General features: G+C 68.3%; 86 protein-coding genes, 1 tRNA gene, 3 rRNA genes and 3 pseudogenes (2 of these 93 cut by a window edge). 68 read left to right on the top strand and 25 right to left on the bottom strand.

Features of this window, described 5'->3' with window-relative positions; genetic code table 11:
- From JOE55_RS02935 to dapF, 4 genes are all read left to right on the top strand, one after another.
- Positions 1 to 381, top strand: partial view of a regulatory protein RecX gene (locus JOE55_RS02935; RefSeq protein WP_338125410.1) — the 3' portion only. Its footprint begins 339 nt before the window's first position; the window shows 381 of its 720 coding nt (coding positions 340-720); its start codon lies off the left edge, out of view; the stop codon is at positions 379 to 381.
- 127 nt (positions 382 to 508) lie between these two features.
- The gene (miaB, locus tag JOE55_RS02930; protein WP_040560749.1) at positions 509 to 2,002 is read left to right on the top strand and encodes a tRNA (N6-isopentenyl adenosine(37)-C2)-methylthiotransferase MiaB; all 1,494 of its coding nucleotides are present in this window, start codon (positions 509 to 511) and stop codon (positions 2,000 to 2,002) included.
- Positions 1,999 to 2,925, top strand: a complete 927-nt coding sequence (miaA, locus tag JOE55_RS02925) for a tRNA (adenosine(37)-N6)-dimethylallyltransferase MiaA (protein WP_024290172.1) — start codon at positions 1,999 to 2,001, stop codon at positions 2,923 to 2,925. The genes miaB and miaA overlap by 4 nt, the downstream gene beginning before the upstream one ends.
- A 117-nt stretch (positions 2,926 to 3,042) precedes the next feature.
- Complete coding sequence (dapF, locus tag JOE55_RS02920; RefSeq protein ID WP_204783182.1) at positions 3,043 to 3,930, top strand: diaminopimelate epimerase; 888 nt, start codon at positions 3,043 to 3,045, stop codon at positions 3,928 to 3,930.
- Between the two features lie 113 nt (positions 3,931 to 4,043).
- Here the strand turns inward: dapF and JOE55_RS02915 are convergent, their stop codons facing one another.
- The gene (locus JOE55_RS02915) at positions 4,044 to 4,679 is read right to left on the bottom strand and encodes a class I SAM-dependent methyltransferase (RefSeq protein WP_204781973.1); all 636 of its coding nucleotides are present in this window, start codon (positions 4,677 to 4,679) and stop codon (positions 4,044 to 4,046) included.
- Between the two features lie 179 nt (positions 4,680 to 4,858).
- Here JOE55_RS02915 and hflX point away from each other — a divergent pair, with 179 nt between their 5' ends.
- The 3 genes from hflX (at position 4,859) to JOE55_RS02900 (ending at position 10,428) form a co-directional block, all read left to right on the top strand.
- Positions 4,859 to 6,598, top strand: a complete 1,740-nt coding sequence (hflX, locus tag JOE55_RS02910; protein WP_204781972.1) for a GTPase HflX — start codon at positions 4,859 to 4,861, stop codon at positions 6,596 to 6,598.
- A 2-nt stretch (positions 6,599 to 6,600) separates the two neighbouring features.
- Positions 6,601 to 8,685: an ATP-dependent DNA helicase gene (locus JOE55_RS02905; RefSeq protein WP_338125409.1), complete on the top strand. Its 2,085-nt coding sequence runs from the start codon at positions 6,601 to 6,603 to the stop codon at positions 8,683 to 8,685.
- Between the two features lie 102 nt (positions 8,686 to 8,787).
- Positions 8,788 to 10,428 carry a DASS family sodium-coupled anion symporter gene (locus tag JOE55_RS02900; RefSeq protein WP_204781971.1) on the top strand — a complete coding sequence of 547 codons (1,641 nt, stop codon included), beginning with the start codon at positions 8,788 to 8,790 and terminating at the stop codon, positions 10,426 to 10,428.
- A 75-nt stretch (positions 10,429 to 10,503) separates the two neighbouring features.
- Here JOE55_RS02900 and lexA read toward each other — a convergent pair whose 3' ends face one another.
- Entirely contained in the window at positions 10,504 to 11,280 is a 777-nt protein-coding gene (gene lexA, locus JOE55_RS02895; protein WP_235586845.1) for a transcriptional repressor LexA, read from the bottom strand.
- Between the two features lie 385 nt (positions 11,281 to 11,665).
- On the opposite strand from lexA, the gene JOE55_RS13005 reads away from it, so the two are divergent.
- The 7 genes from JOE55_RS13005 (at position 11,666) to JOE55_RS02860 (ending at position 16,880) form a co-directional block, all read left to right on the top strand.
- Positions 11,666 to 12,253 (top strand): LysM peptidoglycan-binding domain-containing protein, encoded by a 588-nt coding sequence (locus JOE55_RS13005; RefSeq protein WP_239546404.1) that lies wholly within the window; start codon positions 11,666 to 11,668, stop codon positions 12,251 to 12,253.
- A gap of 69 nt (positions 12,254 to 12,322) precedes the next feature.
- The gene (locus JOE55_RS02885; protein WP_204781970.1) at positions 12,323 to 13,507 is read left to right on the top strand and encodes a histidinol-phosphate transaminase; all 1,185 of its coding nucleotides are present in this window, start codon (positions 12,323 to 12,325) and stop codon (positions 13,505 to 13,507) included.
- 70 nt (positions 13,508 to 13,577) lie between these two features.
- Positions 13,578 to 14,210 (top strand): imidazoleglycerol-phosphate dehydratase HisB, encoded by a 633-nt coding sequence (gene hisB, locus JOE55_RS02880; RefSeq protein ID WP_006214515.1) that lies wholly within the window; start codon positions 13,578 to 13,580, stop codon positions 14,208 to 14,210.
- Positions 14,211 to 14,251: 41 nt separating this feature from the next.
- Entirely contained in the window at positions 14,252 to 15,010 is a 759-nt protein-coding gene (hisH, locus tag JOE55_RS02875; protein WP_204783181.1) for an imidazole glycerol phosphate synthase subunit HisH, read from the top strand.
- The gene (locus tag JOE55_RS02870) at positions 15,007 to 15,174 is read left to right on the top strand and encodes a DUF945 domain-containing protein (protein ID WP_137803089.1); all 168 of its coding nucleotides are present in this window, start codon (positions 15,007 to 15,009) and stop codon (positions 15,172 to 15,174) included. The genes hisH and JOE55_RS02870 overlap by 4 nt, the downstream gene beginning before the upstream one ends.
- 40 nt (positions 15,175 to 15,214) lie before the next feature.
- On the top strand, positions 15,215 to 15,982 hold the full coding sequence (gene priA / locus JOE55_RS02865) for a bifunctional 1-(5-phosphoribosyl)-5-((5-phosphoribosylamino)methylideneamino)imidazole-4-carboxamide isomerase/phosphoribosylanthranilate isomerase PriA (protein WP_204781969.1): 768 nt from the start codon (positions 15,215 to 15,217) through the stop codon (positions 15,980 to 15,982).
- A 4-nt stretch (positions 15,983 to 15,986) separates the two neighbouring features.
- Positions 15,987 to 16,880: an SseB family protein gene (locus JOE55_RS02860; protein WP_204781968.1), complete on the top strand. Its 894-nt coding sequence runs from the start codon at positions 15,987 to 15,989 to the stop codon at positions 16,878 to 16,880.
- A gap of 18 nt (positions 16,881 to 16,898) precedes the next feature.
- Here JOE55_RS02860 and JOE55_RS02855 read toward each other — a convergent pair whose 3' ends face one another.
- Positions 16,899 to 17,396 (bottom strand): DUF1844 domain-containing protein, encoded by a 498-nt coding sequence (locus tag JOE55_RS02855; protein ID WP_006214520.1) that lies wholly within the window; start codon positions 17,394 to 17,396, stop codon positions 16,899 to 16,901.
- A 945-nt stretch (positions 17,397 to 18,341) separates the two neighbouring features.
- Here JOE55_RS02855 and infC point away from each other — a divergent pair.
- From infC to JOE55_RS02815, 8 genes are all read left to right on the top strand, one after another.
- The gene (gene infC, locus JOE55_RS13270) at positions 18,342 to 19,754 is read left to right on the top strand and encodes a translation initiation factor IF-3 (protein WP_024290182.1); all 1,413 of its coding nucleotides are present in this window, start codon (positions 18,342 to 18,344) and stop codon (positions 19,752 to 19,754) included.
- Positions 19,755 to 19,916: 162 nt separating this feature from the next.
- Positions 19,917 to 20,111, top strand: coding sequence for a 50S ribosomal protein L35 (gene rpmI / locus JOE55_RS02845; RefSeq protein WP_006214522.1), 195 nt, complete (start codon positions 19,917 to 19,919; stop codon positions 20,109 to 20,111).
- A 113-nt stretch (positions 20,112 to 20,224) separates the two neighbouring features.
- On the top strand, positions 20,225 to 20,614 hold the full coding sequence (rplT, locus tag JOE55_RS02840; RefSeq protein WP_006214523.1) for a 50S ribosomal protein L20: 390 nt from the start codon (positions 20,225 to 20,227) through the stop codon (positions 20,612 to 20,614).
- Positions 20,615 to 20,627: 13 nt separating this feature from the next.
- A complete protein-coding gene (locus JOE55_RS02835) occupies positions 20,628 to 21,572 on the top strand; it encodes a TrmH family RNA methyltransferase (protein WP_024290183.1) in 945 nt (314 codons plus the stop codon).
- Positions 21,569 to 22,078 (top strand): NUDIX domain-containing protein, encoded by a 510-nt coding sequence (locus JOE55_RS02830; RefSeq protein ID WP_204781967.1) that lies wholly within the window; start codon positions 21,569 to 21,571, stop codon positions 22,076 to 22,078. Before JOE55_RS02835 ends, JOE55_RS02830 begins: the two co-directional genes overlap by 4 nt.
- 143 nt (positions 22,079 to 22,221) lie before the next feature.
- The gene (pheS, locus tag JOE55_RS02825; RefSeq protein ID WP_024290185.1) at positions 22,222 to 23,355 is read left to right on the top strand and encodes a phenylalanine--tRNA ligase subunit alpha; all 1,134 of its coding nucleotides are present in this window, start codon (positions 22,222 to 22,224) and stop codon (positions 23,353 to 23,355) included.
- 1 nt (position 23,356) lies between these two features.
- Positions 23,357 to 25,957 carry a phenylalanine--tRNA ligase subunit beta gene (gene pheT / locus JOE55_RS02820; RefSeq protein WP_024290186.1) on the top strand — a complete coding sequence of 867 codons (2,601 nt, stop codon included), beginning with the start codon at positions 23,357 to 23,359 and terminating at the stop codon, positions 25,955 to 25,957.
- 74 nt (positions 25,958 to 26,031) lie between these two features.
- Entirely contained in the window at positions 26,032 to 26,769 is a 738-nt protein-coding gene (locus JOE55_RS02815; protein WP_204781966.1) for a hypothetical protein, read from the top strand.
- A gap of 75 nt (positions 26,770 to 26,844) precedes the next feature.
- On the opposite strand, the gene JOE55_RS02810 is transcribed toward JOE55_RS02815, so the two are convergent.
- Entirely contained in the window at positions 26,845 to 27,804 is a 960-nt protein-coding gene (locus JOE55_RS02810; protein ID WP_024290188.1) for a quinone oxidoreductase family protein, read from the bottom strand.
- Positions 27,805 to 27,935: 131 nt separating this feature from the next.
- On the opposite strand from JOE55_RS02810, the gene argC reads away from it, so the two are divergent.
- The 7 genes and pseudogenes from argC (at position 27,936) to JOE55_RS02775 (ending at position 35,780) form a co-directional block, all read left to right on the top strand.
- A complete protein-coding gene (argC, locus tag JOE55_RS02805; protein ID WP_204781965.1) occupies positions 27,936 to 28,988 on the top strand; it encodes an N-acetyl-gamma-glutamyl-phosphate reductase in 1,053 nt (350 codons plus the stop codon).
- The gene (gene argJ, locus JOE55_RS02800; protein WP_338125407.1) at positions 28,985 to 30,205 is read left to right on the top strand and encodes a bifunctional glutamate N-acetyltransferase/amino-acid acetyltransferase ArgJ; all 1,221 of its coding nucleotides are present in this window, start codon (positions 28,985 to 28,987) and stop codon (positions 30,203 to 30,205) included. The genes argC and argJ overlap by 4 nt, the downstream gene beginning before the upstream one ends.
- 36 nt (positions 30,206 to 30,241) lie before the next feature.
- Positions 30,242 to 31,147 (top strand): annotated as a pseudogene (gene argB, locus JOE55_RS02795) (acetylglutamate kinase); the annotation flags it as partial.
- Positions 31,148 to 31,365: 218 nt separating this feature from the next.
- Entirely contained in the window at positions 31,366 to 32,655 is a 1,290-nt protein-coding gene (locus tag JOE55_RS02790) for an acetylornithine transaminase (protein ID WP_204781963.1), read from the top strand.
- 50 nt (positions 32,656 to 32,705) lie between these two features.
- Positions 32,706 to 33,677, top strand: a complete 972-nt coding sequence (gene argF, locus JOE55_RS02785; protein WP_204781962.1) for an ornithine carbamoyltransferase — start codon at positions 32,706 to 32,708, stop codon at positions 33,675 to 33,677.
- Positions 33,677 to 34,171 (top strand): arginine repressor, encoded by a 495-nt coding sequence (locus JOE55_RS02780; RefSeq protein WP_204781961.1) that lies wholly within the window; start codon positions 33,677 to 33,679, stop codon positions 34,169 to 34,171. Before argF ends, JOE55_RS02780 begins: the two co-directional genes overlap by 1 nt.
- A gap of 115 nt (positions 34,172 to 34,286) precedes the next feature.
- On the top strand, positions 34,287 to 35,780 hold the full coding sequence (locus JOE55_RS02775) for an AMP-binding protein (RefSeq protein WP_204781960.1): 1,494 nt from the start codon (positions 34,287 to 34,289) through the stop codon (positions 35,778 to 35,780).
- Positions 35,781 to 35,814: 34 nt separating this feature from the next.
- Here JOE55_RS02775 and JOE55_RS02770 read toward each other — a convergent pair whose 3' ends face one another.
- Entirely contained in the window at positions 35,815 to 36,291 is a 477-nt protein-coding gene (locus JOE55_RS02770; RefSeq protein WP_006214541.1) for an ankyrin repeat domain-containing protein, read from the bottom strand.
- 189 nt (positions 36,292 to 36,480) lie between these two features.
- On the opposite strand from JOE55_RS02770, the gene JOE55_RS02765 reads away from it, so the two are divergent.
- The 9 genes from JOE55_RS02765 (at position 36,481) to rrf (ending at position 50,811) form a co-directional block, all read left to right on the top strand.
- On the top strand, positions 36,481 to 37,692 hold the full coding sequence (locus tag JOE55_RS02765) for an argininosuccinate synthase (protein ID WP_024290195.1): 1,212 nt from the start codon (positions 36,481 to 36,483) through the stop codon (positions 37,690 to 37,692).
- A gap of 436 nt (positions 37,693 to 38,128) precedes the next feature.
- Positions 38,129 to 39,577 carry an argininosuccinate lyase gene (gene argH, locus JOE55_RS02760; protein ID WP_204781959.1) on the top strand — a complete coding sequence of 483 codons (1,449 nt, stop codon included), beginning with the start codon at positions 38,129 to 38,131 and terminating at the stop codon, positions 39,575 to 39,577.
- Between the two features lie 8 nt (positions 39,578 to 39,585).
- Entirely contained in the window at positions 39,586 to 40,299 is a 714-nt protein-coding gene (locus JOE55_RS02755; protein WP_024290197.1) for a DNA-3-methyladenine glycosylase, read from the top strand.
- A 53-nt stretch (positions 40,300 to 40,352) separates the two neighbouring features.
- The gene (locus JOE55_RS02750; RefSeq protein ID WP_029643733.1) at positions 40,353 to 40,859 is read left to right on the top strand and encodes an adenine phosphoribosyltransferase; all 507 of its coding nucleotides are present in this window, start codon (positions 40,353 to 40,355) and stop codon (positions 40,857 to 40,859) included.
- Between the two features lie 146 nt (positions 40,860 to 41,005).
- Positions 41,006 to 43,336 (top strand): HelD family protein, encoded by a 2,331-nt coding sequence (locus JOE55_RS02745; protein ID WP_204781958.1) that lies wholly within the window; start codon positions 41,006 to 41,008, stop codon positions 43,334 to 43,336.
- Between the two features lie 38 nt (positions 43,337 to 43,374).
- Positions 43,375 to 44,697, top strand: a complete 1,323-nt coding sequence (gene tyrS / locus JOE55_RS02740; protein ID WP_204781957.1) for a tyrosine--tRNA ligase — start codon at positions 43,375 to 43,377, stop codon at positions 44,695 to 44,697.
- Between the two features lie 657 nt (positions 44,698 to 45,354).
- Positions 45,355 to 46,881 (top strand): 16S ribosomal RNA (locus JOE55_RS02735).
- 462 nt (positions 46,882 to 47,343) lie between these two features.
- Positions 47,344 to 50,512 (top strand): 23S ribosomal RNA (locus JOE55_RS02730).
- 182 nt (positions 50,513 to 50,694) lie between these two features.
- Positions 50,695 to 50,811 (top strand): 5S ribosomal RNA (gene rrf, locus JOE55_RS02725).
- Together the 16S, 23S and 5S rRNA genes form the textbook arrangement of a ribosomal RNA operon.
- An 874-nt stretch (positions 50,812 to 51,685) precedes the next feature.
- Here the strand turns inward: rrf and JOE55_RS02720 are convergent.
- On the bottom strand, positions 51,686 to 52,897 hold the full coding sequence (locus JOE55_RS02720; RefSeq protein ID WP_204781956.1) for a dicarboxylate/amino acid:cation symporter: 1,212 nt from the start codon (positions 52,895 to 52,897) through the stop codon (positions 51,686 to 51,688).
- 238 nt (positions 52,898 to 53,135) lie between these two features.
- Between JOE55_RS02720 and JOE55_RS02715 the strand changes: the two genes are divergently transcribed.
- From JOE55_RS02715 to JOE55_RS02675, 9 genes are read left to right on the top strand one after another with little or no spacing between them, the layout of a single operon-like run.
- Positions 53,136 to 55,115: a hypothetical protein gene (locus JOE55_RS02715; RefSeq protein WP_204781955.1), complete on the top strand. Its 1,980-nt coding sequence runs from the start codon at positions 53,136 to 53,138 to the stop codon at positions 55,113 to 55,115.
- Position 55,116: 1 nt separating this feature from the next.
- Complete coding sequence (locus tag JOE55_RS02710; protein ID WP_204781954.1) at positions 55,117 to 56,118, top strand: HAD-IIA family hydrolase; 1,002 nt, start codon at positions 55,117 to 55,119, stop codon at positions 56,116 to 56,118.
- Complete coding sequence (locus tag JOE55_RS02705; protein ID WP_006215836.1) at positions 56,115 to 56,297, top strand: hypothetical protein; 183 nt, start codon at positions 56,115 to 56,117, stop codon at positions 56,295 to 56,297. The genes JOE55_RS02710 and JOE55_RS02705 overlap by 4 nt, the downstream gene beginning before the upstream one ends.
- Positions 56,294 to 57,064 (top strand): TlyA family rRNA (cytidine-2'-O)-methyltransferase, encoded by a 771-nt coding sequence (locus tag JOE55_RS02700; RefSeq protein ID WP_204781953.1) that lies wholly within the window; start codon positions 56,294 to 56,296, stop codon positions 57,062 to 57,064. The genes JOE55_RS02705 and JOE55_RS02700 overlap by 4 nt, the downstream gene beginning before the upstream one ends.
- Before the next feature lie 60 nt (positions 57,065 to 57,124).
- The gene (locus JOE55_RS02695) at positions 57,125 to 58,210 is read left to right on the top strand and encodes an NAD kinase (protein ID WP_239546402.1); all 1,086 of its coding nucleotides are present in this window, start codon (positions 57,125 to 57,127) and stop codon (positions 58,208 to 58,210) included.
- The gene (gene recN, locus JOE55_RS02690; RefSeq protein WP_204781952.1) at positions 58,207 to 59,952 is read left to right on the top strand and encodes a DNA repair protein RecN; all 1,746 of its coding nucleotides are present in this window, start codon (positions 58,207 to 58,209) and stop codon (positions 59,950 to 59,952) included. The genes JOE55_RS02695 and recN overlap by 4 nt, the downstream gene beginning before the upstream one ends.
- Before the next feature lie 39 nt (positions 59,953 to 59,991).
- A complete protein-coding gene (locus JOE55_RS02685) occupies positions 59,992 to 61,746 on the top strand; it encodes a CTP synthase (RefSeq protein WP_029643737.1) in 1,755 nt (584 codons plus the stop codon).
- Between the two features lie 5 nt (positions 61,747 to 61,751).
- Positions 61,752 to 62,447: an NUDIX domain-containing protein gene (locus JOE55_RS02680; protein WP_024290208.1), complete on the top strand. Its 696-nt coding sequence runs from the start codon at positions 61,752 to 61,754 to the stop codon at positions 62,445 to 62,447.
- A 21-nt stretch (positions 62,448 to 62,468) separates the two neighbouring features.
- The gene (locus JOE55_RS02675) at positions 62,469 to 63,509 is read left to right on the top strand and encodes a site-specific tyrosine recombinase XerD (protein ID WP_420870975.1); all 1,041 of its coding nucleotides are present in this window, start codon (positions 62,469 to 62,471) and stop codon (positions 63,507 to 63,509) included.
- Here JOE55_RS02675 and JOE55_RS02670 read toward each other — a convergent pair.
- From JOE55_RS02670 to JOE55_RS02645, 6 genes are all read right to left on the bottom strand, one after another.
- Positions 63,454 to 64,515: an FUSC family protein gene (locus JOE55_RS02670; RefSeq protein WP_204781950.1), complete on the bottom strand. Its 1,062-nt coding sequence runs from the start codon at positions 64,513 to 64,515 to the stop codon at positions 63,454 to 63,456. The two genes, JOE55_RS02675 and JOE55_RS02670, sit on opposite strands and share 56 nt — an antisense overlap.
- Positions 64,512 to 64,892, bottom strand: coding sequence for a GNAT family N-acetyltransferase (locus JOE55_RS02665; protein WP_204781949.1), 381 nt, complete (start codon positions 64,890 to 64,892; stop codon positions 64,512 to 64,514). Before JOE55_RS02665 ends, JOE55_RS02670 begins: the two co-directional genes overlap by 4 nt.
- Before the next feature lie 160 nt (positions 64,893 to 65,052).
- Entirely contained in the window at positions 65,053 to 66,213 is a 1,161-nt protein-coding gene (locus JOE55_RS02660; RefSeq protein ID WP_006215828.1) for a bifunctional 2-methylcitrate synthase/citrate synthase, read from the bottom strand.
- On the bottom strand, positions 66,213 to 67,118 hold the full coding sequence (prpB, locus tag JOE55_RS02655) for a methylisocitrate lyase (protein ID WP_204781948.1): 906 nt from the start codon (positions 67,116 to 67,118) through the stop codon (positions 66,213 to 66,215). Before prpB ends, JOE55_RS02660 begins: the two co-directional genes overlap by 1 nt.
- The gene (locus JOE55_RS02650; protein ID WP_204781947.1) at positions 67,118 to 68,635 is read right to left on the bottom strand and encodes an MmgE/PrpD family protein; all 1,518 of its coding nucleotides are present in this window, start codon (positions 68,633 to 68,635) and stop codon (positions 67,118 to 67,120) included. The genes prpB and JOE55_RS02650 overlap by 1 nt, the downstream gene beginning before the upstream one ends.
- Positions 68,632 to 69,288 (bottom strand): GntR family transcriptional regulator, encoded by a 657-nt coding sequence (locus JOE55_RS02645; RefSeq protein ID WP_204781946.1) that lies wholly within the window; start codon positions 69,286 to 69,288, stop codon positions 68,632 to 68,634. Before JOE55_RS02645 ends, JOE55_RS02650 begins: the two co-directional genes overlap by 4 nt.
- Before the next feature lie 277 nt (positions 69,289 to 69,565).
- Here JOE55_RS02645 and JOE55_RS02640 point away from each other — a divergent pair, with 277 nt between their 5' ends.
- Positions 69,566 to 71,536, top strand: coding sequence for an acetate--CoA ligase (locus JOE55_RS02640; RefSeq protein ID WP_204781945.1), 1,971 nt, complete (start codon positions 69,566 to 69,568; stop codon positions 71,534 to 71,536).
- 44 nt (positions 71,537 to 71,580) lie between these two features.
- On the opposite strand, the gene JOE55_RS02635 is transcribed toward JOE55_RS02640, so the two are convergent.
- From JOE55_RS02635 to JOE55_RS13535, 3 genes and pseudogenes are all read right to left on the bottom strand, one after another.
- Positions 71,581 to 72,879 (bottom strand): AMP-binding protein, encoded by a 1,299-nt coding sequence (locus tag JOE55_RS02635; protein WP_204781944.1) that lies wholly within the window; start codon positions 72,877 to 72,879, stop codon positions 71,581 to 71,583.
- Positions 72,880 to 72,955: 76 nt separating this feature from the next.
- Complete coding sequence (locus JOE55_RS02630; protein ID WP_204781943.1) at positions 72,956 to 73,651, bottom strand: response regulator; 696 nt, start codon at positions 73,649 to 73,651, stop codon at positions 72,956 to 72,958.
- 55 nt (positions 73,652 to 73,706) lie between these two features.
- Positions 73,707 to 75,158 (bottom strand): annotated as a pseudogene (locus JOE55_RS13535) (sensor histidine kinase); the annotation flags it as partial.
- A gap of 325 nt (positions 75,159 to 75,483) precedes the next feature.
- On the opposite strand from JOE55_RS13535, the gene JOE55_RS02615 reads away from it, so the two are divergent.
- The 13 genes from JOE55_RS02615 to JOE55_RS02555 all read left to right on the top strand — a co-directional run bounded on the left by JOE55_RS02615 (position 75,484) and on the right by JOE55_RS02555 (position 93,303).
- Positions 75,484 to 76,881, top strand: a complete 1,398-nt coding sequence (locus tag JOE55_RS02615) for a cation:dicarboxylate symporter family transporter (protein ID WP_204781942.1) — start codon at positions 75,484 to 75,486, stop codon at positions 76,879 to 76,881.
- A gap of 170 nt (positions 76,882 to 77,051) precedes the next feature.
- Positions 77,052 to 77,945 (top strand): AAA family ATPase, encoded by an 894-nt coding sequence (locus JOE55_RS02610; protein WP_204781941.1) that lies wholly within the window; start codon positions 77,052 to 77,054, stop codon positions 77,943 to 77,945.
- Between the two features lie 7 nt (positions 77,946 to 77,952).
- The gene (locus JOE55_RS02605) at positions 77,953 to 78,849 is read left to right on the top strand and encodes a segregation and condensation protein A (RefSeq protein ID WP_204781940.1); all 897 of its coding nucleotides are present in this window, start codon (positions 77,953 to 77,955) and stop codon (positions 78,847 to 78,849) included.
- Positions 78,842 to 79,513 (top strand): SMC-Scp complex subunit ScpB, encoded by a 672-nt coding sequence (scpB, locus tag JOE55_RS02600; RefSeq protein ID WP_204781939.1) that lies wholly within the window; start codon positions 78,842 to 78,844, stop codon positions 79,511 to 79,513. The genes JOE55_RS02605 and scpB overlap by 8 nt, the downstream gene beginning before the upstream one ends.
- A gap of 362 nt (positions 79,514 to 79,875) precedes the next feature.
- Positions 79,876 to 80,997: a pseudouridine synthase gene (locus tag JOE55_RS02595; RefSeq protein ID WP_204781938.1), complete on the top strand. Its 1,122-nt coding sequence runs from the start codon at positions 79,876 to 79,878 to the stop codon at positions 80,995 to 80,997.
- A 2-nt stretch (positions 80,998 to 80,999) separates the two neighbouring features.
- Positions 81,000 to 82,109: a prephenate dehydrogenase gene (locus JOE55_RS02590; RefSeq protein WP_204781937.1), complete on the top strand. Its 1,110-nt coding sequence runs from the start codon at positions 81,000 to 81,002 to the stop codon at positions 82,107 to 82,109.
- Positions 82,091 to 82,792 carry a (d)CMP kinase gene (cmk, locus tag JOE55_RS02585; RefSeq protein WP_204781936.1) on the top strand — a complete coding sequence of 234 codons (702 nt, stop codon included), beginning with the start codon at positions 82,091 to 82,093 and terminating at the stop codon, positions 82,790 to 82,792. The genes JOE55_RS02590 and cmk overlap by 19 nt, the downstream gene beginning before the upstream one ends.
- A gap of 45 nt (positions 82,793 to 82,837) precedes the next feature.
- Positions 82,838 to 84,436, top strand: coding sequence for a ribosome biogenesis GTPase Der (gene der, locus JOE55_RS02580; protein ID WP_239546398.1), 1,599 nt, complete (start codon positions 82,838 to 82,840; stop codon positions 84,434 to 84,436).
- Positions 84,437 to 84,604: 168 nt separating this feature from the next.
- Positions 84,605 to 88,057, top strand: coding sequence for a pyruvate carboxylase (locus tag JOE55_RS02575; RefSeq protein WP_204781935.1), 3,453 nt, complete (start codon positions 84,605 to 84,607; stop codon positions 88,055 to 88,057).
- A 96-nt stretch (positions 88,058 to 88,153) separates the two neighbouring features.
- Positions 88,154 to 89,440 (top strand): ApeA N-terminal domain 1-containing protein, encoded by a 1,287-nt coding sequence (locus JOE55_RS02570; RefSeq protein ID WP_204781934.1) that lies wholly within the window; start codon positions 88,154 to 88,156, stop codon positions 89,438 to 89,440.
- Between the two features lie 403 nt (positions 89,441 to 89,843).
- Complete coding sequence (locus tag JOE55_RS02565) at positions 89,844 to 90,242, top strand: NUDIX domain-containing protein (RefSeq protein ID WP_204781933.1); 399 nt, start codon at positions 89,844 to 89,846, stop codon at positions 90,240 to 90,242.
- The gene (locus JOE55_RS02560; protein ID WP_204781932.1) at positions 90,239 to 93,154 is read left to right on the top strand and encodes a DEAD/DEAH box helicase; all 2,916 of its coding nucleotides are present in this window, start codon (positions 90,239 to 90,241) and stop codon (positions 93,152 to 93,154) included. The genes JOE55_RS02565 and JOE55_RS02560 overlap by 4 nt, the downstream gene beginning before the upstream one ends.
- 72 nt (positions 93,155 to 93,226) lie before the next feature.
- A tRNA-Pro gene (locus tag JOE55_RS02555) sits at positions 93,227 to 93,303 on the top strand.
- 53 nt (positions 93,304 to 93,356) lie between these two features.
- Here the strand turns inward: JOE55_RS02555 and JOE55_RS02550 are convergent.
- On the bottom strand, positions 93,357 to 93,608 hold the full coding sequence (locus JOE55_RS02550; RefSeq protein ID WP_204781931.1) for a hypothetical protein: 252 nt from the start codon (positions 93,606 to 93,608) through the stop codon (positions 93,357 to 93,359).
- A 196-nt stretch (positions 93,609 to 93,804) separates the two neighbouring features.
- On the opposite strand from JOE55_RS02550, the gene JOE55_RS02545 reads away from it, so the two are divergent.
- Positions 93,805 to 94,977 (top strand): SHOCT domain-containing protein, encoded by a 1,173-nt coding sequence (locus tag JOE55_RS02545; RefSeq protein ID WP_204781930.1) that lies wholly within the window; start codon positions 93,805 to 93,807, stop codon positions 94,975 to 94,977.
- Between the two features lie 159 nt (positions 94,978 to 95,136).
- Here the strand turns inward: JOE55_RS02545 and JOE55_RS12990 are convergent.
- Positions 95,137 to 96,306: pseudogene (locus tag JOE55_RS12990) on the bottom strand (IS3 family transposase); the annotation flags it as partial.
- 393 nt (positions 96,307 to 96,699) lie between these two features.
- On the opposite strand from JOE55_RS12990, the gene JOE55_RS02530 reads away from it, so the two are divergent.
- From JOE55_RS02530 to JOE55_RS02520, 3 genes are all read left to right on the top strand, one after another.
- The gene (locus JOE55_RS02530) at positions 96,700 to 97,689 is read left to right on the top strand and encodes a hypothetical protein (protein ID WP_204781927.1); all 990 of its coding nucleotides are present in this window, start codon (positions 96,700 to 96,702) and stop codon (positions 97,687 to 97,689) included.
- Entirely contained in the window at positions 97,674 to 101,303 is a 3,630-nt protein-coding gene (locus JOE55_RS02525; protein WP_204781926.1) for a DEAD/DEAH box helicase, read from the top strand. The genes JOE55_RS02530 and JOE55_RS02525 overlap by 16 nt, the downstream gene beginning before the upstream one ends.
- A 180-nt stretch (positions 101,304 to 101,483) precedes the next feature.
- Positions 101,484 to 101,795: a transposase gene (locus JOE55_RS02520; RefSeq protein WP_204781925.1), complete on the top strand. Its 312-nt coding sequence runs from the start codon at positions 101,484 to 101,486 to the stop codon at positions 101,793 to 101,795.
- Here JOE55_RS02520 and JOE55_RS02515 read toward each other — a convergent pair.
- The 7 genes from JOE55_RS02515 to JOE55_RS02490 all read right to left on the bottom strand — a co-directional run bounded on the left by JOE55_RS02515 (position 101,757) and on the right by JOE55_RS02490 (position 111,058).
- Positions 101,757 to 102,830: an IS30 family transposase gene (locus JOE55_RS02515; RefSeq protein ID WP_420871001.1), complete on the bottom strand. Its 1,074-nt coding sequence runs from the start codon at positions 102,828 to 102,830 to the stop codon at positions 101,757 to 101,759. The two genes, JOE55_RS02520 and JOE55_RS02515, sit on opposite strands and share 39 nt — an antisense overlap.
- Entirely contained in the window at positions 102,722 to 103,249 is a 528-nt protein-coding gene (locus tag JOE55_RS13530; RefSeq protein ID WP_420870974.1) for a transposase, read from the bottom strand. Before JOE55_RS13530 ends, JOE55_RS02515 begins: the two co-directional genes overlap by 109 nt.
- A 285-nt stretch (positions 103,250 to 103,534) precedes the next feature.
- A complete protein-coding gene (locus JOE55_RS02510) occupies positions 103,535 to 106,333 on the bottom strand; it encodes a class I SAM-dependent DNA methyltransferase (protein ID WP_204781923.1) in 2,799 nt (932 codons plus the stop codon).
- 502 nt (positions 106,334 to 106,835) lie between these two features.
- Positions 106,836 to 107,498 (bottom strand): class I SAM-dependent methyltransferase, encoded by a 663-nt coding sequence (locus JOE55_RS13525; protein WP_420871000.1) that lies wholly within the window; start codon positions 107,496 to 107,498, stop codon positions 106,836 to 106,838.
- 77 nt (positions 107,499 to 107,575) lie between these two features.
- Entirely contained in the window at positions 107,576 to 108,208 is a 633-nt protein-coding gene (locus tag JOE55_RS02500) for a hypothetical protein (protein WP_204781921.1), read from the bottom strand.
- Between the two features lie 682 nt (positions 108,209 to 108,890).
- On the bottom strand, positions 108,891 to 109,550 hold the full coding sequence (locus JOE55_RS02495) for a hypothetical protein (protein WP_204781920.1): 660 nt from the start codon (positions 109,548 to 109,550) through the stop codon (positions 108,891 to 108,893).
- 497 nt (positions 109,551 to 110,047) lie between these two features.
- On the bottom strand, positions 110,048 to 111,058 hold the full coding sequence (locus JOE55_RS02490) for an IS481 family transposase (RefSeq protein ID WP_204781919.1): 1,011 nt from the start codon (positions 111,056 to 111,058) through the stop codon (positions 110,048 to 110,050).
- Positions 111,059 to 111,619: 561 nt separating this feature from the next.
- On the opposite strand from JOE55_RS02490, the gene JOE55_RS02485 reads away from it, so the two are divergent.
- Together JOE55_RS02485 and JOE55_RS02480 are read left to right on the top strand one after the other, a co-directional pair.
- Complete coding sequence (locus tag JOE55_RS02485; RefSeq protein WP_204781918.1) at positions 111,620 to 111,820, top strand: hypothetical protein; 201 nt, start codon at positions 111,620 to 111,622, stop codon at positions 111,818 to 111,820.
- A gap of 57 nt (positions 111,821 to 111,877) precedes the next feature.
- Positions 111,878 to 113,338, top strand: a complete 1,461-nt coding sequence (locus JOE55_RS02480) for a sodium:solute symporter family protein (RefSeq protein WP_204781917.1) — start codon at positions 111,878 to 111,880, stop codon at positions 113,336 to 113,338.
- A gap of 61 nt (positions 113,339 to 113,399) precedes the next feature.
- On the opposite strand, the gene JOE55_RS02475 is transcribed toward JOE55_RS02480, so the two are convergent.
- Complete coding sequence (locus JOE55_RS02475) at positions 113,400 to 114,323, bottom strand: ornithine cyclodeaminase family protein (RefSeq protein ID WP_204781916.1); 924 nt, start codon at positions 114,321 to 114,323, stop codon at positions 113,400 to 113,402.
- A 137-nt stretch (positions 114,324 to 114,460) separates the two neighbouring features.
- Here JOE55_RS02475 and JOE55_RS02470 point away from each other — a divergent pair, with 137 nt between their 5' ends.
- A protein-coding gene (locus JOE55_RS02470; protein WP_204781915.1) for an acetyl-CoA C-acetyltransferase crosses the window boundary here: on the top strand, positions 114,461 to 115,343 show its 5' portion. It continues 320 nt past the right edge of the window; only the first 883 of its 1,203 coding nucleotides appear in the window; it begins with the start codon at positions 114,461 to 114,463; its stop codon lies beyond the right edge, outside the window.

The raw sequence follows: 115,343 nt of genomic DNA, 5'->3' as shown, positions 1-115,343 counted from the left end.
CTCGTGGACGATCAGGCGTTCGCGCAGTCCTACGTCCGGCAGCGGGCGGAGACCCGCAAGCTGGCCCGCCCGGCCCTGCGCATGGAGCTGCAGCGCAAGGGCGTGGACCGGGACCTCGTCGAGCAGGCCCTCGCCCAGCGCACCGATGACGACGAGCGGGCGGATGCCGTGGAGCTCGCGCGCCGCAAGCTGCCGTCGGGTCCGGCGCTTCAGGCGCAGCTGGCAGATCGCGAGGCCAAGCAGAAGCTCATCCGCCGCATGGTCTCCGCCCTGGCGCGCAAGGGCTACGCCCCAGGGCTGGCCTTCGAGGTCGTGCGCGGCGTGCTGGACGACCACGGCACCGGCGATGACGGCCTGCTCGAGGAGCCGGAGAGCCTCTGAGGAGGAGGGCCTCGGCTCGGGTGCAGCGGGGGAGCGGGAGATTTGACCGACTCACTATCCTTGTCGCGTGACTCCCCGCCTCGATACCGCCCAGACCGGCCCCTCCACGCTCGCCCCCGAGGTCCCCGTGCTCGAGGCCCCGCGCTCCTATGAGGTGCGCACCTTCGGCTGCCAGATGAACGTCCACGACTCCGAGCGGATCTCCGGGATGCTCGAGACCGCCGGCTACGTCCCCGCCCAGCCGGAGGACGAGCCGGATCTCATCGTGTTCAACACCTGCGCGGTGCGCGAGAACGCCGACAACAAGCTCTACGGCAACCTCTCCCAGCTCGTGGGACCCAAGAAGCGCAACGAGCGCATGCAGGTGGCTGTGGGCGGATGCCTGGCGCAGAAGGACCAGGATCGGATCCTGGAGACCTCACCGGTCGTCGACGTCGTGTTCGGAACCCACAACATCGGCTCCCTGCCGACCCTGCTCGAGCGCGCTCGGCACAACGAGGACGCGCAGATCGAGATCCTCGAGTCGCTGGAGACCTTCCCGTCGGCGCTGCCGACCAAGCGGGACCAGGCCTACGCGGGCTGGGTCTCGATCTCGGTGGGCTGCAACAACACGTGCACGTTCTGCATCGTGCCGTCGCTGCGCGGCAAGGAGGAGGACCGTCGGCCCGGCGACATCCTGGCCGAGGTCCAGGCGCTCGTGGATCAGGGCGCGGTCGAGGTCACCCTGCTGGGGCAGAACGTGAACTCCTACGGCGTCTCCTTCGGCGACCGCCAGGCCTTCTCCAAGCTGCTGCGCGCCTGCGGGCAGATCGAGGGGCTGGAGCGCGTGCGCTTCACCTCCCCGCATCCGGCCGCCTTCACCGACGACGTCATCGACGCCATGGCCGAGACCCCCAATGTCATGCCGCAGCTGCACATGCCGCTGCAGTCCGGGTCGGATCGGGTGCTCAAGGACATGCGCCGGTCCTACCGCTCCGCCAGGTTCCTGCGGATCCTGGAGAAGGTCCGCGAGCAGATCCCGCACGCTGCGATCACCACCGACATCATCGTGGGATTCCCTGGTGAGACCGAGGAGGACTTCCAGGACACCCTCGACGTCGTCGAGCGCTCCCGGTTCTCCTCGGCCTTCACCTTCCAGTACTCCGTGCGCCCGGGCACTCCGGCAGGCGAGCGCGAGGACCAGCTGCCCAAGGAGGTCGTCCAGCACCGCTACGAGCGCCTGGTGGCCCTGCAGGACCGGATCGCCGCCGAGGAGAACGAGCAGCTGGTGGGCCGCACCCTCGAGCTGCTGGTCACCGCGGACACGGGGCGCAAGTCCGAGGCCACCCATCGCCTCTCGGGGCGCGCACCCGACCAGCGCCTGGTCCACTTCTCGGTGCCCGAGGGCGAGCAGGCCCCGCGCCCGGGTGACTTCGTGACCGTGCCCGTGACCCGGGCGGCCGCCTATCACCTGATCGCCGATCCGCAGCCCGGCCAGTACCGGCTGCGCCGCTCGCGCGGCGGGGATGCCTGGGAGCGCGAGCAGGCCGCCTCCTGCGCAGCGCCGAGCGGCGGTGCCGCCGGCGGCGCGGGCGGTGCGGTGAGCCTCGGCATGCCGTCACTGCCCGTGCGCGGAGCGTGAGCGCAGCGCCTCAGGTCCCGGCGGGCCAGCTGCCGGTCGTCGGGATCGTCGGGCCCACGGGGACCGGCAAGTCGGACCTGGCGATCGCCCTGGCCCAGCGCCTGGACGGGGAGGTCGTCAACGCCGACTCCATGCAGTTCTACCGGGGCATGGACATCGGCACCGCCAAGGTCACGGAGGCTCAGCGCCGGGGGGTCCCGCACCATCTCCTGGACATCCTGGACGTGCACCAGGAGGCCTCGGTGGCCCGCTTCCAGCGCGCAGCCCGGGAGTGCTTCGAGGACATCCGCTCGCGCCGTCGCGTGCCGATCCTGGTGGGCGGCTCGGGCCTCTACGTGCGCGCCGCGCTCGATGAGATCGAGTTCCCCGGCACCGACCCGCAGGTCCGCGCTCGCCTGATGCAGGAGCTGCAGGACCACGGCGAGGGGCCGCTGCGCCGACGGCTGCAGGAGGCCGATCCTGCCTCCGCCCAGCGCGTGCACGACGACCGCCGCCTCATCCGGGCGCTCGAGGTCCTGGAGGTCACCGGGCGGCCGTTCACGTCGTTCATGCCCACGCGCACGTATCACCAGCCTGCCCTGCAGATCGGTCTGGACACCGATCGCGCCGTGCTGCATCAGCGCCTGGCCGATCGCGTGCAGGCCATGGCCGAGGCCGGTCTGGAGGGCGAGGTCGCGCGCCTGCTGCCGCTCGGACTGCTCGAGAGCCCCACCGCAGGTCGTGCGCTGGGCTATCCGCAGTTCGCCGACGTCGTGCTGGGGCGCACCGATCGCGCACAGGCCATCGAGGCCACGACCGTGGCCACCCGCCAGTTCGCCCGACGCCAGCTCACCTGGTTCCGCGCCGATCAGCGCGTGCACTGGCTCGAGGCCGGTGCCGAGGACCTCGTTGAGCAGGCCCAGCGGATCCTCAGCGCGGACTAGCATGCTGGGGTGGACGCCCGCACACCGACCCAGGAGGACGACCCCGTGACTGCCGAGACCACCACCGAGACCGCTTCCGCGCCGGAGGCCCCGTCGGTCTTCGGCGAGCTCAGCGGGATGGAGTTCCTCAAGGGCCACGGCACGGGCAATGACTTCGTGCTCGTGGTGGACCCGGACGGGCAGCTGCTGCTGGGCGACGACGTGCTCCGACGGGCCTGCGACCGTCACCAGGGCATCGGCGGCGACGGCTTCATCCGCCTCATCCGCTCCTCGGCGCTGCCCGAGGGCCGCGAGCTGCTCGAGCAGGACCCGTCGGCCGAGTGGTTCATGGACTACCGCAACGGGGACGGCTCGATCGCCGAGATGTGCGGCAACGGCGTGCGCGTGTTCGTCCGGGCGCTGCTGCAGCAGGGACTGGTGGATCTGGGGGAGGGCGCCATGCTGCGCATCGGCACCCGCGGCGGCCTCAAGACGGTCGCCGCCACGCCCGACGGCTTCGCAGTGGACATGGGGCCGTGGGGATTCATCGACGGCGACCGGGCGCGCGAGCGGGGCTCCGACGCCGTCGTGACGGCCCAGGGCCTGAAGGTCCCTCGTCCGGGGGTCTCGATCACCATGGGCAACCCGCACACCGTGGTGGCGCTGGCCGAGGGCGAGAAGCTCGATCACCTGCAGCTGTGGACCCAGCCGGAGGTGAGCCCCACGCCTCCCGACGGCACCAATGTGGAGTTCGTGGTCCCGGCCGACGACGAGGGCGACGGCATCGGCCGGCTGCGCATGCGCGTCCACGAGCGCGGGGTGGGGGAGACCCAGTCCTGCGGCACCGGGGCCTGCGCCGCCGCGGCAGCGACGCGGTTCTGGGCGGGGGCCTCGGCACCCGATGAGTACCTGGTCCAGGTGCCCGGCGGCATCGTCTCGGCGACCTTCGTGCCCGGGCCGGACGGCGCCGAGCATGTGGTGCTGGCCGGACCGGCAGAGATCGTGGCGCGCGGCGTCTTCGCCTGAGGCGCCCTCAGCGGGTTGCACGGGCGGCCGAATCTGCCCTGGACACGGCTCGACGAGCAGCGTCCCGGGGTATTGCTGGAGTCCTCCGGCGCGGCGGCCGCCGGCTGGAGTGATCAGCCCCGGGTGACGGCGAGGATCCGGAAGCCCTTGGCGGTCGCCGTGCGCCGGACCTCCCAGGGCCCCTCGGCGGCCTCCGGCAGCGCGGTGGCGAGCCAGGACTGCAGGGTGTCCGCACCCAGGTTCTTCTGCACCACCAGCCAGGCGGTGCCGCCGGAGGCCAGGCGCGGCAGCCACAGCAGCAGCAGCTCGTGCAGCGCCTGCTTGCCGATGCGGATCGGCGGGTTCGACCAGATCGTGTCGAACCGGCGGTCGTCGGGGACGTCCTGGGGGCGCAGAGCCTCCACGCCAGTCAGACCCAGGGCCGTCGCGTTGTCGCGGGTCAGACCCAGGGAACGGTCGTTGACGTCCACGGCCGTCACCCGTGCCCCCGGCTGTCCAGCCTGAGCCATGGCGATCGCCACCGGGCCCCAGCCGCAGCCCAGGTCCAGCAGCTCGGCGCCCGTCGGATCGGGGACTTCGTCGAGCAGGATCGCGGTGCCCTTGTCCAGGCCCTTGGGGGAGAACACCCCGCCGGCGGTCTCGACGGAGACCTCCCGGCCGCGCAGCTGCACCCGGATCCGCGAGCGGCGCTCCTCGTCCTGCGGAGTCGTGAAGTAGTGGGCGCCAGGGGTCTCGGACATGGGGACCATGGTAGGTCGCCGGGCGATGGGCTCGCGGCCCGGCCGCTCCCGACGGCGGCCCCGGATCCGCTGCACAGGCGCCGTTGCGGAACAAACCGCGTCCGTGCTGCGCTGTAGCCTTGATCGAGCCTCTGCGGCCTCATTCCCCGAGCCCGCACACGGCGTGTCAGACCACACGAAAAGGATCCATGACCCACATCCCCGACAGCGGTGCCGAGCCCACCGGCACCACGCCCACCGATCAGCAGCTCGAGGACGTCGTCGCTCGCGTGCTCTCGCGCGCCCAGCAGCGCCGGGACCGGGACGACCGGTCCGCCCCCGACGATTCCGGCTCGGAGGCAGGGACCTCCCAGGAGGCTGCCGAGGGAGCTCCGGCAGGCGGCGGGCGCCGCGATGTCCTGAGCGGACGCGCCCGCGAGCTCGCGGACCGGAGCGTGCACACCGACGCCGACGGCGCCCAGATGGAGCTGTCCGAGCGGCAGTCGCTGCGCCGCGTGGCCAACCTGTCCACCGAGCTCGAGGACATCACCGAGGTCGAGTACCGCGAGCTGCGCCTGGAGAAGGTCGTGCTCGCCGGGCTGTGGACCACCGGCATGGCCTCCGAGGCGGAGAACTCCCTGCGCGAGCTCGCGGCCCTGGCCGAGACCGCCGGCTCCGAGGTCCTCGACGGCATCATCCAGCGCCGCACCAACCCGGATCCGGCCACCTATCTGGGCTCGGGCAAGGCCCTGGAGCTCAAGGACATCGTGGCGGCCACGGGGGCGGACACCGTCGTCGTGGACGAGGAGCTGGCCCCGTCGCAGCGCCGCGCCCTGGAGGACGTCGTCAAGGTCAAGGTCATCGACCGGACCGGACTGATCCTGGACATCTTCGCCCAGCACGCCAAGTCCAAGGAGGGCAAGGCCCAGGTCGAGCTGGCCCAGCTCGAGTACATGCTCCCGCGCCTGCGCGGCTGGGGCGAGAGCCTCTCCCGCCAGGCGGGCGGTCGCGCCGCGGGCGGCGAGGGCATCGGCTCGCGCGGTCCCGGTGAGACCAAGATCGAGATGGACCGCCGCCGGATCCGCGCACGCATGGCCAAGCTGCGTCGCGAGATCGCCGCCATGAAGCCCTCGCGCGAGGCCAAGAGGCTGAACCGCCGTCGCAACTCGGTGCCCTCGGTCGCGATCGCCGGGTACACGAACGCGGGCAAGTCCTCGCTGCTCAACCGGCTCACGGATGCAGGAGTGCTCGTGGAGAACGCCCTGTTCGCCACTCTGGATCCCACGGTCCGCAAGGCCGAGACTCCGGACGGCATCGGCTACACGCTCTCGGACACGGTCGGCTTCGTGCGATCGCTGCCCACGCAGCTCGTCGAGGCCTTCCGCTCGACCCTCGAGGAGGTCGCCGACTCGGATGTGATCGTCCACGTCGTGGACGCCTCGCACCCGGATCCCGAGGGGCAGATCCGCGCGGTCCACGAGGTCCTCGCGGATATCGACGCCCTCGACCTGCCGGAGATCATCGCGCTGAACAAGGCCGATGCGGCCGACCCGTTCGTGGTGCAGCGGATGCGCAACACCCACCGCGACGTCGTCGTCGTCTCGGCCCGCACGGGCGAGGGCATCGACGAGCTCAAGCAGCGCATCTCCGAGGCGATCCCGCGCCCCGATCACGTGCTGGACCTGCTGGTCCCGTACACCGACGGCGACATCGTCTCGCGGCTGCACGGCTGGGACGCCGAGATCCTGCGCACCGAGTACCTGGGCGAGGGCACGCACCTGCTCGTGAAGGTGCGCGAGGACCTGGCCGGCGAGCTGCAGCGCTATGTGTGGCAGGACGCCCAGCAGTTCGGGCAGGGCGTGCCCGGCGACGGCACGGACGCCGCGGCCTCGGACGCAGCAGACGCCGGCTCCGCTGAGCAGGCCGCCTCCGGCGCCGAGGCGCGCTGAGCGTGGAGGGGGCCAGCACGGGATTCCGGGATGCCTCCGGACGCCCCGTCGTGGACATCCGCCCGGAGTCGCTGCCCGGCGGAGCCGACGCGCTGCACCTTCTGGACACGGCCGTCGAGGCCCTGGGGGGTCAGCGCCGCGACGGCCAGCGCCTGATGGCGGGCAAAGTCGCCGAGGCCCTCGAGCTGAACCGCCACCTGCTGGTCCAGGCCGGCACGGGCACCGGCAAGTCGCTGGCCTACCTGACCCCGCTGGTCCAGCACGCGCGCACGGCCGAGCGCCCCGTGGTGGTCGCCACCGCCACGCTCGCGCTGCAGTCCCAGGTGGTCGGCCGAGACGTCCCCCGCCTGCTCGACGTCCTGTCGGAGGAGCTGCCGGAGGACCTCGAGGTCGCGCTGCTCAAGGGCCGCAGCAACTACGCCTGCCTGCACAAGATCGAGGGCGGCTATCCCGAGGACGAAGGCGGCGCCCTGTTCGCCATGCCCGACGACGGCCCGCATCCCCCGGCCGCATCGAGCTCCCGCGCCGGACGGCTAGGGCTGGAGGTCAAGCGCCTGCGCGAATGGGCGGAGGTCACCGATACCGGCGACCGGGACGACGTCACCCCGGGCGTCACCGACGCCGCCTGGCGGCAGGTCTCCGTCTCCGCGCGCGAGTGCCTGGGCCGCAGCTGCCCGCTCGTGGAGAGCTGCTTCGCCGAGCTCGCCAAGGCCCGGGCGGCCGAGGCCGACATCATCATCACCAATCACGCCCTGCTGGCGATCAACGCCTTCGAATCCATCCAGGTCCTGCCCGAGCACGACGTCGTGGTGGTCGACGAGGCCCACGAGTTGCGGGACCGGGTGACGGGAGCCGTCTCTGGAGCCATGTCCGCGGCCACGGTGCGCTCGGTGGCCGCCTCCGTGCGCAAGCACACCACCGCCAAGCACGAGGAGCTGGCCTCCGGGGCGGATGATCTCGAGAAGGCCCTCGAAGGCGTGCCGGCCGAGCTGCTGGCCAGGGGGCTGACCGAGCCGATGTCGGCGGCCGTCGCCCGCATCCGCGAGGCCGCACGCACCGCGCTGTCGGAGACCAAGCCCGAGTCCAAGGACGGCGGGCGCGACACCGACGGCGGCCGGCAGATGACGCGATCGCGGCTGAGCGAGACCCTCGAGCTCGCGGAGCGGCTGCTCGGCGCGCACGAGGCGCGCGAGGTGATGTGGCTGTCGCGCCAGGGCGGCTGGGAGCCCGGCCGCGGCTACGTCCCGGCCGATGACTCCGATCCGGCGACCCTCAGCATCGCGCCGCTGAACGTGGGCGGGCGCCTGCGCGAGGGCCTGTTCGAGGGCCGCACGGTCGTGCTGACCTCGGCTACCCTGACGGTGGGTGAGTCCTTCGACGCCGTGGCCGGCGATCTGGGACTCAAGGGCTCCGGTGCACCGAAGTGGGACGGCATCGACGTCGGCAGCCCCTTCGACTACCCGCGCCAGGGCATCCTCTACATGGCGAAGCACCTGGACAAGCCCGGGCGTCAGCTCTCCGACGGGATGCTGCAGGAGATCCAGGATCTGCTCGAAGCCTCCGGCGGGGGAGCCCTCGGGCTGTTCTCCTCGCGCCGAGCGGCGGAGGAGGCCGCGGAGGTGATGCGCGAGCGAACCGGCCTGTCGATCCTGTGCCAGGGCGAGTCCACGCTCAGCGCGCTCGTCTCCCAGTTCGCCGAGGAGCCGGACACGTCGCTGTTCGGGACCATGGGGCTGTGGCAGGGAGTCGACGTGCCCGGCGACTCCTGCCGTCTGGTGCTGATCGACCGCATCCCGTTCCCGCGCCCGGATGATCCGCTGTCCACGGCGCGCACCCGCGCGGTCGCCGACAGCGGAGGCAACGGGTTCATGGCGATCTCGGCCACACACGCCGCTGTGCGCCTGGCCCAGGGAGCGGGTCGACTGATCCGCTCCACGAGCGATCGCGGCGTGGTGGCGGTGCTGGACTCGCGGATCGCCACGGCGCGCTACGGCGGGTTCCTGCGCGCCAGCCTGCCTCCGCTGTGGACGACGACCGACCGGAAGACCGTCCACTCGGCGCTGCAGCGGCTGCACGGCCAGGACTGAACCGGCCGGGGCAACCGCGCGCAATCCATACCTACTGCGTTTCGATCCATGTGACTCTGGATATCAGAAGAGTCCGCTCTATCGACGAAGAAGGAGCTCATCATGGCCGATGCGCGCAGCGGCGCGGACGCAGCGGGAAGATCTCGCGGGGACGGGGGGAATCCGTCCCGGCTGCGGACGGCGGCGCGTCGACGGGCCAAGGCAGGGCAGGAGGCCCGCTCGGAGGAGCGCGCCACCGCCGAGCTGCGCTCCGAGAAGTCCCGCGGACCGCATTCCCGCAAGGCCCACCTGAGCATGCGCCCGGTGTGGCTGGGGCTGGCGATCATCGTGCTGGCCGTCGTCGTGCTGATGCCGACCCCGGACGGGCTGAGCGTCTCCGGCCAGCGGGCCCTGGGCATCCTGGCCTTCGCGGTGATCCTCTGGGTCACCGAGGCCGTGTCGTACCCCGTGAGCTCGGTGATGATCATCGGGATCATGGCCCTGCTGCTGGGGGCCTCGCCGGCACCTGACGGCTCGGGGGAGGCGCTGGGGACCAGCGATGCCCTGGGCTATGCCCTCGCCGGCTTCGGCTCCTCGGCGGTGGCGCTCGTGGCGGCGGCGCTGGCGCTGGCTGCGGGCATGCAGGCCACCGGGCTGCACAAGCGCATCGCGCTCGTGGTGATGAAGCACGCGGGGGAGAAGACCAGCCGCATCCTCATCGGAGCGATCATCATCTCGATCGTCCTGGCCTTCTTCGTCCCGTCGGCGACCGCTCGGGCCGGGGCCGTGGTCCCGATCCTCATCGGCATGGTCGCGGCCTTCGGGCTGCCGACCGAGTCCCGGCTGGGCGCGCTCATGGTCATCACCGCGGCGCAGTCGATCTCGATCTGGAACATCGGCGTGCAGACCGCCGCAGCCCAGAACCTCGTGGCCGTCGGATTCATCCAGGAATCCATGGGGGCCACGATCTCCTGGCCGCAGTGGTTCGCCGCCGGCGCTCCCTGGGCTGCGGTGATGTCCGTGGTGCTCTACTTCGTGATGCGGGCCACCATCAAGCCCGAGATCGACCGTCTGGAGGGCGGCCGCGAGATCGTCCAGAAGTCCCTGACGGAGCTCGGGCCCATGACCGGGGCGGAAAAGCGCCTGGCGGCTGTGGCCGTCATCCTGCTGGCCTTCTGGTCCACCCAGGGCTCGCTGCACGACATCGACGCCACCACCGTGACACTGTGCGCCATCGGCGTCATGCTGCTGCCGCGCATCGGGGTCTACTCCTGGAAGACCGTGGAGGAGCTCGTGAGCTGGGGGACGCTCGTGGTCTTCGCGGTCGGCATCTCGCTGGGATCCGTGCTGCTGGAGACCGGGGCAGCGGCATGGCTGTCGGCGGCCGTGTTCGACGGGCTCGGGATCACGGGTCTGCCGGTGCTCGCGATCATCGCGATCGTCGGCGCGTTCACGATCCTGATCCACCTGGGATTCGCCTCGGCCACCTCCATGTCGAGCGCGCTGATCCCGGTGTTCATCGCCCTGGCCGTGTCGATCCCGGACCTGCCCGGCGAGGGCGTGGGCTTCGTGCTGATCATGCAGTTCCTGATCTGCTTCGGATTCCTGCTGCCGATCTCCGCCCCGCAGAACATGCTCGCCTACGGCACGGGCGCGTTCACCACGCAGCAGTTCCTGCGCACCGGCATCCCACTGACGATCGCCGGCTATCTGCTCATCCTGCTGTTCTCGGCCACGTACTGGCAGTGGATCGGGCTGCTGTGACCGGCAGGGGATGAGCGACGAGCGGCTGAGGACGGATCCGTCCTCAGCCGCTCGTCATGGCGGTGATCTGCGTGTTCAGAGGCTGCGCAGGACCGAGACGACCTTGCCCATCACCGTGGCGTGATCGCCCAAGATCGGCTCGTACTGCGAGTTCTGCGGAAGCAGCCAGGTGTGTCCGTCGCGCTGGCGGAAGGTCTTCACCGTGGCCTCGTCGTCCAGCAGGGCCGCCACGATCTCCCCGTTCTCGGCGGTGGCCTGAGCGCGCACCACGACCCAGTCGCCGTCGCAGATGGCGGCATCGATCATGGAGTCGCCGGAGACCCGCAGCATGAACAGCTCGCCGTGGCCGGTGAGCTGGCGCGGCAGGGCCATGCGGTCCTCGACCTGCTGCTCGGCGGTGATCGGGGTGCCGGCGGCGATCCTGCCGACGAGCGGCACGAACGAGACGTCCGCGGAGCCGATCGACGGCAGGTCGTCGTCCAGCTCCGGCGCCTCCGAAGCGGCCGGAGCCTCGGCGACGGCGGAGGCGGCCTCCGCCTCGGGATCGCCGAGCAGATGCAGGGGCACCAGGACCTCGAGGGCGCGCGGGCGCTTGGGGTCGCGGCGCAGGTAGCCCTGCCGCTCGAGCTGATTGAGCTGGTGGGTCACGCTCGACAGGGACTTCAGGCCCACCAGGTCGCCGATCTCGCGCATGGACGGGGGATAGCCGTGGGCGGCGACGGCGCGCTGGATGACCTCCAGGATCGTGCGCTGCCGCGGGGTCAGGCCCTTGCGCCGGGAGGACTCGGAGCCCGTCGCCCGGGCCGTGCCGCCTGAGCCGCGCTGCGTGCGACCGGTGCCGCTGGCTGCCATGTCCGTCCTCGTCTTCCGTCGATGGGCGCCTCCGGATCGCCGGGTGCGCTGCGTGCTGGGCCGCGGCGACGCGCTCGCGCCGCGCCGTGGCCGCCTTGTGGTGTCTGAGCGGTTGCGTTGACTCGTCCTCGAGGCCCCGCCAAGGGCCTCCGACCTGCACAGTCCTCCCGCTGAGGCTACGTGAGCCGGACGTCACCTTCAAACATCTGTTCGATCGTGTCTCGACACGAGTCGTACACAGGTGCTAGAAATGGTCGCAAGCAGTTCGAACACGTATTCGAGAACCGGGATCGGGTCTCGAATCCGACAGAGGTTCGAACACGGGAGCGGCCACCACCCGCACCGTCTGTCACCGTCCGTCCCTCGGCAAGAAGGAGTGCATCCCATGTCCGTGATCAGCACCGCTGTCCTGTCGCACTCGTCCTCCACCGGCAGCATCCCCCTCGTCAGCGCCCTGCGCAGCGGGGGCCGCGCCTTCGCGCAGGAGCTCTCCTCCGCCGTGCCCGCCCTGCGCCGACGCCCCGCTGCGCGGCTCAAGGAGTCGGAGGGGCGCCGTCCGGCTCTGCGCGTCATTCCGGGCGGTCGCGCAGCTGCACCGCAGACTCGGACCCTGCCCGCCGTGAAGGAGCCGGAGGCCTCCGCACCGGCGCCATCCGCGTCCTCGCCCATGCGCCTGACCCGCCGCGGGCGGCTGCTGCTGATCGGCCTGCCGACCATGCTCGGCGTGCTGGCCGCGGCCGCACTGCTGGTCGTGCTGATCGCACCCTCCCACGTCACCGCCGGAACCGAGCCGGCCGAGGGCCCCGGGGTCGACTCCGTGACCGTCCAGCCCGGTCAGAGCCTCTGGGAGGTCGCTCAGCAGGCCGAGCCGCAGCGCGACACCCGGGACGTCGTCCTGCAGATCGTCGAGCTCAACGAGCTGGACTCCGCCCAGGTCTCCCCGGGCCAGCAGGTGCTGGTTCCCGCGGCCTGAGCCGGAGGACGGTGGGTTCGGCCGCCGTCGGATGCTGAAGGCCCCGTCCGCGCCTCGTAGACTGTCCTGGTGACTTCTCAGAGCGCGACACCCAGCACCGAGGGCGCCACGCGAGCCGAACGGCTCGCCTCGCTTCCCCTGCGCCACGACCTGCGCGGCAAGTCCCCCTACGGGGCGCCGCAGATCGACGTCCCCATCGCCCTGAACACCAACGAGAACACGCATCCGGTGCCGCAGGACGTCCAGGACGCCATCGTCGCCGAGGTCTCGCGGGTCGTGGGAACCCTCAACCGCTACCCGGACCGCGAGTTCACGCAGCTGCGCCGCGAGCTGGCCGAATACCTGGGCCACGGCCTGGACCAGGACAACATCTGGGCCGCCAACGGCTCCAACGAGATCCTCCAGCAGCTCATGCAGGCCTTCGGCGGCCCCGGTCGTCGTGTGCTGGCCTTCGTGCCGTCCTACTCCATGTACCCGCTGCTCTCGGCCGGCACGAACACGGAGTTCATCCCGGGCGTGCGCGCCGAGGACTTCACGCTCAGCGCCGAATCGGCCGCCGCACAGGTCCGCGAGCACCGCCCGAGCATCGTGCTGCTGTGCTCGCCCAACAACCCCACGGGCACCGCGCTGGAGGACGACGTCGTCGATGCCGTCTACCGCGCCGGCGAGGAGTCGAACACCGTGGTGGTGGTCGATGAGGCCTATGCCGAGTTCTCCCGCTTCCCGGAGCGCACCGCGCTGCGCCTGCTCGAAGGCCGTCCGCGCCTGGTCGTCAGCCGCACCATGTCCAAGGCCTTCGCCCTGGCCGGTGCGCGGATCGGCTACTTCGCCGCCGCACCGGAGATCGCCGATGCCGTGCGTCTGGTGCGCCTGCCGTATCACCTCTCCGCGGTGACCCAGGCGACCGCTCTGGCGGCGCTGCGCCATCGCACGACTCTGCTCGCCGACGTCGCCGACATCCGCATGCAGCGCGACCGGATCGTCGATGACCTCAAGCGGATGGAGCTGGACCCGGCGGAATCGGACTCCAACTTCGTGTTCTTCGGCGGCGGCATCGACGCCCCGGCCCTGTGGCAGGACCTGCTGGATCGAGGCGTCCTGATCCGCGACGTCGGCATCCCCGGGCACCTGCGCGTCACCGCCGGCACCGAGGAGGAGACCACCGCGTTCCTCGACGGCGTCCGCGCGCACCTGGAGGACCGGTCCGCCGCTGCGAGGGACTCCGAGACAGAGCAGGACCCCGCGAACCGCTGAACCGCCCGCCGCTGACGCCCTCGCACGTCGGCCCGGCACAGAATCCCATCCCGCCGCAGGAGGCCCCATCATGAGCGATCAGCCCACCACCGCAGCGAGCGACGGCGCACGCACCGCCTCGCTCGAGCGCGTGACGTCGGAATCCAGCATCCGCGTCGAGCTGAACCTGGACGGCACCGGCCAGCACTCCATCTCGACCAGCGTGCCGTTCTACGACCACATGCTCACGGCGCTGTCCAAGCACTCGCTGATCGACCTGACGGTCCAGGCCACCGGCGACACCCACATCGACGTCCACCACGTCGTGGAGGACACCGCGATCGTGATCGGCGAGTGCCTGCGCACCGCCCTCGGCGACAAGCGCGGGATCGCCCGCTTCGGCGAGGCCTCCGTGCCGCTGGACGAGGCGCTGGCCCACGCGGTCGTCGACGTCTCCGGGCGCCCGTACTGCGTGCACGTCGGCGAGCCCGAGGGCCAGCAGTACCACTTGATCGGCGGGCACTTCACCGGCTCCATGACCCAGCACGTCTTCGAGTCGCTGACTCATCACGCCGGGATCTGCCTGCACATGGAGCTGGTGCGCGGGCGGGATCCGCATCACATCGTCGAGGCCCAGTTCAAGGCACTGGCCCGTGCGCTGCGCGCCGCCGTCGAGCCGGACCCGCGCGTCACCGGCATCCCCTCGACCAAGGGCGCGCTGTGATCCGCCGCCCGGAGGACGCGGTCGACGACAAGGGCCGCACGATCCCCGCGCCGCACACGGTGGGGGAGCTGCTGCCGCAGGAGCCGGCCTCGTCGGCGCCGTCCGTGGTCGTGCTCGACTATGGTGCCGGCAACGTCCGCTCGGCCGTCCGCGCGCTCGAGGAGGCCGGTGCCCGCGTCCTGCTCACGAGCGATCCGGAGCTGGTCTCCGGCGCCGACGGCCTGCTGGTTCCCGGAGTGGGCGCCTACGAGGCGGTGGCCGAGGGCCTGCGCAAGATCGGCGCGGTGCGTCTGATCGAGCGCCGGCTCATGGGCGGGCGCTCGGTCCTGGGCATCTGCGTCGGGCTGCAGGTCCTGTTCGAGCGCGGCGTGGAGCACGGCACGGAGACCGAGGGCCTGGGCCAGTGGCCGGGCACGGTCGAGCGGCTGGACGCCCCGATCGTCCCGCACATGGGCTGGAACACGGTCGAGCCGCCCGCGTCCAGCGTGCTCTTCCGCGGCATCGAGCAGGAGCGCTTCTACTTCGTGCACTCCTTCGGCGTGCTGAAGTGGGAGTTCGAGCAGAACAGCGAGCACATGCTCCCGCCGCAGGTCACCTGGTCGCGCCACGGAAGCCCCTTCATCGCCGCCGTGGAGAACGGGGCGCTGTCCGCCACGCAGTTCCACCCGGAGAAGTCGGGCCAGGCGGGACTCCAGCTGCTGCGCAACTGGCTCGAGACGCTGCCGCGCACGGGCCGACTGGACGCGGCCCTCGCCGCGCGGGACGCGCAGACCGCTGGTCAGGAGGAGAGCGACGCATGAGCTGGGCCGTCATCGTCATGGCGCTGGGAGCCTTCATGGCCGGAGGCACCTACTCGTTCCACAAGCAGGGCTTCCCGCGCTACACCGTCGTGATCATGGGGGTCATCGCCGCCGCCCTGATCATCTACGGCGCCTTCGCCTGGTACACAGGCAGCCGCGGCTGAGCGCCCCCCCCGAGACATCCGCATTCGATCGAGGAGAGCAATGACCGAGAACACGAACCATGCCGAGCAGACCGGCCCGCGCCTCGAGCTGCTGCCCGCGGTGGACGTCCGCGACGGCCAGGCCGTGCGCCTCGTCCAGGGGGAGTCCGGTTCCGAGACCGGCTACGGCGATCCGCTGGAGGCCGCGCAGGCCTGGCAGGACGCCGGGGCCGAGTGGCTGCACCTGGTCGATCTGGATGCCGCATTCGGCACCGGGGACAACATCGACGTCCTCACGAGCGTGGCCCGGTCGCTGTCGCTGAAGATCGAGATGTCCGGAGGCATCCGCGACGACGCCTCCCTCGAGCGCGCGCTGTCGCTCGAGCCGGCCCGGATCAATCTGGGCACTGCCGCGCTCGAGGATCCCGAGTGGACCCGACGGGTCATCGCCGAGCACGGAGACGCCATCGCCGTGGGCCTGGACGTGCGCGGCACCACGCTGGCCGCCCGCGGCTGGACCCAGGAGGGCGGGGACCTGTGGGAGGTGCTCGAGCGCCTCGAGGCCGACGGCTGCTCCCGCTACGTCGTCACCGACGTCACCAAGGACGGCACGCTGAAGGGCCCGAATGTCGAGCTGCTGCAGCAGGTCGCGCAGCGCACGGGCAAGCCCGTCGTGGCCTCCGGCGGCATCGCTTCGCTCGAGGACATCGCCGCGCTGCGCCGCCTGGTCAGCTCGGGTGTGGAGGGCGCGATCATGGGCAAGGCCCTCTATGCCGGGCGCTTCACGCTCGAGCAGGCCCTGGATGTCGCGGGACGCCCGGAGGTCTGAGCCCGTGAGCAGTGCTCGGCCGAACGACGACCCTCAGACTCCGCGAGGGCCCGCGCGCGAGCTTCCCTCGCACATCCAGGCGCAGCTGCGCTCGGCAGGCGGGCAGACCGACACCGGGGGACAGCCGTGGCAGGGCCGCGACCTGGAGCACGGTCACGGTCATCTCTTCCCGGGCGACAGCGGCGCAGTCGACGCCGCGCTGGAGTCGGCCCTGGCGGCGCGCTCGCGGGGAGAAGCCGATGAGGCGGAGGTCGTCGCCGCGCTCGCAGCCGCCCGGGTCTTCGTGCCGGTGGTCGCCGAGGTCTCCGCCAGCACCGTCACCGACGAGGGGCTGGTGGCCGACAAGGAAGCGGACATGGCGCTGGTGCGGCTGTCCTCTCGCAGCGGTCGCAGTGTTCAGCCGGTCTTCGGCTCGGACGTCGAGGTCACGCAGTGGCACCGCCAGGCGCGGCCGGTGGCCGCCGATGCGCGGCGGGCCGCTCTGGCTGCCGTCCAGGACGGCGCCCAGATGCTCGTGCTGAATCCCGGCTCGGAAGCGCCCTTCGTGGTGCGCCGCCCGGCGCTGTGGGCGATCGCCCAGGGGATCGAGTGGACGCCGAGCTACGACTCGCCGGAGGTCTCCCGGGCCGTGCTCGATGCCGCCCTGGGACTGCCCGGTGTGGCCGGGGCCCACGTGCGGCGGGGCCGCGGCGCGGACACCCCGCTCGACGGCGGAGCATCGCTGCCCGGCGGGGGCGAGGGCCCGGAGCTGACCGCCGTGCTCGAGCTGCTGCCGGGACTGGACCAGGGGCAGCTCGACGGTCTGGTCCGGGCCTTCCAGGACAGGCTCGCCCGGCACACCGTGGTGGCCGAGGAGGTCGACAGCCTCGAGGTGGCCCTGGAGGCGCTCGAGATCTGAGGAAGCCGGCGGGTCAGCTCAGGAGAAGACGGGGCCCGTGAACTTCTCGCCGGGGCCCTGACCGGGCTTGTCCGGGTAGGTCGACGCCTCGCGGAAGGCCAGCTGCAGCGTGCGCAGGCCGTCGCGCAGCGGGCCCGCGTGCTGCGAGCCGATCTCCGGCGCTGCGGCGGTGACGAAGCCGGCCAGCGCCGTGATCAGCTTGCGGGCCTCGTCGAGGTCCTTGAGCGCCTCGGCATCCGGGCCCTCGGCCAGGCCGCACTTCACGGCGGCGGCGGACATGAGGTGCACCGCAGACGTCGTGATGACCTCGATCGCGGGGACCTCGGCGATGTCGCGGACCTGCTGGGTGACGGCGTCCAGGGCTTCCTGGCTCAGCGGGCTGCCCTCGTGCGGCGCCTGGGCATGGTCGTGATCGGCATGCTCGGGCTGCGCGGAATCCTGGGCGGGCTGCTGCGCTGCGGCCCGGGCGTCGTCGTCCGAGGCGCCGTCGAAGCGGAAGGTGCTCTGAGAAGTCATGGCCCCAGCCTAGGTGCTGCGGGCGATCACGTCGGCGACGCTTGCTCAGCCGGCCCGGGCCCCTGCCCCTGCCCGCACGAGCCCCGTCCGAGCGGTTCCGCCATCGACTGGCCGGATCGTCACTGCTTCCGCGCTGAACCGGTGACGACTCGGCCACTGGATCGAGGTGGGGTGAGCAATCGGCCCCTCACGGGACGCCCGCATCCTCGACGCCGTCCTCGAGCCGCCTCGTGATGCTCCATGCCCCGGCGAGGAGTTCTGTGGTCCCGGTCGCGAGTGGTCTGGCAGTGCGCGCCGTCCCGATGAGTGGCTTCGTGGCGATCCCCGTCCGATCGCGTGGTCTCGCGGTGCATCCATTCCGACGACTGGCTTGACGGTGGTCCTGTCCCGACGAGCGGGCTTGGGATGTACATGGACCCGTCGAGGGGCCTCGTGGTGTTCCCGTCCCCATCGAGGGGCCTCGTGGTGTGCTCGTCGGCCTCCGTGCGCACGCTGCGAGGCCACTCGAGTCGCCCACGATCTCAGACGCACTTCAGCGGGCCACTCGATGGGTTCGGCTGGATCGACGTCACGCTTCCGAGGCCGTCGAGGCGGACCTCGGGGCAGCGTGGAGGCTGCGGTGTCGGCTCGCTGTTGCAGCAGCACCGGTCATGCGGCCGGGGTGTGCGCCGAGGCAGGGTCGGTGTACGCATCGGCGTCCTGGGCGATCCGTCGATTCCTCGGCACCGGATGTCGCGCGTGGCCGGATCCTGCCCGCCGCAGCGTCATCCTGTCCCGGGGAGAAGCTTTCGTGTATGATGTTCGGCAGTGTGCAAGCGGAGGTGACTCCCACCCGCGCTGACCGCGATCTCAGGATCGACAGGGTCTCCGGGTCAAGACGACGCAGCAGCGTCCGCGCCGTGCCAGCAGAGATGCTGACGGCGTCCCCGTTCGTGCGGGGGGTCGGTGGTTGCCGATCCGGATGCCTCGGCCTCCGCTTGCCCTGGGCAGCGGAGGCTTTTTCGTTGCCATCCGCACCAGGGCGCGGAGCTCGAGCACAGTTCGGGGGCCGTCGCCGCAGATCGCCGGATCAGACCGGCACGACTATCTCAGGAGCAGAGCATCAGCGATCCACGCATCAATGAGAAGATTCGCGTCCCCGAGGTCCGCCTTGTCGGGCCGGCGGGCGAGCAGGTCGGCATCGTCCGCGTCGAGGACGCCATGCGACTGGCCCGTGAATCCGATTTGGATCTGGTTGAGGTCGCCCCCACCGCCAAGCCGCCCGTCGCCAAGCTGATGGACTTCGGCAAGTACAAGTACGAGGCGGCGGTGAAGGCGCGCGAGTCGCGCAAGAACCAGTCGAACACGAGCCTCAAGGAGGTTCGGTTCCGCCTGAAGATCGATGACCACGACTACGAGACCAAGGTCGGGCACGCCAAGCGCTTCCTGACCGAGGGCGACAAGGTCAAGGCCATGATCCAGTTCCGCGGCCGCGAGCAGTCGCGTCCGGAGATGGGCGTGCGCCTGCTCGGCAAGCTGGCCGAGGACCTGGAGGAGTTCGGCCAGGTCGAGTCCAGCCCGCGCCAGGACGGCCGCAACATGGTCATGGTCCTCGGTCCGCTGAAGACCAAGTCCGAGGCCAAGTCGGCTGCCCGCCGCGCCAAGGAGGCGGAGTCCGATCAGGAGAGCCGTCTTCCCTCGAAGGTGAAGTCCTCCCGTCGCGATCGCGAGCGCGATGCTCGTGAGTCCGGCGCTCCGGCCACCGGCGATGCCGAGAACCCGCTGCCCGTGGGCGGCAGCTCGATCGGGGAGTCGATCCCCGAGGAGCTGCGCGCGCTGGCTTCGGCCAAGTTCGAGGTGCCCGAGGGCGCCCCGCCGCTGAAGGTCTCCGAGGATCAGCCGCCCGTCGTGCTGCCCAAGGAGGACAAGCGCGAGCCCCGCGGCGGCGGTCGCGGTCGCCAGGGCGGGCCCCGCTCGAACGATCGCGGCGGCTCGGATCGCGGATCCGATCGCGGCGGCCGTCCCTCCGGCGGCTCGGGTCGGCCCTCGTCGGGCCGCCCGGACTCCGGTGGCGCCTCGCGCCCCAGCGGCGGTCGTCCGTCCTCGTCGGGTCCGCGCACCGGCTCGGATTCGTCCAGGCCCCCGCGCTCGACCTCCGGGACCCCGCGTCCGGCCTCGAGCTCGCAGGGCTCCGGGCAGGGCGGTTCGCCCCGTCCGGCCGGCGGCCCGGGCCGACCCTCGGCACCGCGCCCGTCGGGCGCCCCGACCCCCGGATCGACGCCCAGGCCCGCACCCAAGCCGGGAACGGCGCCCAAGCCGGGCGGCGGACCCAAGCCGGGTGGAGCGCCCAAGCCGGGCGGACCCAAGCCGGGGCAGTGACCCCGCTGCCCTGACATGAAAGCTTCGACCCGGTTCCGCAGGACGGGACCAGGTCGGTGACCGCGGAGTCGTCGGCTCACCCAGCCGATGACCCAGACCAGGCCGCCCCAGAGGCGGCGCACCGCGACAGCGGTGAGACCGACAGCAAGGAGACGGCCCACCATGCCGAAGATGAAGACCCACTCGGGTGCCAAGAAGCGCTTCAAGATCACGGGTTCGGGCAAGGTCAAGCGCCAGCAGGCCAACCGCCGCCACTACCTCGAGCACAAGTCCTCGCGCCTGACCCGCCGCCTCGCCGGCGACAAGATCGTGGCCCCGGGCGATGCCAAGGTCGTGAAGAAGATGCTCGGCCGCTGAGCCGAAGCACCTCGCAGAACATCCGCTGACGGTCTCGCCGCAGCACCCCTGAACACCGAGCGACCCCCGGCCAGGACCGAGACGAGTCGCTCCCGCACCGAAGGAGCACACACGTGGCACGTGTGAAGAGGGCGCTCAACGCCCACAAGAAGCGTCGTACGACCCTGGAGATGGCCTCCGGCTACCGCGGACAGCGCTCGCGCCTGTACCGCAAGGCCAAGGAGCAGGTCCTCCACTCGTACACCTACAACTACGATCACCGCCGCACCCGCAAGGGCGACTTCCGCCGGCTGTGGATCCAGCGCATCAACGCCGCCGCTCGCGCTCAGGGCCTGACCTACAACCGCTTCATCCAGGGCCTGAAGGCCGCTGAGGTCGAGGTCGACCGCCGCATGCTGGCCGAGCTGGCCGTCAACGACGCCCCCGCGTTCAACGCGCTCGTCGAGATCGCCAAGAAGAACCTGCCCGCGGACACTTCCGCTCCGCGCTCCGACGCGGCCTGATCCCGCTTCGAGCGTGAGCATCGCGCAGCGCCTCGCCGACTCCGCGCTGATCAATCCCGGTTCCGACCGGGTGCGATCGGTCGCGGGACTGGCGAGGCGCTCTGCGCGTTCCAGGGCCGGTCGATTCCTCGCCGAGGGCCCGCAGTGCGTCCGCGAGGCCCTGCGCGCGCACCTGGGGGAGTTCGACGCCCTCGTGCCTGCACCTCGGGACGGGGTGATCGACGCCCTCTACATCACCGAGCGCGCGCTGCAGCGCCACCCGGACATCGATCAGCTCGTCGAGCGCGTGCTCCAGGCCGAGGGCTCCCCGCGGGTCTTCGTGCGCATGGTCTCCGATGAGGTCCTTGCGGCCATGTCGGATGCCGAGCACCCGCAGGGCGTGCTGGCGGTGTGCCGGATCCCCGAGCTGACCTGGGCGCAGGTCGCCGAGCGTCGGCCCCGCCTGGTGGCGGTCATGTGCCGCGTGCAGGACCCCGGCAATGCCGGGACCGTGCTGCGCGCCGCTGATGCCGCCGGCGCCGATGCCGTGGTGCTCACCGCCGGATCGGTGGACCTGCACAACCCCAAGGTGGTGCGCTCGACCGCCGGCTCCCTGTTCCATCTGCCCGTGCTCACCGGCCTGGATCCGGCCGAGCTGGTCGGCCGCCCCGTGAGCGATGCCGCAGGCGGTGAGCTGCAGGTGCTGGCCGCGGACGGCTACGGCGCCCTGGATCTGGATGAGCTGCAGGATGCTTCGGCAGCTGGCCGGGAGGCGGCTGTCGAGCTGGCGCGCCCCACGGCATGGCTCTTCGGCAATGAGGCGCAGGGGCTGTCCGAGCAGGAGAAGGCCCTGGCCTCCCACCGCGTGGCGGTGCCGCTGCACGGGGCCGCCGAGTCGCTCAACGTGGGGACGGCGGCCACCCTGTGCCTCTACGCCTCCGCCCGCGCTCAGCGCCGCACCGCCGAGGGCGCCGCATGAGCCTGCGGCACGACGACGAGCGCACGTTCCGCACCCAGGTCGTGGCCGCCGCGCTGCTGGACGACCCGCACCGGCCCCAGCGGCTGATCGCGGCCCAGCGTGCCTATCCGGAGTCCCTGCGCGGGCTGTGGGAGCTGCCCGGAGGCAAGCAGGAGCCGGGGGAGACGGTCCAGGAGGCGCTGCACCGGGAGTGCCGGGAGGAGCTGGGTGTGCGGATCCGCCTGCTCGAGGAGGTCCCCGGACCCCATCGGCAGGGATGGCCGCTCAGCGAGTCGGCCGCCATGCGCGTGCGGACGGCCGTCGTCGTCGGAGCCGCGGAGCAGCAGGAAGCGGACGCCGACGCCCTGGGCACGGGCCGTCAGCCCGTGGGCGCGGATCATCTCGAGCTGCGCTGGGTGCGCATCGGCCCGGAGCCGATCGAGGGCCTCCAGAAGGCCGAGGCCCTGCCGTGGATCCCCGCGGACCTGCCGATCCTGGACGGCATCCGACGTCACCTGGCCGGCTGAGCAGGCGGCCGGCGACCCATGCGAGTCGCCCACAGGCACTGTGCCGGGGCCGGACGAGGGCCTTGCGGGGACTAGACTTGGACCGCCCGCGTTCTGGCGCCGGGCCGATGAACCGAACCCGAGAGCGAAGGCACCTGTCGCACATGTCTGAGAGCACACCGGAGGGCGGGCCTCAGCAGGCGCCCTCTGCCGCCGCCCAGGCCGAGACCCGGACCGGTCAGGCCGAGGCCCCGACCGTCGCGGAGTTCGATCCCACGGATGAGCAGGCCGTCGGCCGCGCCGTGGAGGAGGCCCTGGACGCTGTCCAGGCCGCCGCGGATCTCGACGAGCTCAAGGCGGTGCGCCTGGCCCACGCCGGCGATCGCTCGCCGCTGGCCCTGGCCAACCGGCGCATCGGCTCGCTCGAGAAGTCCCAGAAGGCCGCCGCGGGCAAGCTCATGGGCCAGGCCCGCGGCCGGGTGAACAAGGCGCTGTCAGCGCGCACCGGGGTGCTGGAAGCCGAGCGCGCCGAGCGCATCCTGGTCGAGGAGTCCGTGGACGTCACCGCCGCGAGCAGCCGTCGCCGGCTGGGCGGGCGCCACCCCATCAGCGCCATGATGGAGACCGCGCAGGACATCTTCGTGGGCATGGGCTGGGAGGTCGCCGAGGGCCCCGAGGTCGAGTCCGAGTGGTTCAACTTCGACTCCCTGAACTTCAAGCCGGACCACCCCGCCCGCGAGCTGCAGGACACGTTCTTCGTGGACCCGCCCGAGGCCCACCTGGTCCTGCGCACCCACACCTCCCCGGTCCAGATGCGCACCCTGCTGAGCCGTGAGCTGCCGGTCTACGTTGTGGCCCCGGGGCGGGTCTTCCGCACCGACGAGCTCGATGCGACCCACACGCCCGTGTTCCACCAGGTAGAGGGCCTCGCCGTCGACAAGGGCCTGACCATGGCCGATCTCAAGGGCACGCTCGAGCACTTCGCGCGCCAGATCTTCGGCCCCGATGCCCGGATCCGGCTGCGGCCCAACTACTTCCCGTTCACCGAGCCCTCCGCCGAGATGGACGTGTGGCACCCGCAGGCCCAGGGCGGTCCGCGCTGGATCGAGTGGGGCGGCTGCGGCATGGTCCACCCCAACGTCCTGCGCGCAGCCGGCGTGGACCCCGAGGTCTACTCGGGCTTCGCCTTCGGCATGGGCATCGAGCGCACGCTGATGTTCCGCAACGGGGTCCCCGACATGCACGACATGGTCGAGGGCGATATCCGATTCAGCCAGCACTTCGGAATGGAGGTCTGAGATGCGGGTTCCGCTGTCCTGGCTGCGCGAGTTCGCGCCGCTGCCCGAGGAAGCCACCGCCGAGCAGCTGCTGGAGACCATGGTCTCCGTCGGCTTCGAGGAGGAGGAGGTCATCCGCCCCGGCGATGAGCTCACCGGGCCCATCGTCGTGGGGCAGGTCCTGTCCCGCGAGCCCGAGGAGCACTCCAACGGCAAGACGGTGAACTGGTGCTCCGTGCGCGTGGTCCCGGAGGGCCAGCAGCAGACCCTGACCGGCGAGGGCATCGAGCCCTCCGGCGTGCAGGGCATCGTCTGCGGCGCGCACAACTTCGAGGTCGGCGACAAGGTCGTCGTGACCCTGCCCGGTGCCGTGCTGCCCGGCGACTTCCGGATCAGCCCGCGCAAGACCTACGGCCACACCTCGGCGGGGATGATCGCCTCGGCGCGCGAGCTGGGCATCGGCGAGGACCACGACGGCATCCTGGTGCTCGGCGATCTCGGCCTGGACCCCGAGCTGGGCACGGATGTGCGCGAGGTGCTGCAGCTCGACGAGTCCGCCGCCGACATCAACGTCACCCCGGACCGCGGCTACGCCCTGTCCATGCGCGGTGTGGCCCGCGAGTACTGCCACGCCGTCGGCGCTGCGTTCGAGGACCCGGCGCTCGCCCTGTCCGAGGCTGCACCCGCGCCGACGGAAGACGCGTTCCCCGTCGTGCTGGCCGACGAGGCGCCGATCCGCGGCGAGCAGGGCTGCACGCGCTTCGCGACCCGCGTGGTGCGCGGCATCGACCCGTCCCGGCCCACTCCGGTGTGGATGTCGACCCGTCTGCGCCTGGCGGGCATGCGCTCGATCAGCCTGCCCGTGGACATCTCGAACTACGTGATGCTCGAACTCGGCCAGCCGCTGCACTTCTACGACCTGTCCCGGGTCGCCGAGCAGATCACCGTGCGCCGCGCCCGTCAGGGCGAGCAGCTGACCACGCTGGACGGCAAGCAGCGCGCGCTGGATCCCGAGGACCTGCTGATCACCGACGCCACCGGCCCCATCGGGCTGGCCGGGACCATGGGCGGCGAGTTCGCCGAGGTCGGCGATTCCACGACCGACGTCCTGGTCGAGGCTGCGCACTTCGATCCCGTGTCGGTCGCGCGCACCGCGCGCCGCCACCGCCTGTCCTCCGAGGCCTCCCGGCGCTTCGAGCGCGGCGTGGACCCGCAGCTGCAGGCCGCCGCCGCCGAGCGCGCCGTCCAGCTGCTCGTCGAGCTCGCCGGCGGCACCGCCGGACCCGAGGTCGGCGACGTCCGCGTCGAGGAGGCGGAGGCGCCCGTCACCATCCGCCTGGACGCGGACTATCCCGCCCGGCGCGTGGGCGTGGACTACTCGGCAGAGCGCGTGGAGTCCCTGCTCACCGAGATCGGCTGCACGCTCGAGACGCTGAGCCCGGCCGTCGAGGTCGAGGAGGAGCCCAGCGCCGCCGGGCAGGACGGCTGGCTGGTCACGCCCCCGTCGTGGCGGCCCGATCTGCGCGAGCCCGAGGACCTGGCGGAGGAGATCGCGCGCCTGGACGGCTACGACAAGATCCCGTCGCGGCTTCCCGTCGCGCCTCCGGGACGGGGTCTGAGCGCCGAGCAGGCCGGTCGCCGGCGCGTGCTGAGCGCCCTGGCCGCCGCCGGCCTGACCGAGGTGCTCGCCTACCCGTTCACCACGCCGGCCGACAACCAGCTGTGGGCCTCGCCCGAGCCCGGGACCGAGGTCGACTCGGTGCGCCTGGCCAATCCCATCGCCGAGTCCCGCGGCGTGCTGCGCGCTTCGCTGATCCCCGGCCTGCTGGAGATCCTGCATCGCAACCGCTCGCGCGGGTTCCGCGATCTGCAGCTCTTCGAGTCGGGACTCGTCTTCCGCCCCGGCGCCCAGCTGGGCACCGGATCCATCCCTCCGGTCGGTCAGCGCCCGTCCGAGCAGGTCCTGGCCGATCTGCGAGGCGGGATCCCGGAGCAGCCCCTGCATATCGCAGCCGTCTTCGCCGGCGACGACGCCCCGGCGGCCCCGGGGTCCGACCCGCGAGCGCTGGGCTGGCGGGACGCCCTCGAGATCGCGCGTCTGGTCGGCGACGTCCTGGGCGTGCGCCTGAGCGTGGAGCAGGGCCGCCATCAGGCCTTCCACCCTGGGCGCACGGCGGTGCTGCGCCTTCCCTCCGGGGACCTCGTGGGCACAGCCGGCGAGCTGCACCCGCAGCTGGTCGCTCAGCAGGGCCTGCCCGAGCGCACGAGCGCCATGGAGCTGGAGCTGTCGGCGATCCTGGCCGCCCGCGACGGCGCGATCGCCGCCGAGCCGTTGAGCGTCCAGACCCCGGCCACGCAGGACGTCGCGCTCGTGGTGGATGCCGCTGTGCCGGCTGCCGAGCTGATGGTCACGATCCGCGAGGGCGCGGGCGAGCTCGTCGAGGACGTCCGCGTCTTCGACGTCTACCAGGGCGAGCACATCGAGACCGGGAAGAAGTCGGTGGCCCTGGCCATGCGGTTCCGGGCGCCCGATCGCACGCTGACGGCCGAAGAGGCCTCCGAGGCTCGCACGGCGGCGGTCGAACTCGCCGCGTCGAGACACGGCGCCGTCCTGCGCGGCTGAGCAGCCCGGGAGACCATCCAGCAACCGATGACCACCCTTCGCCAGGCCCCCCGCCTGCGGGGGAGGAGAAGCACATGAGCACTGAGAACACCCCCGGGCCCTCCGCCGGGGAAGCCGAAGGCAGCCGCCGGCTGCAGGAGGACGGCCGTCGCGGCGACGGCGCGTCCAGTGCGTTCCGCGACGCCTTCTCCCTGCGCGGAGGCACGGACGGCGACCCCGAAGGAGATCCGCTCGAGGATCTCGGTGCGGGCGATCGCGAGGAGTCGGAGGTCATCGGCGCCACCTGGCCGCCGGTGATCGCAGTCGTGCTGGGCGTCATCCTGGCGCTGGTGCTGGCGATCGCCTCCTACTCGGCGTTCCAGCGCGCGGAGCAGCTGCAGGGCTGGGCCAATTCCACCTACGCGGTGACCGGCACCTACACCGACATGACGCACGATCTGCACTCGGAGTCCTTCAACCCCAAGTACGCGATCACACTGCCGGACGACGAGGAGATCTCGGCCCAGCGCTTCGACAGCGGGCTGCAGGATCCGTTCACGCCGGAGCCGGGGCAGGCCGTGGAGGTGCGCGGCGAGGGCCGGGGCGATTCCGTGGACGACTTCGACGGGGAGGTCGACGTCCTGCTCGGCGTGCAGGACGGCGAGCTGCAGGTCCTGTCCACCGCAGAGGCAGGCTCGCTCGACGGCGGCATCACGGATCAGACCGTGTCCGCCCAGAAGACCCGGGGAGGGCTGCTGGCTGCGGCATCGGTGCTGGTGCTGGGTCTGGGCATCGCCGGCGGGGTCATCCTGCGGCGGCGCAGCCTGCGCTGACAAGAGCCCGAGAACACCCGAAGGGGCCGTGACGATGATCGTCACGGCCCCTTCGGCGTCTCCGGTGAAGGCGCGTCAGAAGCTCAGCAGAAGCTTCCCCTGGGTCCTGCGGGATTCGAGGTCGCGGTGCGCCTGAGCGGCGTCGTCGAGGGAGTAGGTGCCGCCCACGCGGATCTTCAGGCCGTCCTCGATGGCCTCGAACATCTCGCGCGCCCGCCACTGCCGCTCCTCCTCGGTGTGCATGTAGGCGTTGAGCGACGGGCGGGTCACGTACAGCGAGCCCATGGCGTTGAGGCGCTGCAGGTCGAACGGGGGGACCTGCCCGGACGACCCGCCGAAGAGCACGACCATGCCGCGCAGGTGCACGGCGGCCAGGGACTCGTCGAAGGTCGTCTTGCCCACCGAGTCGTAGACCACGTCGGCGCCGCGGCCACCGGTGATCTCCTCGACGGCATCGGCGAAGCCCTCGTAGGGCAGGACATGATCGGCGCCCAGCGATCGGGCGGTGTCGGCCTTCTCCTGGCTCGAGGTCAGCCCGATCACGGTGGCGCCCTGGCGCTTCATGAGCTGGATGGCCACGCCGCCCACGCCGCCGGCGGCGGCGGTGATCACGGCGGTGGTCTCCGGGCCGACCGGGAAGGTCGAGCGGGTCAGATAGTGGGCCGTGAAGCCCTGCAGCGGCAGCGCGCCCGCGGCATCGTCGGAGACGGACTCGGGCACCACCACCACGCGATCGGCATCGACCACGAACTTCTCGGCGTAGGTGGCCCGGCCCTGCGAGGTCGTGATCCGCTGCCCGACCTGCAGAGAGTCGACGCCCTCGCCCAGGGCGATGACTTCGCCGCTTCCCTCGGTGCCCGGGGTGAAGGGCAGCTCGACGTCGTAGACGCCCTCGCGCTGGTAGGTCTCGATGAAGTTGACCCCGGTGCGGCGGGTGCGCACCAGGACCTCTCCGGGTCCCGGGACCGGATCCTCGACCTCGCTGACGGTGAGGACCTCCGGGCCCCCGTGCTGCGTGAGGGTGATGGCGCGCATGCTGGTCTCCTTCTTTCGGGGCGGACGGAAGCCGCCGGTCGGTGCGTTCCTGACCACCGAGCCTAGCCCTCGCCGCCGCGCCGAGTGCATAAATATCGACATACCTGCATAATCTTGCGTAGGATGTCCGCATGACCTTCACCGCAGCAGTCTCAGGAGCCAGCGGCTACGCCGGGGGAGAGGTGCTTCGTCTGCTGATGCAGCATCCCCAGGTGGAGATCGGCGCCGTCGCGGCGCACTCCAGCGCCGGTCAGCGGCTGGGCTCGCTGCAGCCGCACCTGCACGGGCTCGCCGATCGGATCATCACGGACTCGAGCCTCGAGCAGCTGGCCGGGCACGACATCGTCGTGCTCGCCCTGCCGCACGGCGCCTCGGCCGAGATCGCGGCCCAGCTTCCCGAGTCGACCATCGTGATCGACGCCGCGGCCGATCACCGGCTCGAATCCGCCGAGGCATGGGAGCAGTTCTACGGCAGCGCGCACGCCGGGACCTGGCCGTACGGCCTGCCCGAGATGATCGTGGCCCCGGACGGCACCCGGCAGCGCACCCGACTGGTGAAGGCGAGCCGCATCGCGATCCCCGGGTGCTATCCCACCGGCTCCCAGCTGGCCCTGGCGCCGCTGGCCGCGGCCGGGCAGATCGAGCTGCAGGACATCGTGATCGTGGCGGCCTCCGGCACCTCGGGGGCGGGGCGATCGCTGAAGCCGCACCTGCTGGCCGCGGAAGTCATGGGCGGCATGTCCCCCTACGGCGTGGGCGGCGTGCACCGGCACACCCCGGAGATCGAGCAGGGTCTGGGCTGGGCCTCGGGCCGCAGCGACGTCGCGGTCTCGTTCACCCCCACCCTGGCGCCTATGCCCCGCGGCATCCTCACGACCGCCACGGCCCGGATCGCCGAGGGCGCCGGTGCGCAGTCCGTGCGCGAGGCGCTGGAGGAGGCCTATCGCAACGAGCCCTTCATCCATCTGCTGCCCGAGGGGCAGTGGCCCACCACCCAGGCCGTCCTGGGCTCGAACCACGTCCAGATCCAGGCGGCCGTCGATGCCCGCGTGGGGCGCGTGATCGTCAGCTGCGCGCTGGACAACCTCGTCAAGGGCACGGCCGGCGGAGCCGTGCAGTCCATGAACATCGCCCTGGGCCTGCCCGAGCAGACCGGGCTGACCCAGCAGGGAGTCGCACCGTGAGCACCGTCCACCCCTCCCAGGACCCGGCGGCCGGGCTGAGCGTCGACACCTCCCGCGGCGTCACCGCAGCCGCTGGATTCCGCGCCGGCGGTGTGACCGCCGGATTCAAGGCCTCCGGCGGCGACGACCTGGCCGTCGTGATCAACGACGGCCCCAGCGCGGCCGCCGCCGCCGTGTTCACGTCGAACCGCGTGGCCGCGGCCCCCGTCCACTGGTCGCGGCAGGTCGTCGCCGACGGCGCCGCCCGCGCGGTGATCCTCAACTCCGGCGGAGCCAATGCCTGCACGGGCCCGCAGGGCTTCCAGGCCTCGCACGAAACGGCCGAGCTGGTCGCCGAGGGCCTTCAGGTCGGCGCCGGCGACGTGGTCGTGTGCTCCACCGGGCTGATCGGCGTGCAGCTGCCCATGGGCGTGATGCGCGCCGGCATCCCCGAGGCCCTGGCCGATGCCGCAGCGGATGAGGCGGCCGGGCTGCGCGCGGCCCGGGCGATCATGACCACCGACACCGTGCCCAAGCAGGCCGCGCACACGAGCCCCGAGGGCTGGAGCGTGGGCGGGATGGCCAAGGGCGCGGGCATGCTCGCCCCGGGACTGGCCACCATGCTCGTGGTGCTCACCACCGACGCCGAGGTCCGCCCGGAGGTCCTGCAGCGCAGCCTGCGCGAGGCCTGCGCCGTGACCTTCGACCGCGCCGACTCCGACGGCTGCATGTCCACCAACGACACCGTGACCCTGCTGGCCTCGGGGGCCTCCGGCATCAGCCCCGACGAGCTCGAGCTCACCCGTGCGCTGAGCGCCGTGTGCCACAGCCTGGCCCAGCAGCTGATCACCGATGCCGAGGGCGCCGCCCACGACATCGCGATCACCACCATGGGCGCCGCCTCCGTGGTCCAGGCCGAGACGGTCTCGCGCACGGTGGCCCGCTCCAACCTGTTCAAGACCGCGATCTACGGCAACGACCCCAACTGGGGCCGGGTGCTCTCGGCCGTGGGCACCACCGATGCCGAGTTCGATCCGGACGAGCTCGACGTCTCCATCAACGGCGTCATGGTCTGCCGCGGCGGGATGATCGGCGACCCCCGGGAGGGCGTGGACCTGGCGTCGTCGCGAAAGGTCGAGGTCGTTGTCGACCTGAAGGCCGGGGCGCACGAGGCCACGATCTGGACCAACGACCTGACCCACGACTACGTCGAGGAGAACTCGGCGTACTCGTCCTGAAGCCGCCCGAGCCGAACCCCTCCCAGGAGACACCCGATGACCGCACCGAACGACCGCATCACCGCCGCGCGCGCCAAGGCCGGCGTGCTCATGGAGGCGCTGCCGTGGATCAGCCGCTTCTCCGGGGCGGTCATGGTGTTCAAGTACGGCGGCAACGCCATGGTCTCGGATCCGCTGCGCCAGGCGTTCGCCGCCGACATGGTCTTCCTGCGCGAGGTGGGGATCTGCCCCGTCGTCGTGCACGGCGGAGGGCCGCAGATCAATCGCATGCTCGAGCGGCTGGGGATCGAGTCCGAGTTCCGCGGGGGTCTGCGCGTCACCACGGCCGAGGCGATCGACGCCATCCGCATGGTCCTCACCGGCCAGGTCCAGCGCGAGCTCGTCTCCCTGCTCAATGCCACCGGCCCGTACGCCGTGGGGATCTCGGGGGAGGACGCCTCCCTGCTCAACGCGGTGCGCCGCGGGACGGTCGTCGACGGCCAGGAGGTGGACCTGGGGCACGTGGGCGAGATCGTCTCCGTGAACCCCGAGCCGCTGCGCGAGCTGATCCAGGCCGGGCGCATCCCGGTGATCTCCTCGATCTCCCCGGAGGTCGACGCCCACGGCCGCTTCACCGGCGAGGTGCTCAACATCAACGCCGACACCGCAGCCGCCGCGGTCGCCGTGGCGCTGGGCGCGGAGAAGCTCGTGGCGCTGACCGATATCGAGGGCCTGTACTCGGACTGGCCGGATCGCAGCTCGCTGATCTCGTCGCTGACCGACTCCGAGCTGCGCGAGCTGCTGCCCAGCCTGCAGTCCGGGATGATCCCCAAGATGGAGGCGGCGCTCACCGCTGTGGAGGGCGGGGTCCCGCGGGCCACGATCGTCGACGGGCGCGAGGCGCACTCGGTGCTGCTCGAGATCTTCACGGACGAGGGGATCGGCACCGAGGTCCGCCCCGACGGCACCGCGCCGGCAGCCGAGCGGCCTCTGCGCCGGCATCCGGAACCGGTCGGCGTCGCCACCGCGGAGATCGATCGCGTCGTCCTGGGCTCCGGTGCGGGGAAGCACCCGACCGGCGAGGAGGCCGCGCAGGGCTTCTCCGGCGCAGGACGCAGCGCGCAGACCGTCGGCGCGGCGGAGACCGCCCCGACCGAGACCACCACGACGGAGGACCCCGAATGAGCCGCACGCACTCTGCCCAGGACGCCTCAGCGGAGGCCCTGCTCGAGCAGTACTCCCAGCACCTGATGAACGTCTTCGGCCCGCCCCAGGCCGTGCTCGCCCGCGGTGAGGGTGCTGTCGTGTGGGACGCCGACGGCAACCGCCTGCTGGATCTGCTGGGCGGGATCGCCGTGAACGCGCTGGGACACGCCCACCCCGCCTGGGTGCGCGCCCTCTCGGAGCAGGCGGCCGCCCTGGGCCACATCTCCAACTTCTTCACCTCGCCGCAGCAGATCGAGCTGGCCAAGAAGCTGCTGGAGCTGACCGGGGCGCCGGAGGGCTCGCGGGTCTTCTTCGCGAACTCCGGCTCGGAGGCCAATGAGGCCGCCTTCAAGCTGGCCCGCCGCCAGGGCCACGAGGTCCCCGGCCCGGACGGTCCCCGCACGCGGATCCTGGCCCTGGAGGATTCCTTCCACGGACGCACGGCCGGCTCCCTGGCCATAACCGCCAAGAAGGCCTACCGGGAGCCGTTCGAGCCGCTGCCGAGCGGCGTGGAGTTCCTCGCCCCCACGCTCGAGGCGCTGGAGGCCGCCGTCGACAACACCGTCAGCGCCCTGATCGTGGAGCCCGTGCGCGGCGAGGCCGGCGTGCGACCGCTGCCCGAGGGATGGCTGCGCCGGGCTCGGCAGCTCACCCGCGAGCACGGGGCGCTGCTGATCGTCGACGAGGTCCAGACGGGCGTCGGGCGCACGGGGCAGTGGTTCGCCAGCTCGGCGGAGCTCTCGGGTGCCGATGCCCCGGATGCCATGACGCTGGCCAAGGGGCTGGGCGGAGGCTTCCCGATCGGGGCCATGATCACCTTCGGCGAGCATGCCTCCGGTCTGCTCGGCCCTGGCCAGCACGGTACGACCTTCGGCGGCAACCCGCTGGCCACCGCGGTCGGTCTGGCCACGCTCACGACGATCGAGGACGAGCAGATCCTGCAGAACGTCCGTTCGGTGGGCCAGCATCTGGCCGACGGACTGCGCGCGATCGACGGCGTCGCTGAGATCCGCGCCCACGGGCTGCTGATCGGCATCGACCTCGAGCCGATCGATCGTTCGGCATCGCAGACCGCCGCTCTGGCCCCGGCCGTCGTGGCGGCGGCCCGCCGCGCGGGATTCATCGTCAATGCCCCGGGGCCGCTCACGCTGCGCCTGGCCCCGCCGCTGATCCTCAGCGCAGAGCAGGCCGACGAGCTGCTCGAGGCGCTGCCCTCCATCCTCGACGCGGCCCGCGAGGCCGTGCTCAGCGCTCCGGGCGCCTGAGCCTTCCGCCTCCGCCCGTCGGCCCCACCTTCCTTCCGAGAGGACGCCTCATGCCACGCCACTTCCTTCGCGACACGGATCTGAGCCCCGCCGAGCAGGCGGAGGTCCTGGACCTGGCCCTCGAGCTCAAGGCCGACCGGTGGCGCCATCGCGCGCTGGCGGGGCCGCAGACCGCGACCGTCATCTTCGACAAGACCTCCACCCGCACGCGCTACTCGTTCGCCACGGGCATCGCGGATCTCGGGGGATCGCCCCTGGTCGTGAATCCGGGGGAGGCGCAGATGGGGGTCAAGGAGTCGGTCTCGGACACCGCCCGGGTCATCTCCCGGATGGTGGGGCTGATCGTGTGGCGGACGTACGATCAGGCCGGTCTCGAGGAGATGGCGCAGCACTCCCACGTCCCGGTGATCAACGCGCTGTCTGACGAGTACCACCCGTGCCAGATCCTGGCCGACCTGCTCACGATCCGCGAGCACTTCGGCGAGCTGGCCGGGCGCAGCTTCGCGTACCTGGGCGATGCCGCGAACAACATGGCCAACTCGTACCTGCTGGGGATGGCCACCGCCGGCATGCACGTGCGCGTCGCGGGCCCGGCCGGCTACCTGCCCGAGGAGTCGATCGTGGCCCGGGCGCGCGAGCTCGCCGAGCTCACGGGCGGCTCGGTGCTCGTGACCGAGGATCCCGCGCACGCGCTCGCCGAGGCCGATGTGGTCTGCACCGACACCTGGGTCTCCATGGGCCAGGAGGACCAGAAGGACGCGCGCGCCGAGGTCTTCCGCCCGTACTCGATCGACACCGCGGCCATGGACCAGGCCGCCCCCGAGGCCGTGTTCATGCACTGCCTGCCGGCCTACCGCGGCAGCGAGGTCTCGGCCGAGGTCATCGACGGCCCGCGCTCGCTGGTCTTCCAGGAGGCCGAGAATCGGCTACACGCCCAGAAGGCGCTGATGGTCTGGCTGCTGGCAGCCTCGGGGCAGTACAGCCTCGAGGCGGGCGAGATCACCCTGCCGGAGCTGGGCTGATGAGCATCCCGGCCACCAAGATCGCCCGCCAGGCGCGCATCGTCGCCCTGGTCAGCTCCGGCTCCGTGCACTCGCAGGCCGAGCTCGCCGAGCTGCTGGCCCGCGACGACCTGCAGGTCACGCAGGCCACGCTCTCGCGCGATCTCGTCGAGGTCGGGGCGGTGCGCGTGCGGGACTCGTCGGGCTCGCTGGTCTACGCCGTGCCGCCGGCCTCCGGCGAGGTCGCGGGACCGGACGGCTCCGCCGGACCCGACGCCCGCCTTGCCGGTGTGTGCCGCGAGCTGCTGGTCACCGCCGAGTCCTCCGGCAACCTCGTCATGCTCAAGACCCCGCCGGGGGCCGCGCAGTACTTCGCCTCGATCATCGATCAGGCCGCTGTCCAGCTCGTCCTGGGTACCATCGCCGGGGACGATTCGATCATGGTCGTCAGCCGCGACTCCTCCGGGGGCGCCGAGCTGGCGGAGTTCTTCCTGCGGCTGGCGGGAGGCGACTGACGCGCGCAAGCGCCCGGATCCGGATCGGACCTGCACCTCCTTTCGCACGGAGCCGGGCCGTCGGGCCCGCTCCTGCGTCCGGTGACGGACGCACCGAGCCAGAAGGCCCCCATACGTGACGAACCTCGCGACACTGCTCACCGACTCCGCCCGCCGAGCCCCCGAGTCCCCCGCCCTGCGCCTGGGGGAGCTGAGCCTCAGCTACGGGCAGCTCGACGCGCTGTCCGCGGCGTTCGCCCAGCGGCTGCACGAGGCAGGTGTGGGCGTGGGGGATCGTGTCGCCCTCGTGGCGCCCAACGCGCCGCAGATGCCGGTCGCGTACTACGCCATCCTGCGCCTGGGCGCCGTCGTCGTCCCGCTCAGCCCGCTGCTCAGCGCTCGCGAGCTGACCGCTCTGTTCCGCACGGCCGAGCTCAGCGCGGTCGTCGTCCACGACGCGGTGAGCGCACCTGCCGAGCAGGCCTGCGCCGAGCTCGAGCCGTCGGTCCCCCTGCTCCTGCTGGATCAGCAGACCCTCGCCGGGCCGTCGGGAGACCTCGAGGTCCGGGAGCCGGTCGAGCGCGCCGCCGACGACCTCGCGGTGCTGCTGTTCACCTCCGGGACTACCGGCGAGCCCAAGGGCGCCGCCCTGACGCACGACAACGTCACCTCGAACGCGTGGATGACCACCCGCATGTTCAGCTACGTGCCCGAGGACGTGATCCTGGGGGCGCTGCCGTTCTTCCACGTCTTCGGCCAGACGGTGTGCCTGAACGCCCCGGTGGCGGTCGGGGCCTGCATCAGCCTGGTCCCGTCGTTCCAGCCGCGCACCGTGCTGCAGCAGCTGGGCGAGCACGGGGTGACCCGCGTGGTCGGCGTGCCGTCCATGCACATGGCGCTGTGCCAGGTCCAGGCCCGCCAGCCGCTCGAGCTGCCGAGCCTGGATTCGGCGATCTCCGGCGGAGCGGCCCTGCCGGTCGAGGTCCTGCGCCGGTTCGAGCAGCTGTTCGGGATCACTCTCTACGAGGGCTACGGGCTCTCCGAGACCTCGCCCGTCGTCGCGTTCAACCACCCCGTCGACCAGCGCGTCCCCGGCTCGATCGGCACCCCCGTGCAGGAGGCCCGCGTGGCGATCCTCGACGACGACGGCCGTGAGCTGCCGCGCGGCGAAATCGGGGAGCTGGCGGTGGCCGGTCGCTATGTCATGGCCGGGTACTGGAAGCAGCCCGAGCTCACCGCGGCGGCCTTCGCCGGCGAGTACTTCCGCACCGGGGACATGGCGCGTCAGGACGAGGACGACCGACTCTGGATCGTCGATCGCAAGAAGGACACGATCCTGCGCAACGGCTACAACGTGTACCCGCGCGAGATCGAGGAGCTGATCTACGAGCACCCCGGGGTCGAGGAGGCCGCGGTCGTCGGTCGCGGCGGGGCGACCACCGACCAGCAGGTCGTGGCCTGCCTGGTGCTGCGCGACGGGGCGCAGGAGGCCGAGGTGATCGAGCAGCTGCGCGCCACCATGCGCGAGTCGCTGGCCAGCTACAAGCGCCCGCAGGCCTACAAGGTCGTCGACGCGCTGCCCAAGGGCTCGACCGGCAAGATCCTCAAGCGGGAGATCGACCCGAGCTGATCAGGGGCGGGCCGACGCGCACGTTCCGCCGTGCTCAGGCGTGCTCGTCGAGCAGCGGGATCACGTTCTCGCGACCGAACTCCTGGGCCACGGCCCGAGCCGGCTGGAAGCCGGTGTCCTGCCCGGCCCCTGCCTCGAGGAGGCGTCGGGTGATGGCCTCGTTGCCGCGGAACACGGCGCAGATCAGGGCGGTGAAGCCCATGTCGGAGACCCGCTCGGTGTCGGCGCCGGCCTCGAGCAGCATCGCGACCGTGTCCTCGTGCTCGTGATAGGCGGCCAGGTTCAGCAGGGTGTCGCCCTTGCCGTTGGTGAGGTTCACCGGCACCCCCGCCTCCAGGGCCTGCCGCAGCTGATCGGTGCTGCCCTCGCGGGCCAGGTCGAACATCTGGTTCAGCAGGGCGAGCTCCTCCTCGCTGAGCTGCGGCGCGCCCTGCCCCGTCTGAGGTGAGGCTCCCGCCGGGGACTGGCCTTCGGCGTCGGGGGAGGATGGGCTCGTGCTGTGCTCGGACATGGTGCTCCTTGGCGGGGTCGGGGCGCCGACTGCGAGATGATGGCGGTCAGAGGCCGCCCGCGGTCGTGCTCGGGGATCGACCACCCAGTATCCCGCCTGCCGACGCGCCCCGGCAATGCATAAATACAACACGCTGTGTATAGTCATGCACAGAAGACCTGAAGCATCGAACCTCTCAAGGAGACACTCATGACCGAGCGCGTCGTACTCGCCTACTCGGGCGGCCTGGACACCTCCGTCGCCATCGGCTGGATCGGCGAGGCCACCGGGGCCGAGGTCGTGGCCGTGGCCGTGGACGTCGGACAGGGCGGTGAGGACCTCGAGGCCATCCGCCAGCGCGCGCTGGACTGCGGCGCCGTGGAGGCCGTGGTCGCCGATGCCCGCGACGAGTTCGCCGAGCAGTACTGCATGCCGGCGCTGAAGGCCAACGGCCTGTACATGGACTCCTACCCGCTGGTCTCGGCCGTCTCGCGTCCCGTGATCGTCAAGCACCTGGTGGATGCGGCCAAGCAGTTCGGCGCCACCACCGTCGCCCACGGCTGCACCGGCAAGGGCAACGACCAGGTCCGCTTCGAGGTCGGCATCCAGACCCTGGGCCCGGACCTCAAGTGCATCGCCCCGGTGCGCGACCTGGCGCTGACCCGCGAGAAGGCCATCGACTACGCCGAGCGCAATGACCTGCCGATCGTGACGACCAAGAAGAACCCCTTCTCGATCGACCAGAACGTGTGGGGCCGCGCCATCGAGACCGGCTTCCTCGAGGACATCTGGAACGGCCCCACCAAGGACGTCTACGACTACACGGACGATCCCGCCTTCCCGCCGGCGCCCGATGAGGTCATCATCGGCTTCGAGCAGGGCATCCCCGTCTCGATCGACGGCCGCCCGGTGACCCCGCTCGAGGCCATCCAGGAGATGAACCGCCGCGCCGGCGCCCAGGGTGTGGGCCGCATCGACATTGTCGAGGACCGCCTGGTGGGCATCAAGTCCCGCGAGATCTACGAGGCCCCCGGCGCCATGGCCCTGATCGCCGCGCACCGGGAGCTCGAGAACGTCACCGTCGAGCGCGAGCAGGCCCGGTTCAAGAAGACCGTCGGCCAGCGCTGGACCGAGCTGGTCTACGACGGCCAGTGGTTCTCGCCGCTGAAGAAGTCGCTTGACGCCTTCATCGACGACACCCAGCGCTACGTCAACGGCGACATCCGCATGACCCTGCACGCCGGCAAGGCCACCGTCACCGGCCGTCGCTCGGAGACCGCGCTGTACGACTTCAACCTGGCGACCTACGACGAGGGCGACTCCTTCGACCAGTCCCAGGCCCGCGGCTTCATCGAGCTGTTCGGCATGTCCTCGAAGGTCGCTTCGGCGCGCGATCAGCGCCTGGCCGCAGAGGGCAAGTGAGGCTTCGGCTCTGAGCATCCTGGCTCGTCACGGAGGGCGCGGCGGCCCCTCCTCCCTTGACTGCTTCGCTTGACGTCTGCGGGAGGAGGGGCCGCCGCGCCTTCTCCCGTCCGCGACGTGGTCGGCCGGCGTCCGTCGTTTGCGGACCCGTACGCGACTCTCTCCCGACGACGTCGCGAGGAGCCCCGTGTGCAGACCTTCACCGGATGATGCCCTGCACACGCGGCCCCTCGGGAGGCTGCGACGGCCTGCTTCGGTGACGTGAGGCTGCGAGGCGTCGGCGCGGGGGATGGGCGGCGGGCCCCTTCCGCAGACGTCAAGCGAAGCAGTCAAGGAAGGGGCCCACCGCCCATCCCGTACCAAGTGAACGACGAACCCACACACCTCCAGCCCTAAGCTGGGACCAGTAGACGGAAGCGATCGAGGAGCAGCACCAGTGGCAGAGCACGTCAAGCACGGGACCAACGAGGGCGCGCTGTGGGGAGGCCGCTTCGCCGGCGGACCGGATCAGGCCCTGGCGGCGCTGTCCAAGTCGACGCAGTTCGACTGGCGCCTGGCCCCGTACGACATCGCCGGCTCCCGCGCCCACGCCCGCGTGCTGCACGCCGTGGACCTGCTCACCGACGACGAGCTCGTCGGCATGATCGAGGCCCTCGATCAGCTCGAGGCCGACGTCCGCTCGGGCGACTACCTGCCGGCGGAGTCGGACGAGGACGTGCACGGCTCCCTGGAGCGCGGGCTGATCGAGCGCGCCGGCCCGGAGCTGGGCGGCAAGCTGCGTGCGGGCCGCTCGCGCAACGACCAGATCGCCACCGAGGGCCGCATGTACCTGCGCGATCACGCCTCGATCATTGCCAAGGAGCTGCTGGACGTGGTCCGCGCCCTGATCCAGCAGGCTGAGGCGCACCCGTTCGCCCCCATGCCCGGGCGCACGCACCTGCAGCACGCCCAGCCGATCCTGCTTTCGCACCACCTGCTGGCCCATGCCTGGGCCATGGTCCGCGACGTCGAGCGCTTCGCGGACTGGGACCGCCGCGCGGCCGTCTCCCCGTACGGCTCCGGCGCTCTCGCCGGGTCCACGCTCGGGCTGGACCCGAACGCCGTGGCCCAGGAGCTCGGCTTCGACTCCGCAGTCCACAACTCGATCGACGGCACCGCCTCGCGCGACGTCTACGCCGAGTTCGCCTGGATCTGCGCCATGCTCTCGGTCGACGTCTCCCGCATCTCGGAGGAGATCACCACCTGGGCCACCAAGGAGTTCTCCTTCGTGACCCTGCACGACTCGTTCTCCACGGGCTCGTCGATCATGCCGCAGAAGAAGAACCCGGACGTGGCGGAGCTCGCCCGCGGCAAGGCGGGGCGCCTGATCGGCGATCTCACGGGCCTGCTGGCCACGCTCAAGGCCCTGCCGCTGGCCTACAACCGCGACCTCCAGGAGGACAAGGAGCCGGTCTTCGACGCCATCGATCAGCTCGAGGTCCTGCTGCCGGCCGTCTCCGGGATGGTCGCCACGCTGAGCTTCCACACCGAGCGCATGGCCGAGCTGGCACCGCGCGGATTCGCGCTGGCCACGGACATCGCCGAGTGGCTGGTCCGCCAGGGCGTGCCCTTCCGCGACGCCCACGAGATCTCCGGCGACGCCGTGCGGGTCTGCGAGCAGCGCGACATCGAGCTGTGGGACATCACCGACGAGGACTTCGCTGCCATCGACGAGCGCCTCACCCCGCAGGTGCGCGAGGTCCTGACGCTGGAGGGCTCCCTGCGCTCGCGGTCCTCGCAGGGCGGCACCGGTCCCGACGCCGTCGCCGCTCAGCTGGCGGCGCTGAAGGAGCGCCTGGCGGCTCTGGAGGCCTTCGAGAACCGCGCACCCGTCGTCCAGGCCTGAGCGGACGGATGCACGAGAGCGCAACAGCTGATCTGGACCCTCAGCTGCTCGAGCTGCTGCAGCGCCCGGCCCCGGAGGCCGCGCCGCTGCTGCTGGGGTGCCTGCTCACCACCATCACCCCGCAGGGCCGCGTGACCGTGCGCCTCACAGAGGTCGAGGCCTACGGCGGGCCCGCGGACACGGATCTGCCGGACCCCGGAGCGCACACCTACAACGGGCGCACCGCGCGCAATGCGTCCATGTTCGGCCCGGCCGGTCACGCCTACGTGTACTTCACCTACGGGCTGCATCATGCGCTGAACCTGGTGTGCCGCCCGCAGGGCATCCCCGGCGGTTGCCTGCTGCGCTCCGGCGAGGTCGTCGAGGGCCAGGAGCTGGCCGTGGCCCGTCGCAGCGCCCGGCGGGCCTCGGAGCCCGCGGCGGTCTCCCTGGCCCGTGGCCCGGGCAACCTCGCCCAGGCCCTGGGGCTCGGCCTGCAGGACGACGGCGCGCCCCTGCGCGGCCGCGCGCACGAAGACGGCGGCCGGCACCTGGTGCTCGCACCGGGGAGCCCTCCGCGGACGATCGTGACGACCCCGCGCACAGGGGTCTCGGGGGAGGGCGGCACGGAGCGGTTCCCGTGGCGCTTCGCCGCCCAGGGCGATCCCACGGTCTCCCCGTACCGTCGTGCGACGCCCAAGAAGCGGCGCACCCGCGGCGGTGGCACTAGCATGGCCGGGTGACTCAGCCCAGCCCTGCTCCCGTGCCCGCCCCGCGACCCGAATCGGTCGAGGAGATGATCGACCGGCTGTGCGCAAAGATCCCGGACTACCCCGAGCCCGGGGTCCTCTTCCGGGATCTGACGCCGCTGTTCGCCGACGGGGCCGCCTTCGCCCGCGCCGTGGACGCCCTGGGTGAGGCCTTCCGGGGGCAGTTCGAGTACGTGGCGGGCATCGAGGCGCGCGGCTTCCTGCTGGCCGGTGCGGTCTCGCGCGCCACGGGCGCCGGCGTGATCCCCATCCGCAAGGAGGGCAAGCTGCCCCGGGAGACCTACCGGGAGAGCTACCAGCTCGAGTACGGCTCGGCCGTGCTGGAGATCCACACCGACGACGTCGCCCGCGGTTCCCGCGTGCTCGTGGTCGACGACATCCTGGCCACCGGCGGCACGCTCGAGGCGAGTGCCAAGCTGCTGCACCGCGCGGGGCTGCACATCGCGGGCTTCGGGCTGCTGATGGAGCTGACCGACCAGCGCGGCCGAGGCAAGCTGGGCGGGCACCGCACCCGGGCCCTGTATCGCGTCTGAGAGCCGGGAGGTCCCGCCGCGATCCGCTGAGGGCGGACGACATGAAGCGCTGCGGGCAACCTCCTGTTCATGCCCGGGGGATTAGCATGACTGGTTGCCCGATCGCGGCTGATCGGGGAGGCGGACGTTTCAAGGAGCACGAGCACATGACGGATGTCGCCAGGAGCAGCGGTGCTGAGACCGGCCTGCCCGACGACCGCGGGCAGGGCCACGGCAGCGCACTGGACGAGCAGCTGGAGATCGAGCAGCGCTACGTCACGGGGCTCTACGACCGCCTGGACGAGCTGCGACGCGAGAAGGCCGATGAGCTGGCGCGCGTGCGCCGCACGGACATGGGCACGGGACATCAGTCCCGCTCGGAGCGCGATGCCTTCGCCACCCACTACGAGGATCGGCTCGCCCAGCTCGAGGCCGTCGACAAGCGGCTGGCCTTCGGACGCCTGGACACCACCGAGACCGGAGAGGCCTCCACGCGCTACATCGGGCGCATCGGCCTGGCCACGGAGGACCACCGACGCCTCCTGGTGGATTGGCGCGCCCGCGAGGCCGCGGCGTTCTACCAGGCCACGGGCCGCAGCCCCATGGGCGTGCGCCGTCGTCGCCACCTGATCCTCGACGGACGACATGTCTCGGCGATCGAGGACGACGTCCTGGACCCCGAGCTGCTCGACGATGAGTCCGTCCTGCAGGGTGAAGGCGCTCTGCTGGCGGCGCTGAACTCCAAGCGCACGGGTCGCATGACGGACATTGTCGCCACGATCCAGGCCGAGCAGGACAGGATCATCCGGGCCCCTCTGCAGGGCGTGCGCGTGGTCCAGGGCGGTCCGGGCACCGGCAAGACCGCGGTCGCCCTGCACCGCGCGGCGTTCCTGCTCTACGAGCACCGGGAGCGGCTGCGCAAGTCAGGGGTGCTGCTCGTCGGGCCGTCGTCGTCGTTCCTGTGGTACATCGACCGCGTGCTGCCCTCTCTGGGCGAGACGGGCGTGGTGATGTCGTCGCTGGCCGATCTGTTCCCCGGGATCCACGGCGCGCCGGAGCGCGACCGCGAGGTCGCCGGTCTCAAGGCAGGCCTGGAGATGGTCGACGTCATCAAGCAGGCGGTCAAGGACCGGCAGAAGCTGCCCGAGCGCGACCTCGTGCTCACCGTGGACTCGCACCGCGTGGTGCTGACCCGGCAGCTCGCCCGACGGGCCCGGGAGAAGGCCAGGGGCACGGGCAAGCCGCACAACGAGGCCCGCGCGACCTTCGTGAAGATCATCCTGCGCGAGCTCGCCGAGAAGCTGGGGGAGGAGCTCGACGCCTCCTCCGGCAACGCGATCGATCGCTCCTACCTGGTGGAGGACCTGCGCCAGGCCCCCGAGGTGCGCCGGGCCGTGAACCTGCTGTGGCTACCGCTGTCGGCCGAGACGCTGGTGCGCCAGCTCTTTGCCAAGCGGCGCTACCTCGACTCGGCCTTCCGCCACCTGAGCCCCGCCCAGCGGGACCAGCTCGAGCGCCCGGCCGCCGCTGCGCTGACCGTCTCGGACGTCCCGCTGCTGGACGAGGCCGCCGAGCGCCTGGGCACCCTCGAGGACGCCGGCGTGCGGATCCGCACCGGTGAGGCGGAGCGCGCCAAGGCCACCGAGATGGCCGAGCGGGCGCTCTACAACATGAGCCAGGCCCTCGAGGACGTCGGGGTCGACGGCGTGGTGAGCGCCAGCGACCTCACGGAGTTCAACGAGGAGCAGGAGCACCGGATGACCGCGGCCGAGGCCGCGACCTCCGATCGGACCTGGGCCTACGGGCACGTCGTGGTGGATGAGGCGCAGGAGCTGACGCCCATGCAGTGGCGGGTGCTCATGCGCCGATGCCCCATGAAGTCGTTCACGGTGGTCGGCGATATCGCCCAGGCCGGCTCGGCCTCGGCCGCCGCCTCCTGGGGCGAGGCCCTGGCGCCCTTCGTGGGGGAGCGTCTCAGCCTGGAGGAGCTCACGGTCAACTACCGCACGCCTGAGGCAGTGGCCTCGGTCGCCGCGGCCGTCGCCCGCGCCGCCGGTCAGGACGTGGCCGCTCCGCGAGCGGTGCGCGAGGGGGAGCCGCCGATCATCGCGCAGCTGCCCGCTCAGGCCGACGACGCCGCGATCATGCGCGCGATCGACGACCAGCTCGAGGAGGAGCTCGAGGTCGTCCAGGGCGGTCTCGTGGCCGTCATCGCCCCGGAGGAGCGCGTGCGCGGCATCGGCCGGCATCTCTCCGAGCGCCTGCCCGGCAGGGTGGGCGCGGGTGTGCGCCGGCTGGAGCACCAGGTCGTCGTGCTGTCCACGTGGGATGCCAAGGGCCTGGAGTTCGACTCCGTGGTCCTCGTGCAGCCGCAGGAGATCATCGACGAGTACCGCGGCGTCGGATCCCTGTACGTGGCCATGACCCGTCCCACCCAGAGGCTGCGCACCGTCTCGGCCGGCCCGCTGCCCGCCGGCTACGACGGCGTCCGCGCCTGAAACCCCTTCCGCTTCCGCAACCCGAGAGGTACCCCGACGTGATCCCGACACCCACCACCGCGATCGATCTGGCGGCCCAGCACAACGACCCCGACTTCCCGGGCATCTGGGAGGAGCTGAACTGGCGCGGGCTCGTGCACGTGTCCACGGACCAGGCGGCCCTCCAGGAGCTGCTGGACGGGGAGCCGATCACGTTCTACTGCGGCTTCGACCCCACGGCGGCCTCGCTGCACCTGGGGCACCTGGTGCAGCTGCTGACCATGCGCCGGCTGCAGCTGGCGGGGCACCGTCCGCTGGGGCTCGTCGGCGGCTCGACCGGACTGATCGGCGATCCCCGCCAGACCTCGGAGCGGGTGCTGAACACCCGCGAGGTCGTGGAGCAGTGGGTCGGGCAGCTGCGCGAGCAGATCGAGCGCTTCCTGTCCTTCGACGGCGACAGCGCCGCTCGCATGGTCAACAACATGGACTGGACCGGCGAGATGTCGGCGATCGACTTCCTGCGCGACATCGGCAAGCACTTCCGCGTGGGCACCATGATCAAGAAGGAGATCGTGGCCAAGCGGCTGAACTCGGAGGAGGGCATCTCCTACACCGAGTTCAGCTACCAGATCCTGCAGGGCATGGACTTCCTGAACCTGCACCGCGAGTACGGCTGCATGCTGCAGACCGGCGGCTCGGATCAGTGGGGCAACCTGACCTCGGGCACGGAGCTGGTGCGCAAGGTCGAGGGGACCGCGGTCCAGGCCATCGGCACACCGCTGATCACCAACTCGGACGGCACCAAGTTCGGCAAGTCCGAGGGCAACGCCATCTGGCTGGACCCCGAGCTGACCTCGCCGTACGCCTTCTACCAGTTCTGGCTCAACACCGCCGACGCCGATGTGCTCGACCGCCTCAAGGTCTTCACCTTCCGCACCAGCCAGGAGATCGCCGAGTTCGAGCGCAAGGTCGCCGAGGAGCCCTTCCGCCGAGAGGCGCAGAAGCAGCTCGCGTGGGATGTCACCGTGCTGGTGCACGGGGCCCAGGCCACCGAGCAGGCGATCGCGGCCTCCGAGGCCGTGTTCGGCAAGGGGGACCTCGGCGCTCTGGACGAGCAGACCCTGGCCGCGGTGATCGGGGAGCTCCCCTCGGCGACCGTGGGTGCTGAGGATCGAGCGCTGATCGACCTGCTCGTGGCCACGGGGCTGTCGACCACCCGCTCCGAGGCGCGACGCACCCTCCAGGAGGGCGGCGTCTCCGTGAACAACCAGAAGGTGCAGGGCATCGAGGCTCAGTTAGAGGACGAGCAGCTGCTGCACGGCCGGTACGCCCTGCTCAAGCGCGGCAAGAAGAACATGGCGGGAGTCGTGTTGGGGGAGTGACCCGAATGGCACCTTCATGCGGGTGCGCGTTCTTGCGGGTGCGCGCCTGACTCGGCCCCCGAGCCCCGCGGCTGTCTGCCGCGGGGCTCGGGGGCCTCGTCGTGGTCCTCGGCCGGCGGATGAGGGCTTCCTGTGGGGTGCAGCACAAATGGCCCAGATGGTTTGCGGGCGTGCTGAGCGGTGTGTAGTGTTCTTCTCTGTCGCCGCGAGCGGCCCGCCGGTTCGAACCGGTGCGGCGCAGCGGCAGGATCACCGATCCGGATGATCCTGCGTCGACACAACCATTGAACGGCTCGATCGAGCAGATCGCTTCGCCCTGCACTGCGTGGGCGTGGGGGATCGGATCGAAGGGGCCGGGTTGTGAAGAGCGGGTGAAGCGAGTAAGATTATCTGGCCGCACAACGGTGAACGAGAGATGAACGAAGGTTCGGGTCTCGTGAACTGCGGCGGCTGAAGGACCTGATCTTCGCGGGCCTGGTGAGACGGGCTGGTTGATCGTCTGTTGTTTGAGAACTCGATAGTGTGCCAAATTGTCTGCTGATACCAGTTCAAGCAATTTTTTGTTTGGTTGGATCAGTTGATGCGTCAGTGCGTCTCGTTCCCGTGACGTGCTGTCGATTATTATTTTGATTCCAGCCAGGTATGGTTTTTCGTTTTTCAACGGAGAGTTTGATCCTGGCTCAGGACGAACGCTGGCGGCGTGCTTAACACATGCAAGTCGAACGCTGAAGCACCAGCTTGCTGGTGTGGATGAGTGGCGAACGGGTGAGTAATACGTGAGTAACCTGCCCTTGACTCTGGGATAAGCCCGGGAAACTGGGTCTAATACTGGATGCTACATGTCACCGCATGGTGGTGTGTGGAAAGGGTTTACTGGTCTTGGATGGGCTCACGGCCTATCAGCTTGTTGGTGAGGTAATGGCTCACCAAGGCGACGACGGGTAGCCGGCCTGAGAGGGTGACCGGCCACACTGGGACTGAGACACGGCCCAGACTCCTACGGGAGGCAGCAGTGGGGAATATTGCACAATGGGCGAAAGCCTGATGCAGCGACGCCGCGTGAGGGATGACGGCCTTCGGGTTGTAAACCTCTTTCAGCAGGGAAGAAGCCACAAGTGACGGTACCTGCAGAAGAAGCGCCGGCTAACTACGTGCCAGCAGCCGCGGTAATACGTAGGGCGCAAGCGTTGTCCGGAATTATTGGGCGTAAAGAGCTCGTAGGCGGTTTGTCGCGTCTGCTGTGAAAGCCCGGGGCTTAACCCCGGGTGTGCAGTGGGTACGGGCAGACTAGAGTGCAGTAGGGGAGACTGGAATTCCTGGTGTAGCGGTGGAATGCGCAGATATCAGGAGGAACACCGATGGCGAAGGCAGGTCTCTGGGCTGTTACTGACGCTGAGGAGCGAAAGCATGGGGAGCGAACAGGATTAGATACCCTGGTAGTCCATGCCGTAAACGTTGGGCACTAGGTGTGGGGGACATTCCACGTTTTCCGCGCCGTAGCTAACGCATTAAGTGCCCCGCCTGGGGAGTACGGCCGCAAGGCTAAAACTCAAAGGAATTGACGGGGGCCCGCACAAGCGGCGGAGCATGCGGATTAATTCGATGCAACGCGAAGAACCTTACCAAGGCTTGACATATACCGGATCGTTCCAGAGATGGTTCTTCCCCTTTGGGGTCGGTATACAGGTGGTGCATGGTTGTCGTCAGCTCGTGTCGTGAGATGTTGGGTTAAGTCCCGCAACGAGCGCAACCCTCGTTCCATGTTGCCAGCACGTGATGGTGGGGACTCATGGGAGACTGCCGGGGTCAACTCGGAGGAAGGTGGGGATGACGTCAAATCATCATGCCCCTTATGTCTTGGGCTTCACGCATGCTACAATGGCCGGTACAAAGGGTTGCGATACTGTGAGGTGGAGCTAATCCCAAAAAGCCGGTCTCAGTTCGGATTGAGGTCTGCAACTCGACCTCATGAAGTCGGAGTCGCTAGTAATCGCAGATCAGCAACGCTGCGGTGAATACGTTCCCGGGCCTTGTACACACCGCCCGTCAAGTCACGAAAGTCGGTAACACCCGAAGCCGGTGGCCCAACCCTTGTGGAGGGAGCCGTCGAAGGTGGGACTGGCGATTGGGACTAAGTCGTAACAAGGTAGCCGTACCGGAAGGTGCGGCTGGATCACCTCCTTTCTAAGGAGCTTCATTCTGGTCGCCGTGTGGCGGCCCGCCCGCACACCGCTTACTTGGTGTGGGGGTTGTTTTGGTGAGACCCGCTGCACCTGGCCCGTTTCGAGGGCCCGGTGGTGGGTTCGTGCTCATGGGTGGAATATCAGCGGACGAGGCAGCCGGTGCGACCTTCGGGTTGTGGTGGGTGTCTGATCACTGTCTGGTGTCTGCGTGCTTGCTTGGTGCGTGGGTGCTGTTGACGGTTGGTGGTTTGGTGCACTGTCGGGTCCTGGAACAACAGGCCCCGTCACCGTGGTCCCTGTGCCTTTGTGGGTGGGGGTGTGGTGGTTGGGTGTGTGTTCTGTGGCTTGCTTCAGGTAGTTGCGCACGGTGTGTGTGGTGAGGGGGGCGGCTGGTGTTGTTTGAGAACTGTATAGTGGACGCGAGCATCTTATTCTTTATGTGAGAATATTTTTGTGTGTCTGTTTGAAGATTACTAAGGGCGCACGGTGGATGCCTTGGCATCAGGAGCCGATGAAGGACGTGGCAATCTGCGATATGCCTCGGGGAGCCGATAAGCGGGCTGTGATCCGAGGATTTCCGAATGGGGAAACCCCGTCGTCTGTGAGGGCGATGACCTGTATCTGAATACATAGGGTGCAGGGGGGAACGCGGGGAAGTGAAACATCTCAGTACCCGCAGGAAGAGAAAACAACAGTGATTCCGTGAGTAGTGGCGAGCGAAAGCGGAAGTGGCTAAACCGTCTGTGTGTGATACCCGGCAGGGGTTGCATGGGCGGGGTTGTGGGAGCATCAGTGCCCGGTCTGCCGGCTGGGTCGTGTGAGTGCAGCGTGATAGTCGAATCATCTTGAGTGGTGTGCCGTAGAGGGTGTGAGTCCCGTAGACGAAATCATTGTTGCCGCGCGTGGTGTTTCCCGAGTAGCACGGAGCCCGTGAAACTTCGTGTGAATCTGCCAGGACCACCTGGTAAGCCTGAATACTACCTGATGACCGATAGCGGACCAGTACCGTGAGGGAAAGGTGAAAAGCACCCCGGGAGGGGAGTGAAATAGTACCTGAAACCGTGTGCCTACAAGCCGTCGGAGCCTTTTGGGGTGACGGCGTGCCTTTTGAAGAATGAGCCTGCGAGTTAGTGTCATGTCGCGAGGTTAACCCGTGTGGGGTAGTCGTAGCGAAAGCGAGTCTGAAGAGGGCGTTGAGTGGCGTGATCTAGACCCGAAGCGAAGTGATCTACCCATGGCCAGGTTGAAGCGCGTGTAAGAGCGCGTGGAGGACCGAACCCACTTCAGTTGAAAATGGAGGGGATGAGCTGTGGGTAGGGGTGAAAGGCCAATCAAACTTCGTGATAGCTGGTTCTCCCCGAAATGCATTTAGGTGCAGCGTCGTGTGTTTCTTGCCAGAGGTAGAGCTACTGGATGGCTGATGGGCCCCAACGGGTTACTGACGTCAACCAAACTCCGAATGCTGGTAAGTGAGAGCACGGCAGTGAGACTGTGGGGGATAAGCTTCATAGTCGAAAGGGAAACAGCCCAGACCACCGACTAAGGCCCCTAAGCGTGTGCTAAGTGGGAAAGGATGTGGAGTTGCTCAGACAACCAGGAGGTTGGCTTAGAAGCAGCCATCCTTGAAAGAGTGCGTAATAGCTCACTGGTCAAGTGATTCCGCGCCGATAATGTAGCGGGGCTCAAGTACACCGCCGAAGTCGTGGCAATGCACATTTCCGTGCACCACTCGTGGCCGGGACACCTTTGGTGTTGTGGTTCGGGTGCTGTGTGGTGACTGTAATGGTTTTGTGTGTGTTGGGTAGGGGAGCGTCGAGCGGGTGGTGAAGCTGCCGGGTGACCGAGTGGTGGAGCCTGTTCGAGTGAGAATGCAGGCATGAGTAGCGAATGACGGGTGAGAAACCCGTCCGCCGAATGATCAAGGGTTCCGGGGTCAAGCTAATCTGCCCCGGGTGAGTCGGGACCTAAGGCGAGGCCGACAGGCGTAGTCGATGGACAACGGGTTGATATTCCCGTACCGGCGAAGAACCGCCCATACTGAACTGGGGATACTAACCACCGGTTCCACCCGTTTCTCATGCGCCACTTTGTGGTGTGTGGTTGTGGTGGGATGCGTGGGACCTGATCCAGGGAGGTAAGCGTGTTAACAGGTGTGACGCAGGAAGGTAGCCGAGCCAGGCGATGGTAGTCCTGGTCTAAGCGTGTAGGGCGAGTCATTGGTAAATCCGTGGCTCATATAGCTTGAGACGTGATGGGACCCCTTTGGTGGGGGATTCGGTGATCCTATGCTGCCGAGAAAAGCATCGACGTGAGGTTCTAGCCGCCCGTACCCCAAACCGACACAGGTGATCAGGTAGAGAATACTAAGGCGTTCGAGAGAATCATGGTTAAGGAACTCGGCAAAATGCCCCCGTAACTTCGGGAGAAGGGGGGCCCGGACCCTGACATGCCCTTGCGGTGTGGAGGGGGTAAGGGTCGCAGAGACCAGGGGGAAGCGACTGTTTATCAAAAACACAGGTCCGTGCGAAGTCGTAAGACGATGTATACGGACTGACTCCTGCCCGGTGCTGGAAGGTTAAGAGGACCTGTTAGACGCAAGTCGAAGCGGAGAATTTAAGCCCCAGTAAACGGCGGTGGTAACTATAACCATCCTAAGGTAGCGAAATTCCTTGTCGGGTAAGTTCCGACCTGCACGAATGGAGTAACGACTTCCCCGCTGTCTCAACCATGAACTCGGCGAAATTGCAGTACGAGTAAAGATGCTCGTTACGCGCAGCAGGACGGAAAGACCCCGAGACCTTTACTATAGTTTGGTATTGGTGTTCGGTGCGGCTTGTGTAGGATAGGTGGGAGACTGTGAAGCGGACACGCCAGTGTTCGTGGAGTCGTTGTTGAAATACCACTCTGGTCGCTCTGGATATCTAACTTCGGCCCGTGATCCGGGTCAGGGACAGTGCCTGATGGGTAGTTTAACTGGGGCGGTTGCCTCCTAAAGAGTAACGGAGGCGCCCAAAGGTTCCCTCAGCCTGGTTGGCAATCAGGTGTTGAGTGCAAGTGCACAAGGGAGCTTGACTGTGAGAGTGACGGCTCGAGCAGGGACGAAAGTCGGGACTAGTGATCCGGCGGTACATTGTGGAATGGCCGTCGCTCAACGGATAAAAGGTACCTCGGGGATAACAGGCTGATCTTGCCCAAGAGTCCATATCGACGGCATGGTTTGGCACCTCGATGTCGGCTCGTCGCATCCTGGGGCTGGAGTTGGTCCCAAGGGTTGGGCTGTTCGCCCATTAAAGCGGCACGCGAGCTGGGTTCAGAACGTCGTGAGACAGTTCGGTCCCTATCCGCTGCGCGCGTTGGAAATTTGAGAAGGTCTGTCCTTAGTACGAGAGGACCGGGACGGACGAACCTCTGGTATGTCAGTTGTACCGCCAGGTGCATGGCTGATTGGCTACGTTCGGGAGAGATAACCGCTGAAAGCATCTAAGCGGGAAGCTTGCTTCGAGATGAGATTTCCTTCCTCCTTTGTGGGGGTGAGGCTCCCAGGAGACTACTGGGTTGATAGGCTGGATGTGGTAGCGAGGACTGACGACTCGTGGAGCTGACCAGTACTAATAAGCCGATGATCTTCACACACACAACATGTCTTGCAGCCCTTTTGGGGGTGTGAATAGCAGCGTGTTTCGCGTCCACTGTACGGTTTTGGAACAACACTGTCCCACAACCATCTGGTTCCCGTTAGCGGGGTTGGCGGTGGTGGGTGGTAGGTTCGTGAACAGGTTTCCACGCGCACTGCGGTGTGTGGTGGTGGCAGGTTTGCGGTGGTTATAGCGTGAGGGAAACGCCCGGTCCCATCCCGAACCCGGAAGCTAAGGCTCACAGCGCCGATGGTACTGCACTCTGATGGGTGTGGGAGAGTAGGTCGCCGCCGCAATTATTTGTACGGAGAGAGGCTGATCGCTGACTCCTCGTCTTCACCGTGAGGGTGAGGATGGGTCGAGTCGCGGTCGGCCTCTTTTCGCATGCCCAGATGCTTTTTGCCCCCTCCTGCTGAGTGGATACCTGATTGCACTATGAGGGCCTTTAGCGCAACTGAGGATCCACTCGAATGCCGGTCAAGGGCCGGCTTCGGTGAGGGGGGGGATGCGGCCGTGAGCAGCGAAGCGGCAGATAGCACCTGCGCGCGATGACGCCGCAAGCTGAGCTGCCGCCCCACGCCGATTGGATGCTCAATTGCGTTGTCGGCGTCCTCAACGCAATTGAGCATCCAATCGATCTCAAAGGCCGGTGCCGGTTCTGAGTAAGACTGAGGGCCGTTCGGGGCATCGGCACGGGCAGCTCTGGACCCCGCTGCGCCTGGGTGTGGAGCCGGGGCTGGCTCCCAACGCTCGAATGGATCCTCAGTTGCGGTATCGGCGTCCTCAATGCAACTGGCGATCCACTCGAACAGGGGAGTGGGTGTTTCCGCTCCAGAAGCTCTCCTGGCTCTGTCTGCCGGCTCTCGGCCGCCCTGGCTCTGTCTGCCGACCCTCCGCGGGCCCTGCTGGTTTGAGACGTGATTCGAGTGTGCGCTGCCTTGCGCTGAGGGGTGTCTCAGCGCAAATGGGTATCCACTCGGCGAGAGGCAGTGGCCTTGGCCGCTCTCGTCGTCATGGCGGGGTCGTGGGCTTCTGGGGGTGTGGTGTCGCTTCCCGCTGCGGTGCGGCACTGGTGCTCGCTGTGCGGTGAGACGAATGACGAAGACCCCGAGCCTCCTCCAGAGAGCTCGGGGCCTTCGCGTCGTCCGCGCTCAGGGCGCGGGGAGCAGATCACACAGCAGAGGGCTGCGGATCCTCAGCGACAGCGTCGTCGTCGATGTCCTCCGACTTCCTGTAGAAGCGGTCGATGGCCACGGCGATCGCACCGTCACCGGTCACGTTGGTGGCCGTGCCGATCGAGTCGATGGCCACGTAGGTGGCGATCATGATGGAGATCGCAGTCTCGTCGAAGCCGCGCATGGACTGCAGGATGCCCACGGCGGCCATGATGGCACCGCCGGGAACGCCCGGTGCGGCGACCATGGTGATGCCGAGCATCAGGATGAAGCCGAAGTACTGCACCGGATCGATCTCGATGCCCGTGACCATCATGACGGCGGTGGAGAACAGCACGATCTTCACGGTCGAGCCGGCCAGGTGGATCGTGGCGCACAGGGGGATCGTGAAGCCGGCGACCTCCTCGCTCACCCCGTTGTTCCGGGTGGCCTGCAGGGTCACCGGGATGGTAGCCGCGGAGGAGGACGTGCCCAGGGCCGTGAAGTAGGCCGGCAGCATGTTCTTGAGCAGGCGGATGGGGTTCTTCTTGGCGATGGCCCCGGCGATCACGTACTGCAGGAGCAGCAGGATGATCGTGAGCACGAACGCGGTGATGACCACCTTGAAGAACGTGGAGATGACCGTCCCGATCTGCCCGTTCATGGTCAGCGACAGGAACGAACCGAACACGTAGACCGGCAGCAGCGGGATCACGATGCGGGTGACCACGAGCATGATGATGTCGCGCAGCTCCTCCAGACCGCTCTTCAGCGTGGTCCCGCGAACCATCGTGATGCCCACGCCCACGCAGAAGGCGAGCAGAAGCGCGGTCATGATCTCGAAGGGCGGGGGCATCTCGATGCTGAAGAACGACGACAGCGACTCCTCCGAGGGATCGCTCAGTGCGCCGCCGTCGTGGGTCTCATCGGCCAGCAGCGACGGGAACAGCGCCATCGAGGTGCCGAAGGCCATGAGGCCGGCACAGATGGTGGAGCCGTAGGCCACGGCGGCCGTGATCAGCAGCCACTTGCCGGCGCCGCGCCCGAGATCCGCGATCGCCGGAGCGACGAGGGCCAGGATCAGCACGGGGATCAGGAAGCCGAGGAAGCCGCTGAAGAGGCCGTTGAACGTGACGAAGACGCGAGCGATCGGTTCCGGGAAGAACAGGCCGCACAGGGCGCCGAGCACAATGGCGACGACGATTCTCGTCAGCAGTGAGGACAGCATTCGATTGAGCATGGAGGGTCTTTCTTCAGGGTGTGGGGAGGCGGCCCTGAGACCAGCTGTGGTGCGCTCGCTCAGGTGCTGCGACCGGTTCTGCGATCGGCGGACGAGTAGACTGTGCCGTCCATGGCTCAGAGGTCGCATCCGCTGCGGCCTCACTATGGCACGGCTGCGCTCGGATGAGCTGCAGATCACGGAATTGTTGAACACATATCTGCGCGACGCGCACCGGAGGACTGAGATGGCCGAGGCCTGGTCGCAGGACAACAACGATCGCGGCGAGGACCGGGGCGGCGATCGTCGGACTCCGGGGCGGGGTCGCGACGATCGCGGCGGCTCCGGATACCGATCGTCGGGGCAGGGGCGCAGCGGCGCCCGGCGTGACGATCGCCAGGGTTCGGGCCGCGGCTTCCGCGACGACGCGCGCGGCGGATCCCGCGATGGTGAGCGACGCGGCTTCCGCGGCGACGATTCCCGCAGCGGGCGCGACGCACGCGGCGGCCAGGGACAGCGCTCGGGCGGTCCTCGGCGTGATTTCCGCGGCGACGATCGCCGTGGGGCTCAGGGCGATCGCTCGGAGGGCCCGCGCGGGGACTTCCGCGGCGACGATGGGCGTCCGGACGACCGCGGACCCCGTCGCGACTTCCGGGGTGCCTCTCAGGGCGGCGGCTCCGGTCGTCGCTGGGAGGACCGCGGCGGGCAGCGCCGTGATGAGCGCCGTGACGAGCGCAGGGATGACCGCGGCCCGCGTCGGGACGGCGATCGCCCCGGCGGGCGCGACGATTCCCGCGGCGGCGCGCGCTCCGGCGAGCGGCGCAGCAGCTGGGGCGATGACCGTCGCGGAGGACAGTCCCGCTCGGCATGGCGCGACGAGCCGCGTCACAGCAGCGAGGCACGTCGCGGCGGCGAGGGGCGTCGCGACGAGCGCAGGGACGACCGTCGAGGCCCGGGCACTCGCCCCGACGGCGGTCGGGACGGCGCCCGTGATGACCGCCGCGGCGGCTCCCGCGGCTCCGACTCCCGCGGGGGCTCCAGAGGAGGGGAATTCCGCGATGGGCAGCGTCGGGGCTTCCGCGGCGACGACTCGCGCGGCGGGCCCAGGGATGATCGGCAGGGCGGCTTCCGCGGGGAGCGTCGGGACGGACGCCGCGACGACCGCGGCGGCCAGCGGCGGACGTCGAGCTCCTTCGAGGAGCGCGGCCGTCCCGTGCGCGCACCGCGTCCGGAGGTCGATGCCGACATCACCGGCCAGGAGCTGGACCGCGACGCCCAGTTCCAGGTGCGCGCGCTCGAGGCCGACAATGCCGAGGCCGTCTCGCAGCACCTGGTGATGGTCGCCCGCTACATCGAGGACGACCCCGCCTTCGCGCTGGAGCACGCCCGCTACGCCGTCAGCCGCGCCGGTCGCGTGGCCGCGGTGCGCGAGGCCGCAGGCGTGGCCGCCTACGAGAACGGCGAGTACCACGAGGCCCTCAAGGAGCTGCGCACGTACCGCCGCATGACCGGCGACGACATCCACCTGCCCCTGATGGTCGACTGCGAGCGGGCCCTGGGCCGTCCGGAGAAGGCCCTGGAGCTGGCGACCTCGGAGGGCGTGACCGAGCTTCCGGCCGATGCCCGCGTGGAGCTGGCGATCATCGTGGCAGGGTTGCGCCGGGACGAGGGCGACGCCGACGGCGCCCTGAAGGCCATGGAGATCCCGCAGCTGGACCGCAACCGCGGCTTCTCCTACAGCCCGCGCCTGTTCCGCGCCTACGGCGAGGCTCTGCGCGGCGTCGGGCGGGAGAAGGAGGCGACCGCCTGGGACCGGCAGGCCCTCGTGGCAGAGGCCGCTCTGGGCACCGGCCCGTTCGAGGACCCGGAGATCGTGGACCTGGGCGAGGACGAGATCGGAGTGGAGCTCGACTCCGCCGAGGGTGCCCAGCGCGACATCGACCGGGTCTCCGACGTCACCGGGCAGTCCGACGCCGAGGCCGAGGCCGAGGCGGACGACGCGGCGCAGGGCTCCGAGGAGCCCGCTGCGCAGCATCAGCCGGGTCTCGACGACGAGGACCTCGCCTCGATGGGCGGGGAGTCGGCCTCCGCCGACGGCTTCGACGACGATGAGGATCCGGCGCCGTCGTCGGGCCCAAGCGGCATCGTCCGCGACGCCGCCGCTGATGACGAATCCCTCGCGGACGGTGCTGCGAGCGAGGGCGAGACGGAGCAGGAGGACTCCTGAGATGACTCGGCGACTGATCGACGGTTGCGACGCGATCCTGGCCGACCTGGACGGCGTGGTCTACGCCGGTCCCGGGGCGATCTCGGAGGCTCCGGAATCGCTCGAGCGGGCCAAGTCCGAGGGCGTGCCGGTGATGTTCGTGACGAACAACGCCTCGCGCGCCGTCGAGACGGTCGCCGAGCACCTCAGCGAGCTCGGTGTGGCGACCCGCGGCGAGGACGTGGTCAGCTCCGCGCAGGCCGCCGCCCAACTGCTCAGCGACCGCCTTCCGGCCGGATCGCGGGTGCTGATCACGGGGGCCCAGGCGCTGTCGGACTACATCGCCGAGGCCGGCCTGACCCCGGTGAGCTCCCAGCACGACGACCCCGTGGCGGTCGTCCAGGGATTCGACCCGGAGATCGGCTGGAGCGATCTGGCCGAGGCGGCCTACACCCTGGCCGATGCCTCGGTGCTCTGGGTCGCCACGAACACCGACGGTTCGATCCCGCGCGAGCGGGGCATCGCCCCGGGCAACGGGACGCTGGTGGACGCGGTGGCCAGGGCGACCGGGCGCACCCCGGAGGTCGCGGGCAAGCCCGAGGCCCCGATCTTCCGCACCGGCGCCCAGCGCCTGGGGGCTCAGCGCCCGCTGGTGGTCGGCGACCGGCTGGACACCGACATCCTGGGCGGCAATCGCGCCGGCTTCGCGACCGCCCTGGTGCTCACCGGCGTGGACACGGTGCGCACCGCCCTCGGTGCGATCACCGACGAGCGCCCCGATCACCTCATCGCCGATCTCACGGGGCTCTTCGCCCCGGAGGCGGAGATCGCCGTGGAGGAATCGGACGGCGCCAGCATCGCGCGCTGCGGTGCCGCGCAGGCCACCGCGCACGACGACGGCCTGCGGATCTCCGGTGATGAGGACGACCTCGACGCCTGGCGCGCCGCCTGCGCCGCCTGGTGGGCCCGGCATCCGCAGGTCGAGACGGCCTCGATCCCCGAGATCGAGTGGACGGCGGCATGACCCAGTCGTTCGAGCCCTCGCAGAGCCCCGGGGTCCAGCGCGTCCTGCAGGACCTCGAAGACCTGGACCAGCGCCCCGTGGGCGAGCACGCCGCCGCCTATCAGGACGCCCACGAGCGGCTGACCCGCGAGCTCGAGTCCGCGCAGTCGCGCATCGCCGGTGCCGGCGGGACGTCGTGAGCTCTGAAGGACCGAGCGCCGAGCGGCTGGACCGCGCCCTGGTGACCCGGGGCCTGGCGCGCTCGCGCACCCTGGCCGCCCGATGGATCGCCGAGGGCCGCGTGAGCGTGGACGGGCAGCGCACGAGGAAGGCCTCGCAGCTGGTGGCCGCGACCTCCGGGGTGGAGCTCGAGGAGGCCGAGGGCCCCGAGTACGTCAGCCGCGCCGGGCACAAGCTGGCAGGGGCGCTCGAGGCGTTCCCGGACGTCGTCGTGGAGGGGCTGCGCTGCCTGGACGCCGGAGCCTCCACCGGGGGATTCACCGACGTGCTGCTGCGGGGCGGGGCACGGGAGGTCGTGGCCGTGGACGTGGGCCACGACCAGCTCGTGCCGCAGCTGCGCGCGGATCCGCGGGTGCGCGTGCACGAGGGCCTGAACCTGCGCTACATGGCCCCCGAGGACATCGGCGGCCCTGCCGAGCTGACCGTCTGCGATGTCTCCTTCATCTCCCTGACCCTGGTGATCGCACCGCTGGCGGCGGCCACCCTGCCCGGCGGGCACCTGCTGCTCATGGTCAAGCCGCAGTTCGAGGTCGGAGCGGATCGACTGGGCCGCGACGGAGTGGTCGCCTCAGAGCAGCAGCGCCTCGAGGCGGTCGAGAAGGTGGCGGCCGCAGGCGTCGCTGCGGGCCTGATCGAGCTCGGGCGGATGCGCTCGCCGCTGCCGGGCCAGGACGGCAACCATGAGTTCTTCCTGCACCTGCAGCGTCCGGTGCCGGCGTCGTCCTGAACCCGAGGGCAGAACCGGGCCCTCCGTGTGCCGTCGGTCGGAGGACGTAGGGTGGAGCGCATGATCGACGACTCCGGCATGCGCGCGCCCGCCTCACGACGCATCCTGGTGCTCGCCCACATGGGACGTCCGGAGGCCCGGGTCGCAGCCCAGCAGACCCTGCGCCAGCTGGCCGACTCCGGCGTGGAGGGCGTCCTGACCGCCGAGGACCGCGACGCCATGCTGCGCGCCCCGGAGGTGGACGAGCTGCCCCCGGTGGGAGTGGTGCCGGACAACTGCGCGCTGTCGGACATCGAGCTGGTGGTCGTGCTCGGCGGCGACGGCTCCATCCTGCGCGCCGCGGAGGTCGTCCGCGACGTCGAGGTCCCGCTGCTGGGTGTGAATCTGGGCCATGTGGGGTTCCTGGCCGAATCCGAGCGCTCCGGCCTGGCGGAGACGGTCCAGGCCGTCGTCGACGGCCGCTACACCGTCGAGGACCGCATGGCCCTGGACGTGCGGGTCTGGCACGCGGGACGCCCCGTGCTGCACACCTGGGCGCTGAACGAGGCCTCGGTGGAGAAGGGCGACCGCGAGAAGATGCTCGAGGTCGTCACCGAGGTGGACCGCAGGCCCCTGTCGTCCTTCGGCTGCGACGGCGTCATCATGGCCACACCCACCGGTTCGACCGCCTACGCGTTCTCCGCCGGGGGACCGGTCGTGTGGCCGGAGGTCGAGGCGCTGCTGATGGTCCCGCTGTCTCCCCACGCGCTGTTCTCGCGACCGCTGGTCGTCTCGCCGTCGTCCATGGTCGCCTTGGAGGTGCTCACCCGCACCGATGCCCGCGGCGTGCTGTGGTGCGACGGCCGCCGCACGGTCGAGCTGCCTCCGGGATCGCGCATCGAGGTCACCCGCGCCGAGCGGCCCGTGACACTGGCGCGCATGCATCGCACGCCGTTCTCGGAGCGCCTGGTCAAGAAGTTCGGCCTGCCGACCGCAGGTTGGCGCGGCCCCGTGGAGCGGGACGAGATCTCGGACGCCACCTCCACCCTGCCCATCGTGCAGCCGGACTACCGCACCACGATCCGTTACCAGGAGCCGGGCACGCCTCAGCACCTGTCCGTGGGCCAGGAGATCCCGCAGGCCGATCGTCCGGAGGAGGGCTCATGATCGAGGAGATCCACATCCGCGATCTCGGGGTGATCACCGATGCCGTGCTGCCCTTGGGGCCGGGGCTGACGATCCTCTCCGGCGAGACCGGCGCGGGCAAGACCATGGTCGTGACCGCCCTGGGCATGCTGCTGGGGCGCCGCGCCGACGCCGGCGCTGTGCGCGTGGGCGCAGAGAAGGCCGTGGCGGAGGCCGTCGTGAACGTCCCGTCCGATCACGCCGCGGTGGCCCTGGTGGAGGACGCCGGGGGAGACGTCGACCACGAGCAGGACCGCGCCTCCCTGCAGCTCAGCCGCACCGTGGCCGCCACGGGGCGCTCGCGGGCGCACGTGGGCGGACGCAGCGCCCCGGTGGCTCGGCTCGGCGAGCTCGGCGAGACCCTGGTGGCCGTGCACGGGCAGTCGGATCAGCTGCGGCTGACCTCGGCGGCCGCGCAGCGCCATGCGCTGGACACGTTCGCCGCCGTGCACGACACCGGCCCGGCACGCGGTCGGAAGAAGGCCGCCGAGAGCCGGGGCTTCGAGGAGCTGCTGGGCGAGTACCGTGCGGCGCTGTCGTCGTTCGAGGCCGTCGAGGCCGAGCTCTCCGAGATCCGGGAGAAGGGGCGCGAGCGGGCGCTCGAGGCGCAGTCGCTGCGGGCCGCGCTCGAGGAGATCGACGCCGTGGAGCCGGTGAGCGGCGAGGACGAGGCGCTGAACGCCGAATCGCAGAAGCTCACGAGCCTCGAGTCGCTGCGCGCCGCCTCCATGACCGCGCACGCAGCGCTGTCGGGAAGCGAGGAGGATCCGGACGCGGCGTCGTCGATCCTGCTCGTGGACCGGGCGCTGTCCGCCCTCGACCAGGAGGCCGACTCCGATCCCGAGCTCGAGCAGCTGGCACAGCGCGTGCGCGAGCTGTCCGTGCTGACCAACGACGTCGCCGCGGACCTCTCCGCCTACGCGACCGGCCTGGACGAGGACGGCCCCGCGCGGCTGGCCGAGGTCGAGGCCAGGCGCGCGGCCCTGCGCGGGCTGACCAAGACCTACGGCGCGGACATCGACGAGGTCCTCGCCTTCGCCGAGACCGCTCGCACCCGGCTGGAGTCCCTCGGCGATGATCCCCACCGCGAGGAGCAGCTCAGCGCGCAGCGCGATCAGCTGCTGGAGGCCCTCGAAGCGCAGGCGGGCGAGCTCACGCAGCGCCGTCGCCGTGCCGCCGAGCAGCTCGCGCAGGAGGTCGGCACCGAGCTCAAGGCGCTGGCCATGCCCAATGCCGCGCTGATCGTCTCCGTGGAGCCGTCGCAGCGCTTCGACCGCTGGGGCCGCGACACCGTCGAGTTCCTGCTGCGAGCTCACGCCGATGCCTCGCCGCGGCCTCTGGGCAAGGGCGCCTCCGGCGGTGAGCTCTCGCGCCTGATGCTGGCGCTGGAGGTCGTGCTGGCCGCCGTCGACCCCGTGCCCACGTTCGTGTTCGACGAGGTCGACTCCGGCGTGGGCGGCAAGGCCGCCCTGGAGATCGGCCGGCGCCTGAAGATGCTGGCCCGGAACGTGCAGGTGCTCGTGGTGACGCACCTGCCGCAGGTCGCGGCCTTCGCCGACGAGCACGTGCTCGTGACCAAGAGCTCGGACTCGACCGTCTCGGATGTGAGCGTGCTCTCGCAGGACGAGCGCGTCATCGAGCTCGCCCGCATGCTGGCGGGCCACGAGGACTCCGAGGCGGCCCAGGAGCACGCCCGCGAGCTGCTGCGCGATGCCTCGGCCTAGCGCCCCTCCCCACCCCCTCGCAGACCCCCCGACCGTCCAGTGATAGGCTCGAACCCCGTGGTGAACGCTCAGAATGCCGCCGCAACGGCTGGCGATACGCAGACAGAGACCTCCGGCTCCACCGGCAAGGTCACCCGGCAGATCTTCGTGACGGGCGGTGTGGTCTCGTCCCTGGGCAAGGGGCTGACGGCCTCCTCGCTCGGGATGATCCTCAAGGCCCGCGGCCTCAAGGTCACGATGCAGAAGCTCGATCCCTACCTCAACGTGGATCCGGGCACCATGAACCCGTTCCAGCACGGCGAGGTCTTCGTGACCGACGACGGCGCCGAGACCGACCTGGACATCGGGCACTACGAGCGCTTCCTCGACGAGGACCTCGACGCCTCCTCCAACGTGACCACCGGCCAGGTGTACTCCTCCGTGATCGCCAAGGAGCGCCGCGGCGAGTACCTGGGCCAGACCGTGCAGGTCATCCCGCACATCACGGACGAGCTCAAGGCGCGCATGCGCTGGCACGCCGATCACGTGCCGGAGGGCGAGGAGGCCCCGGACGTGATCATCACCGAGATCGGCGGCACCGTGGGCGACATCGAGTCGCAGCCGTTCATCGAGGCCGCCCGCCAGGTCCGCCGCGACATCGGCCGACGCAACGTGTTCTACCTGCACGTGTCGCTGATCCCGTACATCGGCCCGGCCAAGGAGCTGAAGACCAAGCCCACCCAGCACTCGGTGGCTGCGCTGCGCAACCTCGGCATCCAGCCCGACGGCCTGGTGCTGCGCTGCGATCGCGACCTGCCGGACTCCATGCGGGCCAAGATCGCCGACGCCTGCGACGTCGACATCGACTCCGTGATCTCCTGCGCCGATGCCCCGAGCATCTACGACATCCCCAAGACCCTGCACGGCCAGGACCTGGACGGCTCCATCCTCGACTACTTCGGGATGGAGCGCACCGAGGCCGACTTCTCGCACTGGAACAAGCTGCTCAGCGCCGTCCACGAGCCCAAGCACTACCTGACGATCGGGCTGGTCGGGAAGTACATCGACCTGCCGGACGCCTACCTGTCGGTCTCCGAGGCGCTGCGCGCCGGCGGCTTCGCCAACGACGCCCGCGTGAAGATCAAGTGGGTGGCCTCGGACCTGTGCCAGACCCCCGAGGGCGCAGCGCGGGAGCTCGGCGACGTCGACGCCATCTGCGTGCCCGGCGGCTTCGGAATCCGCGGCCTGGAGGGCAAGCTCGGCGCGCTGACCTACGCGCGCACCACGGGCCTGCCCACCCTGGGCCTGTGCCTGGGCCTGCAGTCGATGGTCATCGAGTACGCCCGCTCCGTCGTGGGCCTGCACGACGCCTCCTCGACCGAGTTCGACCCGGACACGGCCACTCCCGTGATCGCCACGATGGCCGAGCAGGAGCAGTTCGTGGAGGGCGCCGGCGATCTGGGCGGCACCATGCGACTGGGCCTGTACCCGGCCAGGCTCACGGAGGGCTCGGTCGTGGCCGAGGCCTACGGCGCCACCGAGGTCCAGGAGCGCCACCGCCACCGCTACGAGGTCGGCAACGACTACCGCGATCAGCTCACCGAGGCCGGTCTGGTCATCTCGGGCACCTCGCCCGACGGCACCCTGGTCGAGTTCGTGGAGCTGCCGCGGGAGACTCACCCGTACTACGTCTCCACGCAGGCCCACCCCGAGCTGCTCTCGCGTCCCACCAAGGCCCACCCGCTGTTCGCCGGGCTGGTCAAGGCCGGCCTGGAGCGCCAGGCCTCCCGCACGGACGAGTCCCCGGAGCGCTGAGCCCCATGGAGTTCGTGGAACTGGGTGCCGGGGAGCTGACGGATCGCGTGGATCCGCGGCGCGTCCTGGCTTCCGAGACGGTCTACGAGGGCCGGATCTGGGACGTCGTCTCGGAGCAGGTGGAGCTCTCCCACGACGGTCCCCGAATGACCCGCGACTTCATCACCCACCCCGGTGCTGTGGCGATCCTGGCCTTGGACGATCAGGATCGCGTCCTGCTCATCCGCCAGTACCGCCACCCCGTGGGGATGACGCAGTGGGAGATCCCCGCAGGCATCCTCGATGTGGAGGGCGAGCACCCGGCCAAGGCCGCGGCTCGCGAGTTGGGGGAGGAGGCGGACCTGTCCGCCGGGCGCCTCGACACCCTGGTCGAGTTCCACAACAGCCCCGGCTCCTCAGCGGAGTCTCTGCGGATCTACCTGGCACGGGAGCTCACCACCCTGGAGCAGGAGTTCGAGCGCGAGGATGAGGAGTCCGAGATCGTCGCCACGTGGGTCCCGCTCGACGACGCCGTGGCGGCCGTGCTCGACGGCAGCCTGCACAACCCCAACCTGGTCACCGGGGTGCTGGCCGCCCACGCCTCGCGCGCCGCAGGCTGGTCCTCGCTGCGCCCGGCCGATGCCGCGTGGCCTGCCCATCCCGGGCTGCGCGGCACCGACGGGGTGACTCCCGCCACCATCACGCCGCCGGATGCCCGCTGAGGCGTCGTCCTCGGCATCCAGGTGTCTCCGGTGTCCCTCGCGTCTCGACCGCCCGCTTCCCCCTCAGGGGTGCAGCGGGCGGTCGAGCGCTATCTGCAGCACTTGGCGGTCGAGCGAGGCCTGGCGGCCAACACCCTGGCGGCGTACCGGCGGGATCTGGCGCGCTACGTCCGCTTCGTGACGGAGATCGGCGACGGCGCGCAGGCACCACCGGTCGATGATCCGCGGGAGATCACGGTCGCCCATGTCACCGGCTTCGTGCGCTGGCTGCAGCGCCCGGCACCGCCGAAGGAGGCGGCCGACGGCGGTGCTGACGGCGCGGGGCTGAGCGCTCGCAGCGCCGCCCGGGTCGTGGTGGCGGTGCGCGGTGCGCATCGCTTCTGGCTGCTCGAGGATCTCACCGAGCACGATCCCGCCGCCCAGGTCCCGCCGCCCACGCCGGGGACGCGGCTGCCCAAGGCGATCTCCGCCGAGCGGATCACGCGGCTGCTCGAGGCGCCGGATCCGTCCACGCCTGCCGGGCTGCGCGATCGGGCGCTGCTCGAGGTCCTCTACTCCACGGGGGCGCGCGCCTCCGAGGTCATCGGCCTGGACGTCGACGACCTGTCGGCGGCGCTGAGGTCGGGGGAGCAGCCGTCGAGGCTGCCGTTCCTGCGGCTGTTCGGCAAGGGCTCCAAGCAGCGCATGGTGCCGCTGGGACGGCCCGCCGTCGCCGCGCTGGAGGCGTGGATGGTGCGCGGCCGGCCGGAGCTGGCGGCCAAGGGGAAGGCCGATGCCGCGGTCTTCCTCAATCAGCGCGGCGGGCGGATCTCCCGGCAGACGGTGTGGAACACGGTGGCCCAGGCCGCCGAGGCCGCAGGGCTGAGTGCCGAGGGCGTGGAGGTCAGCCCGCACACGCTGCGCCATTCCTTCGCCACGCACCTGCTCGAGGGCGGGGCGGATCTGCGGGTGGTCCAGGAGCTGCTGGGGCACGCCTCGGTGACGACCACGCAGGTCTACACGCTGGTCACGGCCGATTCTCTGCGCGAGGTGTGGGCCATGGCCCACCCGCGCGCCCGCTGAGGCTGCGCATCCCGCTGGTGGCACCGACCAGCAGCAGGGCAAGGGCGGCTCCAATGCCCGTCTCCACGACGCGATCGCCGATCAGTTCGCGGGCGGGGGTGGCGACCACGAAGCTCGTCATCATCAGCGCCACCGGCGTGAGGAATACCAGGGCCAGGCTGTAGTGGCGCACCGCGTAGAGCTCGTTGGCGAACTGCAGCGCCGCCAGCAGCAGGGCCAGGCCCAGCGGGCTCCAGTCGATCAGCAGGAGGAGACCGGTCAGGGCCACGCCGGCGAAGGTGCCGATGACGCTGTGGACCACCCGGTTCGCCGCCCCGGCGAGATCCGCAGCGGCGATCGGAGCGGTCGCCGCCAGGATCGCCCAGTGGTAATGGCCCAGGCCGCTGGCGGTGGCCGCCGCACCGGCAAGGCCGACGGCGACGGCATAGCGAGAGGCCCGCGCCAGCGCCTCGGGCCAGGCCACCGGCTGCAGGGGCGGGGCCGCCATGCCGTCGGGCGCGCTGCGGGGCGGAGTGGCCAGGAGGAATCCCAGCACCACGACGAGCGCCGCACTCGCCACGGCGGCGAGGGCGGCCTCCCCGAGCCGTCCCTGTCCGGGCACACCGGCGACGGTGGTGAAGGCGTACAGGTAGAAGAAGGGGCCGGCCGGGCGCAGCTGCAGCCGGTCCGAGACGACGGACAGCACGGCGGCCACGACGACGGCTGCGAACGTCACAGCCCAGGGGCCGAGCCCGGCGCTGGCCGAGGCCGCCCCGGCGATGACGCTGCCGCTCATGAGCGCCCCTGCGATCGCCAGGTGCTGGAAGCGCAGGCGCGGTGCATCCGCGCGTCCGAACACACCCGTGAGCGATCCGAAGATCACGTGCACGCACAGATCCAGTCGCCCGAGCAGGACGACGGCCAGAAGGGGCAGCGCGATGCCGATCCCCACGCGTGCGGCAGGCCCGCGGTGACCGCGCCCGGAGGGGACATGGAGGAAGTCCTGGAGGTGGCTCTTCACGATCATGCGAAGGAGCGGACCATGAAGATCTTGGCGCAGCGGGTGCCGTCGCCGGGTGCCACGAAGTCCGCCAATCGGCCGTACTCCCGGAAGCCCTCCGAGGCGTAGAGATGCTGGGCTCGCTCATTGCCCTCGCGCAGGTCGAGGGTGAGGTGCTCGATGCCTGCGGTCTGCGCCTGCTCCAGCCGCAGGCGCAGACCGCAGGCGTCGTGGGCAGGGCCGTCGACGATGCCGCGCAGCAGGTCCTCGAGCTCTTCCCGCGCGGGCGGGTCGGTCCAGCCGAGGGCTGCGCCGTCGCTGACGAAGCCGCCGATCATGCGGGTGAGGGAGTCCAGCACCGGGTCGGTCAGGTCGTCGGCGGTGGCGCGGTGCAGTTCGAGCATGACGAAGAGTCTACGAAGATCCGGACGGCGTCCCCTCGCCGTGTTCTGTGGGAGCCGGAGGCGAGGCGCTGTCGTCGGGTCCCGACGAGCAAGTCCCCGAACGGACCGGGCCCCGCCGATCGTTGGGGATCGGCGGGGCCCGGTCAGGACGGATCGAGGATCAGTCCAGGTGGCGCTCGTCGGGGCCGTTGTAGGCCGACAGCGGCCGGATCAGCGAGTTCGCGGCACGCTGCTCCATGATGTGCGCGGTCCACCCGGTGAGGCGGGCGCACACGAACAGCGGGGTGAAGGTGGGGATGTCGAAGCCCATGAGCCAGTACGTGGGCCCGGCCGGGTAGTCCAGGTTTGGCTTGATCTGCTTGGCCTCGTCCATGGACCGGGCCAGGCCGTTGTAGAGGCCCAGGATCTCGCGGCGGTCGTAGTGATCGAGCATGCGGAACAGGGCGTCCTGCATGGTCGGCACGCGCGAGTCGCCGTTCTTGTACACGCGGTGGCCGAAGCCCATGACCTTCTTCTTCTCGGCCAGGGCCTGGTCCATCCACTCCTTGGCCCGCTTCTCGGCGTCTTCCTCCGACTCGTCCTTGCGGATGCCGAGCTCCTGGAAGGTGTGCATGACGGCCTCGTTGGCGCCGCCGTGCAGCGGGCCCTTGAGCGCGCCGACCGCACCGACCACGGCGCTGTGCAGGTCCGCCAGCGTGGAGGTGATCACGCGCGCCGTGAAGGTCGAGGCGTTGAAGGAGTGCTCGGCGTACAGGATCATCGACACGTTGAAGGCGTCGACGACCTCCGGATCGGCCTCCTCGCCGAAGGCCATCCACAGCAGGTTCTCGCTGTAGCTGAGGTCATCGCGGGCGGAGATCGGGCCCTTGCCGTGGCGGCGGCGCTGGTCGTAGCAGACCACCGCGGGCATGGCCGCGAACAGCGCCTTGGACTTCTCCAGCTCCGCCTCGGGGGAGGCGTCCTCGGCCTTGGGGTGCTGGGCGCCCAGGACGGAGATCGCGGTGCGGCACACGTCCATGGGGTGGCAGTCCGTGGGCAGGGCGTCGATCACGGCCTTGAGCTCGGGGCTCAGGTCGCGGTGCGCCCGCTCGAACTCCTCGAACTCCGTCAGCTCCTGCGCGGTGGGCAGCTCGCCGTTCCACAGCAGCAGCGCGACCTCCTCGATCGTGCGCGAGGCCGCCAGCTCCTGGACGGGATAGCCGCGGTAGAGCAAGGAGTTGGACTCGGGGTTGACCTTGGAGACGGCCGTGACATCGGCGACGACGCCGGCCAGGCCCTTGTGGACCTCGGGCTCCTGGGTGGACTGATCTGCAGTGCTCATCACTTGCCTCCTGGGACGTCGAATGCGAAGACCTGGCTGTCGAACTGGTTGTAGCCGTCGTAGTCGACGGTCTCGTACAGACGCGCTCGCGTCTGCATCTGGGGCACAGCGGCCTGCTGGGTGCCGTCCTGCCGGATGGTGTCGAGCAGGCGCTCGACCGCACCCATGGCTGCGCGCTGTGCGGAGACGGGGTAGATGACCATGGAGACCCCGGCGTCCTGCAGCTGCTGGACCGTGAACAGCTCGGACTTGCCGAACTCCGTCATGTTCGCCAGCACCGGCACGTCGAGTGCCGAGGCGACGGCCTCGAACTCGGAGAGGTCCTTCATGGCCTCCGGGAAGATCGCGTCCGCGCCGGCCTCGACCAGCGCCTGGGCACGCTCGATCGTGGCCTCGAGGGTGTCCACTGCGCGGATGTCGGTGCGGGCCATGAGCACGAAATCCGGATCGCGCCGTGCCTTGGCGGCGGCCTGCAGTCGCTGCACGGCGGTGTCCTGGTCCACGACGGCCTTGCCGTCCAGGTGCCCGCAGCGCTTGGGGTTGACCTGGTCCTCCAGGTGGCACCCGGACAGCCCGGCGTTCTCGAGCTCCTGGATGGTGCGGGCTACGTTCATGGCCTCGCCGAACCCGGTGTCGGCGTCGATCAGGGTGGGCAGGTCCGTGGTGCGGGCGATCTGCCCGCCGCGGGTCGCCACCTCGGTGAGCGTGGTCAGCCCGATGTCCGGAAGGCCGAGTTCGTTGGCCAGGACGCCGCCGGAGATGTAGACGCCGTCGAAGCCCTTCTCCTGGATCATCGACGTGGCCAGCGGCGTGAACGTGCCGGGGAACTGGACGCAGCGGCCCTCGGCGAGCAGCTCGCGGAAGCGCTTGCGCTTCTCACTTGCGGTGACGTGGGAGTACAGCATCAGAAGATCCCCTCGGGTCCGGTGGCCAGGTCGACGGAGGCCAGGATGTTCAGCGCGCCGAGATCGCCCGTCTCCAGGCTGGGCAGCTCCTCGGCCGCCTGGATGAAGCGCTCGAGCTCGGATTCCGCCACGACGCCCCCGGCCAGCGAGCGAAGCTTGGTCAGGTACTGCTCGCGGGCGAACGGACGGGCGCCGAGCGGGTGGGCGTCCGCCACGGCGATCTCCTCGACGATCCGGGTGCCGTCGGTGAGGGTGATCTCCGCACGGCCGCCGAAGGCCTTCTCGGAGATGTCCAGGGAGTGGTAGCGGCGGGTCCACTCCGGATCCTCCTGCGTGGTGACCTTGTTCCACAGGGCGACCGTCTCCGGACGGCCCGCGCGCTCGGGGGCGTAGGAGGCCGAGTGGTTCCATTCGCCGTCCTGCAGCGCCACGGTGAAGATGTACGGGATCGAGTGATCCAGGGTCTCGCGAGAGGCCTTGGGGTCGTACTTCTGCGGATCGTTGGCGCCGGAGCCGATGACGTAGTGGGTGTGGTGCGAGGTGTGCAGCACGATCGAGTCGACGTTGTCCGCGTTCGCGATCTCCGGGTGCTCGGAGTGCAGGCGCCGCGCCAGGTCGATCCAGGCCTGGGCCTGGTACTCGGCGGAGTGCTCCTTGGTGTAGGTGTCCAGGATGGCGCGCTTGGCCTCGCTCGGACCCGGCAGCGGGACCTCGTAGGAGGCGTCCTTGCCGTCCAGCAGCCAGGCGATCACGCCGTCCTCGCCCTCCCAGATGGGAGTGGGGGAGGTCTGCCCGCGCATGGCGCGATCGACGGCCTCCACGGCCATCTTGCCGGCGAAGGCCGGGGCGTGGGCCTTCCAGGTGGAGATCTCGCCCTTGCGGGACTGGCGGGTGGCCGTGGTGGTGTGCAGGGCCTGGCCGATCGCGTGGAAGATCACGGACGGGGCCAGGTGCAGCAGCGTGCCGATGCCGGCTGCCGCGGAGGGGCCCAGGTGGGCCACGTGGTCGATCTTGTGGGCGTGCAGGCAGATGGCCTTGGTCAGATCGACCTGGATCTCATAGCCGGTGGCGATGCCGCGGACCAGGTCCGCGCCGCTGGCGCCGGTGTGCTGGGCCACTGCGAGGATCGGCGGGATGTTGTCGCCGGGGTGGGAGTACTCCGCGGCCAGGAAGGTGTCGTGGAAGTCGAGCTCGCGCACGGCCACGCCGTTGGCCCAGGCAGCCCACTCGGGGGAGACCGCGGTGGCCGAGTCCACGCCGAAGACCTGCGCGCCGCGGGCGTCCGAGGCCGGGCGGTGGCGCAGGGCCTGGTCGCGGGCGGAGACGATCGGCGCGCGGTTCACGGAGGCCATGGCGACCGAGGCGTTGTCCAGCACGCGGTTGATCACCATGTCGGTGACCTCGGGGGAGACCTCCACCGGGTCGGCGGCGACCTCGGCGATCTTCCAGGCCAGCTGCTCCTCGCGGGGCAGCTGCGCCGATGACGGGTGGACCTTCACGGTGTGGTTGACGGTCATGACGTCCTCTCTGATGCGGTGGTTTCGGTCTTCTCGAGGGCTGCGCTCAGGGCCTGGTGCAGGTGCAGGCGCACGGCGGCCTCGGCCAGCTGCTCGGAGCCGGAGGCGATGGCCCGGGCGATCGCGGCGTGCTCCTGGGCGGCGCTGACCAGCCGGGACGGGTCGTGGGACGAGAGCCGGCGCACCCGGATGAGCTGGGTGCGCACGGTCTCCAGGGCGGTGACGAGCCAGGGGTTGGCCGCGGCGTCGTCGATCATCTGGTCCATGCGGGCGACGAGCTCGTAGTACTCGTCTGGGATGGGGTCTTGGTCCAGCTGGATCGAGATGCCCTGCAGCTCCTCGCCCAGGTGCACGAAGTCGCCCGGCGTGCAGCGCACCGCCGCCAGTCGAGCGGCCTTGACCTCGAGGGCCTCGCGGAGCTCGAACAGCGGCTCGATGTCCGCGGCGCTGATCCGGCTGACCGCCGTGCCGCGGCCTCCGATCTGCTCGGCCAGGCCGTCGGCGGCCAGCAGGCCCAGGGCCTCGCGCACCGGCGTGCGGGAGGTCCCGAAGCGCTCGGAGAGCTCGACCTCCCCCAGGGGTGCCCCGGGGGCGAGATCTCCGTTGAGGATCTCCGTGCGCAGCTGGAGGTGCACGCGCTGACCTGCTCGCATGGTGCTCCTCTCCGCCCGGGGACTCGGTGCGCGCCCGACGTGCTCGCGGCGCCTGCTGTGTATACACACCCTGCCACGGACCGTGGTTCCTGTCACGTCGCCGAGCAGGCGATGGGCATCAATGTATACACAGGGGTGGTGCTGAGTGAGCTGAGTCACTAGTGTGGCGGACATGGAACCGGGCGGGCCCGGCGGCGGCGCACCGCGTGCATTGCCTGCGCGGCGCCCCGGACCGGACCGGCCCACGAGCCACGCACAGCACGGACAAGGAGCATCCATGAGCCAGCACAGCGCGGACCAGCCCCGCCCCACCACAACCGCCGAGCGCACGCTGCCCGGCGACGGCACCTACTCCGGGGCGTGGCGGCGCAGCGTCGAGGATCGGGAGGGCTTCTGGCTGGAGGCAGCCCAGGGCATCGACTGGATGACGCCGCCCAGCCGGGCGCTGGATGGTTCCGGCGACCCGATCTTCCGCTGGTTCCCGGAGGCCACGCTCAACACGTGCGCCAATGCGGTGGACCGCCACGTCGCGGCCGGTCGCGGGGATCAGGCGGCCATCATCTACGACTCCGCCGTGCTCGAGCGGCAGGAGACGATCACCTATGCCCAGCTGCAGGACCGGGTGGCGCGGGCCGCCGGGGCCCTGCGGGAGCTGGGCGTGCAGAAGGGCGATCGGGTGCTCATCTACCTCCCGATGATCCCGGAGGCGCTGATCTCCATGCTGGCCTGCGCCCGGCTGGGCGCGGTGCACTCGGTGGTCTTCGGCGGCTTCGCCCCGCGCGAGCTCGCCGTGCGGATCGACGACTGCGCCCCGCGCGCCGTCATCACGGCCTCCGGCGGAGTGGAGCCCAAGCGACGCATCGAGTACCTGCCCTCCGTGGAGGAGGCGGTGCAGATGGCCGAGCATAAGCCGTCTGCGGTGCTGGTGGTCGGGCGCGAGGGCTTCGAGCACGACGTCGCGGGCATGCGCGAGCGCGCGGCCGTCGACGGCCTGGAGTGGGTGGACTGGCAGGAGGCGGTCGAGGCCGCCGAGCCTGCCGAGCCGGTCGAGGTCGCTGCCACCGATCCGCTCTACATCCTCTACACCTCCGGCACGACCGGCAGCCCCAAGGGCGTCGTGCGGGACAACGGCGGCCACGCCGTGGCGCTGAGCTGGTCCATGGCCAACATCTACGACATCGGCCCCGGCGAGGTCATGTGCACCGCCTCGGACGTGGGCTGGGTCGTGGGCCACTCCTACATCGTCTACGCGCCGCTGCTGGCCGGGGCCACGACCGTGCTCTACGAGGGCAAGCCGGTGGGCACCCCGGATGCCGGTGCGTTCTGGCGGCTGGTGGCCGAGCACCGCGTGAAGGCCTTCTTCACCGCCCCCACCGCGCTGCGGGCCATCCGCAGGCAGGACCCCGAGGGCGAGCTGGTGGCCGAGCACGATCTGTCGAACCTGGACACGCTGTTCGTGGCTGGCGAGCGCCTGGACCCGGAGACCTGGAGCTGGGCGGGCAGGGCGCTGGATATCCCCGTGGTCGATCACTGGTGGCAGACCGAGACGGGCTGGGCCATCAGCGGCAATCCGGTGGGCCTGGAGCAGCTGCCGCTGAAGTCCGGCTCTTCCACGGTGCCGATCCCGGGCTACGAGATCGAGATCCTGGATCCGCTGGGCGAGCCGGTGCCGCAGGGGGAGGAGGGCAACATCGCCGTGCGCCTGCCGATGCCGCCGGGCACGCTGGCCACCCTGTGGGGCAGCGACGACCGCTTCCGCAGCGCCTACCTGGAGGCCTTCCCCGGGTACTACGTCACGGGCGACTCCGGGCGGATCGACGAGGACGGCTACGTCTTCGTGATGGGCCGCACCGACGATGTCATCAACGTCTCCGGCCACCGGCTCTCCACCGGTGCGCTCGAGCAGGCCCTGGCCCAGCACCCCGCGGTGGCCGAGTGCGCCGTGATCGGCGTGGCCGATGAGCTCAAGGGGCAGCGCCCGTGCGGATACGTGGTGGTCAAGCAGGGCATCGAGACCTCGCAGGAGCAGCTCAGCGAGGAGCTCGTGCAGCTTGTGCGCCGGGAGATCGGCGCGGTCGCCGACCTCAAGCAGATCGCGGTGGTCGAGGCCCTGCCCAAGACCCGCTCCGGGAAGATCCTGCGCAAGACCATGCGCCAGATGGCCGATGGCCAGGAGGCGCCGGTGCCCTCGACCATCGAGGATCCGGCCGTGCTGGAGGCACTGGAGCCCGTGCTGCGGGGCCGGTGAGTGCGCGGCGGGGCGATCCTGCCGGGCGGATCGCCCCGCCGCTGTCAGTCGCTCGGAGCCGTGCGCTGAGCGCGCAGCTCGCGCTTGAGCAGCTTGCCGGACTGGTTGCGCGGCAGCTCGGCCACGAACTCCACGCGCTTGGGCACCTTGTAGTCGGCCAGGCGCTCGCGGGCGTGCCGGCGGACCGTCTCCGCGGTGAGCTGCTGGTCGGGATGCACCACGATCACCGCAGTGATGGCCTCGCCCCAGCGCTCGTCGGGAAGTCCGAGCACCGCCACCTCGGCGACCTCGGGCAGTCGGTAGAGGCAGTCCTCGATCTCGCGCGGGGCCACCAGCACGCCGCCGGTGTTGATGACGTCCTTGATCCGGTCGACCACCTCGATGAAGCCCATCGAATCGCGGGTGACCTGATCTCCCGAGCGGAACCACCCGTCCGCGAAGCTCTCCTCCGTCTGCTCCGGGCGCCCCCAGTAGCCGGACATCAGCTGCGGGGAGCGGTATTGGATCTCGCCGGGTTCACCCGCACCGGCCGGGGTGCCGTCGGCGGTCATCACGCGCGCCTCCACGTGGAAGACCGGGCGGCCGCACGACGTCGGGCGCAGGTCGTGCTCCTCGGGGCGAAGCACGGTGCACAGGGGACCCAGCTCGGACTGCCCGAAGCAGTTGTAGAAGCCCAGCCTGGGGAACCGGTCGCGCAGTCTCTGCAGCACCGTGGACGGCATGATCGAAGCGCCGTACTGCGCCTGGGTCAGCGAGGACAGGGCGCGGGTCTCCAGCTGAGGGCGCGAGCTCAGGGGGACCCACACGGTGGGGGCCAGAAACAGTGAGGAGAGGTGCTCGTGCTCCACCAGCTCGAGCATGGCGGGGATGTCCGGCTTGGCGATCAGGCGGATCGAGGCGCCCAGGCACAGGTAGGGCATGAGGAGCACGTGCAGAGTCGCCGAGTAGTACAGCGGCATGGCCACCAGCGGCCGGTCCTCGGCGCCGCGCTCGCGGGTCAGATCGGCTGCCGTTTCCTCGGCCAGGCCCAGCAGGGCGGGGTCCGCGGCGATCAGGGCGACGTCCGCATTGCGCAGGATGTGGCGCAACTCCTCGCCCTTGAGAGCGAAGTTCACCGGCACGTGCACCGCGCCCAGGGAGGCGCAGGCCAGGAAGAGGATCGCGAAGGCGTCGGAGTTCGCGCCGAAGGCGGCAACCCGATCGCTCGGCGAGATCCCGGATCGTGTCTCCGGCCGGGGGCTGCCCGAGGGGAGGGGTGATGCACTCCGGTGCCGTGGTGCCGTCCATGCTGAAGTCCTCCCTCGGTGCGGCCTGGCGCACGCCCTCGAGGTGGTGTGCGCCACAGGCTATCCGGGCGTGCAATCGACCACCAGGGAGTCTTCGCTCCTTCGGTGCCACGGGTGCCGTCGAGCGGGGCCCTCACTCGCCGCAGGACCGATACTCCATCTCGGGTCGGCCCACCGTGCCGCGGCGTGCCCGGCGCTGTGCGCGGTCGACCTCGGTCAGGTGCTCCAGATAGCGCCGAGCCGTCACGCGGGAGATGCCCGTCCCAGCCGCGACCTCGGCCGCCGACTGCCACGGCAGTGCCGCCAGCTCCTGGGCCACGCGCTCCAGCGTCTCAGGGGACAGGCCCTTGGGGCTGCCCGAGGCTGCGAATGGCCGAAGCCCATCGAGTGCTCGATCGATCGCCTCCTGATCGAGCGGCTGCTCTCCCCGCAGACTGGTGCGGTACTGCTGATAGGCGGCCAGGCGATGCAGCAGCTGCTCGCGGGTGAAGGGCTTCACGAGGTAGCCGACGACTCCGAGCGAGGCAGCTGCTCGAACCGTCTCCACATCCCTGTGGGCTGTCACCGCGAGGATGTCCACGTCGTCTCCGGCGGCGCGCAGCCGGCGTGCGACGTCGATGCCGGTGGCATCGGGGAGATTCACATCCAGCAGCAGAAGGTCCGCGGGGCGGCCTTCGCGACGCAGCGAACTCACCGCTCGCAGGGCTTCTGCGGCTGTGGCCGCACTGCCCGCCGCCTCGAATCCCGGTACCTGCTGAACGAACCGCAGGTGCGCGTCCCGGGTCAGCGGCTCGTCTTCCACGACGACCACCCGCAGCTCCCTGCTCATGATCGAACCTCCTTCGAGACCAGGGGGAAGCTGAGCACGAAGCCGTGCCGCCGTCGTCGATCACCTCGATCGCACCGCGATGGCGGTGGACGATCTCGCTCACGAGTGCCAGTCCCACACCGTGGCCGCCCACGGTGTCCGAATCCTTCGTGGAGGCGCCGCGCTGGAAGATCCGCTCCCGCACCGACGCCTCGATGCCCGGCCCCGAATCCGCGACGCTGAGGATCGCGGCGCCGTCATCATCCTGCGCGATCTCGACTTCCACCAGCGGCCCTTCGGCACCGGATGCGGCGACGGCTGCTTCGATTGCGTTGTCGATGAGATTGCCCACTACGGTCACGGTCTCCGATGCGCTCAGCGGAAGTCCGGGTGCTCCGTCCGCCGCATGGACCTCCAGTCGGACTCCGCGCTCCTGGGCCGCGGAGGCCTTGCCCAGCAGCAGGGCCGTGAGCACGGGATCCTCGATCCCTGCCCCGACGTCCCCGGCCAGACTCAAGGTGCGCTGCTGATCCGCGGCGGCGAAGCGCCTTGCCTGCTCGGATTCGCCGAGCTCCAGCAGTGCGACGTTCGTGTGCATCCGGTTCGCGTGCTCGTGGGTCTGCGAGCGCAGCGCCTGGGCCATCGTGGTGGTCGCACGCAGCTGTCCGGACAGCCGGGTGAGCTCGGTGTGATCGCGCAGGATCGCGACCATTCCGGCCGAGGGCTCCGACGCGCGCAGCAGGGAGACGATCAGGGTGCGCTCGCCGTGCATGATCCACTGCTCGCGGACCTCCTGCTGCCCGGTGAGCAGGTCCTGCAGCTGCGGGGGCAGACGCGCTTCCTCCAGGGGGATGCCTCGACGACGTCGCCGATCGGCCCATCGGTAGACAAGGCTGCGCCCGTCCGGCTGCTGGAGGGCTTCCAGGGCAGGCTCGGTCAGGCCCAGCAGCTCACGAGCTCGAGGGTTGGCGAGCATGAGTCTGCCGTTCTCGATCAGCAGAAGGCCCTGGGCCGCCTGCTCGAGCACGGCGTCCTGAACCGAGACGGCCTCGGCCAGCTCCTCCGGAGTCCGTCCCCCGGTGCGCTGGGAGAGGTAGCGGGCCAGGGGAAGATGGGCCGCAGCCCCGGCTGCGAGCAGCGCCAGCGCCATCCCGAGCAGCAGCGGGGCCTCGGCCCAGACTTCGTCGGCGGTGTGCTCGACCAGCACCCCCGTGGAGACCAGAGCGACGATCTCTCCGTCCTCGTCGCGCACCGGTGCGGTGGTGCGGGCCGACAAGCCGAGCTGCCCCTGTTCCGTCGAGGCCCTGACCTGCCCGCTGCGCGCTTCCTCGATCGAGCCGCGGAATCGCTGTCCGATCATCTCTGGCCGAGGGTGGGTCCATCGGATGCCCTCTGGCGACATGATGGTGATCCAATCGAGCTCGGTGCTGCGCACGAGGTCATCCGCCAGGGGCTGCAGCTGGGCGTGGGGGTCGTCAGCACCCGACTGCTCGATCACGAACGGGTCGTCAGCCAGGGCTATGGACATGGTGCGGCTGATCTCGCGGGCTCGCTCGTCGGCATCCTGGGCGGCTCGCTGGATGAGGACGGCGCCGAAGACGGCCGCTAGGACAAGGACCAGCAGCAGCTGCAGGACCAGGACGCGGCGGGCCAGGGACATGGGAGCTCCTCGTGCGGATCGGGGTGTCCCGAAGTCTCCCACCTCGCTGACCCGCTTGTGGTCCCGCTCACGACCACAACGACCACAACGAGACGTGCATCACAGATCCCGTCAAGCTGATTGTGGCGCCGAGCGAGGCGCAGCACCGCCCACCGCCGGCCTCGTCCGGCGTCGCATCGTTCAGGAGCAGCACATGGCAGCAGCCGAGCAGCCGGGCCCGACGTCGTCGACAGCGCCCCGGAAGAAGAAGGACCGCACGCACACCCTCTACATCGCCGTGATCATCGCTGTGGTCGCCGGTGCCGTCCTGGGGCTGGTCGCTCCAGAGGTCGGAGTGGCGCTGAAGCCCGTCGGCACCGGGTTCATCGCGCTGATCAAGATGATGATCGCTCCGGTCATCTTCTGCACGATCGTGCTGGGCGTCGGCTCGATCGCCAAGGCGGCCACGGTCGGCAAGGTCGGGGGCATGGCTCTGGCCTACTTCATCGCCATGTCGACCTTCGCCCTGGCCATCGGCCTGGTGGTGGGCAACATCGTCCAGCCCGGCTCCGGCCTGGACATGAGCAACGCGACGTACGAGGTCCCCGCCGACGCTTCCCATGGCGCCGGTGCCGAGGAGGGGACCGTCGGGTTCCTCCTGGCGATCATCCCCACCACGCTGGTGTCATCGTTGACCTCCGGCAACATCCTGCAGACCCTGTTCGTCGCACTGCTCGTGGGCTTCGCGCTGCAGGCCATGGGAGAATGCGGTCGGCCCGTGCTCAAGGCGGTGACCTACATCCAGGCCGTTGTGTTCCGACTGCTGATGATGGTCATGTGGCTGGCGCCGCTCGGCGCGTTCGGCGCGATCGCAGCCGTGGTGGGCGCCACCGGCGTGCAGGCCATCACGTCGATGCTGGTGCTGATGCTCGCGTTCTACATCACCTGCGCGCTGTTCATCATCGTGATCCTCGGCCTGATGCTGAAGATCGTGACCGGGGTGAACATCTTCTCGCTCATGAAGTACCTGGCCCGCGAGTACCTGCTGATCTTCTCGACCTCGTCGTCCGAGGCGGCACTGCCGCGGCTGATCGCCAAGATGGAGCACCTGGGTGTCTCCAAGCCGGTCGTGGGCGTCGTTGTGCCCACCGGCTACTCGTTCAATCTCGACGGCACGGCCATCTACCTGACCATGGGTGCCCTGTTCGTGGCCGATGCCATGGGCACTCCGCTGGCACTGGGCGAGCAGATCACCCTGCTGCTGTTCATGATCATCGCCTCCAAGGGTGCGGCCGGCGTCTCCGGTGCGGGCATCGCCACCCTGGCGGCCGGCCTGCAGTCGCACCGTCCTGATCTCGTCGACGGCGTGGGGCTGATCGTGGGCATCGACCGGTTCATGTCCGAGGCTCGTGCGCTGACCAACTTCTCCGGCAATGCCGTGGCCACGCTGGTGCTGGGCACCTGGGTCCGTGAGATCGACCGGGACCGGGTGAGCCAGGTGCTGTCCGGGAAGCTGCCCTTCGACGAGGCGCAGATGGCTGTGGACCCGCACGCCTCGCCGACCGCCCCCGAGCAGGCACTCGAGGGCCACGAGCAGTCGAAGCTCGCCTGAGGTTCCGGCAGGCAGTGCATGCGCCGCCTGGCCCTTGCCGCGGAAGCGCTCGGCCAGGCGGGCGCGTCCATGCAGGTCCCGCCCCGCGGCGGTAGGGTGACTGGCCAGAGAAGGCGGGCACGCGTCGGCGCGGCTCGCACGCCGTCCCCAGACCAGGAGTGGTTCCCACAGTGAGCAGCAAGAACGAGGATCGGTTCCCCGCGCTCGGCGAAGCCGAGACCGGCAAGGTCGGCCCCACCGGGCGCCCGCTGCGCCGCTTCCCGGACCCGCCCGAGCTGGACTCCCACGGCCCGGCGCGGATCATCGCGATGGTCAACCAGAAGGGCGGCGTGGGCAAGACGACGTCGACCATCAACCTGGGCGCGGCCCTGGCCGAGACCGGGCGCAAGGTCCTCATGGTGGACTTCGATCCGCAGGGCGCGCTGTCGGCGGGCTTCGGCGCGAACCCGCACGAGCTCGACCAGACCATCTACAACGTGATGATGGAGCGCGGGGTCGACCCCTGGGACGTGATCCTGGAGACCGAGACCGAGGGCATCGACCTCATGCCCGCCAACATCGACCTCTCGGCCGCCGAGGTCCAGCTGGTCTCGGAGGTGGCCCGCGAGCAGGTGCTGGCCTCGGCGCTGCGCAAGGTCGAGGACCACTACGACGTCATCCTCATCGACTGCCAGCCCTCGCTCGGGCTGCTGACCGTCAACGCGCTGACCGCCGCCCACGGCGTGATCATCCCGCTGATCTGCGAGTTCTTCGCCCTGCGCGCGGTGGCCCTGCTGGTGGACTCGATCGAGAAGGTCCAGGACCGGCTGAACCCCAAGCTGCAGATCGACGGCGTCCTGGCCACCATGTTCGACTCCCGCACCCTGCACTCGCGCGAGGTGCTGGACCGGATCGTGGAGGCCTTCGGCGACAAGGTCTTCGACACCGTCATCAAGCGCACCGTGAAGTTCCCGGACGCCACGGTCGCCGCCGAGCCGATCACGTCGTTCGCGACCAACCACACGGGCGCGGATGCCTACCGCCAGCTGGCCCGCGAGCTGATCTCGCGCGGCGGCGCTCCGTGATCCGCGCATGAGCGCACTCGTCCCGGAGATCGAGTCCTCGGGCCTGGCCGGGTCCGAGGGCGGCTTCGCGGTCGAGCTCGAGAACTTCGCCGGGCCGTTCGAGGTCCTGCTGGGGCTGATCGGCAAGCACGAGCTCGACATCACCACGGTCTCGCTGTCGATGGTCACCGACGAGTTCCTGGACTACGTCCGCGCCCTGCGCGAGACGAACTCGCTGGCGGCCCTGGACGCCGCCAGCGAGTTCCTGGTCGTGGCCGCCACGCTGCTGGATCTGAAGGCCGCCCGGCTGCTGCCGCGCGGCGAGGTCGACGACGAGGCCGACCTGGCCGTGCTCGAGGCCCGCGACCTGCTCTTCGCCCGGCTGCTGCAGTACAAGGCGTTCAAGGACATGTCCCAGCTCATGGCCCAGACCATGCGCACCGAGTCCGCCCGCCAGGCCCGCTCCGTGCCGCTGGAGCCGCAGTTCGCGAAGCTCATGCCCGAGCTGATCTGGCGCACCACTCCCGAGGAGTTCGCCCAGATCGCGATCCGGGCGCTCACGCCCAAGGAGGCCGCGCCCACCGAGGTCGGCGTCGATCACCTCCACGGCTCCGAGGTCACCGTGCGCGAGGAGGCCGATCAGCTGCGCCTGATGCTCGCCGACGGCCAGGAGCACGCCTTCGCCGAGCTGATCGCCGATGCCGAGACGGTCCTGGTGGTCGTCGTGCGCTTCCTGTCGGTCCTGGAGCTGTTCCGCGACCGCGCGATCGACGTCCGCCAGGACGAGCCGCTGGCCGATGTCTGGATCACCTGGACCGCCCCGGAGGATTGGAGCCCCGAGCGGCTGTCCGACGAGCACGACGTCCCCGCCCCGACCGATCCCGCCGCCGAGGGCCCCGCGGCAGAAGACACGCCCCATGACTGAGCAGCACGAGCCCGCCCCCGACGGCAACGCGGACGAGGCGGCCGCGTCGTCCCTGGCGCAGGAGATCTCCGCCGGCGTCGTCGACGTCGACACCCTGCCCGGGGGACTGGCCGCCGCGATCGAGGCCGTGCTCATGGTCGCCGAGCGCCCCGTCTCCGAGTTCGACCTGGCCGAGGTCCTCAGTCAGCCCGTCGACGAGATCCGCGCGACCCTGGATTCGCTGCGCGCCGAGTACGACGGCCTCACCGGCGATGACGACGACCCGGCCGTGCCGCGCGGTTTCGAGCTGCGGAAGGTGGGCGGGGGCTGGCGCTTCTATTCGCGCGCGGAGTTCGCCCCGGTGGTGCAGGCCTTCGTGCTCGAGGGACAGACCTCGAGGCTGTCGCAGGCCGCGATGGAGACCCTGGCCGTGATCGCCTATCGCCAGCCGGTCAGCCGGGCGCGCGTCTCGGCGATCCGCGGCGTGAACGTCGACGGCGTGGTGCGCACCCTGGTGGCCCGCGGGCTCGTGCAGGAGATGGAGCGCGATCCGCTGACCGGCGCGCTTCTCTACGGCACGACCCCGTACTTCCTGGAGAAGCTCGGCCTGGATTCGATCTCCGAGCTGCCGCAGATCTCGCCGTACCTGCCCGGCGTCGAGGACGTCGGCGACTACGACGGCTGAGCCTCCGCCCCTCGCGGCTGAGGGGTGTTGCCAAGCGCCGGGCTCCCGACGCCGCGCGTGATCCCGGGTACTGCGCCGGCGGGGGCTCAGCGGATAGGATGGCCTGTCGTCCGCGCGGGAATCCCCGCGCATCACGCCGACCGGCGCAGCGGGACCCGAACGAGGGTCCGCACCGATCGAGCGACGACGACCGCCGACCGACGCCCGCCCTCGCGGCGGCTCGGTGCGTGCTGAGCCGACTCCCACAGGACGTCAGGCCCGGCACGCGAGCGATCCCGGCGCTGCCGCTGCCCAGCATGCGAGTCAGCGCCGAGCCAGGCGGCACCGACAGACCACCACAGACCTGCAAAGGACAGTGCGACATGGCTGAGAACCATTCGAACTCCCGGGGCAAGCGCCCCTCCCAGAGCCGCGGCAGCGGCCCGTCCCGCCCCGGCAAGGGCTCGGGCGGCCGCTCCGGCGCACCGGGACGCTCCGGCGGCCCCGGCAAGGGCCCGAAGAGCGGCCCCAAGGGCGCCGGCCCCCGCGGTGCAGCAGCCGGAGGCCGCAAGGGCCGTCCCGGCAAGCCCGCCACCAAGGCGAATGCCGTCGGCCCCAAGGCTCCCAAGGGCCAGAAGGGCCCCAAGCCCTTCGCCAAGTCGGAGCGCTACGATCGCAAGATGCCGGACAAGGTGGCGATCTACGGACCGCACCGCCGTCGTCGTCCCAAGAACCCGCCGGTGGACCGCCTGGAGGTCCACGACTCCGAGGGCGTGCGCCTGCAGAAGCTGCTGGCCAACGCCGGAGTGGCCTCGCGCCGGGTGTGCGAGGAGATGATCGCCGAGGGCCGCGTGACGGTCGATGGCCAGAAGGTCACCGAGCTCGGCGTGCGCGTGGATCCGCGCACCGTGGAGATCACGGTCGACGGGCTGCCCATCCAGCTCGATGACAAGCTCGTCTACTTCGCCTTCAACAAGCCCGAGGGCGTGGTGTCCTCGATGGAGGACCAGGAGGGGCGTCCGTGCATCTCGGACTTCCTCACCTCCTCCAAGCACCTCCAGCACCGCGTCTTCCACGTGGGCCGCCTGGACTCGGAGACCGAGGGCCTGCTGCTGCTGACCAACGACGGCGAGCTCACCAACCGCCTGACCCACCCCTCCTACGAGGTGCCCAAGACCTACCTGGTGCAGGTGCGCGGGCCCATGGAGAAGGGCATCGGCGACATCATGAAGGCCGGTGTGGAGCTCGAGGACGGCGTGGCCAAGGTGGACGAGTTCCGCCTGGTCGACTCCGTGCCCGGCCACATCCTGGTCGAGGTCGTGCTGCACTCGGGGCGCAACCGCATCATCCGCCGCCTCTTCGATGCCGTGGGCTACCCCGTCGAGCGCCTGGTGCGCACCCAGGTGGGCCCCATCCGCATCGGCGATCAGAAGCAGGGTGTGGTGCGCGATCTGTCCAACACCGAGGTCGGGCACCTGCTGGCCTCCGTGGGCCTGGAAGGCTGAGGGTGGGCGCTGAGACCGTTGCCGAGGGGCCCGTGCTGATTATCGGCGCGGGCCTGCTCGGCGCCTCGGTGGGCCTGGGCCTGCGGCATCTGGGTGTGAGCACCTGGCTGCGCGATGCCTCCCCGACCGCCGAGGCCATCGGCGCGGATATCGGTGCCGGCAGCTCCGAGCGCCTGGCCCTGGCGGCGGGGGAGACCGTCCCCGAGCCGAGCCTGATCGTGGTGGCCACGCCTCCGGACGTCGTCGTGAAGACCGTGGCGCAGGCCCTGGCGGAGCACCCGCAGGCGATCGTCACGGACGTGGCCTCGGTCAAGTCCGCGATCCAGGAGGGTCTGCGCGCACGCGGCGCGGATCTGCGCCGCTACGTGGGCTCCCACCCCATGGCCGGGCGCGAGCGCTCCGGGCCGGTGGCCGCGCGCGGCGAGCTGTTCACGACCATGCCGTGGGTGCTGTGCGCAGCGCCGGAGACCGATCCGGCGGCCGTGAAGCGCGTGCGCTCGCTGGCCCAGGACCTGGGCGCGCACGTCACGGAGTTGGAGGCGGATGAGCACGACGCCGCCGTGGCCCTGATCTCGCACGTCCCCCAGGTGATGTCCTCGCTGCTGGCCTCGCGCCTGCAGGACACGCCGCTGCACCACCTGTCCCTGGCGGGGCAGGGGCTGCGCGACACCACGCGCATCGCCGCCTCCGATCCGGGGCTGTGGGTGCAGATCCTCTCGGCCAACGCGGAATCGATCGTGCCGTCGCTGCACGGCGTGCGCGAGGACCTGGACCGGCTGATCAACACGCTGGAGGACCCCACGGGCCCCGGCGCGCGCCTGGACATGGCCGAGCTGATCGCCGAGGGCAATGCCGGTCAGGCCCGGATCCCGGGCAAGCACGGCGGAGCCCCCAAGGCCTTCGCCCAGCTCACCGTCCTGGTGGATGACCGACCCGGCACGCTGGGCGAGCTGTTCACGGTGGTCGGCGAGACCGGGATCAACCTGGAAGACTTGCGCCTGGAGCACTCCCTGGGCCGGCGCGTCGGCCTGGCGGAGATCTCCGTGGACCCGAACCGTCGGGACGAATTGGTGGAGGCGCTCGAGCAGCGCGGATGGAAGGTGGTCCAGTGACCGAGCACAGCACCCAGGCCGTGGTGGCCATCGACGGGCCCTCCGGGTCCGGCAAGTCCACGGTCTCCAAGGAGATCGCCCGCCGGCTGGACCTGGGCTACCTGGACACCGGTGCCATGTACCGAGCCGTGGCCTGGTGGGCCGTGCACTGCGGCATCGACCTGGGCGACGGCGATGCCGTGGTGAACGCCGCCCGCACCGCACCGATCGAGGTCTCGACCGATCCCGATCAGCAGCAGGTCCGCGTGGACGGCCAGGACGTCACCGCGGCCATCCGCTCGACCGAAGTGACCGGCGCGGTCTCCTCGGTCTCCACCGTTCCGGAGGCGCGCGAGATCCTGGTCCAGCGCCAGCGCGAGATGATCGAGGCCTCCGGGCGCCGCATCGTGGCCGAGGGCCGTGACATCACCACCGTGGTGGCCCCCGACGCCGACGTCCGCGTGCTGCTCACCGCCTCCGAAGCGGCCCGGCTCTCCCGCCGAGGCGCGCAGCTGGGCTCCTCGCAGTCCAAGGAGGCCCTGGCCGCGCAGGTCACCGGCCGCGATGCCAAGGACTCCAAGCTGGTGAACTTCACCGACGCCGCCGACGGCGTCACGCACCTGGACTCCTCGGAGCTGAGCATCGAGCAGACCGTCACCGCCGTGATGGACTTGGTCCTGCGCGCGGTCCCCGAGCTCGCCTGAAGCTCCCGCACACTTTCCCCACACACCTCAGAAGGAGGGGCTCCGATGCCCGAGACCCCCGAGAACACGAACTACGACTCCGAGTGGTCCGGCCCCGGCCCTGAGGCAGCGCCTCAGCGCCCGGCGGACCAGTACGAGGAGAAGATCCTCGGCGGCGGCGATCAGGACATCTCCGAGCGCCTGGCCGCGATCGACGACGAGGAGGCCGAGCTGCGCGCCGAGGCCCTGCGCGAGGGCCTGGAAGACTACGACCTTGACGAGGAGGACCTGGCGCTGCTCGCGGAGTGGGCCGGCGACGACGTCGCGGACCTGTACCGCAAGCCGGCCCCTGTGGTCGCCGTGGTCGGTCGCCCGAACGTCGGCAAGTCCACGCTGGTCAACCGCGTGATCGGCCGGCGCGAGGCCGTTGTGGAGGACGTCCCCGGCGTGACGCGCGATCGCGTGCGGTATTCCGCCGAGTGGATGGACCGGCCCTTCACCATGGTCGACACCGGCGGCTGGGAGGCCGACGCCACCGGCATCGATCACTCGGTGGCCGAGCAGGCCGAGCTCGCCGTGGAGCAGGCCGATGCCGTGCTGCTCGTCCTGGACACCACCGTGGGTGTGACCGCCACCGACGAGGCCATCGTGGGCATGCTGCGCCGGGCGAACAAGCCTGTCATCGTGGTGGCCAACAAGGCCGATTCGCAGGCCATGGAGCTGGAGGCCACCGCGCTGTGGTCGCTGGGCATGGGGGAGCCGTTCCCGGTCTCCGCCCTGCACGGCAAGGGTGCGGCGGATCTGCTGGACGCCCTGTTCGAGATCCTGCCCGAGTTCTCCGAGGTGGCCGAGCCCGAGCTGGTCGGCGGACCGCGCCGCGTGGCACTCGTGGGCCGCCCCAACGTGGGCAAGTCCTCGATGCTCAACAAGCTGGCCGGCTCCGAGCGCGTGGTCGTCAACGAGCTCGCCGGAACCACCCGCGACCCCGTGGACGAGAACATCGAGCTCGGCGGGAAGACCTGGCGGTTCGTGGACACGGCGGGCATCCGTCGTCGTCAGCACATGGCCAAGGGCGCGGAGTACTACGCCTCCCTGCGCACGCAGTCGGCGATCGAGCGGGCCGAGGTCGCGCTGATCCTGCTGGCGGTCGATGAGCCGCTGGCCGAGCAGGACGTGCGGATCGTGCAGTCCTCGATCGACTCGGGCCGTGCGATCGTGCTGGCCTTCAACAAGTGGGACCTGCTCGACGAGGAGCGCCGGTACTACCTCGAGCGCGAGATCGAGAAGGACCTGGCGCACGTGGCCTGGGCCCCGCGCGTGAACGTCTCGGCCAAGACCGGCTGGCACAAGGACAAGCTGGTCCCCGCCCTGGAGACCGCGCTGGAGTCCTGGGACACCCGCATCCCCACCGGGCGCCTCAACGCGTTCCTGGGTGAGCTCGTGGCCGCGCACCCGCACCCGCTGCGCGGCGGCAAGCAGCCGCGCATCCTGTTCGGCACGCAGGCCTCCACGCGCCCGCCCAAGTTCGTGCTGTTCACCACCGGGTTCCTGGATCCCGGCTACCGCCGCTTCATCGCCCGACGGCTGCGCGAGACCTTCGGGTTCGAGGGCACCCCGATCGAGGTGACCATGCGCGTGCGCGAGCGTCGTTCCCGCAAGCGCTGAACGGCTGCGCCCCACGGCAAGCCCCCGTCGTCGAGATCCCGACGACGGGGGCTTGCCTCATGTCGTCGTGTCACACACCGGTCACGTCGGCCCCGTAAGCTGGGGTGCATCTGCAAGCACCCCAAAGGGGTCCGCGGCCTGTTCCGCGCCCTGGAATTGGAGTTTGACGTGTTCTCGAAGATCCTGGTGGCCAACCGCGGTGAGATCGCGGTGCGCGCCTTCCGCGCGGCGTACGAGCTCGGGGCCAAGACCGTGGCCGTGTTCCCCTACGAGGATCGCAACTCGATCCACCGGCAGAAGGCCGATGAGGCCTACCGGATCGGGGAGGAGGGCCACCCGGTCAAGGCCTACCTGGACGTGGACGAGATCATCCGCGTGGCCCTGGAGTGCGGCGCCGATGCGATCTACCCCGGCTACGGCTTCCTGTCCGAGAATGCCGATCTGGCTCAGAAGTGCGCCGACAACGGCATCACGTTCATCGGCCCCGCAGCAGACGTCCTGAGCCTGGCTGGAGACAAGGTCGCAGCACTCAAGGCCGCCAAGAAGGCCGGGATCCCCACGCTGGACAGCTCCGAGCCCTCGGACGACAAGCAGCAGCTGCTCGAGTGGGGCAAGGAGATCGGCTTCCCGGTCTTCGTGAAGGCCGTGGCCGGCGGCGGCGGGCGCGGCATGCGCCGCGTGGAGTCCGAGGACAAGCTCGAGGACGCACTCGATGCCGCCATGCGCGAGGCCGGCACCGCGTTCGGCGATCCCACCGTGTTCCTGGAGCAGGCCGTGCTCAAGCCGCGGCACATCGAGGTCCAGGTCCTGGCCGATGCCACCGGCGAGACCGTGCACCTGTTCGAGCGCGACTGCTCGCTGCAGCGCCGCCACCAGAAGGTCATCGAGATGGCCCCCGCGCCCAACCTCGACGAGGACATCCGTCAGGCCCTGCACAAGGACGCCGTCGCCTTCGCCCGTGAGCTGGGCTACCTCAACGCCGGAACCGTCGAGTTCCTGGTGGACACGGTGGGCGAGCGCGCCGGGGAGCACGTGTTCATCGAGATGAACCCGCGCATCCAGGTGGAGCACACCGTGACCGAGGAGGTCACGGACGTCGACCTGGTCCAGGCCCAGATGCGCATCGCCGCGGGGGAGACCCTGGAGCAGATCGGCATCCGCCAGAAGGACCTGTACGTCCGCGGCTTCGCCATGCAGTGCCGCATCACCACGGAGGATCCGGCCAATGGGTTCCGCCCGGACGTCGGGAAGGTCTCGGCCTACCGCTCCGCAGGCGGTTCGGGCGTGCGCCTGGACGGCGGCACGATCTACGCCGGTGCGGAGATCTCCCCGCACTTCGACTCCATGCTGGTCAAGCTGACCTGCCGCGGCCGCGACTACCAGACCGCCGTGCACCGCGCCTCGCGCGCGCTCGCCGAGTTCCGCATCCGCGGCGTGGCCACCAACATCCCGTTCCTGCAGTCGGTGCTGCAGGATCCCGAGTTCCTGGACGGGCAGATCACCACCGACTTCATCGAGCGCCACCCGGAGCTGCTCGAGGCCCGCGGCTCCGCCGATCGCGGCACGCGCGCGCTGCAGTACCTGGCAGAGGTCACCGTCAACCAGCCCAACGGCCCGCGCGTTGAGGGCATCGATCCCCGCGAGAAGCTGCCGCGCCACCCCGGTGACAAGACCGAGGAGCCGGATCGCTCGCCGTTCGACGGGCCTTCCGAGGCTCCGTACCCCGAGGGCTGGCGCAGCTACCTGCTCGAGCACGGCCCGGAGGAGTTCGCGGCGCACCTGCGCTCCAAGACCTCGGTGGCCGTCACCGACACCACGTTCCGCGACGCCCACCAGTCCCTGCTGGCCACCCGCATCCGCACCCGTGACCTGCTGGCCGCCGCTCCCGCCTACGCGCACACCGTCCCGCAGCTGTTCTCCGTCGAGGCCTGGGGCGGGGCGACCTACGACGTCGCGCTGCGCTTCCTGGGCGAGGACCCCTGGGACCGGCTGGCCCGCCTGCGCGCGGCCATGCCGAACATCCCGATCCAGATGCTGCTGCGCGGGCGCAACACCGTGGGCTACACCCCGTACCCGGTGGAGGTGACCGACGCCTTCGTCAAGGAGGCCGCGGCCACCGGCGTGGACATCTTCCGCATCTTCGATGCCCTCAACGACGTGTCCCAGATGGAGCCGGCGATCAAGGCCGTGCGCGAGACCGGGACCGCCGTGGCCGAGGTGGCACTGTGCTACACCTCCGATCTGCTGGATCCGGACGAGGCCGTCTACACGCTGGACTACTACCTGGACCTGGCCCAGCAGTGCGTCGACGCCGGGGCGCACATCCTGGCGATCAAGGACATGGCCGGTCTGCTCCGCCCGGAGGCCGCACGCCGTTTGGTCACCGCGCTGCGTGAGAAGTTCGACCTGCCCGTGCACCTGCACACCCACGACACCGCCGGCGGGCAGGTGGCCACGCTGCTGGCCGCCGTCGAGGCCGGGGTGGATGCCGTGGACGTCGCCGCAGCCTCGATGGCCGGGACCACCTCGCAGCCGTCGGCTTCGGCCCTGGTGGCAGCGCTGAAGCACACCGAGCGCGAGACGGAGCTGTCCCTGGACGCGGTCTCCGACCTGGAGCCGTACTGGGAGATCGTGCGCGGGATCTACTCGCCGTTCGAGTCCGGGCTGGCCGGGCCCACCGGGCGCGTGTACCGCCACGAGATCCCGGGCGGTCAGCTGTCCAACCTGCGCCAGCAGGCGATCGCGCTCGGACTCGGGGAGAAGTTCGAGAAGGTCGAGGACATGTACGCCGCGGCCGACCGGATGCTGGGGCACCTGGTCAAGGTGACGCCGTCGTCCAAGGTCGTGGGCGATCTGGCCCTGCAGCTCGTGGGCATGGACGTGGATCCGGCCGAGTTCGAGGCCAACCCGCAGAGCTTCGACATCCCCGATTCCGTGATCGGTTTCCTCAACGGCGAGCTCGGCACTCCGCCGGCCGGCTGGCCCGAGCCGTTCCGCACCAAGGCGCTGGAGGGGCGGCACGAGACGCCGGCCGATACTCCGCTGTCGGAGGAGGACCGCGCCGGTCTGCAGTCGGATGATGCCGCTGTACGCCGCTCCACGCTGAACCGGCTGCTGTTCCCCGGCCCCACGCAGGAATTCGAGGCGCGCCAGGCGGAGTACGGCGACATGTCCGTGCTGCACACCCGCGACTTCCTCTACGGCCTGCTGCCGGACAAGGAGCACATCGTCTCCCTGGGCCGCGGCGTGCGTCTGCTGGTCACCCTGCAGGCCATCTCCGAGGCCGATGAGAAGGGCATGCGCACCGTCATGGTCACGCTCAACGGGCAGATGCGCATGATGGAGGTCCGCGACACCTCGGTGGCCACGGACTTCGTGGAGGCCGAGAAGGCGGACAAGTCCAACCCGGGGCACGTGGCGGCGCCCTTCGCGGGTGCGGTGACGCCGACGGTCTCCGAGGGCGACAAGGTCGAGGCCGGCGACAAGATCGCCACGATCGAGGCCATGAAGATGGAGGCCTCGGTGACCACCCCTGTGGGCGGCATCGTGAAGCGCGTGGTCGTCCAGGGGCCGGCGCAGGTGGCCGGCGGGGATCTGGTGGTGGAGATCGAGACGGAGTGATACTGCTCTGCTCTTGAACGACGACGGAGGCCCCGGCGATCTGCGGATCGGCGGGGCCTCACGTTTTTACAAATCTCAACGAAGGCGAGAAAAGAAATGAAGCACAAACTCGAAATTGGCACTCGATGCCATGGCATTCTGGTTTCTTCTGACAAAGAAGATTCGTTTGGCCAAGTAGAGTTTGACGAAGGCGGAGCTATTATTTCTAGAGTTGAAGTGGCAGATGCATTTGGATTTGCTATGACGAATGTTGGAGAGACGCCGAGTTCGTTTACATTTGCAGACACCTCAGGATTCATCCGTTTTACTGAGCTGGCCAGGACTGGGACGCTGTCCAATACAAATAGGGTAGTGATTGATAAGTTTCGTTCGCGAAGAGTGATTCGTTCTGGAAATATGGAGTGCGATTACCAAGAGATTGACGGGATGTGTACGGTCATAGACGGTCTTGCCGCCTGGGTTGGACTAAGCGCCGTTGAGACTTCTCCCCTGTTTGATAAAGAGTCCGAAGAGATAATTGGGGTGGGCCTGAACGCTAGAAATAAGCCGCAACTGAATATCGGCGGAAACTTTAACCTAACTGCAGAGACTTCTTTTAGCCACCCTCCCCGTAGGGAAGGTAATAGATTCTCCATTACCGATGAAGTTCTATTACGCACTCATTCTCAAGACTTAGCACCGTGGGGGGATCATGCCGCAGTTCACCGGATGATGCAAGACCTTCTGTGTCTCGTTTATGGGAAGCCAGTTGGTATGCGACTGAAAAGCATTAAGCGAGAAGATGACCAAGAGGGTCCTGTTGATGAGGAGAGTCCCCGCCGGTGGTGGCGCGATGCCTATGAGCCACACTTGGGGCGATCGGCTACTGCTCCCGCTGCTAGCTTGCCTGAGGATAGTTCCCCAATGTTCCTGTTTGAGGACGTTGATCTGGGGAAAATGCAAAAATGGCTAGATGAATTTTCGCATTGGTCGAGACCGACCTGGATTGCCGTGAGTTCCATGTTTCAGGAAGGGAGTGTTGTCGAAGTGGAGCTGCTCCAAATGGGAGTCGCATTGGAGGCGCTAGGCTACGCCATCTGGAAAACGGAGTTGGAAGGGTTGGGCAACTCGGATGAGCGGACCCCGCAGTACCCGCAGTTGTTGAATAGGGTCACCGACGTCGCATTGCCTCCACAATTTGAGTTGCGCCAGGGTATGTCCATAAGCAACTGGCGAATTGAATTCAATAGAGCGTTCAAGGGGGCGAAGCATGCTGATAATGCTGCCGTAGATCCAGCGGAGGCTGCTCGATTTTCTGGTGAGGCTATGGATTTGATCCGATATTGGATTGCGCATCAGGTCGGTGTTCCTTTTGATAAGATCAATATTTCAAGCCGATTCTAGTATGACATGGATGTCTCGATCTCGCCGCAGACTGCTTTTCTATTCGTTTGTGGCAGAAATTGCTGGTGTATCCGGTGGTAGAAATGGGGCAGGCGTAATCCTCTGTAGTTTTACGGAGCGAGGTCGAATCTAGTTGCTTAAAATTGGATTCCGTCAATGACTTTCCGGCACATTTTTGAGATCGCCTTTGTCGGATGTGTGAACCGAGCGTATCTGGGAGGTGATTATTTGCGCTGAGGCATGGCGACCTTTGACGACCGTCTGCTGCCGAAATGCAATGCGCGGTAGCGCGTTCTGGTGACGGCCTGGTCATCCGGGAGGGCTCCCGCCGTCGCAGGAATCTTTTAAGCTGCACATGACCGGGCCACTCTGGCCCAGGCAGAACCGACGGGCAGGAGCCAGGGTGAAAAAGCAGGTCGAGGTCGTGGGTGCCATACTGGTGGACGGGCAGTCGGTGCTGGCTGCGCGGCGCAGCGAGCAGATGAGCCTGCCCGGCATGTGGGAGTTCCCTGGCGGGAAGATCGAGGCGGGGGAGACGCCCGAGGAGGCGCTGGCGCGCGAGCTCGTCGAGGAGCTGCAATGCACCGCTGAGATCGGCGAGCACGTGGAGACCACGGTCTACGAGTACGAGAAGATCCTCGTCTCCCTGGCCACCTACTACTGCACCCTGCGCGAGGGAACACCCCAGCTCACAGAGCATTCCGAGATCCGCTGGGTGCCTGCGGCTGAGCTGCGCGAGCTGGACTGGGCGCCGGCGGACATCCCCGCTGTCGAGCGCGTGATCCAGGACCTGCAGGCATGAAGCGCGAGGCGCTCCGCGCCGACACTGCCTTCGGCTTCCTGGACAGGCAGACCGCCTCGGAGCAGCTGCACCACCCGGTGCTGATCTCCAACGACGACGAGAACACGATGCTGCGCGGCATCCTCGACGAGCTGCGCCGCTCCCGCAGCTTCCTGTTCTCCGTCGCGTTCGTGACCACCGATGCCCTGGCGATGCTCAAGCAGCCGCTGCTCGACTTCGTGGCTGCCGGCGGCACCGGGCGGATCGTCACCTCCACCTACCTCAACTTCAACGCCCCGGACGCGCTGCGGGAGCTGCTCGCCCTGCCAGGCATCGAGGTGTACGCCCACCTGGATCCCAAGCGCGGTTTCCACTCCAAGGGCTACGTCTTCGACCAGGACCTGGGCACCACCGCGATCATCGGCAGCTCGAACCTGACGTCGAACGCGCTGCTGCGCAATCGCGAGTGGAACCTGCGCTTCTCCGCGCTGCCCGAGGGCGATATCGCCGAGCAGCTGCGCACCGCCGTGGACCGACAGATCGACGAGGCCGTCGTGCTCACCGGTGAGCTCATCGACGCCTACGCAATCGAGTACGCGCAGCGCCCGCAGCTCGTGGCAGCTCCCGTCGACGGCTTCCTCCCGCCGGCGTCGTCGGGGATCCCGACGACGATCGTGCCCAACTCCATGCAGGAGGAGGCGCTCGAGCGGATCGAGCGGCTGCGCCTGGCGGGGGAGCGGCGGGCCCTGGTCATCTCCGCGACGGGCACCGGCAAGACGATCCTGGGCGCGCTGGAAGTGCGGCAGGCCAAGCCGCGCAAGATGCTGTTCGTGGTGCACCGCGAACAGATCGTGGACAAGGCGCTCAGCGAGTTCCGACGCGTGCTCGAAGAGCCGGCAGATCAGTTCGGCAAGTTCGTGGCCCAGCGGCGGGAACTGGACCGCCGGTATGTCTTCGCCACGATCCAGTCGATCTCCCGTCCTGGGGCGCTGGAGGAGATCGAGGCCGCCGGCTTCGATTACGTGATGATCGATGAGGTGCATCGTTCCGGCTCGCGCACCTACCGGGAGATGATCGATCGGCTCACCCCCGATTTCCTCCTGGGGCTCACCGCCACTCCGGAGCGCACGGATGCCGTCGACGTGTTCGAGCTCTTCGATCACAACGTGGCCTACGAGATCCGCCTACAGGCAGCGCTGGAAGCCGACATGCTCGTGCCGTTCCATTACTACGGCGTGCAGGACTTCCAGTACGAGGACGGCACCACCGTCGACGAGACCGCCCAGCTCTCCCGGCTCGTGGCTCCAGAGCGCGTGCACCACCTGCTGCGGATGATCGAGCGCTATGGACACAATGGCGAGGTGCGCGGGCTGATCTTCTGCAGCCGCGTGGAAGAAGCACGCGAGCTCAACGAGCTGCTGAATCTCTCCGCGGTCAACGGTCGGCGGCTGAGGACGGAAGCCCTGACGGGTGCGCAGTCGCAGCAGGAGAGGGCGGCCGTCGTCGAACGCCTGGAAGCCGGCGAGCTCGATTACATCCTGACGGTCGACATCTTCAACGAGGGCATCGACATCCCGTCGCTGAATCAGGTGGTGATGATGCGCCAGACGCAGTCGCGGATCATCTTCACTCAGCAGCTCGGGCGCGGGCTGCGGCTGGCCGAGGGCAAGGACCATCTGCGGGTCATCGACTTCATCGGCAACTACACGAACAACTACATGATCCCCATGGCGCTGTTCGGGGATTCGTCACTGAGCAAGGACCAGTTGCGGCGTCAGGTCCTGGGCGCGCAGACAGCCGGGGCGATCTCGGGCTTGTCGTCCGTGAACTTCGACGAGATCTCCCGCGACGCCATCCTGCGCTCCATCTCCGAGACGAACCTCGATTCGCTGGCCAACCTCAAGACCGCGTACCGCGAGATGCACCAGCGGCTGGGGCAGCAGCCGTGGCTCATGGACTTCGCCCGGTTCGAGACCGTGGATCCCGTGGTGCTGGCGACGGCCCGGGCGACGTCGTACTGGGACTTCCTGGTGAAGGCCAAAGCCGCCGATGCGGCACCCACCCGGCAGCAGCGCGGGTTCCTGGCGTTCCTGGATCACGAGCTGCTCCCTGGGAAACGCCCGCACGAGCTCCTGCTGCTGCAGGCGCTGCTCGACGGCCAATCCCTGACCCGCCCCGAGTTTCGCGACCTGCTGCGCGCCCAAGGGCTGGCCGACGACGCCCGCACGGTGCTGTCGAGCGAGCGGGTGCTGTCCTACCGGTTCTTCACGCAGCAGGAGACGACGAAGTACGGCGGGGCGGGCGTCGTCGAGACGACGGGGGAGCGGTACCGGCTCTCGGAGGCGTTCCTGGCCGAATGGGAGGCTGACGAGACGTTCCGGGCCCACGTGCGTGATGCGATCGAGACCGGGCTGTACCTGGCGCGGCACCGCCACGGCTGGCGCAGCGAGCTGCAGCAGGGTCAGCGGTACTCGCGCAAGGACGTGTGCCGGCTGCTGGGGTGGGAGTCGAACCAGCAGGGCGTGATCTTCGGGTACAAGATCGACGCCGCCACGCAGACCTGCCCGATCTTCATCACGTACCACAAGGACGACGACGTGTCCGCGTCCACCAAGTACGAGGACGAGCTGCTCGATCCGTCGACGGTGCGCTGGTACACCCGCAGCCGCAAGACGCTGCAGTCGCGCGACGAGCGGGCGATCGCCGCCGACGAGGTCCCGCTGCACGTGTTCGCCAAGAAGGACGACGCCGAGGGCACCGACTTCTTCTACCTGGGCCAGGCCGCCCCGCGGGAGGCCGAGCAGACGCAGATGCCCGGCGGGTCCGGGAAGATGCTGGACGTGGTGACAATGAAGCTGGAACTTGAGGCGCCGCTGGACGACAGCTTGTACGAGTACTTCCTGCGCCCGACGTCGCCGGACGCGTCGATGTGAACTTGGCCCGGCGGTGGGGTACAGTACTGCGAGTGCTCGGAGCGATCCGGGTGCAGTGGACGGCAACGTCCACGGGATGTGGCGCAGCTTGGTAGCGCACCTGACTGGGGGTCAGGGGGTCGCAGGTTCAAATCCTGTCATCCCGACCATGTGATGTCGCACGACATCGGAATAGCCGAACCTACGGTTTTCGTAGGTTCGGCTATTCGTCTTTCCGGGGTCTGTGGCGTTGTGGTCCGTATGGCTTGCCGGTGGGCTGGTAGTCGCGGTTCGGGTTGAGAGTGAGCTCGCGGAGGATCTCTCCGGTGGCGGCGTCGATGACACGGATTTCCAGGCCGTGCACGAGCAGCAGGACGTAGGTTCCTGCGTAGGTTCGTCCGATCCCGATGTGGTGCAGTCGGCCTTTGTGCCGCAGGGTCACTACGCCTGCTTTGTCGATGCGGTCGGTGCGCACCCGGTCGTGGATCTGGGCTGTGGCGATGGTGTTGGCGGCTGCTTTGGGTCGGGTCGTGGAGGCGGGGTGCGGGGTCGCTCGGTGGGGGAGCAACCGGTGGGGCCGGTGGCGGTTGAAATGGGCGCCGAACGGACTGCGTGAAACATCCCAAACCGGGTTAGAATGTGCCGAAGGCTGCTATGGAGAGGTGGAGTGCATGGAACCTGAGATCACCGAGGCTGCGAAGTTTGATAACAAGCCGAAATCACTTGCCAAGAGAATGGCGAACCTCGATCCTGGTGAAGAAGTATTCTTTATCGGAAATTGTCCGGGAATCAGTGATGGGCTGAACAGCTTTTATTTAACTACATACGGATTCGCTGGATTCCTGTGGTCGAAGATTGAGCAACGGTTTATGTATCGTGATGTCGCTGGGTACAGTGACACCAAGAAGGGCGGAGTGATCATTCGCCTTAACGGCGATGCGCGTGATATTTCGATTCAGAAACTGAATTCAGAGGAGCGATTCGCGCTCAAGGCAGCATTGGATATTTTTCCGAGACTCGGATCGAATATCGAAGCATGGCACGCCTGGGTGGATCGCCGTAAGGAGCTTGCTGCTGAATATGTGCCGTCGCAGAAAGAAATTGCTAAAGAGGCGCGTAAGGTTGAGGTCGCTGAGCGGGAAGCTTCTGCAATAGTAGGGGCAGATTATCAACGCTCCCTCAAGGAACGAGCTGCGACGAAGACATGGCCCAACACGCGCCTTCCAAATGGCTCACCCAACAAGGCGAGCGGGCTGATAATTCTGCAGCATTGTCACGATGGGGAAGAGCCGTGGTTTATATTGAAAAGTTTTCAGGCTGGCTGTTTGGCTTGCTTTGATGACCGGCTTATGGTCGTCAAGGCTGGGAATATGCAGGGATTTATGGCCGGGGCAATGTTTGGAGGTCGAAGTGCGACCTTCTACTTCCATGACATTAACGCCATTGAGTTCAATAAACAACCATTTGGAAGCGTGCTCGAGATTCTAACCGCCTCCTATCGGGGGACCGAGAATCATGACTTCTGGCGAGGAGCCTCAAAAGGTCGCAATGCGGATGCCGGCGATCCGTGGACCCTCAGCAATACCTTGCCTATCGACAATCGCGAATATTTAAGCGCCCATGCTGAAATGTCGGAACTGCGTCGACGAATCGCAGACGCAAAGCGGCCTGTTGTTTCCGCCCCCGCTCCAATGGCTCCCTCAGGGGGGCGGCCGGCGACAGAATCGGCAAACGATCTTGTCTCCCAGCTCGCGAAGCTGGGAGAGCTTCGAAAGACTGGCGTACTTACTGATGAGGAATTTCAAATAGCCAAGTCTCGGATGCTCTCGGACCCGAATTCTTAAGGGCTCGAAGAAGGCAATGGACTCTTGATGCGCTCTGATTGAATCGGGTCTGGTCCTCTGTAGCTAATTTACGGGTTCGCGGGCTTGGATGAGGGCCTCTTAGTGCAGCGTGTTAGAATTTGTCGGGGTGAACATTTCCAGCGTGCCGTGTAGCCGCTAATTGTTGTTGTACCACTCCCCACAGGCTGCGGTCGCGAACTCAATATCGGAGAGTGTCCTGTAGGGGCCGGCGTGGAACACCGTGGTGCGGATGCACTCGGTCTTGAACAGGCCCTTCACGGTCTCCATGAGCGCGTTGTCATACGCATCGCCGACGCTGCCGATCGAGGGCTCGATGCCCTCCAAAGCCAAATGCTCGGTGTAGCGAACAGATGTGTATTGAGCTCCCGCGTCACTGTCACTGATCAGAGCACCGGGCGAGACAGGGTGCCCTTCACGATCGCGCTGCCACTGCGCGATCCGCAGCGGAGTCATCACGAGATCGGTGCGCATGCTCGAGCTGGCGTGCCAGCCGACAACGCGCTGGGCGAACACGTCCACGACGAACGCGACATAGACCAACCCGGCCCAGGTCCTCACATAAGTGAAGTCGCGACCCACACACGATCTGGCGCTGCTGCGCTGAAATCACGATTCAGAAGGTCACCGGCACGTCTGCCATCGGCCCCGGGGGGGGGGGGGGGGGGGGGTAGTGGTGCGCAGCTTCTTCGACCGGCGGATTCCCTCGAGCCCGAGACTGTGCATCGCGCGGTCGACTGCTCCACGGGAAGTGCCGGCCAGACCTGCTTGGCGGCGCAATAGCGCGAGCCACTTCCTGCGCCTGTAGAGACCTTCTGGCGTCATCATCAGCTGCCCGGTAACCGGATTCACGGCCCAGACCAGAGCACGGATCTTATCTTCGACCAAGGCGTCTATGACGGTCCGGGCCGCGATACGGGCCGGACGCCTCCAGGCTCAGTAAGTGCGTGCAGCAATCCTCAGGCCCTGTTGATCCAGGGCCCGCAGATCGACTCGACTGCGTAGCCTTCGGCTCTCATCTCGTCGATGAAGGCAAGGATCAGCGGTTGCGGGGGTCGAGCTCCCCCGCGAAGAAGATCGAGGCCCGACGCAGAATGTCACTGTCCTCGCGAAGATGCTTGTTCTGCGCCTTGAGACGCTGGACCTCGGCGGACTTCACGCTCGTGACGCCGGGACGGGTCCCGTCGTCGACGTCGGCTTGGGCCAGCCAGCGGCGCACGGACTCGTTCGAGACCCCTCCTGGCGGGCCACCGCGGCCACGGCATCGGTCACGGTCGGGTACGGTTGCGCGTGCTCTTGCACGAGCCGCACTCATCTGGCGCGCAGCTGGGGATCGATCTTCTTCGGCATGCTGTCCATCCTTCCGGTCTCAAACAGCAGAGGCAGCAAACCCGGGCCGATTCAGGGTGTAGTTGAGATCTCTGGAGCCTCAGTGGCCAATGGAAGGTACACCCCGAATGGATGCAAGCATCCTAGCGCGCACACTTCGCCGAAACCTCGGCGGACCTGTCCGTCGGCGACCGATATGACTGGAGTCATGCCGGATACGAAGCAGAACCTTCGCGGCAGATTGACGCAGTCATTCCGCTGCGCCCCGCTCGCCGTCACCACGGCTGGGAGGCACCGCAGTGCCGTCTGCCGATATGCTCGGACCGTTGTGGCGTCTGACGCGGCGTCTGCCGGATGCGAAGGAGGAAACACGCGGTGAGCGCGACATCGACGCCGGCCAAGAAGCAAGGGAAGAAGGCTGCCAACAAGGTCGCGACGGCCTCCGCAGCCAAGGCAAAGGCAGTCGTTCCCGAGCCAGTACCGATTCCGATCCCGGCAATCCTCGCCCTGGCGACTGCGGGCGCTCAGGGCGACAGGCTTCACGCCTTCGCGGACGCCGCGCTTGACGACGCTGTCATTGGCGGGGTTTGTCGCTGGCATCACGCGAAGGTTCTGGCCTTACCTGATGACAAACGTGCCGCGATCGCCTGGATCTTGGCGCAAGCGGTCATGCGGGCCCGCACCGGAGGCGGTAACGCCTTCGACATTTGGCACACGGCCATCACCACCGAGACGAAGCTGTCGGGGAAAGACGCCAGGCTGGTTGAACTGTTCATCGACGACGTCTTCGGATTGCCCGGCGGCGTCAAGCCCCCGGCGGACCATCTACTCGGACACGTGGGCGAATGGCTCTGGTACCTCCACCTGTCCGAGTTCGCCGAGGACCACCGTGCGATTTTGAACCTGGAGTCACCGAAGTTCGGCGTGACTGAGCAGGGAGCAGACGGTCTGGCGCTGTACGAGTCCCTGACCGGGGGAGACACATCCTTCTGCCTCTGGGAGATGAAGAAGCTCACCGGAACAGCGCCGATGTCCGGAACCACAGGGAAGGCCTACCGCCAGCTTCGTAAGAAGGGCGGCAAGTATCTAGCGAAGCTCACCAAGAGCTACGCCGAACAGCCTGGGCTGGTGGGACAGTTGGGCAGCGAACTCGCCGAGCTGTGGGTGGAAGAGAGTTCGCGGGCCGGCGTCGGAGTCAGCGTGGCAACGGATCGGGTCCCGCCGGAAGCTGCGCCGTTCACCACGATGGGCACCCATTTCCCACAGTTCGACAATCCAGGCCAGCTCGAAGGCCTGCTGTTCACCGTCGAAGACCTCTGGCAGCTCGCCGTCACCGTTCGGGAGTACCTGTGGACCGCGCTCTAAGACCAGAGTTCGTCGCCGAGGCGCTCGGGGAGCACGCCGAAGGGATCGTGCTGCCTACGGTCGAACAGCTCATCGACCTCATCGCAGCAGTTGAGGTAGGCGCCTTTGCCGGTGCGGACGCCGTCGACGAACAACTGCTCGAAACGGCCTGGTACCTGCACGGCGTCGCCTCAGCCTCCCTGGCGGCAGATCTTTACACGGCTGCCAGGCAGCAGCGTGCCTTCGCCGTCTCCGCCCACATCTTCGATCTGGCACTGAACACGTCGAACCTCAGCCTGATGGACCGGTTGAACTACGCGTTCGCTGCACAGGTCGGATACCGCCGCGCAGATCTGGACCCGAACGCCACCGCCATCTGGCGGCGAGTAGACGCCGACCTAGACGACAGTCCGCCACACGGTCCGAACGCCGGGGAAGCACAGAGCGTCTCAACGGAAGAACCCCCGGACGACGAAGCGGATCGGTCGGGCGAAGACACCGAGCCGGATACCGAGGCCATCACCTCAGGCATCGGCCTACCCCGCGGCAGTGCCTTCTCCCTTATGGCGCTGCGAGCAGGTATCGCGTTCTTGGGCCTGGACATCGGGCGTATATCCGAACTACTGACAACCTGGCGGGCAAACGTCGAGGATATGCGCGACATCATAGGTACCGGTTCCCTGGTCCCAACCATGTTCGGGCCAGCTGAGCAGGTTGTCCAAGCCATCGAGGATCTCGTCGACTACCTCCGCTACGGGCAAGGCACGAGGCTGGAGACTGCACGGGCCGCCCTGCAGTCGGTTGTCGACCTCTCAGCAGGACAAGGAGACACAGACTCACGCTGGGTAGCGGCCCACCTGCTGACCATCGCCGACGGGTTGGAGGACTCCAGTATCTGGAGCGTGCTGCCGCCTGACAGCCCGCCCGAACTCGCGCAGGCCTTTACGATCGGCACACCCCCAGTTCTCACCCTCTGGCCTCCACAACGGGAACTACTGCGCCGCACCGAACTCAACCCTCTCGACCCGGCGACCAAGAGGCTGCTACTATCCGTGCCCACGAGCGCCGGAAAGACGCTGCTTGCCCAAATCATCATGTGTCACCACCTGGCCACGGCATCTGGCGACGTCTGCTATGTGTCGCCGCTGAGAAGCCTCGGACGTGAGATGCGCCAAGCGCTGTCCAACCGACTCCGGATCCTGCACAAGAGCCTCGGTGATGACCTCCCCGACTTCGGGTCGATGAACCTGAACGACCTGCTCACATTCTTCAGCGAGACGACCAGCGCAGCCTCGGTTGAAATCATGACCCCTGAGCGGCTCTCACACCTTCTGCGCCGCGACCCGGATGGCGCCCTCGGGCGCTTCACGATGTTCGTCATCGATGAGGCGCACCTCGTTGCTGAACCGCACCGCGGGTTCCTGCTCGAATCACTCCTCAGCGTCTTGGGCACATCCGATGCTCGCCTGATCCTGCTCTCCGCAGCGATGGGAAACGCGCAGCAAGTCGCTTCCTGGCTCGACGACAGCAGCCCCAACACTCTGTTCTCGTCCGACTGGCGCGGCCCCCGCAGGCTTCACAGCGTCCTCAACAGCGAGATCGTGTGGGACAGCGAACGCGAACTGAAAACAAACTCGGTCGCCTACCCCGTCCGCAAAGAGTTCGATGTGGTCGGCAAACTCCGAATCAAGCCAGCTGAAGCTGCGACTAAAGTCCTGTGGACCCATAGCGAGCGTCCGCTCGGCGTCAAGCGACTCGAGTACCCGGCCGGCGACGGCAAGACCCGGGTCGGCAAGTCGACTGCTTTCTACAAGATTTGCGCCAAGACAGCCCGTGCCTTCCTGCCGGCAGGAAGCCTTCTGATGATCGTCACCAGGCGCGACTACGCACGAAACGCCGCGAAAGTGATGGCGGCTGGGCTTCCGATCAGCGACCGGACCGAGAAGCTGATCGACTTCCTTGTCGAACGACTCGGAGTCGAACACCCCCTCATTGAGTGCGTCAGGTACGGGGTCGGCTACCACCACGCGGGCCTTCCTGTCGACGTTCTGGACGCGCTTGAGCAGGCCATCCGCTCGGAGAATCTGCTCGCACTCGTGGCCACGTCGACGTTGACCGACGGCGTGAACCTGCCGGTTCGGACGGTCCTAATTGCCGAGACCTCCTATCCGGCCCAGGACAGATCGCAGCACTACGACGCCGCTCGGCTGCTGAACGCGGTGGGCCGGGCGGGCAGGGCAGGTCGCGAGACCGAAGGCTGGATCATCCTCGCGCTGCAACAGAAATCGAAGACTTCAGATTTTGACAAGCTCCGCCCTGCCGTAGACGACCTGCTCATCGAGTCGACTCTCACCTCGGACGAGGCGTTGGAGGCCTTGGAGGAAGCGGAAGCGCTGCTGGCATCCAGCGCCGACGAACTCTTCACGCTCGCCGATTCCGCAGCAGCAAGCTTCGCGTCGTTCGTGTGGTTCGTCCTGTCAGCCCACCAGAGGCTGGAGGAACTGGCGACCAGCAACAACATCATCGCCTCCGTTAAGCGACTCCTCGCCTTCGACCAGATGTCGCCGGATTTGGCCGCCCGATGGATGGCGTTCGCCCAACGGATCGCCGGAATCTACGAACAGGCACCCACCGACAGCCGGCACCGTTGGGCGATCGCGGGAACCTCCCTAGGTAGTGCTCGCGAACTCGAACGGCTCGCTACGCGCGTAGCTGACCTGGTCACGGCGACCTACCCCGACCCGACCGACGCCGGCCTCGCACGCGTCCTCACCCTCCGCGAGGCGCTCGACGTGCTCGACGAAGTCACAGCCTTCCACACCCTGCTCGGGCTCCCCGAAGGCGGAAAGGTGTGGACCTTCAAGGAGACTCCCGCAAAGCGCGAGACTCTGGAAATTGAAGTCGTACCTTTCTTGCAGGGATGGCTCGAAGGTCTCGACATGCCCTCGCTCGCAGCAGCGACACAGCCCATGGTCTCCGACGCCGCCTGGCGCCTTGAGCAGACTGTCGACGCCATCAGCCGCGCCGTCGAGCACTTCTTCAGCTGGACCGTCGGAGTCCTCGTCGAACAGGCAAACCGCATCCTGGGCGAGACCGACGCGCCGGTCCGGCTACCCCAGGATCTGCCACTGATGATCAGGTACGGCGTGGACACCCCGCAAGCCGTCGCGATCCTGAGCCGCGGTGTCCGCTCAAGGCGCCTGGCCCACGCCGTCGGCCGCAAGGCCGCGGACATGGGGCTTCTGCTTGACGAGACGATCCCTTGGCTCCGCAAGCTGCACATCGCCGGCTGGGTTGACGAGTTCGACGCAACGACGCGCGAAATCGAGGACCTGGCAGACCTCACACGCGATATGTCCGCCACCAGCCTGCTGCGACAGCTGCTTTCCTCCGCTGAAGCAACGGCCAACCTGCACGAGCCCATGGACCCGTACCCGCCGTCCGAGATTCCTGTCTCGCTGAGGGCGGGCGGAGCAGCTGAACCCATCGAAGTGTGGACCGTCGGCGAAGCCTCCTACAGGATCGGTCTTGTTGCCGCTGAGCATCATGCGGACTACATCGCACTGGTTGAGGCGGGTCTGTCGTTTTCCGTGAGAACCAAGGGAGGCGTCCTCGCCATTCGCGCTGACAGCTGACGGACGCGCCCGACTTTGAACTCGGGCAGCCGCAGGCCGGTTTCAGATGTCGGAGCGGTGCGCCTCGGAAGCTCGGCGGGCATTCGTAGCTACGCCCTCGTCTCGACAGTTCTGAATCCGCGTCATTCTAGGCGGTTTGAAGCGCCCTTGGTTCCGAGCTTCCTGAAGGAGAATCGGATCATGCCCAAGAAGTTCACTCCCGAGTTCCGCGAACGCGCCGTGCGGATGGTCTTCGACCGCCAAACCACCGAGGGCGGACCACGCGCCGCTTCCATCCGGGTCGTGGCCGAGTCGCTGGGCTGCGGCCCCGAGACCCTGCGCGCCTGGTGCAACCAAGCCATCGCAGCAGGCAAAGCCAACCCCGCAGCCCCCACCGACGAGAGCCTCAGCGAAGAGAACCGCAGGCTGCGTCGAGAACTCGCCGAAGCACGCCGCGCCAACGAGATGGCGGATTCAAGCGGTGGGCGCAAGGAACTCTGCGAGCTTCTCTGATGGTGTCAGATAGCCCAGCGTCTTGCGGGGGCGTCCGTTGAGGCTGTCCTGGATCGCGTCCAACTCCTCGCGGCTGACGACGCTCAGGTCGGTGCCTTTGGGCAGGTACTGGCGCAGCAGGCCGTTGGTGTTCTCGTTGCTCCCCCGCTGCCAGGGCGAGTGGGGATCGCAGAAGTAGATCGGGATTCCTGTGGCGATGGTGAACGCGGCGTGCTTGGACATCTCCGCGCCTTGGTCCCAGGTGATCGTTCGAATCAACGAGGACGGCAGCTTGCTGATTGCGGCGCGCATCGCGGCCTCGACCTGCTCGGCGCTCTTGCCGTCGGGCAGGTGCAGCAGCAGTGTCATTCGCGTCGAGCGCTCAACGAGCGTGCCGATGGCGCTGCGGCTGCCCTCGCCGAGGATGAGATCTCCTTCCCAGTGGCCTGGCACGGCGCGGTCGTCGGCTTCTGCGGGGCGCTTGCTGAGCATGATCATGCCGGGGATGCGGCCGCGACCGTCCGTGGTTCCGCGGGGCTTGCGGGCCGCTCTTCCGGACCGCAGGCACCGCGCCAGCTCACGGCGCAGTTCGCCTCGGCCCTGCACGAACAGCGACTGGTAGATCGTCTCGTGGCTCACGCGCATCTCCGGGTCGTCGGCGTGATCCAACCGTAGGCGCGCTGCGATCTCCTCAGGTGACCACAGTTGCTCCAGCCGGCTGGCGACCTCCTCGAGCAGCCGGCCCGACGCAAGCTTGAACGGCTTCGGTCGACGCGCCTGCTCGCGGGCACGTTCATGACCACGCCACGCCGAGTAGCCGCAGCGACCCCCACCGCGCTTCACCTCACGGCTGACGGTCGACACCGCACGCCCCAGCTGCTCGGCGATCGCGGTGAAGGTATCGCCGCGATTGATCCCGAGCAGGATCTGCTCGCGCTCGTCGATCGTCAGACAGCCCTGACGTGGCTCCCACCCGAACGGCCTGGCGTCAAGGTGCCTGCCGGCGCGGGCCATGATGCCGACCAGCGGCGCGCTACAGCTGATCTCCTTGGCGATATCGACCAGCCGCCAGCCCCTCGCGTGCAGCCTGAGCGCCAGCTGCTTCTGCTCCCGGCTGAGATGACCGTGCTTGCCCTGCATCCGGATCCTCCTGTGATCAGTGACTGCCTCATCTCACAGGACTCGTTGCACTGACCGCTTGAATCCGCCATCGCGTTGGCCCGTCGCAGCTCGCGGACTTCTTTCTCCAGCTCAGCCAGGCGGTTGGCATCTTCGGTGGTCGTGCCCGGGCGATCGCCGGCGTCGATCTGGACTCGACGGACCCAGCCGCGCAGCGTTTCGGGGTTGATGCCGAGCTGCTCACCGACTCGGCGGAAGACTCCTCGCTGCGAGCCGGGATCGTCTTCCAGGGCATCGAGGACCATACGAACCGCTCGCTCGCGCAGCTCGTCGGGGTACTTGCGTGGTGCAGGCATGACAGGGAAGTCCTTTCCGTGGCTTCACTGCCTCCATCATCCCCGGGGCGAGACAGGGCATGAGCGGGCTGCCTGGCTTCGGATGGGTTGTGTAGGAACTTCCATCCTGTGGCGAAGGGGCCCGCCCGCTTCATCTGCGCACGCCGCTGGTGACAAGAACCTCATGCCCCACAACAGCTAGGCCGATGAACGACCAAGAGCCCCACAGCATCGATGCTGCGGGGCTCTCGTCCGCCCTATCAGTCGCCGATCTCGCGGCCCTGATCCTTCTCGCAACTGTCTTCGTCAGGCCGCCCCGACAGCTGCGCTGTAGAGCCCGAACAGGTGTGCCACGAGATCCTTCTCCTCGAGGTCAGACTCGAGCCCGTATGCCTGTTCCACAGCGGCGTCGAGAGCTACGTGAGCGGCGAACAAGGCCGGGTAGAGCATCTCTGTGCCGGGCTTGTACATCCCAGCAAATGACATGCCGTGGGTGTCAGCGAGACGCGCGCGCTCGTCCAGTATCGCCTGTGCGAGGTCCCCGATCTTCTGGCGAGTTTGATCGTCGACATCGGGCCACACGAACGTGTTGTAGACGAGGCTGCTCGCGTAGCGGGTGCGAGCGTCCAGTCTCCCCCCAACTTGCTCGAGCCAGGCGTTATGCATGCGACTGGTCAAAACGCCAAAATCATATAGCGAGGCGTGCGGCATGAAGAACGCCAGGTTGCTTGGAATTGTGCCATTGTCAATAAACCCCATCGGGAAATACCGGCGAGCTTCAGAAGTAACACCCGGTACTAGCAAATACGGGGCGTCGACATCGCCCGCCGGCATCTGCTGGAAGCGCCAAGGAACATCACGGCCCGCATAGGCAGCGCCCGTCGTCTTCTGCTGCGAGCGCCACTCACCACACGCACGGATGCGCTCAACCAGCACGGGATGAGACGCCAGGGCCGGCAAGTCGTCCGCCGTGACCCAGATGCAGTAGCGCCGCTTCCCCTGGATGAACTCCTCGGCTCCCGTGAATGGTCGCAGGAACCGCAGCGCTTCGGGGTCCGTAGCGGCCAGCTCGTCGTATTGACCTGCGCTGAAGATGAGGAATTTGTGGTCGGCGGGCTTGCCGCCGTAGACCATCGGCGTCGCCCCGCTGAGAGGCTTCGAGCGACTTTCGATGAAAACGTCGTGGAAGTCCACCAAGTACGCGTTGATGTGGCCTGCGACAGATTCCGAGACGCCGCCTACGCTGTAGTCCCACAACCGTTTCGGCGAATCGTTCACGTAAGAGAAGCCCACGATGATCACCGTGACTTGCGCAGCCCCCCTGCTCTCTGTCGTCCACTTGAACGAACGATGTGCGAAGTTGATGACCAGCCCATCGTCCATGAGCGGCTTCCACAGAGAGGCGACCTGCACGCCTTGCGTGATGGAGTTCGTCGAGACGAGCGCAGCCTTGCAGCGTGTGCCCTTCATGTACTGGGCAGCAGCCTTGACCCAGCAACCCACGTAGTCGATGCGTCCAGCTTTGGTTCCAAACCACAATTCTCGCTCGGCGTGCTGTTCGTCGGAGAGCTTCCCGACGAACGGCGGGTTGCCGATGATGTAGTCGCACTCCACCGGGTCGAGCACCGTGGTCCACTCGGTGGTCAGCGCGTTGCCCAGCACGATGTGCGCCGAGTCCCGCAACGGCAGATCCTTGATCGCGCCATACACCACCGTTTCGGCCTCGGCATTGGCCTGCAACTCAGCGATCCACAGTGCAGTCGTAGCCACACTCACTGCGAAATCGTTGATCTCGATGCCGTGGAACTGTCGCAGCGATACCTTCAGGGGCGAGGCCTCCTCGGTGACGGCGTAGGCCACCTGGTCGTTCATCAACACAGAGAGGATCTTGTTCTCGAGCTTGCGCAACTGGAGGTACGTCTCTGTCAGGAAGTTGCCCGACCCACAGGCAGGGTCGAAGAACCGCAGCCCAGCAATCTTGTCGTGAAATCGCATCAGGTCGTTCTTGCGCTTGCGCTCGCCGATGCCCTGAGCCTCGACAATCCCGTCCAGCTCAGCCTTGAGAGCATCGAGGAACAGCGGATCGATCAGTCGATGAATATTCTGCGGTGAGGTGTAGTGCATACCGCCGCTGCGCCGTGTCTCCGGGTTCAGCGTGGACTCGAAGACCCCTCCGAACACGGTCGGCGAGATCTGCGACCAGTCAGTGCCCATACTGACCTCATCGAGCAGCACGTCGAGGATCTCCTGCGTGAGGTTCGGGATCTCCACCTCGTCGGAGAACAAGCCGCCGTTCACGTACGGGAACGCCTTCAACAGATCACTGGCGTAAGGATCGCGCTCATCGGGCGAGCTCTTCAGCTGGACGAACAGCTCCTTCATGGCTGCACGAGCCCCCGAGGCCGGGACGGGTTTGAGGTACTGATAGAACGCGTTCTTCGGCAGCAAGCCAGCATCTTCGGCGAACAGCAGGAAGACCAGCCGCACGCATAACACGTTCAGCGAATGCTGGGACGCCTCGCTATCAGGATCGATGTACTGCGCCCGCAAGAGGTCGTAGAGCTTGCCGATCAGTGCGCCCGCATCCAGCGACACCCTCGTCTCACGGCGCTGGCGCTCCAGCTGCGGATCGACCAGGAAGTCCAGCAGATGCAGCTGCTCCGGCAGCTCCGCCAGCCGGAATGACTCGAAATTCGACTCCGGCAACTCCACATCGAGGTCGTGGATGCGGAACTGGTCGAAGTCGCAGACGATGATCGTGTCGGGACGCTCTGAGTTGCGCAGCGAGTCGGCATAGCGCTTCGCCTGCTCGAACGGGGTGACCATCTGGCCCTGCCGCTGCTCGGGCTTGTCCAGGTCGACGCCGAGCGACTTCTGCTCCACCACGGTCTTCGCGTCACGGATGGTGACGTCCATGTAGCCGCGCTTCGCCGTGCTGGTCTCGAATCGCACGCTCGTGGTCACGTCGGTCATTCCGACCACATCCCGAAGCAGCTCCAGCCAGAACGAACTGGTATCGCCCTTCTCGTAGCCGCGACCTGCCCAGCGCTCGGCAAAATCGCGCGCTGCGCGCTTCCGGTCGGCGTCGATCCTCTGCGTGGTCATCTCTGTCCGCCTTGCTGTGTGCTGGGAAAGGATCGGTCGATCCAGGGGGCGTCACGAAGTCTATGTAGCGGACTGAGTCTGACGCCGGAAATCGTGATGTCCAATGTTACCGGCGGCACAGCCGTCGCGGGGGAGGACTGGAGCAGCAATTCCACTACTCGGTGTCTTCTCGAGGAGGCGCCGAGGACCGGCTGGCCGACACCTGCACATCGTGCTCTACGCACGTGACGCGGACAAGGGCACGGAAGCATGTTGCACATTCTCTGCTGCGACGCCGGTGAACGACACAGATTTTGTGTCTCCTACTCGTGTAGCAGACCCCAGCGCCGCTACCCCATCGGTCACTGCTGCGTACTCTTGGGCGTACTCGCGCATCAGTAGCACGTATCTGTCGCGATGCTAGGGGTCGATTGCCTGCAGGAAGCTATTCATCCTTCTTGAGTTAAACGGGAACGATATTAAGAGTTGGCCGATTCAAAGTGAATCGAGTCGCCATGTCGCCCTAACCCCATGCAATTTGAAATGCGATAAACCGAGGATAGGGGAACTCGACCTTTGACTCAGTCCCGCGAAGTTCGCAAATTTCGTCAATCCGCATGTTACATAGGCGGAAAGCTTCCAAGTAGAATGCGATTGGGCGATGGACATGCGTTGTCTGAAAGGTGCTTGGAAAATTCTTGGTCCTAAATGGGGCCTCGATCAGCACCTCGTCTAAATAGTCAAATGCCGGGTCGTCGTCGTACCCCCAATATTGAGGCCAAAATGACGGGTGGGTTATTGTGAAGAGCCCCTGCGCATATGGCGCGATTTCAACAATCCGTCGACACGCTTTCTTTAAGTGGAGTGTATCCATGAGGACCATGTTTGCAATCACGAGATCGGAGCTTTGGTGATTGGCGCCAGGGGTCCAGTCTTCAATTGTGGATACGTAATATTGTGGTCCAGGATAATTTTTTTTCGCGATCTCGACGCTTACTGAGCTGGGGTCAATTCCAATTACATTATTCCCCATTCGGTGAAGTTCAGCTGTAAGTTGCCCCGTGCCGCACCCCACGTCTAGTATGTGGTGGAAGCCAGCGGATCTCTGCAGTATCCAAGGGCGTAGAACTTCAGTGAAGCTACTATCCAGCCCTGAAGATACTTGACTTTCTCTAATTGGCGCCATCCTGTCCCACTCTGCTGTAATCTCGGACTGCGTCTTATTTGAAACTATTTTCATTAGGCTCCTTGCTCTCCATTCAATTATTGCCGGTCGGCTCTCGCGGCGAGTCGAGCAAGATCCTTGGCCAGGAACAGGACTGGATCGGATGGATCGGTCACTTCACGAATTGTGTGCTCATCCTTTCCGCCGTGACCGATAGCCAGCCATGCATCAGATCGTTCAGCATTTATGAGGGTAAATGAACTTTCCACCAGCCTACTTCGTGCGCCTTTGCCTTGAGCTTTGTCATTGTTATAGTAGTGAGCGGTAGCCCCTTTGCTGACAAGTTCTGCACTTCTTTCGTTTTCTCTGGGCATGATCAAGGTGAGTGATTTTTTCTCTGCTTTCCTCGCCAATGTATCGATCTCCCGTTCGGTCGCCCACGAGAGATCATTCGAGCACACGACGCACCTGCCCTCTGATTCAAAGATGCCATTCATATAATCACGAATATCTGCATTTTTGGTCTTTCCGTGAAATTTCCGCGGTTCATCCCTTTTTGTATTATGAATGTCAAAGAAGGCGGATCCTATTGCTATTGCGACTAATATGACGACAATCACCCACACCCAAACGGGTCGGCCTGGTCCACCCCAAAATGATAGTGCTGCGCCGACAAGCAATGACGAAATTGCGATTGAATGGGTGGCAGTCGCTCTTTGAAGTGATGACATAATTGTTCATATATCCTAGCCGTTGATCTGCATTCTGTGGCGCGATTGGGGTGATCGCGACAAGCGAGATAGTCAGTATCTGACTTTCTCGTAATTAACGGAAAACGTGAATGGACACGTGGAGACACCCTGCCCCTAAAGCTGCCGCAATTATTCCCACTGAAATATCGTCTTTTTAGAATAGGGAACAGTGTACTTCGGGGGTCTTTGTCCTCCTTCGGAGCGAGTGATCCACCGGGCGGAGTTGCACACGTCTCAGCGGTGTCAGGTGGATGTGTTATTCACTATGAGAACGATTTGTGGCGTCGTTCCCGGGTCAGGGGGTAGCATCCGATTCAACATTGGTCAGCTCTGTTGCTGGGTAGGAATCCCCTTCCCTCCCCAGTCTGGGTCGCTGGCTTGGTCGGAGCATGCATGCAGGTCCTGCGGCTACGTTGACCGTCGCAGGGTGAATCACCTCCTGGGCTCTATTCCGATTTCAGGGCGTCGCGGGTGCGGTCATCACTGCCTCTGTGTAAACATTCTCGATTATCAACATGCCTCTTCCGGATAGCCGGGGGAGTTGATGTTGTTCCGCAAGCGGGCCCAATTCGATGTCGCGACCTCCGCTGCCGTCAAGACTTTTTGGCTATACCGGTGACTGACTTTAATGGGACATAGGATCGAGTATCATTTTTGAAGTTTACCGGCAGGGGCCCATAGCCCCGATTTTAGGCGTCATCCACTGTCCTAATTCCTGTTTTCGGTGTCCATTCCCATGTTTCACCTGCGGGGTCACTGAATCGCACTTGTTCAACCTGTGATCCGGAGACTTGAGAATCGATTCGTAATTATCGAGCGTAGCTACATGAATTGGGAAACCCCACTTTCGATTCTTGTCTCCGCTTTTTACGAAATAGACTCCAGGGGGGAATGTTTCGAATGTGATGGCTGTTCCGTAATGATTGCCGGTGCAACGTATCGCCACGTCATGAAAGACGGTGGCAGCCGGTCCCCGATTGGACACAATCACGCCCCAGTCGTCGCCGTGCTTTGCCCACCACGCCTGTAAGCTTCCGGCCATGTTTCGCTTTTCGCGAGCAATTTCATCTTCCACTCGCTTCTTTTCTCGATCTTCACGATCACTTTCCCTTCGGTCTACCTCTGATTGCTTGAGGTCGAGTTTTTTCTCTCGTTCGCTGGCTATCTCTCGATTCTTTTCGGCGTCTTCCTTCATGTCCAGGCGGGTCTGTTCTGCTGTTGCGTTTGCGCCTCTTGCGTACGATAGCGCGAAAATGCTCAAGATTGTTCCAGTGCCACCGGCTGCCGCCGACGCCAATTCTGCAATACTTCCGAGTTCCATTGATTGTCCTTGGGTGAATTGTATGCGGATGAATATTGTCCTCCCGCGGTACTTACTTCTTTTGACCTCGGCTAGCTTCGGCGGCTCATGTTTCCATGTGACTCCGGGGTTGGTGTGCTTCTGAGGTCGCGGAGCTGGTTCCTTGCGGGAGGACCAGGGACAGCTTTGCTGATGAGGCCCAGGAGCAACAGTAGTTTCCATGTATGGGTCGGGATGTGACGCAAGTCGTATGTGCGTTTCAGCTCGCCGACTCAGCTGAATGCAAGTCTGAACCGTGCGGGTCTTGGAAGCGTCCCTGACTGTGCCTGAAGCCAATGGTTGTCATGTGCCGCTATGTTCTGTTCGTCAACGGAGCCATCCTTGGACTACTGTCCCTGTTCCTGGCCGGTTCCTCCCTGAATAACACAGGCGAGGACCCTGGCAGCTCGTCCTTTGCAGACCTACCTGCCGCCAACTTCCGGGGTCGATTTTTCGTTACCCGCCCCGACTTGGTACATCTAGATGTAAGAGGGCATGACGTTATTGGCTCGGGCCGGGACGTGTGAGGCCGGGGGCTGATCGCCACAGGCGGTATGCGGTCGATGGTAATTGAAGTGGTTGACCCACACCCCGATCGCATCCCGTCGGGCGTGTTCGCTGGTGTAGGGGCGGGCGTAGAGCACCTCGTCGGCGAGCAGGCGGTTGTACCGCTCCACCTTGCCGTTGTGGCGCGGTGTGTAGGGGCGGATCCGCTGGTGCCGGCTCGCGAGGGCCTCGACGGTGCGAGTGAAGTCGCGGGCCTTGTAGTTGGCGCCGTTATCAGTCACGACCCGGTGCAGCCGGGTGATGCCGTGGGCGGCGAAGAAGGCCCTCGCCCGGCAGAAGAACCCGATCGTGGTCACCGCCCGTTCGTCCTCGAGGGCCTCGGTGTAGGCCAGGCGCGAGAAGCCGTCCACGGCCGAGTGCAGGTAGGTGTAGCCGACCTTCGCCCCGGGCCCCCGCTTGGCCGCCTTCGCGGCGTCGGATCCGCGGCCGTGGGCGCGCCAGCCGCCGCCGTCGGGGATCTTGCCGACCTTCTTCACGTCGAGGTGGATCATGTGTCCGGGCCAGGCGGCGCGGATCCGTCTTGGAGTCCTGCGCGAGCTCTCGCCCTCAGGGGTCAGATCCCGAAGGCGGGAAATCCCCAGCCGGTGCAGCCACCGGCCCACGGTGCGCAGACTGATCGCCACAGCGCGGTCGATCAGGTGACGATGGATGCGCCTCGCCGACCATTTGCGCTTCCGACGGAGGGTCTCGATGAGCTCCACGACCGCCGCCGGGGTGCGCGTACGGCTCTCGTGCGGGGTCGAGGGGCGGTCGACCAGCCCGGCCTCACCGTGCTGGAGGTAGCGGGTCACCCAGGTCGCCACGGTTGGTCGGGAGACGCGGAACTCCGCGGCCACGTGGGCTTTGGGGATCCCGTCGTCGAGGTGGCGCAACACCATGCGCAGCCGGCCGGTCGGTGTCAGGGGTGCGTTAACGTGAGTCATGAACGGGCTCTCTCGTGCGGATGTTTGTGTAGGAACTTCCATCCTGTGCCGAGGAGCCCGTTCCTCATCTCATCGACGCACCCGCGCCAAGAACCTCATGACCCACAACATCTAGAGGTCGACGTTGCCGACGATCCCACCACTGGACGGCTCACCGGGGAGGATGGGTACTACGTGCACTCGCCCTGCTTCGAGGGCGATGCCGAGCCCGATCACGGCGCGGGGATCTATGACTTTGAAGGCGAGCTCGTGTGGATGCAGCCGGTCGATGGGGAGGGCGCGGACAACTGCTTCGGCGTTCGCGTCCAGCACTACCAAGGCCCGCGTACTGACACACTATCGTGGCCCCAACTACTCCCGGGGTGAAGTGGAGATCACGATGTTCGACAGCTCTTGTCAGCAGATCGCCACGGTGACCACCGGCGGAGATACCGGACCCAGCAGCGCGGACGTCTGCGACACAACGATGACCGACCGCGCCACCATGCTACTGGGCCCCTACCACCTCACACCACAGGACCTCGGCGCTGGGGGGTGATGCGATGGACGAATGGGTGCCCGATGGATGCATCCATGAGGTCGACATCGCCACCGGCTCGTTGGAGTTCGCAGGTTCGGCAGCCGATCTCATCCCCGACGCCTCACCACGGCGGCGACGGCTTTGGGGCAGAGATTCCGCTGGAGCAGGGCGTGCGGCACGTCACAGTCGAGGCGCTCGACGACAATGGCCAGGTGCTGGCCACCGGCACGCCGCAGGACTGACCTGCTGAACGGAACACCGCCTGACCCTCACGGGCGAAAGAGCACCTGGAGCAGCCCATGAACATCGCCATCATCCTCCTCTACCTGATCGCCATGGTCGCGATCGGGCTGATCGCAGCCCGTCGGGCCCGCAGCGCCGAGGACTACCGCGTGGCCGGGCGCCGGCTCGGGCCAGTGTTCTACACCGGGACCATGGCCGCCGTCGTCCTCGGTGGAGCCTCCACGGTCGGCGGGATCGCCCTGGGGCACACGTACGGGCTGTCCGGGATGTGGCTCGTGGTCGCGATCGCCGTGGGCATCCTGGCGCTGAGCCTGTTCTTCGCCGGGCGGATCGCGTCGCTGAAGATCTACACCGTCTCCGAGATGCTGGCGCTGCGCTTCGGGGCGGGCATCGCCTCGCGGGTCTCCTCGATCGTGATGCTGGCCTACACCGTGATGCTCGCGGTGACGTCCACCTCCGCCTACGCCTCGATCTTCACGGTGCTGTTCCCCATGGGGCGGACTTCGGCCATCCTGCTGGGCTCCCTGGTGGTCATCGCGTACTCGTGCCTGGGCGGCATGTGGTCAATCACGCTGACCGACATGATGCAGTTCCTGTTCATGACCATCGGCATCTTCGCGATCCTGCTGCCGTTCTCGCTCAGCGCCGCCGGCGGCTGGTCGGGCCTGGGGGAGCGCCTGGATACCACCTACTTCTCCCTGGACGGCATGGGCTTCCAGTCCATCATCACGATGTTCGTGATCTACGGCTTCGGCATGCTGATCGGGCAGGATATCTGGCAGCGCGTGCTCACCGCGCGCTCGCCGCAGGTCGCGCGCTGGGGCGGCGTCCTCTCGGCGGTCTACATCGGCATCTTCGGCGTGGCCGGTGCGGTGATCGGCATGGCCGCCGCCGTCGTGCTGCCCTCGCTCGAGGTCCCCGACGACGCCTTCGCCCGCATGGCAGTGGAGCACGTCCCCGCGGGGCTGGGCGGAATCGTGCTGTCGGCCGGTGTGGCGGCCATGATGTCGACGGCCTCCGGCGCGCTGATCGCAGCCGCCACGGTGGCGCGCGTGGACGTGCTGCCGATGCTGAAGGGTGCCGTCTCCAGCTCCGACGCTCCCGCCGGCGAGGAAGAGGTCTCCGGCGACCGCCGCTACATGATCGTGCTCGGCGTGGCCGTGACGATCTTCTCGGTCCTGGTCCCGGATGTGGTCACCGCGCTGACGATCGCTTACGACCTGCTGGTCGGCGGGCTTCTGGTCGCGATCCTGGGCGGGCTCACCTGGCGGCGCGGCAATGCGGTGGGGGCGGCGAGCTCGATGGTCGCCGGTGCCATCGCCGTGGTCATCGGGATGATCGCCTTCGGCGTGATGGCCAATGCGCCGATCTACATCGGCCTGGCGGTCTCGGCGGTCGTGTTCGTCGCCGTCTCGCTGGCCACCCGGCCCACGGATCCCGAGGTGCTGCGGTTCTGGGACGAGCGGCTGGCGGCTCGGGAGAGCACCGCTCCGGAGGAGCGGGCCTCCGCGGCCTGATCAGCCCGACGACGGCGCGGCGTGCACTTCAGCGGTGCACGCCCCGTTCTTCGCTGAGCTCTCAGTCCTCCAGCACCCCGACGGCGACGGCCAGGTCCTGCCAGGACATGCCCATGCCCTTGAAGACGTTGGGGCGCTCGTCGCGCCGTGCGACCTCGCCGGTGATAGAGGCACGCAGCGGGATCAGGTCGGCCTCGGCCAGGGCGCCGTCGTCGATCGCCATGACCACATCGCCGGCCTCGCGCAGTGCCGCCGCCGGATCCTCGACGACGACCAGCGAGCGCCCCATCAGCGCGGCGTCCAGCTCGCGGCGATCCGGTTCGTGAGAGCCCATGGCGATCACGCAGGCGCCATCGGGAACCAGGGAGCCGTCGAACAGTGGCTCGGCAGCGGAGGTGGCGCACACGACGATCTCCGCCTCGGCCACCGCATCGGCGGTGCCGGCGACGACCTGCGGACCGATCTGCTGCAGCCCGGAGACCAGCCGCTCGACCTTCTCCGGGCTCCGCCCCACGATCGTGACGCGCTCGAGCGGGCGGATCGCCAGCATGGCGTGCACGTGCGCCTCGGCCTGCGGGCCGGTGCCGAACACCACCAGATGCTTCGCCTCGGCCGGAGCGAGGTCCTCGGCGACGGCAGCCGAGACGGCCGGGGTGCGCAGAGTGGTCAGCGCAGCACCATCGAGCAGGGCCGTGGGCGTAAGGGTGCGGGTGTCCATCAGGAGGTAGGTCGCCTGGATGCGCGGCAGGCCGAGCTGCGCGTTTTCGGGGGAGACGGTGGCGACCTTCACGCCCGTCCACCGCGTGAGCGTCGAGGGCATCCGCAGCACGTGCCCGGGCCCGGCCGGGACGCCGATGCGGTGCGGATCCTCGGAGGGGTCGAAGCCGTCGAGGATCGCCTGCCGGATCAGGCGACGGGCGCGATCGGGGGAGATGCGCTGCGCGATCTGCTGGGCGGTGAACCACTCGGGCTGGGTGTCGCTCATGGTCAGGCTCCTTCGCTGCGGGGTGGGTGCTTCGAGGAACGCTACGGGCGTTCACTGGACTTGAGTCGGTAGGGCTTGAGCTGTCGGACCCTCGATCCACAATGGTGAGAGGAATCACAGCAGAAGGAGACCTCCCCATGACCGCCGCACCCGCCACCACCGACCCCGTCATCGTCGGAGGCGCTCGCACGCCGTTCACCCGGCTGCTCGGGGCACAGGCTTCGCTGAGCGCCGTCGAGCTCGGGACCTCCGCGATCCGCGGGGCGCTGGAGCGTTCCGGGGTAGGGGCCGCGTCCGTGGACACGGTGCTCATGGGCCAGGTCGTCCAGGCCGGCGCCGGTCAGAATCCGGCGCGCCAGTCCGCGATCGCCGCGGGCATCGGCCGGGACGTGCCCGCCATGACCATCAACAAGGTCTGCCTCTCGGGGCTGGCCGCGATCATCGACGCCGCCCGCCTGGTGCGTCTGGGGGAGGCCTCGGTGGTGGTCGCCGGCGGCCAGGAGTCCATGACCAACGCTCCGCACCTGCTGCCGGGCTCTCGCACCGGGCACAAGTACGGGACCGTGGGGCTGCTGGACTCCGTGGCCCACGACGGCCTCACCGACGCCGACACCGGCGAGTCCATGGGGCTGCTGACCGAGCAGGGCAACGTGCAACGCAGCCTCAAGCGTGCCGAGCAGGATCAGGCTGCGGCAGCCTCGCACCAGCGGGCAGCTGCCGCTCAGGAGGACGGGATCTTCGCCGACGAGATCGTCCCCACCGAGATCCCGCAGCGCAAGGGTGATCCGGTCAAGGTGAGCGCCGACGAGGGCGTGCGCGCCGATGCCACCGCCGAGTCGCTGGGCAAGCTGCGACCGGCCTTCTCGAAGGACGACGACGCCTCCGTCACCGCCGGCAACTCCTCGCCGCTGACGGATGGTGCTGCCGCGGTGATCGTGACCTCGCGGGCCTACGCGGAGGAGCACGGACTGCAGATCCTGGCCTCGATCTCCGGGGCCGGGCAGGTGGCCGGACCGGATA

The organism is Kocuria palustris (genome assembly GCF_016907795.1).
In the GTDB taxonomy this organism is placed as follows: Bacteria; Actinomycetota; Actinomycetes; order Actinomycetales; family Micrococcaceae; genus Kocuria; species Kocuria palustris.
Note: the sequence above shows the minus strand (reverse complement) of the source record. Positions and strands in the feature narration are given on the sequence as shown.

Coding starts and splice junctions, on each gene's coding strand:
- dapF (WP_204783182.1), top strand. CDS start 3,043: ATGGAGTTCCTCAAGGGCCACGGCACGGGCAATGACTTCGTGCTCGTG.
- JOE55_RS02915 (WP_204781973.1), bottom strand. CDS start 4,679: ATGGTCCCCATGTCCGAGACCCCTGGCGCCCACTACTTCACGACTCCG.
- hflX (WP_204781972.1), top strand. CDS start 4,859: ATGACCCACATCCCCGACAGCGGTGCCGAGCCCACCGGCACCACGCCC.
- JOE55_RS02900 (WP_204781971.1), top strand. CDS start 8,788: ATGGCCGATGCGCGCAGCGGCGCGGACGCAGCGGGAAGATCTCGCGGG.
- lexA (WP_235586845.1), bottom strand. CDS start 11,280: ATGGCAGCCAGCGGCACCGGTCGCACGCAGCGCGGCTCAGGCGGCACG.
- JOE55_RS13005 (WP_239546404.1), top strand. CDS start 11,666: ATGTCCGTGATCAGCACCGCTGTCCTGTCGCACTCGTCCTCCACCGGC.
- hisB (WP_006214515.1), top strand. CDS start 13,578: ATGAGCGATCAGCCCACCACCGCAGCGAGCGACGGCGCACGCACCGCC.
- JOE55_RS02870 (WP_137803089.1), top strand. CDS start 15,007: ATGAGCTGGGCCGTCATCGTCATGGCGCTGGGAGCCTTCATGGCCGGA.
- priA (WP_204781969.1), top strand. CDS start 15,215: ATGACCGAGAACACGAACCATGCCGAGCAGACCGGCCCGCGCCTCGAG.
- JOE55_RS02855 (WP_006214520.1), bottom strand. CDS start 17,396: ATGACTTCTCAGAGCACCTTCCGCTTCGACGGCGCCTCGGACGACGAC.
- rpmI (WP_006214522.1), top strand. CDS start 19,917: ATGCCGAAGATGAAGACCCACTCGGGTGCCAAGAAGCGCTTCAAGATC.
- JOE55_RS02830 (WP_204781967.1), top strand. CDS start 21,569: ATGAGCCTGCGGCACGACGACGAGCGCACGTTCCGCACCCAGGTCGTG.
- pheS (WP_024290185.1), top strand. CDS start 22,222: ATGTCTGAGAGCACACCGGAGGGCGGGCCTCAGCAGGCGCCCTCTGCC.
- pheT (WP_024290186.1), top strand. CDS start 23,357: ATGCGGGTTCCGCTGTCCTGGCTGCGCGAGTTCGCGCCGCTGCCCGAG.
- JOE55_RS02815 (WP_204781966.1), top strand. CDS start 26,032: ATGAGCACTGAGAACACCCCCGGGCCCTCCGCCGGGGAAGCCGAAGGC.
- JOE55_RS02810 (WP_024290188.1), bottom strand. CDS start 27,804: ATGCGCGCCATCACCCTCACGCAGCACGGGGGCCCGGAGGTCCTCACC.
- argC (WP_204781965.1), top strand. CDS start 27,936: ATGACCTTCACCGCAGCAGTCTCAGGAGCCAGCGGCTACGCCGGGGGA.
- JOE55_RS02790 (WP_204781963.1), top strand. CDS start 31,366: ATGAGCCGCACGCACTCTGCCCAGGACGCCTCAGCGGAGGCCCTGCTC.
- argF (WP_204781962.1), top strand. CDS start 32,706: ATGCCACGCCACTTCCTTCGCGACACGGATCTGAGCCCCGCCGAGCAG.
- JOE55_RS02780 (WP_204781961.1), top strand. CDS start 33,677: ATGAGCATCCCGGCCACCAAGATCGCCCGCCAGGCGCGCATCGTCGCC.
- JOE55_RS02770 (WP_006214541.1), bottom strand. CDS start 36,291: ATGTCCGAGCACAGCACGAGCCCATCCTCCCCCGACGCCGAAGGCCAG.
- JOE55_RS02765 (WP_024290195.1), top strand. CDS start 36,481: ATGACCGAGCGCGTCGTACTCGCCTACTCGGGCGGCCTGGACACCTCC.
- JOE55_RS02755 (WP_024290197.1), top strand. CDS start 39,586: ATGCACGAGAGCGCAACAGCTGATCTGGACCCTCAGCTGCTCGAGCTG.
- JOE55_RS02750 (WP_029643733.1), top strand. CDS start 40,353: ATGATCGACCGGCTGTGCGCAAAGATCCCGGACTACCCCGAGCCCGGG.
- JOE55_RS02745 (WP_204781958.1), top strand. CDS start 41,006: ATGACGGATGTCGCCAGGAGCAGCGGTGCTGAGACCGGCCTGCCCGAC.
- JOE55_RS02720 (WP_204781956.1), bottom strand. CDS start 52,897: ATGCTGTCCTCACTGCTGACGAGAATCGTCGTCGCCATTGTGCTCGGC.
- JOE55_RS02715 (WP_204781955.1), top strand. CDS start 53,136: ATGGCCGAGGCCTGGTCGCAGGACAACAACGATCGCGGCGAGGACCGG.
- JOE55_RS02710 (WP_204781954.1), top strand. CDS start 55,117: ATGACTCGGCGACTGATCGACGGTTGCGACGCGATCCTGGCCGACCTG.
- JOE55_RS02705 (WP_006215836.1), top strand. CDS start 56,115: ATGACCCAGTCGTTCGAGCCCTCGCAGAGCCCCGGGGTCCAGCGCGTC.
- JOE55_RS02695 (WP_239546402.1), top strand. CDS start 57,125: ATGATCGACGACTCCGGCATGCGCGCGCCCGCCTCACGACGCATCCTG.
- recN (WP_204781952.1), top strand. CDS start 58,207: ATGATCGAGGAGATCCACATCCGCGATCTCGGGGTGATCACCGATGCC.
- JOE55_RS02680 (WP_024290208.1), top strand. CDS start 61,752: ATGGAGTTCGTGGAACTGGGTGCCGGGGAGCTGACGGATCGCGTGGAT.
- JOE55_RS02670 (WP_204781950.1), bottom strand. CDS start 64,515: ATGATCGTGAAGAGCCACCTCCAGGACTTCCTCCATGTCCCCTCCGGG.
- JOE55_RS02665 (WP_204781949.1), bottom strand. CDS start 64,892: ATGCTCGAACTGCACCGCGCCACCGCCGACGACCTGACCGACCCGGTG.
- JOE55_RS02660 (WP_006215828.1), bottom strand. CDS start 66,213: ATGAGCACTGCAGATCAGTCCACCCAGGAGCCCGAGGTCCACAAGGGC.
- prpB (WP_204781948.1), bottom strand. CDS start 67,118: ATGCTGTACTCCCACGTCACCGCAAGTGAGAAGCGCAAGCGCTTCCGC.
- JOE55_RS02650 (WP_204781947.1), bottom strand. CDS start 68,635: ATGACCGTCAACCACACCGTGAAGGTCCACCCGTCATCGGCGCAGCTG.
- JOE55_RS02645 (WP_204781946.1), bottom strand. CDS start 69,288: ATGCGAGCAGGTCAGCGCGTGCACCTCCAGCTGCGCACGGAGATCCTC.
- JOE55_RS02640 (WP_204781945.1), top strand. CDS start 69,566: ATGAGCCAGCACAGCGCGGACCAGCCCCGCCCCACCACAACCGCCGAG.
- JOE55_RS02630 (WP_204781943.1), bottom strand. CDS start 73,651: ATGAGCAGGGAGCTGCGGGTGGTCGTCGTGGAAGACGAGCCGCTGACC.
- JOE55_RS02615 (WP_204781942.1), top strand. CDS start 75,484: ATGGCAGCAGCCGAGCAGCCGGGCCCGACGTCGTCGACAGCGCCCCGG.
- JOE55_RS02605 (WP_204781940.1), top strand. CDS start 77,953: ATGAGCGCACTCGTCCCGGAGATCGAGTCCTCGGGCCTGGCCGGGTCC.
- scpB (WP_204781939.1), top strand. CDS start 78,842: ATGACTGAGCAGCACGAGCCCGCCCCCGACGGCAACGCGGACGAGGCG.
- JOE55_RS02595 (WP_204781938.1), top strand. CDS start 79,876: ATGGCTGAGAACCATTCGAACTCCCGGGGCAAGCGCCCCTCCCAGAGC.
- cmk (WP_204781936.1), top strand. CDS start 82,091: ATGGAAGGTGGTCCAGTGACCGAGCACAGCACCCAGGCCGTGGTGGCC.
- der (WP_239546398.1), top strand. CDS start 82,838: ATGCCCGAGACCCCCGAGAACACGAACTACGACTCCGAGTGGTCCGGC.
- JOE55_RS02570 (WP_204781934.1), top strand. CDS start 88,154: ATGAAGCACAAACTCGAAATTGGCACTCGATGCCATGGCATTCTGGTT.
- JOE55_RS02560 (WP_204781932.1), top strand. CDS start 90,239: ATGAAGCGCGAGGCGCTCCGCGCCGACACTGCCTTCGGCTTCCTGGAC.
- JOE55_RS02545 (WP_204781930.1), top strand. CDS start 93,805: ATGGAACCTGAGATCACCGAGGCTGCGAAGTTTGATAACAAGCCGAAA.
- JOE55_RS02520 (WP_204781925.1), top strand. CDS start 101,484: ATGCCCAAGAAGTTCACTCCCGAGTTCCGCGAACGCGCCGTGCGGATG.
- JOE55_RS13530 (WP_420870974.1), bottom strand. CDS start 103,249: ATGCCTGCACCACGCAAGTACCCCGACGAGCTGCGCGAGCGAGCGGTT.
- JOE55_RS02510 (WP_204781923.1), bottom strand. CDS start 106,333: ATGACCACGCAGAGGATCGACGCCGACCGGAAGCGCGCAGCGCGCGAT.
- JOE55_RS13525 (WP_420871000.1), bottom strand. CDS start 107,498: ATGGCGCCAATTAGAGAAAGTCAAGTATCTTCAGGGCTGGATAGTAGC.
- JOE55_RS02500 (WP_204781921.1), bottom strand. CDS start 108,208: ATGTCATCACTTCAAAGAGCGACTGCCACCCATTCAATCGCAATTTCG.
- JOE55_RS02495 (WP_204781920.1), bottom strand. CDS start 109,550: ATGGAACTCGGAAGTATTGCAGAATTGGCGTCGGCGGCAGCCGGTGGC.
- JOE55_RS02490 (WP_204781919.1), bottom strand. CDS start 111,058: ATGACTCACGTTAACGCACCCCTGACACCGACCGGCCGGCTGCGCATG.
- JOE55_RS02485 (WP_204781918.1), top strand. CDS start 111,620: ATGGATGCATCCATGAGGTCGACATCGCCACCGGCTCGTTGGAGTTCG.
- JOE55_RS02480 (WP_204781917.1), top strand. CDS start 111,878: ATGAACATCGCCATCATCCTCCTCTACCTGATCGCCATGGTCGCGATC.
- JOE55_RS02475 (WP_204781916.1), bottom strand. CDS start 114,323: ATGAGCGACACCCAGCCCGAGTGGTTCACCGCCCAGCAGATCGCGCAG.